Source organism: Amycolatopsis sp. PSD-21 (assembly GCF_055561455.1).
This window is the reverse complement of sequence record NZ_CM145712.1, coordinates 7,132,898-7,247,943: the sequence shown is the minus strand read 5'-3', so window position 1 is coordinate 7,247,943 and position 115,046 is coordinate 7,132,898. Positions and strand designations below refer to the sequence as shown.

100 protein-coding genes, 2 tRNA genes, 3 pseudogenes and 1 CRISPR repeat array (2 of these 106 running past the window's edge) are annotated in these 115,046 nt (G+C 66.9%); of the genes and pseudogenes, 76 read left to right on the top strand and 29 right to left on the bottom strand.

Features of this window, described 5'->3' with window-relative positions; translation table 11 throughout:
- Nucleotides 1–349 carry the 3' portion of a tRNA 2-thiouridine(34) synthase MnmA gene (gene mnmA, locus ACZ1DY_RS33945; protein ID WP_126734513.1) on the top strand. It extends 743 nt beyond the left edge of the window, so the window shows 349 of its 1,092 coding nt (coding positions 744–1,092); its start codon lies beyond the left edge, outside the window; it ends in the stop codon at nt 347–349.
- Between the two features lie 226 nt (nt 350–575).
- On the opposite strand, the gene ACZ1DY_RS33940 is transcribed toward mnmA, so the two are convergent.
- From ACZ1DY_RS33940 to ACZ1DY_RS33930, 3 genes are all read right to left on the bottom strand, one after another.
- Nucleotides 576–1,019, bottom strand: coding sequence for a GNAT family N-acetyltransferase (locus ACZ1DY_RS33940; RefSeq protein WP_465482117.1), 444 nt, complete (start codon nt 1,017–1,019; stop codon nt 576–578).
- Complete coding sequence (locus tag ACZ1DY_RS33935; protein ID WP_465482116.1) at nt 1,016–2,053, bottom strand: MBL fold metallo-hydrolase; 1,038 nt, start codon at nt 2,051–2,053, stop codon at nt 1,016–1,018. Before ACZ1DY_RS33935 ends, ACZ1DY_RS33940 begins: the two co-directional genes overlap by 4 nt.
- 118 nt (nt 2,054–2,171) lie before the next feature.
- On the bottom strand, nt 2,172–2,981 hold the full coding sequence (locus tag ACZ1DY_RS33930; protein ID WP_192743014.1) for an LURP-one-related family protein: 810 nt from the start codon (nt 2,979–2,981) through the stop codon (nt 2,172–2,174).
- A 120-nt stretch (nt 2,982–3,101) separates the two neighbouring features.
- On the opposite strand from ACZ1DY_RS33930, the gene ACZ1DY_RS33925 reads away from it, so the two are divergent.
- Genes ACZ1DY_RS33925 through ACZ1DY_RS33905 form a run of 5 tightly spaced genes read left to right on the top strand, consistent with a single transcriptional unit; the run spans nt 3,102 to nt 7,609 of the window.
- The gene (locus tag ACZ1DY_RS33925) at nt 3,102–4,139 is read left to right on the top strand and encodes a methionine synthase (protein ID WP_257484797.1); all 1,038 of its coding nucleotides are present in this window, start codon (nt 3,102–3,104) and stop codon (nt 4,137–4,139) included.
- A 22-nt stretch (nt 4,140–4,161) separates the two neighbouring features.
- On the top strand, nt 4,162–4,854 hold the full coding sequence (locus ACZ1DY_RS33920; protein ID WP_465482115.1) for a hypothetical protein: 693 nt from the start codon (nt 4,162–4,164) through the stop codon (nt 4,852–4,854).
- 10 nt (nt 4,855–4,864) lie between these two features.
- Nucleotides 4,865–6,997 carry an NAD-dependent DNA ligase LigA gene (ligA, locus tag ACZ1DY_RS33915; protein WP_465482114.1) on the top strand — a complete coding sequence of 711 codons (2,133 nt, stop codon included), beginning with the start codon at nt 4,865–4,867 and terminating at the stop codon, nt 6,995–6,997.
- Nucleotides 6,990–7,484, top strand: a complete 495-nt coding sequence (locus ACZ1DY_RS33910; protein ID WP_465482113.1) for a GNAT family N-acetyltransferase — start codon at nt 6,990–6,992, stop codon at nt 7,482–7,484. The genes ligA and ACZ1DY_RS33910 overlap by 8 nt, the downstream gene beginning before the upstream one ends.
- A complete protein-coding gene (locus tag ACZ1DY_RS33905; protein ID WP_257484801.1) occupies nt 7,484–7,609 on the top strand; it encodes a hypothetical protein in 126 nt (41 codons plus the stop codon). The genes ACZ1DY_RS33910 and ACZ1DY_RS33905 overlap by 1 nt, the downstream gene beginning before the upstream one ends.
- Nucleotides 7,610–7,758: 149 nt before the next feature.
- Here the strand turns inward: ACZ1DY_RS33905 and ACZ1DY_RS33900 are convergent, their stop codons facing one another.
- A complete protein-coding gene (locus tag ACZ1DY_RS33900) occupies nt 7,759–8,412 on the bottom strand; it encodes an ACT domain-containing protein (protein WP_126734505.1) in 654 nt (217 codons plus the stop codon).
- Nucleotides 8,413–8,656: 244 nt separating this feature from the next.
- On the opposite strand from ACZ1DY_RS33900, the gene gatC reads away from it, so the two are divergent.
- The 6 genes from gatC (at nt 8,657) to ACZ1DY_RS33870 (ending at nt 14,836) form a co-directional block, all read left to right on the top strand.
- Entirely contained in the window at nt 8,657–8,956 is a 300-nt protein-coding gene (gene gatC, locus ACZ1DY_RS33895; protein ID WP_005162012.1) for an Asp-tRNA(Asn)/Glu-tRNA(Gln) amidotransferase subunit GatC, read from the top strand.
- Nucleotides 8,957–8,967: 11 nt separating this feature from the next.
- The gene (gene gatA, locus ACZ1DY_RS33890) at nt 8,968–10,542 is read left to right on the top strand and encodes an Asp-tRNA(Asn)/Glu-tRNA(Gln) amidotransferase subunit GatA (protein ID WP_465482112.1); all 1,575 of its coding nucleotides are present in this window, start codon (nt 8,968–8,970) and stop codon (nt 10,540–10,542) included.
- Nucleotides 10,539–12,044, top strand: a complete 1,506-nt coding sequence (gene gatB, locus ACZ1DY_RS33885) for an Asp-tRNA(Asn)/Glu-tRNA(Gln) amidotransferase subunit GatB (protein WP_126734503.1) — start codon at nt 10,539–10,541, stop codon at nt 12,042–12,044. Before gatA ends, gatB begins: the two co-directional genes overlap by 4 nt.
- Nucleotides 12,037–12,546, top strand: coding sequence for a hypothetical protein (locus ACZ1DY_RS33880; RefSeq protein ID WP_465482111.1), 510 nt, complete (start codon nt 12,037–12,039; stop codon nt 12,544–12,546). The genes gatB and ACZ1DY_RS33880 overlap by 8 nt, the downstream gene beginning before the upstream one ends.
- 170 nt (nt 12,547–12,716) lie before the next feature.
- Nucleotides 12,717–13,403, top strand: a complete 687-nt coding sequence (locus ACZ1DY_RS33875; RefSeq protein ID WP_465482110.1) for a cupin — start codon at nt 12,717–12,719, stop codon at nt 13,401–13,403.
- 32 nt (nt 13,404–13,435) lie between these two features.
- Nucleotides 13,436–14,836 (top strand): DUF6351 family protein, encoded by a 1,401-nt coding sequence (locus tag ACZ1DY_RS33870; protein ID WP_465482109.1) that lies wholly within the window; start codon nt 13,436–13,438, stop codon nt 14,834–14,836.
- A gap of 26 nt (nt 14,837–14,862) precedes the next feature.
- On the opposite strand, the gene ACZ1DY_RS33865 is transcribed toward ACZ1DY_RS33870, so the two are convergent.
- Entirely contained in the window at nt 14,863–16,086 is a 1,224-nt protein-coding gene (locus tag ACZ1DY_RS33865; protein ID WP_465482108.1) for a PQQ-dependent sugar dehydrogenase, read from the bottom strand.
- Nucleotides 16,087–16,148: 62 nt separating this feature from the next.
- Between ACZ1DY_RS33865 and ACZ1DY_RS33860 the strand changes: the two genes are divergently transcribed.
- The 3 genes from ACZ1DY_RS33860 to ACZ1DY_RS33850 all read left to right on the top strand — a co-directional run bounded on the left by ACZ1DY_RS33860 (nt 16,149) and on the right by ACZ1DY_RS33850 (nt 18,525).
- Complete coding sequence (locus tag ACZ1DY_RS33860) at nt 16,149–17,054, top strand: 2-hydroxyacid dehydrogenase (RefSeq protein ID WP_126734499.1); 906 nt, start codon at nt 16,149–16,151, stop codon at nt 17,052–17,054.
- A gap of 32 nt (nt 17,055–17,086) precedes the next feature.
- Entirely contained in the window at nt 17,087–17,905 is an 819-nt protein-coding gene (locus tag ACZ1DY_RS33855; protein WP_465485742.1) for a DUF72 domain-containing protein, read from the top strand.
- A gap of 77 nt (nt 17,906–17,982) precedes the next feature.
- The gene (locus ACZ1DY_RS33850; RefSeq protein ID WP_257489909.1) at nt 17,983–18,525 is read left to right on the top strand and encodes a DoxX family protein; all 543 of its coding nucleotides are present in this window, start codon (nt 17,983–17,985) and stop codon (nt 18,523–18,525) included.
- 58 nt (nt 18,526–18,583) lie between these two features.
- On the opposite strand, the gene ilvD is transcribed toward ACZ1DY_RS33850, so the two are convergent.
- Together ilvD and ACZ1DY_RS33840 are read right to left on the bottom strand one after the other, a co-directional pair.
- The gene (gene ilvD / locus ACZ1DY_RS33845) at nt 18,584–20,428 is read right to left on the bottom strand and encodes a dihydroxy-acid dehydratase (protein ID WP_257484808.1); all 1,845 of its coding nucleotides are present in this window, start codon (nt 20,426–20,428) and stop codon (nt 18,584–18,586) included.
- Nucleotides 20,429–20,491: 63 nt separating this feature from the next.
- The gene (locus ACZ1DY_RS33840; RefSeq protein WP_257484809.1) at nt 20,492–20,950 is read right to left on the bottom strand and encodes a PH domain-containing protein; all 459 of its coding nucleotides are present in this window, start codon (nt 20,948–20,950) and stop codon (nt 20,492–20,494) included.
- A 321-nt stretch (nt 20,951–21,271) separates the two neighbouring features.
- Here ACZ1DY_RS33840 and ACZ1DY_RS33835 point away from each other — a divergent pair, with 321 nt between their 5' ends.
- From ACZ1DY_RS33835 to ACZ1DY_RS33820, 4 genes are all read left to right on the top strand, one after another.
- On the top strand, nt 21,272–23,146 hold the full coding sequence (locus tag ACZ1DY_RS33835; RefSeq protein ID WP_257484810.1) for an acetolactate synthase large subunit: 1,875 nt from the start codon (nt 21,272–21,274) through the stop codon (nt 23,144–23,146).
- The gene (gene ilvN, locus ACZ1DY_RS33830; RefSeq protein WP_034315713.1) at nt 23,143–23,649 is read left to right on the top strand and encodes an acetolactate synthase small subunit; all 507 of its coding nucleotides are present in this window, start codon (nt 23,143–23,145) and stop codon (nt 23,647–23,649) included. Before ACZ1DY_RS33835 ends, ilvN begins: the two co-directional genes overlap by 4 nt.
- A 37-nt stretch (nt 23,650–23,686) precedes the next feature.
- Nucleotides 23,687–24,700, top strand: coding sequence for a ketol-acid reductoisomerase (gene ilvC, locus ACZ1DY_RS33825; protein WP_016336537.1), 1,014 nt, complete (start codon nt 23,687–23,689; stop codon nt 24,698–24,700).
- Between the two features lie 75 nt (nt 24,701–24,775).
- A complete protein-coding gene (locus ACZ1DY_RS33820; protein WP_257484811.1) occupies nt 24,776–25,051 on the top strand; it encodes a DUF397 domain-containing protein in 276 nt (91 codons plus the stop codon).
- Here the strand turns inward: ACZ1DY_RS33820 and ACZ1DY_RS33815 are convergent.
- Both ACZ1DY_RS33815 and ACZ1DY_RS33810 read right to left on the bottom strand, forming a co-directional pair.
- Nucleotides 25,045–26,058, bottom strand: coding sequence for a hypothetical protein (locus tag ACZ1DY_RS33815; RefSeq protein WP_465482107.1), 1,014 nt, complete (start codon nt 26,056–26,058; stop codon nt 25,045–25,047). The two genes, ACZ1DY_RS33820 and ACZ1DY_RS33815, sit on opposite strands and share 7 nt — an antisense overlap.
- 43 nt (nt 26,059–26,101) lie before the next feature.
- Entirely contained in the window at nt 26,102–26,545 is a 444-nt protein-coding gene (locus tag ACZ1DY_RS33810; RefSeq protein ID WP_465482106.1) for a hypothetical protein, read from the bottom strand.
- Nucleotides 26,546–26,693: 148 nt separating this feature from the next.
- On the opposite strand from ACZ1DY_RS33810, the gene ACZ1DY_RS33805 reads away from it, so the two are divergent.
- Nucleotides 26,694–27,674 (top strand): ArsR/SmtB family transcription factor, encoded by a 981-nt coding sequence (locus tag ACZ1DY_RS33805; protein WP_257484813.1) that lies wholly within the window; start codon nt 26,694–26,696, stop codon nt 27,672–27,674.
- A gap of 77 nt (nt 27,675–27,751) precedes the next feature.
- On the opposite strand, the gene ACZ1DY_RS33800 is transcribed toward ACZ1DY_RS33805, so the two are convergent.
- The 5 genes from ACZ1DY_RS33800 to ACZ1DY_RS33780 all read right to left on the bottom strand — a co-directional run bounded on the left by ACZ1DY_RS33800 (nt 27,752) and on the right by ACZ1DY_RS33780 (nt 32,355).
- On the bottom strand, nt 27,752–28,366 hold the full coding sequence (locus ACZ1DY_RS33800; RefSeq protein WP_465482105.1) for a hypothetical protein: 615 nt from the start codon (nt 28,364–28,366) through the stop codon (nt 27,752–27,754).
- A gap of 84 nt (nt 28,367–28,450) precedes the next feature.
- Nucleotides 28,451–29,392: an NADP-dependent oxidoreductase gene (locus ACZ1DY_RS33795; protein WP_257484815.1), complete on the bottom strand. Its 942-nt coding sequence runs from the start codon at nt 29,390–29,392 to the stop codon at nt 28,451–28,453.
- Nucleotides 29,393–29,673: 281 nt separating this feature from the next.
- Nucleotides 29,674–30,630 carry an ankyrin repeat domain-containing protein gene (locus ACZ1DY_RS33790; RefSeq protein ID WP_257484816.1) on the bottom strand — a complete coding sequence of 319 codons (957 nt, stop codon included), beginning with the start codon at nt 30,628–30,630 and terminating at the stop codon, nt 29,674–29,676.
- Nucleotides 30,614–31,450 carry a TIGR03620 family F420-dependent LLM class oxidoreductase gene (locus tag ACZ1DY_RS33785; protein WP_465482104.1) on the bottom strand — a complete coding sequence of 279 codons (837 nt, stop codon included), beginning with the start codon at nt 31,448–31,450 and terminating at the stop codon, nt 30,614–30,616. The genes ACZ1DY_RS33790 and ACZ1DY_RS33785 overlap by 17 nt, the downstream gene beginning before the upstream one ends.
- Complete coding sequence (locus tag ACZ1DY_RS33780; protein WP_257484818.1) at nt 31,447–32,355, bottom strand: TIGR03620 family F420-dependent LLM class oxidoreductase; 909 nt, start codon at nt 32,353–32,355, stop codon at nt 31,447–31,449. The genes ACZ1DY_RS33785 and ACZ1DY_RS33780 overlap by 4 nt, the downstream gene beginning before the upstream one ends.
- A gap of 97 nt (nt 32,356–32,452) precedes the next feature.
- Here ACZ1DY_RS33780 and ACZ1DY_RS33775 point away from each other — a divergent pair, with 97 nt between their 5' ends.
- From ACZ1DY_RS33775 to ACZ1DY_RS33750, 6 genes are all read left to right on the top strand, one after another.
- Nucleotides 32,453–33,019, top strand: a complete 567-nt coding sequence (locus tag ACZ1DY_RS33775; protein ID WP_465482103.1) for a TetR/AcrR family transcriptional regulator — start codon at nt 32,453–32,455, stop codon at nt 33,017–33,019.
- Between the two features lie 102 nt (nt 33,020–33,121).
- Entirely contained in the window at nt 33,122–34,720 is a 1,599-nt protein-coding gene (serA, locus tag ACZ1DY_RS33770) for a phosphoglycerate dehydrogenase (RefSeq protein ID WP_219149318.1), read from the top strand.
- Nucleotides 34,721–35,026: 306 nt separating this feature from the next.
- Nucleotides 35,027–38,431 (top strand): S8 family peptidase, encoded by a 3,405-nt coding sequence (locus ACZ1DY_RS33765; protein WP_465482102.1) that lies wholly within the window; start codon nt 35,027–35,029, stop codon nt 38,429–38,431.
- A gap of 236 nt (nt 38,432–38,667) precedes the next feature.
- Entirely contained in the window at nt 38,668–39,711 is a 1,044-nt protein-coding gene (locus ACZ1DY_RS33760) for a 3-isopropylmalate dehydrogenase (RefSeq protein WP_007031599.1), read from the top strand.
- 448 nt (nt 39,712–40,159) lie between these two features.
- On the top strand, nt 40,160–41,785 hold the full coding sequence (gene cimA / locus ACZ1DY_RS33755; RefSeq protein ID WP_257484821.1) for a citramalate synthase: 1,626 nt from the start codon (nt 40,160–40,162) through the stop codon (nt 41,783–41,785).
- Between the two features lie 19 nt (nt 41,786–41,804).
- A complete protein-coding gene (locus ACZ1DY_RS33750; RefSeq protein WP_465482101.1) occupies nt 41,805–42,575 on the top strand; it encodes a fumarylacetoacetate hydrolase family protein in 771 nt (256 codons plus the stop codon).
- A gap of 60 nt (nt 42,576–42,635) precedes the next feature.
- Here the strand turns inward: ACZ1DY_RS33750 and ACZ1DY_RS33745 are convergent, their stop codons facing one another.
- Nucleotides 42,636–43,874: an FAD-dependent oxidoreductase gene (locus ACZ1DY_RS33745; RefSeq protein WP_257484822.1), complete on the bottom strand. Its 1,239-nt coding sequence runs from the start codon at nt 43,872–43,874 to the stop codon at nt 42,636–42,638.
- A gap of 543 nt (nt 43,875–44,417) precedes the next feature.
- Between ACZ1DY_RS33745 and ACZ1DY_RS33740 the strand changes: the two genes are divergently transcribed.
- The 3 genes from ACZ1DY_RS33740 (at nt 44,418) to ACZ1DY_RS33730 (ending at nt 45,479) form a co-directional block, all read left to right on the top strand.
- The gene (locus tag ACZ1DY_RS33740; protein WP_257489910.1) at nt 44,418–45,152 is read left to right on the top strand and encodes an HAD family hydrolase; all 735 of its coding nucleotides are present in this window, start codon (nt 44,418–44,420) and stop codon (nt 45,150–45,152) included.
- A 51-nt stretch (nt 45,153–45,203) separates the two neighbouring features.
- A tRNA-Gln gene (locus ACZ1DY_RS33735) sits at nt 45,204–45,275 on the top strand.
- Between the two features lie 131 nt (nt 45,276–45,406).
- A tRNA-Glu gene (locus tag ACZ1DY_RS33730) sits at nt 45,407–45,479 on the top strand.
- A gap of 645 nt (nt 45,480–46,124) precedes the next feature.
- Here the strand turns inward: ACZ1DY_RS33730 and ACZ1DY_RS33725 are convergent.
- Nucleotides 46,125–47,192, bottom strand: a pseudogene (locus ACZ1DY_RS33725) (recombinase family protein); the annotation flags it as partial.
- Nucleotides 47,193–48,037: 845 nt separating this feature from the next.
- On the bottom strand, nt 48,038–48,433 hold the full coding sequence (locus ACZ1DY_RS33720) for a hypothetical protein (protein ID WP_465482100.1): 396 nt from the start codon (nt 48,431–48,433) through the stop codon (nt 48,038–48,040).
- Between the two features lie 358 nt (nt 48,434–48,791).
- Here ACZ1DY_RS33720 and cas3 point away from each other — a divergent pair, with 358 nt between their 5' ends.
- The 15 genes from cas3 to ACZ1DY_RS33645 all read left to right on the top strand — a co-directional run bounded on the left by cas3 (nt 48,792) and on the right by ACZ1DY_RS33645 (nt 65,889).
- Complete coding sequence (gene cas3 / locus ACZ1DY_RS33715; RefSeq protein WP_465482099.1) at nt 48,792–51,197, top strand: CRISPR-associated helicase Cas3'; 2,406 nt, start codon at nt 48,792–48,794, stop codon at nt 51,195–51,197.
- On the top strand, nt 51,194–51,514 hold the full coding sequence (locus ACZ1DY_RS33710; protein WP_465482098.1) for a hypothetical protein: 321 nt from the start codon (nt 51,194–51,196) through the stop codon (nt 51,512–51,514). Before cas3 ends, ACZ1DY_RS33710 begins: the two co-directional genes overlap by 4 nt.
- Complete coding sequence (gene casA, locus ACZ1DY_RS33705) at nt 51,511–53,097, top strand: type I-E CRISPR-associated protein Cse1/CasA (RefSeq protein ID WP_465482097.1); 1,587 nt, start codon at nt 51,511–51,513, stop codon at nt 53,095–53,097. Before ACZ1DY_RS33710 ends, casA begins: the two co-directional genes overlap by 4 nt.
- Nucleotides 53,094–53,684, top strand: a complete 591-nt coding sequence (gene casB, locus ACZ1DY_RS33700) for a type I-E CRISPR-associated protein Cse2/CasB (RefSeq protein ID WP_465482096.1) — start codon at nt 53,094–53,096, stop codon at nt 53,682–53,684. The genes casA and casB overlap by 4 nt, the downstream gene beginning before the upstream one ends.
- Nucleotides 53,685–53,701: 17 nt before the next feature.
- A complete protein-coding gene (gene cas7e / locus ACZ1DY_RS33695) occupies nt 53,702–54,832 on the top strand; it encodes a type I-E CRISPR-associated protein Cas7/Cse4/CasC (RefSeq protein WP_465482095.1) in 1,131 nt (376 codons plus the stop codon).
- Nucleotides 54,829–55,527, top strand: a complete 699-nt coding sequence (gene cas5e, locus ACZ1DY_RS33690) for a type I-E CRISPR-associated protein Cas5/CasD (RefSeq protein ID WP_465482094.1) — start codon at nt 54,829–54,831, stop codon at nt 55,525–55,527. The genes cas7e and cas5e overlap by 4 nt, the downstream gene beginning before the upstream one ends.
- Complete coding sequence (gene cas6e, locus ACZ1DY_RS33685; protein ID WP_465482093.1) at nt 55,518–56,168, top strand: type I-E CRISPR-associated protein Cas6/Cse3/CasE; 651 nt, start codon at nt 55,518–55,520, stop codon at nt 56,166–56,168. The genes cas5e and cas6e overlap by 10 nt, the downstream gene beginning before the upstream one ends.
- Nucleotides 56,169–57,274: 1,106 nt before the next feature.
- Nucleotides 57,275–58,120 carry a hypothetical protein gene (locus ACZ1DY_RS33680; RefSeq protein WP_465482092.1) on the top strand — a complete coding sequence of 282 codons (846 nt, stop codon included), beginning with the start codon at nt 57,275–57,277 and terminating at the stop codon, nt 58,118–58,120.
- Nucleotides 58,121–58,185: 65 nt separating this feature from the next.
- A complete protein-coding gene (locus ACZ1DY_RS33675; RefSeq protein WP_465482091.1) occupies nt 58,186–58,431 on the top strand; it encodes a hypothetical protein in 246 nt (81 codons plus the stop codon).
- On the top strand, nt 58,428–59,375 hold the full coding sequence (locus ACZ1DY_RS33670) for a conjugal transfer protein (protein WP_465482090.1): 948 nt from the start codon (nt 58,428–58,430) through the stop codon (nt 59,373–59,375). Before ACZ1DY_RS33675 ends, ACZ1DY_RS33670 begins: the two co-directional genes overlap by 4 nt.
- 9 nt (nt 59,376–59,384) lie before the next feature.
- Nucleotides 59,385–59,630, top strand: a complete 246-nt coding sequence (locus tag ACZ1DY_RS33665; RefSeq protein WP_465482089.1) for a hypothetical protein — start codon at nt 59,385–59,387, stop codon at nt 59,628–59,630.
- A 137-nt stretch (nt 59,631–59,767) separates the two neighbouring features.
- A complete protein-coding gene (locus ACZ1DY_RS33660; RefSeq protein ID WP_465482088.1) occupies nt 59,768–60,094 on the top strand; it encodes a hypothetical protein in 327 nt (108 codons plus the stop codon).
- Nucleotides 60,094–62,658: an ATP-binding protein gene (locus ACZ1DY_RS33655; protein WP_465482087.1), complete on the top strand. Its 2,565-nt coding sequence runs from the start codon at nt 60,094–60,096 to the stop codon at nt 62,656–62,658. The genes ACZ1DY_RS33660 and ACZ1DY_RS33655 overlap by 1 nt, the downstream gene beginning before the upstream one ends.
- 61 nt (nt 62,659–62,719) lie before the next feature.
- Nucleotides 62,720–64,744, top strand: a complete 2,025-nt coding sequence (locus tag ACZ1DY_RS33650; RefSeq protein ID WP_465482086.1) for a hypothetical protein — start codon at nt 62,720–62,722, stop codon at nt 64,742–64,744.
- Nucleotides 64,741–65,889 carry a C40 family peptidase gene (locus tag ACZ1DY_RS33645; protein WP_465482085.1) on the top strand — a complete coding sequence of 383 codons (1,149 nt, stop codon included), beginning with the start codon at nt 64,741–64,743 and terminating at the stop codon, nt 65,887–65,889. The genes ACZ1DY_RS33650 and ACZ1DY_RS33645 overlap by 4 nt, the downstream gene beginning before the upstream one ends.
- A 26-nt stretch (nt 65,890–65,915) precedes the next feature.
- On the opposite strand, the gene eccCb is transcribed toward ACZ1DY_RS33645, so the two are convergent.
- From eccCb to ACZ1DY_RS33630, 3 genes and pseudogenes are all read right to left on the bottom strand, one after another.
- The gene (gene eccCb, locus ACZ1DY_RS33640) at nt 65,916–67,547 is read right to left on the bottom strand and encodes a type VII secretion protein EccCb (RefSeq protein WP_465485741.1); all 1,632 of its coding nucleotides are present in this window, start codon (nt 67,545–67,547) and stop codon (nt 65,916–65,918) included.
- Between the two features lie 72 nt (nt 67,548–67,619).
- Nucleotides 67,620–68,312, bottom strand: a pseudogene (locus ACZ1DY_RS33635) (caspase family protein); the annotation flags it as partial.
- Nucleotides 68,313–68,316: 4 nt separating this feature from the next.
- Entirely contained in the window at nt 68,317–68,694 is a 378-nt protein-coding gene (locus ACZ1DY_RS33630; RefSeq protein WP_465482084.1) for an effector-associated constant component EACC1, read from the bottom strand.
- A 250-nt stretch (nt 68,695–68,944) separates the two neighbouring features.
- Here ACZ1DY_RS33630 and ACZ1DY_RS33625 point away from each other — a divergent pair, with 250 nt between their 5' ends.
- From ACZ1DY_RS33625 to ACZ1DY_RS33575, 11 genes are all read left to right on the top strand, one after another.
- A complete protein-coding gene (locus ACZ1DY_RS33625; RefSeq protein ID WP_465482083.1) occupies nt 68,945–69,442 on the top strand; it encodes a hypothetical protein in 498 nt (165 codons plus the stop codon).
- Between the two features lie 71 nt (nt 69,443–69,513).
- Complete coding sequence (locus tag ACZ1DY_RS33620; protein WP_465482082.1) at nt 69,514–71,640, top strand: type IV secretory system conjugative DNA transfer family protein; 2,127 nt, start codon at nt 69,514–69,516, stop codon at nt 71,638–71,640.
- 3 nt (nt 71,641–71,643) lie between these two features.
- On the top strand, nt 71,644–72,528 hold the full coding sequence (locus ACZ1DY_RS33615; protein WP_465482081.1) for a replication-relaxation family protein: 885 nt from the start codon (nt 71,644–71,646) through the stop codon (nt 72,526–72,528).
- Entirely contained in the window at nt 72,528–73,622 is a 1,095-nt protein-coding gene (locus ACZ1DY_RS33610; RefSeq protein WP_465482080.1) for a ParB/RepB/Spo0J family partition protein, read from the top strand. The genes ACZ1DY_RS33615 and ACZ1DY_RS33610 overlap by 1 nt, the downstream gene beginning before the upstream one ends.
- 244 nt (nt 73,623–73,866) lie before the next feature.
- On the top strand, nt 73,867–74,733 hold the full coding sequence (locus ACZ1DY_RS33605) for a DUF4417 domain-containing protein (protein ID WP_465482079.1): 867 nt from the start codon (nt 73,867–73,869) through the stop codon (nt 74,731–74,733).
- Nucleotides 74,733–75,056: a hypothetical protein gene (locus ACZ1DY_RS33600; RefSeq protein WP_465482078.1), complete on the top strand. Its 324-nt coding sequence runs from the start codon at nt 74,733–74,735 to the stop codon at nt 75,054–75,056. The genes ACZ1DY_RS33605 and ACZ1DY_RS33600 overlap by 1 nt, the downstream gene beginning before the upstream one ends.
- A 10-nt stretch (nt 75,057–75,066) precedes the next feature.
- Entirely contained in the window at nt 75,067–77,484 is a 2,418-nt protein-coding gene (locus ACZ1DY_RS33595) for a hypothetical protein (RefSeq protein WP_465482077.1), read from the top strand.
- Nucleotides 77,484–79,436 (top strand): hypothetical protein, encoded by a 1,953-nt coding sequence (locus ACZ1DY_RS33590; protein ID WP_465482076.1) that lies wholly within the window; start codon nt 77,484–77,486, stop codon nt 79,434–79,436. Before ACZ1DY_RS33595 ends, ACZ1DY_RS33590 begins: the two co-directional genes overlap by 1 nt.
- A 14-nt stretch (nt 79,437–79,450) precedes the next feature.
- Nucleotides 79,451–79,894, top strand: coding sequence for a hypothetical protein (locus tag ACZ1DY_RS33585; protein WP_465482075.1), 444 nt, complete (start codon nt 79,451–79,453; stop codon nt 79,892–79,894).
- 456 nt (nt 79,895–80,350) lie between these two features.
- Nucleotides 80,351–80,977: a prepilin peptidase gene (locus ACZ1DY_RS33580; RefSeq protein ID WP_465482074.1), complete on the top strand. Its 627-nt coding sequence runs from the start codon at nt 80,351–80,353 to the stop codon at nt 80,975–80,977.
- Between the two features lie 62 nt (nt 80,978–81,039).
- Nucleotides 81,040–81,282, top strand: a complete 243-nt coding sequence (locus tag ACZ1DY_RS33575; protein ID WP_400563116.1) for a hypothetical protein — start codon at nt 81,040–81,042, stop codon at nt 81,280–81,282.
- 10 nt (nt 81,283–81,292) lie between these two features.
- Here the strand turns inward: ACZ1DY_RS33575 and ACZ1DY_RS33570 are convergent, their stop codons facing one another.
- The 7 genes from ACZ1DY_RS33570 to ACZ1DY_RS33540 form a co-directional block, all read right to left on the bottom strand.
- A complete protein-coding gene (locus ACZ1DY_RS33570; protein WP_465482073.1) occupies nt 81,293–81,700 on the bottom strand; it encodes a hypothetical protein in 408 nt (135 codons plus the stop codon).
- Nucleotides 81,697–82,752 carry a hypothetical protein gene (locus tag ACZ1DY_RS33565; RefSeq protein WP_465482072.1) on the bottom strand — a complete coding sequence of 352 codons (1,056 nt, stop codon included), beginning with the start codon at nt 82,750–82,752 and terminating at the stop codon, nt 81,697–81,699. Before ACZ1DY_RS33565 ends, ACZ1DY_RS33570 begins: the two co-directional genes overlap by 4 nt.
- A gap of 1,053 nt (nt 82,753–83,805) precedes the next feature.
- Nucleotides 83,806–84,972 (bottom strand): hypothetical protein, encoded by a 1,167-nt coding sequence (locus ACZ1DY_RS33560; RefSeq protein WP_465482071.1) that lies wholly within the window; start codon nt 84,970–84,972, stop codon nt 83,806–83,808.
- Nucleotides 84,969–86,726: a translation initiation factor IF-2 N-terminal domain-containing protein gene (locus ACZ1DY_RS33555; protein WP_465482070.1), complete on the bottom strand. Its 1,758-nt coding sequence runs from the start codon at nt 86,724–86,726 to the stop codon at nt 84,969–84,971. The genes ACZ1DY_RS33560 and ACZ1DY_RS33555 overlap by 4 nt, the downstream gene beginning before the upstream one ends.
- Nucleotides 86,727–87,177: 451 nt before the next feature.
- Entirely contained in the window at nt 87,178–88,050 is an 873-nt protein-coding gene (locus ACZ1DY_RS33550) for a helix-turn-helix domain-containing protein (RefSeq protein WP_465482069.1), read from the bottom strand.
- 29 nt (nt 88,051–88,079) lie between these two features.
- The gene (locus ACZ1DY_RS33545; protein WP_465482068.1) at nt 88,080–88,319 is read right to left on the bottom strand and encodes a hypothetical protein; all 240 of its coding nucleotides are present in this window, start codon (nt 88,317–88,319) and stop codon (nt 88,080–88,082) included.
- A 61-nt stretch (nt 88,320–88,380) separates the two neighbouring features.
- A complete protein-coding gene (locus ACZ1DY_RS33540) occupies nt 88,381–88,713 on the bottom strand; it encodes a hypothetical protein (RefSeq protein WP_465482067.1) in 333 nt (110 codons plus the stop codon).
- 412 nt (nt 88,714–89,125) lie between these two features.
- Here ACZ1DY_RS33540 and ACZ1DY_RS33535 point away from each other — a divergent pair, with 412 nt between their 5' ends.
- From ACZ1DY_RS33535 to ACZ1DY_RS33525, 3 genes are all read left to right on the top strand, one after another.
- Complete coding sequence (locus ACZ1DY_RS33535) at nt 89,126–90,475, top strand: helix-turn-helix domain-containing protein (RefSeq protein ID WP_465482066.1); 1,350 nt, start codon at nt 89,126–89,128, stop codon at nt 90,473–90,475.
- Nucleotides 90,476–90,492: 17 nt separating this feature from the next.
- On the top strand, nt 90,493–91,290 hold the full coding sequence (locus tag ACZ1DY_RS33530; protein WP_465482065.1) for a class I SAM-dependent methyltransferase: 798 nt from the start codon (nt 90,493–90,495) through the stop codon (nt 91,288–91,290).
- Between the two features lie 208 nt (nt 91,291–91,498).
- Nucleotides 91,499–94,171: an MFS transporter gene (locus ACZ1DY_RS33525; RefSeq protein ID WP_465482064.1), complete on the top strand. Its 2,673-nt coding sequence runs from the start codon at nt 91,499–91,501 to the stop codon at nt 94,169–94,171.
- Here ACZ1DY_RS33525 and ACZ1DY_RS33520 read toward each other — a convergent pair.
- A complete protein-coding gene (locus ACZ1DY_RS33520; protein ID WP_465482063.1) occupies nt 94,168–94,551 on the bottom strand; it encodes a winged helix-turn-helix transcriptional regulator in 384 nt (127 codons plus the stop codon). The two genes, ACZ1DY_RS33525 and ACZ1DY_RS33520, sit on opposite strands and share 4 nt — an antisense overlap.
- Nucleotides 94,552–94,841: 290 nt before the next feature.
- Between ACZ1DY_RS33520 and ACZ1DY_RS33515 the strand changes: the two genes are divergently transcribed.
- The 15 genes from ACZ1DY_RS33515 to ACZ1DY_RS33445 all read left to right on the top strand — a co-directional run bounded on the left by ACZ1DY_RS33515 (nt 94,842) and on the right by ACZ1DY_RS33445 (nt 106,169).
- The gene (locus ACZ1DY_RS33515; protein WP_465482062.1) at nt 94,842–95,009 is read left to right on the top strand and encodes a hypothetical protein; all 168 of its coding nucleotides are present in this window, start codon (nt 94,842–94,844) and stop codon (nt 95,007–95,009) included.
- Nucleotides 95,006–95,665 (top strand): hypothetical protein, encoded by a 660-nt coding sequence (locus ACZ1DY_RS33510; RefSeq protein ID WP_465482061.1) that lies wholly within the window; start codon nt 95,006–95,008, stop codon nt 95,663–95,665. The genes ACZ1DY_RS33515 and ACZ1DY_RS33510 overlap by 4 nt, the downstream gene beginning before the upstream one ends.
- Nucleotide 95,666: 1 nt before the next feature.
- The gene (locus ACZ1DY_RS33505; RefSeq protein WP_465482060.1) at nt 95,667–96,239 is read left to right on the top strand and encodes a hypothetical protein; all 573 of its coding nucleotides are present in this window, start codon (nt 95,667–95,669) and stop codon (nt 96,237–96,239) included.
- Nucleotides 96,240–96,463: 224 nt separating this feature from the next.
- Nucleotides 96,464–97,129, top strand: a complete 666-nt coding sequence (locus ACZ1DY_RS33500; protein WP_465482059.1) for a hypothetical protein — start codon at nt 96,464–96,466, stop codon at nt 97,127–97,129.
- Nucleotides 97,122–97,763, top strand: coding sequence for an SAF domain-containing protein (locus tag ACZ1DY_RS33495; RefSeq protein WP_465482058.1), 642 nt, complete (start codon nt 97,122–97,124; stop codon nt 97,761–97,763). Before ACZ1DY_RS33500 ends, ACZ1DY_RS33495 begins: the two co-directional genes overlap by 8 nt.
- Before the next feature lie 7 nt (nt 97,764–97,770).
- Entirely contained in the window at nt 97,771–98,667 is an 897-nt protein-coding gene (locus tag ACZ1DY_RS33490) for a hypothetical protein (protein ID WP_465482057.1), read from the top strand.
- A complete protein-coding gene (locus ACZ1DY_RS33485) occupies nt 98,657–99,997 on the top strand; it encodes a CpaF family protein (protein WP_465482056.1) in 1,341 nt (446 codons plus the stop codon). The genes ACZ1DY_RS33490 and ACZ1DY_RS33485 overlap by 11 nt, the downstream gene beginning before the upstream one ends.
- Entirely contained in the window at nt 99,990–100,853 is an 864-nt protein-coding gene (locus tag ACZ1DY_RS33480) for a type II secretion system F family protein (protein ID WP_465482055.1), read from the top strand. Before ACZ1DY_RS33485 ends, ACZ1DY_RS33480 begins: the two co-directional genes overlap by 8 nt.
- On the top strand, nt 100,850–101,716 hold the full coding sequence (locus tag ACZ1DY_RS33475) for a type II secretion system protein (RefSeq protein WP_465482054.1): 867 nt from the start codon (nt 100,850–100,852) through the stop codon (nt 101,714–101,716). The genes ACZ1DY_RS33480 and ACZ1DY_RS33475 overlap by 4 nt, the downstream gene beginning before the upstream one ends.
- A 16-nt stretch (nt 101,717–101,732) precedes the next feature.
- Complete coding sequence (locus tag ACZ1DY_RS33470; RefSeq protein WP_465482053.1) at nt 101,733–101,951, top strand: hypothetical protein; 219 nt, start codon at nt 101,733–101,735, stop codon at nt 101,949–101,951.
- Nucleotides 101,948–102,322: a hypothetical protein gene (locus ACZ1DY_RS33465; protein ID WP_465482052.1), complete on the top strand. Its 375-nt coding sequence runs from the start codon at nt 101,948–101,950 to the stop codon at nt 102,320–102,322. Before ACZ1DY_RS33470 ends, ACZ1DY_RS33465 begins: the two co-directional genes overlap by 4 nt.
- Complete coding sequence (locus ACZ1DY_RS33460; protein ID WP_465482051.1) at nt 102,319–102,732, top strand: hypothetical protein; 414 nt, start codon at nt 102,319–102,321, stop codon at nt 102,730–102,732. The genes ACZ1DY_RS33465 and ACZ1DY_RS33460 overlap by 4 nt, the downstream gene beginning before the upstream one ends.
- A complete protein-coding gene (locus ACZ1DY_RS33455; RefSeq protein WP_465482050.1) occupies nt 102,729–103,133 on the top strand; it encodes a pilus assembly protein TadG-related protein in 405 nt (134 codons plus the stop codon). Before ACZ1DY_RS33460 ends, ACZ1DY_RS33455 begins: the two co-directional genes overlap by 4 nt.
- Before the next feature lie 10 nt (nt 103,134–103,143).
- On the top strand, nt 103,144–105,843 hold the full coding sequence (locus ACZ1DY_RS33450; RefSeq protein WP_465482049.1) for a LysM peptidoglycan-binding domain-containing protein: 2,700 nt from the start codon (nt 103,144–103,146) through the stop codon (nt 105,841–105,843).
- 47 nt (nt 105,844–105,890) lie between these two features.
- Nucleotides 105,891–106,169 (top strand): hypothetical protein, encoded by a 279-nt coding sequence (locus ACZ1DY_RS33445; protein ID WP_465482048.1) that lies wholly within the window; start codon nt 105,891–105,893, stop codon nt 106,167–106,169.
- Nucleotides 106,170–106,521: 352 nt separating this feature from the next.
- Here ACZ1DY_RS33445 and ACZ1DY_RS33440 read toward each other — a convergent pair whose 3' ends face one another.
- Nucleotides 106,522–108,333: a hypothetical protein gene (locus tag ACZ1DY_RS33440; RefSeq protein WP_465482047.1), complete on the bottom strand. Its 1,812-nt coding sequence runs from the start codon at nt 108,331–108,333 to the stop codon at nt 106,522–106,524.
- Between the two features lie 924 nt (nt 108,334–109,257).
- On the opposite strand from ACZ1DY_RS33440, the gene ACZ1DY_RS33435 reads away from it, so the two are divergent.
- From ACZ1DY_RS33435 to ACZ1DY_RS33425, 3 genes and pseudogenes are all read left to right on the top strand, one after another.
- Nucleotides 109,258–109,842, top strand: coding sequence for an ATP-binding protein (locus tag ACZ1DY_RS33435; RefSeq protein WP_465482046.1), 585 nt, complete (start codon nt 109,258–109,260; stop codon nt 109,840–109,842).
- Complete coding sequence (locus tag ACZ1DY_RS33430; RefSeq protein ID WP_465482045.1) at nt 109,839–110,495, top strand: response regulator; 657 nt, start codon at nt 109,839–109,841, stop codon at nt 110,493–110,495. Before ACZ1DY_RS33435 ends, ACZ1DY_RS33430 begins: the two co-directional genes overlap by 4 nt.
- 793 nt (nt 110,496–111,288) lie before the next feature.
- Nucleotides 111,289–111,717 (top strand): annotated as a pseudogene (locus tag ACZ1DY_RS33425) (apurinic/apyrimidinic endonuclease family protein); the annotation flags it as partial.
- A gap of 1,992 nt (nt 111,718–113,709) precedes the next feature.
- Nucleotides 113,710–115,046: a CRISPR direct-repeat array (repeat unit 28 nt; unit sequence GGACCAACCCCGCTTGCGCGGGGACGAC) (it continues 275 nt past the right edge of the window).

Sequence of the window (115,046 nt, the reverse complement as noted above, 5' to 3'; positions counted from 1 at the left end):
GGCACCGGCGCCCGACGGTCGGCCGCGCTACGTGCTCTCGCTGGAGCCGGTTTCGGGCACGGTGAAGGTCGGTTCCGCGCGGGATCTCGGCGTGAACGTGATCGAGGCGGACCGCCCGATCTGGCCGAGCGAGCGGCCGCTGGACGGCCCGACCGAATGCGTCGTCCAGGTGCGCGCGCACGGCGGGATCGTCGAGGCCGTCGCGGAGGCTTCCGGTGACTCGGTGACCATCCAGCTGCGCGAGCCGCTGCGCGGCGTCGCTCCGGGACAGGTCGTCGTGCTGTACCGCACCGATGCCGCCGAAGGCGACCTCGTGCTCGGCAGCGCGAAGATCTCCGGGACTCGCTAGCCCCGTCCCGCATTTCGTCCTCTGGATGCGTTCCTTGCGCGTGCAACTACCGCATCCAGAGGACGAAATGCTGTGGGCGCGTGCTCACGGCCCCTCGATATCCCGCTCGAAGGCGTGTCGCGAAAGCCACTTTCGCGACGTCTGATGTCCCGAAAGTGGCTTTCGCGACACGGTGGGGTGCCATACCGCCGGCCGCCGCATCGAGAGGACCAAATGCGGCGGGGGACTAGAACTTCAGCTTGAAGCCGGTGTGCGTGGCCTCGAAACCGAGGCGTTCGTAGAACCGGTGCGCGTCTTCGCGTTTCACATCCGACGTCAGCTGGACGAGGGCGCAGCCCTGCCGCCGTGATTCGTCGATCGCCCACCGCATCAGCTCGCCCCCGAGGCCGGAGCCGCGGTGGCTCGCCCGCACCCGCACGGCCTCGATCTGCCCGCGCAGCGCGCCTTTCCTCGCCAGGCCGGGGATGATCGACAACTGGAGCGTGCCGACGGCCTCCCCGTCGTCGTCGGCGACGATCAGCAGGTGTGCCGGATCGGCGTCGATCTGCTCGAAGGCCGCCAGGTACGGCGCCAGGTCTTCGGCGGAGTCCCGGGTGCTGCCGATCTGGTCGTCGGCGAGCATCCCGACGATCGCCGCGACGTCTTCCCGTCGCGCTTCACGGATGATCATGAGGCGTAGTGTCGCACCCCGTCGGTCTCGGCCGCGGTGAGTTTCCCTTGGGCCACCAGCAGATCCAGATGCGAGCCGGTCTCGAGCACGGCGAGCATCTGGTTGAACGGGTCCATGTCGGGAAGCTTGCGCTGCCTTCGCGTCCAGCCCAGCCGCAGCGCGACCTCGTACGCGGTCGTGACGTCCGCGGTGATCTCGGCGCCCATGACTTCGAGCCGGTCCCGGTGGTGCTCCAGCAGTTCGTCGACGCGGGCGTGGACGCTGCCGGTGACCGGCCCGTGCGCGGGGAGCATGCGCCGGTCCGGCATCTCGCGAACCAGGCGCAGGGAGTCGAGGTAGTCGCTCAGCGGCAGCTCCGTGGGCACCGGCTGGAAGCCGATGGACGGCGTGATGTGCGGCAGCACGTGGTCGCCGGAGAACACCAGCCCGGCCTCTTCGTCGACGAAGACGACATGCCCGTCCGTGTGGCCGGGCGTGTGCACGATGTCGAATTCGCGGCCGGGCACGATCGGGCGTTTGCCGGGGACGAGCCACTCGTCGGGCTGTTCCCACAGATGCGCCTCGGTGTGCCGGACACCGCCGAAGGCATTGGCGAGTTCCTCCACGACCGGCCCCGCGCCGCAGCGTTCGAGCAGGCTGACCTGCGCCTCCATCGGGAAGCGGTCCGGATCGCCGGAGCGGACCAGCGACGGCTCCTCCCGTTTCCCGAGCCCGAGCGTGCCGCCGAATTCGCGGCGCAGTTCGACGGCGAGGGTGTAGTGATCGCGGTGCACGTGGGTGATCAGGAATTCGTCGATGTCGCCGAGATCGGCGCCGAGCGCCTTCAACCCGCGCGCGAGCCGCTCGCGGGCCGGCTCCAGCGCCCACCCCGAATCCACGAGGACCAGGCGGGTCCCGTCGGTGACGACGTAGACGTTGACCGCGCGCAACGCGTCGTGCGGCAGGGGAAGCGGGATCCGGTGGACCCCGGGCGTGACCGTGTAGACGCCTGGCTCGGCCCAGTCCCGTTCGCCGTCTTCGGGCAACGGCTCCATGGTGACCCTCCGTCCCGGACGCACTCCAGCGTGCCGCCTCAGTCACTCCACTTTGTGCCGCCGGAAGGCGGGTGTCCACTTCAGGAGTGTGAGACCCCGGTCACTCGCGGGAGACAGCTCAGCCCTTGTCGTCCTGCTTCAGCGCGGTGTCGATGGTCAGCGCCGAGGCCACCACCATCGAAGCCAGCGGATCCCGCAGCGGCCGGTGGATCTCGACGACGTAGTTGTCGGCGGTGGTGAACGCGGCCTTCACGAAACCGCCCCAGGTCTTCGTGATCCGCGCGATCTCGACGTCCGCCTCGTCCTTGATCGCGAAGTTCCACGCCCGCCAGTTCTCCGCGAAGATCCCGCCGACCTTCCGCCCGTCGACCACGAACCCCAGCCGGATCTTGCCGAAGACGTTCTCCTGCACGATCTCGCCGATCGGGGAGTCGTCGGCCTTCGTCACCAGGAACCGGGATTTGAACACCTTCGCCGGCCGCGTCACCTTCAGCACGGTGCTGTGGTTCGCGTCGCGGATCTCGAAGCGGTGGGTCAGGAACTGGTCGTAGTTCGTGAGCAGCCGGATGGCCTTCTTCAGCGTGCTCTGCCCGACCTGGACGACGCCGCCGAGGCGGTTGCCGTTCTGGTCGAACACCCCGAACTCGTTGGCCATCTCGATGAGTTTCGCGCGCTGGTTGACCACCAGCACGGGTTCGGAGAACAGCGTCCCGCCGCCGACGGCACCGCCGCCGCGGCCTTGGGTGCCCCTCGCCGCCTGCGCCCGGATCTTGGCGGGATCGTGCGCGCCTTCGACGTCCAGCTCGATCATCTCGGCGTCGTGCGACGGCCGCGTGTTCGCGGTCCAGGCCTGCCCGTCCCACCACCGGTACACCCGGGGGTTCTGCTGGTCGGGATACCAGCCGGCGGGCTGTGGAGAGCTCGTCATGGCAGGTCAGCGTAATGCGCTCAGTGCCGTCTCGGGCTCGTCGACGGCAATTGCGTCGAATGTCCGTGTCCTCCCGTGCCCCGCCTCCCCGCACACTCGGACCAAGGGGAGAATCCGGGTGTGAACGAACGACCTTGGCCCCCTGGCGCGGCCACCGCGATCGGTTCCCTTCCCGGCACCGATCCGGTCGAGGCCGCTTCGATCGTGTTCGGCGAACTGCCCGAATTCCCCTGTATGCCCGAACTTCCCGCCCGTGGCGTCGGTGCCGACATGATCGGCCGGACGGCGGCGCTGCTGGTCGACCTCGCCGTCGAGGTGGTGCCGAGCGGTTACCGGGTCGCCGCCCGACCGGGGCACGACCACCGCCGCGCCGTCGACCTGATGAACTGGGACCTCGACGCCGTCCAGGAGGCGCGGGAGAAGGCGGGCGCCGCGCCGCCCGCCTTCAAGATCCAGGTCGCCGGGCCGTGGACGCTCGCCGCGAACGTCGAGCTCCCGCGCGGGCACCGGATCCTCACCGACAAGGGCGCGCTGCGCGATTTCGCCGCCTCGCTGCTCGACGGACTGGCGGAGCACGTCGCGGAACTGAAGTCGCGGATCGGCGCGCCGGTGGTGATCCAGTTCGACGAACCGTCGCTGCCCGCGGTCCTCGCCGGCGATCTCCCGACGGCGTCCGGCTACGGCACCGTTCCCGCCGTGCCCGCACCGGAGGCGCGCGAGCTGCTGTCGACGGTGATCTCCGGGGCGGAACGCGTCACCGGCCAGCCGGTCGCGGTCCACTGTTGCGCCGAAAAGCCGCCGATCCCGTTGCTGCGCGCGGCGGGGGCGCAGGCGATCGCCTTCGATTTCACCCTGCTGAAGGGCGCTTCGCCCGCGCAGCTGGACGAGATCGGCGAGGCGCTGGATTCCGGCACGACGCTGATGCTCGGCCTCGTCCCCACGACCGACCCCGGTGTCCCGGTGGAGCTGCGCGACGTGGTCACGCCCGTGTTCAAACTCGTCGACCGGCTGGGCTTCCGCCGCGAGATCCTCGCCGAACGGGTCGTGCCGACCCCGGCGTGCGGTCTGGCGGGCGCCACCCCCGACTGGATGCGCCGCGCGCTCACCCTCAGCCGGGAGGCCGGCAAGGCTTTCACCGAACCGCCTGAAGGCTGGTGAGCGGCGCGGTAGCGTGCCCGTCATGCGTTTGTTCCGCCGCTCCCGCAAGACCGAGGACGTTCCCGACCCCCGCACCGCCTGGCCGGAGCAGCCGGTCCCCGAGGACGCGGCCGCCGCGGCGGAGAAGTTCTGGGAGGCCTGGTTCGCGCTCCTGCCCGAGGTCAGTGCCGCGCTCGGCGATCGTGAACCGCATCGGGTGGAACACGACCTCTGCACCATCGTCGAGGCGCTGCACCCCCGGCTGCACTTTTCCCTCGATCGTGGGCACCGGGCGATCTACTCGCTGGTGCTGACCGGCCAGGAGGATCCGGAACTGCGCCCGTACACCGACGCGTGGAAGGCCGCGGCGCCGCCGGAGGACGCCATCTGGGAGTACCACGACTCGGTGCCGCCGGTCCCCGATCCGAGTGAGGTCACCGTCAACCTCGGCGAGACCCGGATCGCGCTCGCCGACGTGCGGGTGACCGCGAAGGTGGACGAATCGGCCGGTCGGGTGGACGTGACCGTGTTCCATCCGCTGATCGACGAGCTCGCGCCGGAGACCCGGACGACCATGACCTTCCTGCCGCTGGACGCCACGCTGGGTGAGCGGGTCGCGGCCGAACGCCTCGGGAAGGTCGAGCTGGTGACCGAGGCCCAGCACGGGCAGCTGACCCTGCTGGAACTACGCGAAATCGTCGGCGGGCTGTCCGGAAATGTCGGTACCCCCGACTAGGGTTACCCCCGTGAGCAGCGAACTTCCCGAAAACCCCGAGCCCGCACAGGACGTCACGGACGTGCCCGCCGACGTCCGTGAAAGGCATGCCGAACTGGCGGAGGAGATCCGCGGTCACCAGTTCCGGTACTACGTGCTGGATTCACCGATCGTGTCCGACGGCCAGTTCGACGAGCTGCTCAACGAGCTCCAGGCCATCGAGGACGAGCACCCGGGGCTGGTGACGCCGGAGTCGCCGACGCAGAACGTCGGCGGCACGTTCTCCACCGAGTTCGTCGCGCACGACCATCTCGAGCGCATGCTCAGCCTGGACAACGTCTTCGACACCGGCGAGTTCGAGGCCTGGGTCGAGCGCGTCCAGAAGGAGATCGGCGCGACGAAGTACCTCGCCGAGCTGAAGATCGACGGGCTCGCGATCAACCTGCTGTACGAGAACGGCCGCCTCACCCGCGCGCTGACCAGGGGCGACGGCCGCACCGGCGAGGACGTCACGCTCAACGTCCGCACGCTGGAGCAGGTGCCCGAGCGGCTGACCGGGACGGACGAGTTCCCGGTGCCCGCGCTGGTCGAGGTCCGCGGTGAGGTGTTCTTCCGCGTCGAGGATTTCCTGGCGCTGAACGCGAAGATGGTCGAGGCGGGCAAGGATCCGTACGCGAACCCGCGCAACACCGCGGCCGGGTCGTTGCGGCAGAAGGACCCCAAGATCACGAAGTCGCGCAACCTGCGGCTGATCTGCCACGGCCTCGGCAAACGCGAGGGCTTCGAACCGAAGCGGCAGTCCGAGGCGTACGACGCGCTCGCCGCGTGGGGCCTGCCGGTCTCGCCGCACAGCAAGGTGCTCGGTTCGGGCAAGGAACTGCTGGACCACATCGAATACTGGGGCGAGCACCGCCACGACGCCGAGCACGAGATCGACGGCGTCGTCATCAAGGTCGACGAGGTCGCGCTGCAACGCCGTCTCGGCACGACATCGCGGGCTCCGCGCTGGGCGATCGCGTACAAATACCCGCCGGAAGAGGCGATCACGACCCTGCTGGACATCCAGGTCAACGTCGGCCGCACCGGGCGGGTCACCCCGTTCGCGGTGATGGAGCCGGTGAAGGTGGCCGGGTCCACGGTGGCGATGGCGACGCTGCACAACCAGGAAGAGGTCAAACGCAAGGGCGTGCTGATCGGGGACAAGGTCGTCATCCGCAAGGCGGGCGACGTCATCCCCGAGGTGCTCGGCCCGGTCGCCGACGCGCGCACCGGTGAGGAGCGCGAGTTCGTGATGCCGTTGCGCTGCCCCAACTGCGACACCGAGCTGGCGTACCAGAAGGAGGGCGACATCGACATCCGTTGCCCGAATTCGCGGTCCTGCCCGGCGCAGCTGCGTGAGCGGCTGTTCCATCTCGGCGGCCGGGGCGCGTTCGACATCGAGGTGCTCGGTTACGAGGCCGCGGTCGCCATCCTGGACGCCGGTGTCGTGCACGACGAGGGAGACATCTTCGATCTGGACGAGGAAAAACTGCTCCAGGTCGAGCTGTTCCGCACCAAGGCTGGGGAGCTGTCGGCCAACGGGCGCAAGCTGCTGGACAACCTGGAGACGGTGAAGGACCGTCCACTGTGGAAGGTCATCGTCGGGCTGTCGATCCGGCATGTCGGCCCGACGGCGGCGCAGGCGCTCGCACGGGAATTCGGTTCGCTGGAACGGATCGAGAACGCCTCGGAGGAGGAGCTCTCCAGCGTCGACGGCGTCGGCCCGACCATCGCCCGCGCGGCGAAGGAGTGGTTCGAGGTCGACTGGCATCGCGAGATCGTCGAGAAGTGGCGCGCGGCGGGCGTCCGGATGGAGGAGGAGCGCGACGAGTCCATCCCGCGCAACCTCGAAGGCCTGTCCATCGTCGTCACCGGTTCGCTGAACGACTACTCCCGCGACGAGGCCAAGGAATACATCATGGCCCGCGGCGGGAAGGCGGCCGGTTCGGTGTCGAAGAAGACGGCGTTCGTCGTCGTCGGGGACGCTCCGGGCACGAAGTACGACAAGGCCGTCCAGCTGAAGGTGCCGGTGCTCGACGAGAACGGCTTCCGCGTGCTGCTCGAAAGCGGCCCCGAGGCCGCGGCCGAGCTCGCGCTGCCGACCGAGGAGGGCGCCGGTGAGTGACCTGGAGATCCGGCCCGCCCGCCCCGAGGAGCTCACGGCGGTCGGGGAGCTCACGCTGGCCGCGTACTCCGCGGAGCGAAGCCTGGTCGACGGCGTCGGCTACGCCGCGGAGCTCGTCGACGCCGCCAAGCGGGCGGAGCTGGCCGAACTCCTGGTCGCGGTGGACTCGGACGGCACGCTCGTCGGCACGGTCACCATCGCCCTGCCGGGCACCGAGTTCGCCGAGCTGTCCCACGAGGGCGAACTGGAGTTCCGGATGCTGGGCGTGCTGCCCTCGGCGACCGGACGCGGCATCGGCGAGGCGCTGACCAGGGCGGTCATCGCGCGGGCGCGGGAACTCGGCGTGGCGAGGGTGGTGCTGTGCAGCCTGGTCACGATGGAGCGGGCGCACCGGCTCTACGAGCGGCTCGGCTTCGTGCGGCTGCCCGAGCGGGACTGGGAGCCGCATCCCGGGATCACCCTGATCGCCTACGGTCTGAAGCTTTGATGAATTCGGCGACGGCGATCACCACCGCCGACATCCTCGCGCTGGAAGGGGCGGGCTGGGAAGCGGACCTGGGCGAGATGCGCGATGATCCCCCGGACCGCAAGTGGCTCGAGTCCCGCGAGTAACGCTGACTGAGCGAAGCTGTCCCGCGCTTGCGCCGAGGCGATCTTCGACTCGTGAGCTGACCCCTTCGCGGATGTCATGAAAGGGCCGTTGAGGACGAAAAATGTCCTGAACGGCCCTTTCATGACATCCAGTGAGCGAAACTCGAAGGTCAGCTGTCCAGCACGACGGCGACGATCCCCGCGAAGTGCGCCAAACGCGCCACCTCCGCGGCCCGGAAGTTCGGCCCGCCCGGACGGGCGACCAGCAGCGCCTTCCCGGGCTTCCCCAGCGGCGTCGCCGCGAGTTCGGTCCCCAGTTCCTTCCACGTCTCCGGCACCCAGGCCTCCTCGGCGTCGAGGATGGTGGCGCGTTCCAGCGGCAGCCACGGCAGGTCGGTGATCGGCGTCTCGGGCGCGGCGTTGGACGACGCGAGCCGGACAGCGCCGGCCTCGGCGTGTTCGACGACGACGGCCCAGCCCGCCCGGATGATCCGTGGCACGCCTTCGGCGAGGATCTCCAGCCCCGTAGCGGGCGTCGCGGCGATCTCCTCGACCAGTTCGAGCTCGCGATGGGTGTCCAGCACCCCGGCGTACGGGCGGACGGCGTCGACCTCGACCCCGTCGACGCTTTCGGCGGCGGTGATGAGCGCGTCCGGCAGCCTGCCGGACGGGATTTCGACGACGAGGTCGTCGACGGCGACACCGCCGCCGCGTTCGACCACGTCCACGCTCAGGATGTCGGCGCCGACGGTGCCGAGCGCGGTGGCGACCGCGCCGAGGGTCCCCGGGGTGTCCGGTAATTGGACCCGGATCAGGAACGACACACGCGCCCCTCTCGCCTCAGGCGTCCCAGCCTCGCCGTGGAACGCGCTACGCCGGGCGCCGATTGTGACAGACCGGACGAGGTAATGGGGACCGACGTCCGGGGCGCGGGATAACGAACCAGGCACTCCTTACCCGACATGGGAGCGCAGGCCGCGGCATAACCCAGTCGAGTCCGCCGACGCCGCCACCATAGACTTGCAGCTTCCGACAGAACCCGCACAGCACACCCCGGGAGTCACCCGCGTGCCCAACATTTCCCGCGACGAGGTCGCGCACCTCGCCAAGCTGGCCAGGCTTGCCGTCACCGAAGAGGAGCTGGACGTCTTCGCAGGCCAGCTCGACCAGATCCTGGACTCGGTGGCCAAGGTGAGCGAGGTCGCAGGCGAGGACGTCCCGCCCACGTCGCACGCCGTGCCGCTGACCAACGTGTTCCGTGAGGACACGGTCCGACCGGGGCTGACCCAGCAGCAGGCGCTGGCCGGTGCGCCGGCCAGCGAAGAGGGTCGTTTCCGGGTGCCGCGGATTCTGGGAGAAGAACAGTGACGGAGGCGAACATGCGCGACAATCGCGAAGCGGCGGATGATCGCCGACCGGGTGCGGGTGTCCCGCATGCCACGGCACTCATCAAGCTGACCGCCGCCGAGCTGGCGGAGAAGATCCAGTCCCGTGAGGTCTCGGCCGTCGAGGTCACGCAGGCCCACCTGGACCGGATCGCCGAGGTCGACGACCACATCCACGCGTTCCTGCACGTCGACACCGAAGGCGCGCTCGACGCGGCCCGCGCGGTGGACGCCGACGTCGCCGCGGGCAACGCGCCGAAGTCCGCGCTCGCCGGTGTCCCGCTGGCGCTCAAGGACGTGCTGACCACCAAGGGCATCCCGACCACGGTCGGTTCGAAGACCCTCGAGAACTGGCTCCCGCCGTACGACGCCACCGTGACGCGCAAGCTGCGCGAGGCCGGTGTCGTGGTGCTCGGCAAGACCAACATGGACGAGTTCGCGATGGGCTCCTCCACGGAGAACTCCGCGTTCGGCCCGACGCACAACCCGTGGGACCACGCCCGTATCCCCGGCGGTTCCGGCGGTGGCTCCTCGGCGTCCATCGCGGCGTTCGAGGCCGCGATCGCGATCGGCACCGACACCGGTGGCTCGATCCGCCAGCCCGGCGCGGTCACCGGCACCGTCGGCGTGAAGCCGACGTACGGCGGTGTCTCCCGCTACGGTCTCGTCGCCTTCTCGTCGTCGCTCGACCAGGCCGGTCCCTGCGCGCGGACGGTGCTCGACGCCGCGCTGCTGCACGAGGTCATCGCCGGGTACGACCCGATGGACTCGACCTCGATCGACGCGCCGGTCCCGCCGGTGGTCGCCGCGGCCCGCCAGGGCCTGACCGGCGACCTCAAGGGCGTCCGCGTCGGCGTGGTCAAGGAATTCGCCGGCGACGGCTACCAGCCGGGCGTGCTGCGGTCCTTCGAGGCCGCCGTCGAGCAGCTGCGCGCGCTCGGCGCCGAGGTCGTCGAGGTCTCGTGCCCGAACTTCACCTACGCGCTGCCCGCGTACTACTTGATCGCGCCGAGCGAGTGCTCGTCGAACCTCGCCCGGTTCGACGCCATGCGCTACGGCCTGCGCGTGTCCGACGACGGCGAGCACAGCGCCGAAGAGGTCATGTCGCTGACCCGCGAGAAGGGTTTCGGCCCCGAGGTCAAGCGCCGCATCATGCTCGGCACGTACGCGCTTTCCTCGGGTTACTACGACGCCTACTACGGCTCGGCGCAGAAGGTGCGCACGCTCATCACGCGCGACTTCGAAGCCGCATACGAAAAGGTGGACGTGCTGGTCTCGCCGACCACGCCGACCACCGCGTTCAAGATCGGCGAGCGCGTCGACGACCCGATGGCGATGTACCTGGCGGACCTCTGCACCATCCCGTCGAACCTCGCGGGCAACGCCGCGATGAGTGTCCCGAGTGGACTGTCGCACGAGGACGGCCTGCCGGTCGGCCTCCAGATCATGGCCCCCGCGATGGCCGACGACCGGCTGTACCGCGTCGGCGCCGCCTACGAGGTCGCACGCGACGCCGCCAACGGTGGCTCGCTGGTGCACGAAGTTCCGGAGCTGGGAGGCAAGAAGTGACCGCCGTGGTTGAGTTGATGGACTACGCCGACGTCATCGAGCGGTTCGACCCGGTGCTGGGCCTCGAGGTGCACGTCGAGCTGAACACGAACACCAAGATGTTCTGCGGCTGCGCCAACGAGTTCGGCGGCGAGCCGAACACCAAGGTGTGCCCGACCTGCCTCGGCCTGCCCGGTTCGCTGCCGGTCGTGAACGGCAAGGCGGTCGAGGGCGCGATCCGCATCGGTCTCGCGCTCAACTGCGAGATCGCGGAATGGTGCCGGTTCGCCCGGAAGAACTACTTCTACCCGGACATGCCGAAGAACTTCCAGACCTCGCAGTACGACGAGCCGATCGCCTTCAACGGCTACCTCGACGTGACGCTGGACGACGGCGAGGTCGTACGCGTGGAGATCGAGCGCGCGCACATGGAGGAGGACACCGGCAAGTCGCTGCACGTCGGCGGCGCCACCGGTCGCATCCACGGCGCCGAGCACTCGCTGCTCGACTACAACCGCGCCGGCGTGCCGCTGATCGAGATCGTCACCAAGCCGATCGAGCACACCGGCGGCCGCGCCCCCGAGGTCGCCCGCGCGTACGTGAGCGCCCTGCGGGATCTGCTGCGCGCGCTGGACGTCTCCGACGTCCGCATGGACCAGGGTTCCCTGCGCTGCGACGCGAACGTCTCGCTGATGGCCAAGGACGCGACCGAATTCGGCACGCGCACCGAGACCAAGAACGTCAACTCGCTGCGCAGCGTCGAGCGCGCCGTGCGCTACGAGATGACCCGCCAGGCGGCGATCCTCGCCGAGGGCGGTTCGATCAAGCAGGAGACGCGGCACTTCCAGGAGGCCGACGGCACCACGTCGCCGGGCCGCACCAAGGAGACCGCCGAGGACTACCGGTACTTCCCGGAGCCCGACCTGGTCCCGATCGCGCCGTCGCGCGAATGGGTCGAGGAGCTGCGCAAGACGCTGCCGGAGATGCCGTCGGAGCGCCGCAAGCGCATCCAGCGCGAGTGGAACCTGACCGACGAGGCGCTGCGCGACCTGCTCAACGTCGGCGCGGTCGATCTGGTCGCCGCCACCGTCGAGGCGGGCGCGACGCCGGACGAGGCCCGCAGCTGGTGGGTCAACACGCTGGCGCAGGAGGCCAACTCCCGCGAGATCGAGCTGGCCGAGCTGGCGATCACCCCGGCGCAGCTGGCGGAGGTCATCGCGCTGGTCAATGCCGGCGAGCTGACCAACAAGCTGGCCAAGGAGGTCGTGCAGGGCGTGCTCGCCGGCGAGGGTTCGCCGTCCGAGGTCGTCGAGAAGCGCGGCCTGAAGGTCGTCTCCGACGACTCCGCGCTCATCGCGGCGGTCGACGAGGCGCTGGCCGCGCAGCCCGACGTCGCCGAGAAGATCCGCGGCGGCAAGGTGGCCGCGGCCGGGGCGATCGTCGGCGCGGTCATGAAGGCCACGAAGGGCCAGGCCGACGCCAAACGCGTGCGCGAACTGATCGTCGAGCGAGTCGGTGCCTGATCTCGCTCTGAAGAAGGTCACCTGGCGTGAGTGGCTCGGCCTGGCGGCCGGGCTGCTCGCGCTGGTGGCCTTGTTCCTTCCGTGGACGACGCTGACCGCCTCGCGCCCGGAGATCGAAGACGCGCTGACGACGTTGCCCGCCGACGACGTCACGCGCGACGCGTGGCACTCGGGTTTCCTCGCCTGGGCGCCGCTCTTCCTCCTGTTCCTGCCCGGCTTGGCCGTCGTGCTGTTCGGCCGCGTCGACGCCGTCCGCCGCGCGGGCCTGCCGCATCTGTGGCTGATGGCGGCCGTCGGCGCGCTGCTGCTGATGGTGCTCGGCTGGACCACCCTCGACTGGCAGTTCGACGCAGATCAGCGCGGGATCTTCTCCGCCGCCGGTATCGAGATCCAGACCGGGCTCGGTCGCTACCTCGGCCTGGTGGCGGCGGTCGTCTCCGTCGTCGTCGCGTTCCTCGACGTCCGGTTCCTGCGCGCGGAAACCCGCACCCGGCGTCCCTGAGCCCCCGTCTTCCCGTTTAGTCCTCTCAATGCGCGGGGTTGTGTAAGAAAGCGCTTTCTGTTTATAAGTCGTACTGGGTTCGTCCGGTCGTATGGTGATCGCCGACGGCGCCTGGGATCGCGACCGCGTCGGGCACGACCTGGAAACGCACGACATCCGAGGAGCTCACCGTGTTCCCCTTGCCCGGCGGTATCGGCCTGTCTCATCTGTGCGCCTACGAATGGGAGGCTGCCGACGGCGTGTGCGGCGGCAGTCCACATCTGCATCTCGCCTGCACCGAGGCCTACGTCGTCACGGGCGGACGCGGCGCGGTGCAGACGCTCGACGTCGGCGGCTACCGGGAGACCGAACTCGAAGCCGGGGTCGTCGCGTGGTTCGCGCCCGGCACGGTCCACCGGATGGTGCAGCGCGACGGGTTGCGGATCACCGTGCTCATGCAGAACAGCGGGCTCCCCGAAGCGGGTGACGCCGTCTTCACCTTCCCGCCGCCGCTCCTCGCCGACCCGGACGCGTACGCGGAGGCCGCCGCGATGCCCGAGGACGCCGACGCGGCCCGCCGCCGCGATCTCGCGGTCGAGGGCTATCTGCCGATCCGGGACGCGCTCGTCGCGGGAGATCCCGGTCCGCTGAGGGATTTCCATCGCGCGGCCGTCGCACTGGTCGCGCCGAAGGTCGGCGCGTGGACGTCGCGCTGGCGGACGGGCGCGCTGGCCGCCGCCGAGCTGACCGGTGAGCAGTTGAAGGCGCTCGCGAACGGGGACGCGAGTCATCTCGAACGGTCGGGCGTCCGCGTCATGAGCCCGTCCAAAGAGGACGGTTATGGGATGTGCGGGCGGAGGGCCGAGTACCACCCTTGACATGTGACCATTTGGTCACCTATTTTTGCCGTATGACTTCACCACGCAGGACCCTCGTCACCGTGCTCGTCGCATTCCTCCTCGGCGCGCTGTTCACCGCCACGCCGGCGTCCGCCGAAGAGGGCTGGCGCACCCACGAAGGCACGATCAATGGTGCCGACTACCTGGTCAAAGTCCCGAAACGCTGGAACGGCACGCTGGTCCTCTACAGCCACGGGCTCTATGTGGAGAAGTGGGGGAAGCCGGAGCGGATCTGGCTGGCCACCAGACCCGAGACCGAGACCTGGCTGCTCGAGCACGGTTACGCGCTGGCCGCGTCGAACTACAAGGGTGTCTTCGGGCACGCGATCGAAGAAGCCTTGACCGATCAGATCGCGCTGCTGGACTGGTTCCAGGCGACCGTGGGCAGACCACGGCGGACGCTCACCAGCGGGATGTCCATGGGCGCGGTGATCTCGGTGAAGCTGGCCGAGAACAATCCGGGCCGGTTCGACGGTGTCCTGGCGCAGTGCGGCGAGTACGACACGAAGGGCACTTGGAACAGCGCGCTCGACATGCTCTTCGCGCTCAAGACCTTGTTGGCGCCTGGCGCGGACATCGACCTGGTCCGGCCTCGTGATCCGGAGGCCGCGCAGGCGGCGCTGGAAGCAGTGGTGGCCGAAGCTCAGAAGACCGCAGCGGGCCGGGCGCGGATCGCGTTGGCCGGCGCGCTGGGCACCATCCCCGGCTGGGCGCTCGCGCACGAACCCGAGCCGGCGGCGCCCGCCGACCGCCTCGCCCAGCAGGCGCTGTGGGTCACCGGGGCCTACCTGTACGGCTACGGGCCGGACGCGCGTCCCGAAATCGAGGGCCGGGCGGGCGGGAACCCGTCGTCGAACACCGGGATCGACTATCGGCGTCAGCTCGCCCGGTCCACCGGGCTCGACCTGGTCCGGCACGCGTACCGGGCGGGCGGCGTGGATCTGGGGGCCGACCTGGACCGGCTCGCCGCGGCCCCGCGGATTTCGGCGGATCCGCAGGCGGAGGCCTACCTGGACCGCTACGCCGTGGCGCGCGGCACCACGCCCTCACCCGTGCTGACCGCGCACACCACCGGCGACGGCGGCGCGGTCGCGGGACAGGCCCGGTGGTACGGCGACCAGGTCCGGCGCAACGGCGATCCCGGCCTGCTGCGGCAGACCTACGTCAGCCGGGGCGGCCACTGTTCGTTCAACGCGGCCGAGGAGATCGTCCTGCTGCGCACCCTGTCGTCCCGGGCCGACACCGGCCACTGGCCGTCGACCGAGCCGCGACGGCTCACCGCCGCCGCGACCGATCTCGGACCCGCCTATCGGCTCGTGCCGGAACTGTTCGACCCGCTGGCCAAGGAAAAGGCGATGCCGCCGTTGTTCACCCGGTTCACCCCGCCTGCCCAGCCGAGGCCGTCCAGGTAAGGATCGCGCCGCGCCCCGGGAGGCACTCAGTCCTTGCCGCCCCCGCCGGAGGCGGCCGACGGGGTGATGATGACGACGCGGTCGTCGCTCGAAACCGGGGTGCCACCGTCCTTGTTGACCGTCCCGGCGAGCGCGATCTGCGGATTGACCATGCTCATCGCGGACAGCCTGCCGAAGGTCTTCGGCGGCTTGCCGACCTTGCCGTCCATGAAGACGTTCGGCTTGCCGGTCACCGCGCCGTCCGGGGTGACCGGCAGGTTCTGCAGGTTGCCCGCGATCGACGTCGTGACCGTCAGATAGCCGGTGGCGCCGACGAAATCCGCGCAGCCCGCCACACCGGGCCGGTCGGTCCAGCTCCAGGCCGGGGTGGTCAGCGGCTGGCCGCCGCGAAGCCGGTACAGGACGTCCTTGTCGGCCAGCCGGTCGGTCAGCCATACGCGGGAGCCGGTCTGGTCGCGGCAGATCCCGCCGGGGGAGTGCACACCGGTCGAGAAGACCGCCGAACCCGGCGTGGGGTTGCCCGCCGCGGGTTTGCCCGAGGTGTCGATGCGCAGCACCTTCCCGGCCAGCGACGCCGGATCGGCCGCGAGCCCGGGGTTGCCCGCGTCGCCGGTGGCGACCAGGAGCGCGCCCTTGGCGTCGGTGCCGATCGCGCCGCGGTTGCCGGTGGCGCCCTTGGGGATGCCGGTCAGCACCGGTTTCGGCGCCTGGCCCTTCGCCAGCCGGACGACCCGGTTGTCGGTCGGGGTGGTGATGTAGGCGAAGACGAGCTGGTCTTCGGCGAAGCCCGGGGAGAGGGCGAGCGAGGTGAGGCCGCCGTCGCCCGAGCCGTCCACGGGGACGGTCGCCCAGGCGGCCGGGTCCTTCTCAGCGATGGCGAGCACGATCCGGCCGCTCTTGCGTTCGCCCGCGAGCGCGCTGGGCGCGGTGCCGTCGCCGGGGATCGCGGCCACGGCGGCGACGGTGTCCAGGCAGGTCGCGATGACGGCCTTGTCGAAGTCCTTGCACCCCTGCGGCGGCGGGACCGGCGACGGCGTCTGGTTCGGCCCGTTGCCACGGCCGGGGCCGGGGTCGCCTGCCGCACCGCCGGGCCCGACCTGCGGCGGGACCTCGGGGGACGGCGGGTTGACCGGGGTGAACTTCTGCCCGGCGGCGGTGTTGTCGAATTCGGCGCAACCGGAGAGCATCAGCGCGCCGCAGGCCAGCATGGCCAGCGGCGCGGTCCATTTCCGCCGGTACCGGGTACGCACGGGGCAAGCCTAGGTGGGCGTACGTGAGCCGCGGGTAAGAGCCTCTGGATACCGTGGTGATCATGACAGTGACCGTTCTCGTGCCCGACGAAGTGGGAGTGGCCGCGCTTTCGGAGATCGACGGCGTGCGTCCGGTGGTGTACCGCCACGGTGAGCCGGTGCCGCCCGAAGCCGCCGAGGCCGAGGTCCTCGTGACCGGTGACGGGCCCAGCGACGGGCTCTGGCGCGAACTGCCGAACGTCAAACTCGTGCAGCTGCTGGCGGCGGGTGCCGAGGACTGGATCGGCAAGGTGCCCGACGGTGTCCTGCTTTCGACCTGCCGCGGCGCGCACGGCGGAAGCTCGGCCGAATGGGTCGTCGCGGTACTCCTGGCGATCTACCGCGGTCTCGACGGCTTCGCCGAGGGCCTGCGCCGGAAGCACTGGGAACGCCGGACCACCGACACCCTGCAAGGCAAGCGGGTCCTCATCATCGGCGCGGGCGACCTCGGCAGGCATCTGCGCCGGCGGCTGGAGACCTTCGACGTGCGCTGCACGATGGTGGGCGCGAGCGCTCGCGAAGGTGTCCACGGTACCGACGAACTCCCTGCCCTGCTGCCCGATCACGACGTCACCGTGCTCATGGTGCCGCTCACGCAGCACACGCGGGGCATGGTCGACGCGGAGTTCCTGGCCGCGATGCCGGACGACGCGATCCTCGTGAACGTCGCGCGGGGCCCCGTCGTGGTCACCGACGCGCTCGTCGCGGAACTCACGTCGGGTCGGCTGCGCGCCGCGCTCGACGTGACCGACCCGGAGCCGCTGCCCGACGGACACCCGCTGTGGGACTGCCCGGGACTGCTGCTGACACCGCACGTCGCGGGCTCGGTGAGCGGGCGGCGGCAGCGCGCGTACGCGGTGGTGGCCCGGGAATTGAGCCGCTATCTGGGTGGGGAGCTGCCGAAGAACCTGGTCCACGGCGAATACTGAGCATCGTGGCGAATCTTCATGTCGGCTGCGCGATGTGGACGCACAAGGCGTGGGCCGGGCGCTTCGTCCCGCGGTCGCTGCCGTCGGGGGAGCGCCTGCGGGCGTACGCCGGCTGGTGCAACGCGGTCGAGGGCAACACCACCTTCTACGCGACGCCCGCCAGGGACACCGTCGAGGCGTGGGCGCGGCAGACCGGTCCCGGCTTCCGGTTCGTGGTCAAGCTGCCCAAGGTCGTCACGCACGAGAAGCGCCTCGCCGGTGTCGAGACCGAGATGCGGGCGTTCCTGGACGCGATCGAACCCCTCGGCGACCGGGCGGTCCTGTGGACTCAGCTCCCCGGCTCGTTCGGCCCGCCGGACGCGGACGCGCTCGGCCGCTTCCTGCGCCGTCTTCCCGCCGGCCTCCGGCGTGCCGTGGAGGTGCGGCACCCGGCGTTCTACACCGAAGCGACCTCGCTGCTGGAGGGGACACTCGCCGGCGCGGACGCCGAGTGGGTGCCGTTCGACACCACGGTGTTCTTTTCCAGCCCGCCGGTCAGCGAGGCCGAACAGGACGCCTGGGCCAAGAAACCCCGGCTGCCGCGGCGCACGCGGGCGCTGACCGACCGGCCGATCGTGCGGTACCTCGGCCGGGATTCGGCCGAGGAGACCGCGCGGGGATGGGAACCGTGGACGGAGGTGGTCGCCGGATGGCTGCGGGAGGGCCGGTCGCCGACGATCTTCGTGCACACGCCCGACAACGACGACGCCCCCGCGCTCGCCCGCCGGTTCCACGACGACGTGCGTGCCCTGGTGCCCGGTCTCGACCCGCTGCCCGAGCCCGAACCGATCGAACCCGCGACCCTGTTCTGAGCCGCTCCGGCGGTTCGGTCGCCTGACGGGCCGGTTTCCCTTACCCTTCGCGCGTGAGCGATGACTACCAGACCAGCATGATCTCGGACGTGGCCGAACCCGACAACGGCCCGGCCCCGGTGGAGACCAGGGGCGGTATCGATCTCGGTCTGCTCGTCCTGCGAGTGGTGCTCGGCGTGACGATGGGCGCGCACGGGCTCCAGCATCTCTTCGGTGCCTTCGGCGGACCCGGGGTCGGCGGTTTCGCCAAGGTGCTCGGCGGCTTCGGCTACACCAGCCAGACCACGCTGCTTTCGTGGATCACCGGGATCAGCGAGGTGGTCGGCGGCGCGCTCGTGCTGGTGGGCCTGTTCACCCCGATCGGTGCCGCCGCGCTGCTCGGGGTCTGCGCGAACATCGTCTACGTCAAGTTCGGCGGCGGGTTCTTCCAGAAACAGGGCCAGGGCTTCGAGTTCGAACTCCTGCTTGCCGCGGCCTCGCTGACCGTGCTGCTCGCGGGCTCCGGGCGGATCGCGCTGGACGTCAACACCCCGTGGCGGAAGCGGCCGCTCTCGTTCGGGCTGATCGGGCTGCTGCTCGCCGCGGCGGCTTCGGTCGTGGTGATCGTCCTCTGCCGCTGACGTCTCGCATCGAGAGGACTAAATGCGCCCGGTGCGCATTTAGTCCTCTCAATGCGTGCTACTTGTTGGGGTCGCGGACGGCGCCGGTGTCGGCCGAGGTCGCCATCCGCGCGTAGGCGCGCAGCGCGGCGGTGACCTTCCGGTCCCGCGAGACCGGCTGCCACGGACGCTCGCTCGCCTCCATCTTCGCGCGCCGCTCGGCGAGGACGTCCTCGTCGACGAGCAGTTCGAGCCGCCGCTCGTGGACGTCGAGCAGGATCCGGTCGCCGTTCTGGACCAGGCCGATCGTGCCGCCCGCGGCGGCCTCGGGCGAGATGTGCCCGACCGAGATGCCCGACGAACCGCCGGAGAACCGGCCGTCGGTGATCAGCGCGCACTTCTTGCCCAGCCCCGAGCCCTTGAGGAACGCCGTCGGGTGCAGCATCTCCTGCATACCGGGGCCGCCCGCCGGGCCTTCGTAGCGGATCACCAGCACCTCACCGGGCTGGATCTCCTTCTTGAGGATGGCGGAAACCGCCTCCTCCTGGCTTTCCAGCACCCGGGCCGGGCCCTCGAAGTGCCACAGTTCCTCGTCGATACCCGCCGACTTGATGACGGCGCCGTTCTCGGCGAGATTCCCGCGCAGGATCGCGAGCCCACCGTCCTTCGTGTACGCGTGCTCGACGTCGTGGATGCAGCCGTCCGCGGCGTCGGTGTCCAAAGAGGACCACCGGTTCTCGGTCGAGAACGCCTCCGTGGTGCGGACCCCGCCCGGAGCCGCGTGGAACAGCTCGATCGCGCGCGCCGACGGCTCCTTCGAGCGGATGTCCCAAGTGGACAGCCACGATTCGAGATCCGGCGAGTGCACGGAGTGGACGTCGGTGTTCAGCAGGCCGCCGCGGTACAGCTCGCCGAGGATGGCCGGGATTCCGCCCGCGCGGTGGACGTCTTCCATGTGGTAGTCCGAGTTCGGCGCGACCTTCGACAGGCACGGCACGCGGCGGCCGATGGCGTCGATGTCGTCGATGGTGAAGTCGACCTCGCCCTCCTGCGCGGCGGCGAGGATGTGCAGCACCGTGTTGGTCGAACCGCCCATCGCCATGTCGAGGGCCATCGCGTTCTCGAACGCCTTCTTCGTCGCGATCGACCGCGGGAGCGCGGACTCGTCGTCCTGCTCATACCAGCGCTTGCACAGCTCGACGACCGTGCGCCCGGCATCCTCGAAGAGCGCCTTGCGGGCGGCGTGCGTGGCGAGGGTGGAACCGTTGCCCGGCAGGGAGAGCCCGAGCGCCTCGGTGAGGCAGTTCATCGAGTTCGCGGTGAACATGCCCGAGCACGAGCCGCAGGTCGGGCAGGCCGAGCGTTCCACAATGGACAGCCCGTCCTCGTCGACCTCGCTGCTGGCCGACGCGGCGATCGCGGTGATCAGGTCGGTCGGTGCCTGCGCGACCCCGCCGACGACCACGGCCTTCCCGGCCTCCATCGGCCCACCCGAGACGAACACCACCGGGATGTTCAGCCGCATGGCGGCGTTCAGCATGCCCGGGGTGATCTTGTCGCAGTTGGAGATGCAGACCAGCGCGTCGGCCTGGTGGGCGTTCACCATGTACTCGACGGAGTCGGCGATGATCTCGCGCGAGGGCAGCGAGTACAGCATTCCGCTGTGCCCCATGGCGATCCCGTCGTCGACGGCGATCGTGTGGAACTCGCGGGCGACCCCGCCCGCCTCCTTCACCGCGCCGGCCACGATCTCGCCGAGGTCCTTGAGGTGCACGTGCCCCGGCACGAACTGGGTGTAGGAGTTCGCGATGGCGACGATCGGCTTGCCGAAGTCGCTGTCGGTCATTCCCGTGGCGCGCCAGAGCGAGCGGGCGCCCGCCGCGTTGCGGCCGTGGGTGGTGGTCCGGGAACGGAGTTGAGGCACGGCTGACTCCAAGGTTCGGGATGGGGACCAGGGCGAACGAGCGCCAAACTGGTCCTACCAATCCTACTCCCCGGAATCGTCGGTCTTCTCCGGCGCCTTGCCGATGTCGTCGGTCAGCCCGGAGGGATCGGCCATGCGGCCCGCGCTGACCAGCGAAATCACCGGAAGATGACGGGTGCGCACGGCGGGAAGGGGGACCTTGGACTCGTCCTTAAGTACCGCCTGCACCTTCGCCTTGTCGGTGATGGCGAGGCCCTTGAGCGAGGTCCACGGCAGATCCTTCCGCCCGAACATCGTGCGGACCTCCAGCCCCTTGGCCGTCGCCGTCGTGCGCGTCCGGATGACGAACACCGCGAGCGCGATCGGGAAGATGTAGAGCCACTGGAGATACGGCACTTCGCCGAACGCGACAGGCGTCACACAGACGACGAGGAAAGCGATCGCCAGCAACGCCGTGTTCGGAATCTTGAAGACGGCTTTGGGAGCCTCGTTCGCCTGTTCCTGCTGCTTTTCTTCTGCCACGTCAAAGATGGTGCACCGCCGCCTCGAACGCCCCGAACGCGGGTCGCGCGACGCGGCGGAGGTGTCCAGCATGCGGAATCGCCGTCCCGCAGAGTTGACACTCTTGACGGCGACCGGCTAGCTTCACTCTCGTGACAACGCAGACCGGCCTCGTACTTCCCAAGCGCGTCGACGCTTAGGGAAGTCTCCGCTGCGTCGACGCGCGACCCTCGTGCGACCACTCCGGTCGGCGGGGGTTTTTTGTTGCCTGGAACAATTTCACTTGCCCGACCAGCCAATGAATACCCGAACGAGTGACTAGACAAGACGAGGCAAACAGCGATGACTAGTGCCACCTCGCGAGCTGATGCGAACGCCGGTACCACCGGTGCCCGACCCAAGCCGGCGCCGCCCGCCGGGACCCCGGTGCGGGTCACGGGCGCGCAGTCGCTCGTCCGCTCGCTCGAAGCGGTGGGCGCGGAGGTCGTGTTCGGTATTCCGGGCGGCACCATTCTCCCGGCGTACGACCCGCTGCTCGACTCGACGAAGGTCCGCCACGTCCTGGTCCGCCACGAACAGGGCGCCGGCCACGCCGCCACCGGGTACGCGCAGGCCACCGGCAAGGTCGGGGTGTGCATGGCCACCTCGGGTCCCGGCGCGACCAACCTGGTCACCCCGCTGGCCGACGCGAACATGGACTCGGTCCCGGTCGTCGCCATCACCGGGCAGCAGTCCCGCGCGCTGATCGGCACGGACGCCTTCCAGGAAGCCGACATCTGCGGCATCACGATGCCGATCACCAAGCACAACTTCCTGGTGACCGACCCGGCCGACATCCCGCGCACCATCGCGGAGGCCTTCCACCTCGCCTCGACCGGCCGCCCCGGCCCGGTCCTGGTGGACATCCCCAAGGACGTCCTGCAGGAGATGACCTCCTTCTCCTGGCCGACGGAGATGCGGCTGCCGGGCTACCGGCCGACGCTGCGCCCGCACGGCAAGCAGGTCCGCGAGGCCGCGCGGCTGATCAGCAAGTCGCGGCGCCCGGTCCTCTACGTCGGCGGCGGCGTGGTCAAGGCCGACGCCTCGCGTCAGCTGATGGAATTGGCCGAGCTGACCGGGATCCCCGTCGTCACCACGCTGATGGCGCGCGGCGCGTTCCCCGACTCGCACCCGCAGCACCTCGGTATGCCGGGCATGCACGGTTCGGTCGCCGCCGTCGCCGCGATGCAGCGGGCGGATCTGCTGATCGCCCTCGGCGCCCGCTTCGACGACCGCGTCACCGGGCAGCTGTCCTCGTTCGCGCCGGACGCCGCCGTCGTCCACGCCGACATCGACCCCGCCGAGATCTCCAAGAACCGCAAGGCGGACGTGCCGATCGTCGGCGACTGCGCGGAGATCATCACCGAGCTGATCGAGGCCGTCCGCGCCGAGACCGACAAGTCCGCGAAGCCGGACCTGAAGGACTGGTGGACGCAGGCGAGTGCCTGGCGCGACGACTACCCGGCCGGTTACGAGTGGCCCGAGGACGGGACGCTTTCGCCGCAGTACGTCATCGAGCGCATCGGTTCGCTCGTCGGCCCGGACGCGGTCTACACCGCGGGCGTCGGCCAGCACCAGATGTGGGCCGCGCAGTTCGTGAAGTACGAGAACCCGCGCACCTGGATCAACTCCGGCGGTCTCGGCACGATGGGCTTCGCCGTCCCCGCCGCGATGGGCGCCAAGTTCGGCGTGCCGGACAAGCAGGTCTGGGCCATCGACGGCGACGGCTGTTTCCAGATGACGAACCAGGAACTGGCCACCTGCGCCATCGAAGGCGCGCCGATCAAGGTCGCCGTCATCAACAACGGCAACCTCGGCATGGTCCGCCAGTGGCAGAACCTCTTCTACTCCGAGCGGTACTCCAACACCGATCTCGGTACCCACAAGCACCGCATCCCCGACTTCACCCTCCTCGCGGAGGCGCTCGGCTGCGCCGGGCTCCGCTGCGAGACCAAGGAGGACGTCGACGCCACCATCCGGCGCGCCATGGAGATCAACGACCGCCCCGTCGTGATCGATTTCGTGGTGGGGAAGGATGCCCAGGTGTGGCCCATGGTGGCCGCGGGCACCGGTAACGACGAAATCATGGCCGTGCGCGGGATCCGCCCGCTCTTCGACGACGACGAGGTCGCCGCCGAGGCGGAGCTGAACGCCGCGACAGAAGGAGACGCCCGATGAGCGTGCACACCCTGAGCGTTCTGGTCGAGAACAAGCCCGGTGTCCTCGCGCGGGTTTCCGGACTGTTCTCCCGGCGTGGTTTCAACATCGAATCCCTCGCCGTCGGGCCCACGGAGAATCCCGAGGTGTCCCGGATGACGATCGTGGTCGCCGTTGAGGAGCTACCGCTCGAACAGGTGACCAAACAGCTCAACAAGCTGGTCAACGTCATCAAGATCGTGGAACTGGAAAAGTCCACAGCCGTGCAGCGTGAACTGCTGCTCGTCAAGGTCCGGGCCGACAACACCGTGCGCAGCCAGGTCCTCGAAACGGTGCAGCTCTTCCGCGCGAAGGTGGTGGACGTGTCGCCCGAGGCGCTCACCGTCGAAGCCACCGGGACGTCGGACAAGATCGGTGCCCTGCTGCGGATGCTGGAGCCCTATGGCATCCGCGAACTGGTCCAGTCCGGAATGGTCGCGGTCGGCCGGGGCGCCCGGTCCATCACCGCCACCTCCGCCCGCTAGAAATCTTTGTAAGTCAGGAAAGGAAGTAGTACCCCTCATGGCAGTGGAAATCTTTTACGACGACGACGCGGACCTTTCGATCATCCAGGGTCGCAAGGTCGCCGTGATCGGCTACGGCAGCCAGGGCCACGCGCACTCGCTGAGCCTGCGCGACTCCGGCGTCGACGTCCGCATCGGCCTGCCCGAGGGCTCGAAGTCGCGGGCCAAGGCCGAGGAGCAGGGTCTCCGCGTGCTCACCCCGGCCGAGGCCAGCGCCGAAGCCGACCTGATCATGATCCTCGCGCCGGACACGAAGCAGCGCTTCATCTACGAGCAGGACATCGCGCCGAACCTCAAGGACGGCGACGCGCTGTTCTTCGGCCACGGCTTCAACATCCGCTACGACCTGATCAAGCCGCCGTCGAACGTCGACGTCGCCATGGTCGCGCCGAAGGGCCCGGGCCACCTGGTCCGCCGCCAGTTCGTCGACGGCAAGGGCGTCCCGGCGCTCATCGCGGTCGAGCAGGACGCCTCCGGCAACGCGCAGGCGCTCGCGCTCTCCTACGCGGCCGCCATCGGTGGCGCCCGCGCCGGTGTCATCAAGACGACCTTCACCGAGGAGACCGAGACCGACCTCTTCGGCGAGCAGGCCGTCCTCTGTGGTGGCGCCTCCGCGCTGGTGCAGACCGGTTTCGAGGTGCTCACCGAGGCCGGCTACGCCCCGGAGATCGCCTACTTCGAGGTGCTGCACGAGCTGAAGCTGATCGTCGACCTCATGTACGAGGGCGGCATCGCGCGTCAGCGCTACTCGATCTCCGACACCGCCGAGTACGGCGACCTGACCCGCGGCCCGCGCGTCATCTCGCCGGCGGTCAAGGAGGAGATGAAGAAGATCCTCGGCGAGATCCAGGACGGCACGTTCGCCCGCGAATGGGTCGCCGAGGACGAGGCCGGACGGCCGAACTTCACCAAGCTCGAGGAGCAGGGCAACCAGCACCCGATCGAGGAGACCGGCAAGAAGCTGCGCGACCTGATGTCGTGGGTGGACCGGCCGATCACCGAGACCGCCTAGTCGTCACCACGAAGGGGCCCTTCATCGCGAAGGGCCCCTTCGTTTTGCGTATCGGAAAGCGATAGCGTGGACACCATGAGTGAGCAGCCGGTGGACGACAAGGCTCATGTCAGGCCCGATCTGGACCTGAGCGACGCGGTGTGGATCCGGGCGGAACCCGAAGGTGCCAACCTCGAAGACCGCGCCGAGTACGCGCTGGTGCCGCATACCGACGGCGTCACCTACACCGCGATGCGCCAAGCCTCGGATCCGGACGGCCACATCCTCGTCTTCACGCCGACCGAATGGGACGCCTTCGTGAAAGGCGTCCGGGACGGCGAATTCGACCTGCCCGCCCAGTCCGATCAATAAGGCAGGACGTACGCGTGGCTCATGTCGGAGTCGTGCGTGGTGGCCGAGCCTTCCGAGTCGGTGAGTCCGGTGGCCGTTCCCTGGATGCCGGCGGCCTCGCCGCCCAGCCACTCGGCCTTGACGTAGGCGTTGAACCGGGGGACGCAGCCCGGTGCCTTGCTCACGGTGAAGTCCGCTTTGTTGAGCGGCACGTATTTGTGGTGCACCCAGTACGGCACCTCATGCGTGACCTGGATGCTGTCGTCGGTCTTGCAGAGTGTGCCGTCCGCCTTCCACTGATTGACGAACAGCGTGAACTTCACCTCTGTGGACTTGTATTTGTCGCAGGTGATGCCCCGTAGGCAGACCTGCAGCTCGACGTCGCCCACCACGTTGAGGCCCTGCACGGTCGAGGGGAGGGTGAAGTAGCCGGTCGTGGGCTCCCGCACCTCGCGGGAATCGGCGTGGAGACCACGGACTCCCGTGCTCACGCTGGACTGCACCGGTTGCCCGTCGGTGGCATTGGTGACCGAGGTGTCGGCGAACGTGAGGTACCCGCTGACCAAGCGGTAGGTGGCGTCACTGGTCGGGCTGAGCGAGTTGCCCCGCACGTTCGCGGTGCAGGTGACCGTTCCCGCGACGCCGGGGTGGACGAGGAAGCGGGTGTAGAGCGTCACGTCCTGGTTCGGGGAGCCCGAGTTCCTGTCGTAGACGTTCTGCCCGATCACCATGTTCTTGCTCCAGCCGCCCGGGCCCCGGCAGACGATCTCGTTGTCGAAGAGGCTGCGGATGGTGGCGTCGTTGACCCGCATCTTCGAGACCACGTAGGCGGTCTGCGTGGCGGTCATGTCCAGCGAAACGGTGCCCACGGGAGTGACGCTGTGCACGACACCCGTTTCCGGGAGCTTGGGTACCGAGATCGTTTGCGGGGTGAAGGTGACCGATGTCGCCGCTTGCGCGGGGGTGGCGGCCGGCAGGCAGGCGATCAGTGCGAAAACCGCTGCCGTGGCCAGGGAACGGATGTTCAAGTGGACCCTCCTTGTCGGTGCTTCTCGGTGTGGACCCGGTCGGTCAGTTGTCCGGCGGCGTTCCCACGAAAGGACCGGAGCAAGCGCTCAAACTGCGGAAGCAGGTGAAGTATTCGAGGCCTTCGTGGTAGTTCTCGGTGGTCATCCAGACGTAGACCTTGTTGGCCCCGCCGTCGATGTCCGCGCTGACGGTGAGGGGCGCCGGTCCGGATTCGTCGCACCAGGTGCTGGAGCTCTGCCAGCCCAGCCACGTCGATCCGGCCCTGGCCTCCGCGTAGACCCGGCGGCAACCGGAGGCCTTGAACGCCCCGTTGACGCCGACCGACCGGTTGTACCAGGTGACCGTGCCTTTGTAGTAGCTCGCGCCCACCTCGATCCGGAACGTGCTGGTGGGGTAAGTGGCGACGGAGGCAGTGGCGGGTGGCGCCGCGAAGACCATCCCGCCCGCCGACGCGACCGCGGCGACGGCGGCACCGACCTTCCTCATACGGCTCTTCGCTTTCGTCGATCTCACCATGGACGATCACTCCCAGGTTCGTTTTGTTCGGTGACACCACTCAACCCCGGATGGACCTCGCATCGGAAAGGATTCGAGCCCGTTCAAATCCGTCGCGAAGACTGCTACCGTCGACGTGGTGCTCACGTTGCGTGTCGACGCCGACACGGTGTCCAGGACACGGTTTTCACCGTCCCCCGCAGCGGAATCCCTGGCGTGGCTGAAACTCACCGCCGCGTCAGGACGGCACCCGGTGTTCGGCGACCCCGGGCCACTCGCCCGCGCTTCACTCGCCCATCCGGACGTCGCCCTGCTCGCGGATCTGTTGCCGCGCGACGGCGACACCTACACACCCGATCTGCTCACCCCGCAGCCGGGCACGGACACGCAGCGCCGTGACCTGCTCGACGAACAGATCGCGCGGATCGAGGCGGTCGCGCAGGACGACCTCGAAAGCCAGGTCTTCCACTACACCCGGACCCACTGGAGCAGGCCGCTGGAGGCCGAGACCCGCCGGATCGCCGAATCGGGACGGATGCAGCGACGCCTCGCCAACGGTCTCGCCCGGTTCTGGCGGGACACCCTCTCCGAGGGCTGGCCCGACCTGCGCTCGATCATCGATCAGGACATCGCCCATCGCGCGACGGGCATCGCCACCCACGGCGTCGGCCGGATGCTCGGAACGCTCCACCCCGACATCGCCTGGTCCGGCGACGCGGTCACCATCGAGAAGACGTGGGACGGCGAGATCGACGGCGCCGGCCGGGACCTGGTCCTCGCACCCGGAGTGCTCAACTGGCCCGACGTCATCATCCAAGTCGACACCCCCGGCCAGCTTGTCCTCTATTACCCCGCCCAGCGAGTCGGAACCGGCCGGGACCGCAGGCCGGGAAACCTCGCGCAAGTGGTCGGCAACGCCCGCGCGGCCATACTGGCGGACCTCGAAACCGCCCGGTCCACGGCGGAACTCGCCGGCCGGCTCGGATACACCCCCGGCACCGTGTCCTACCATCTCGGCGCGCTGCACCGCGCACGCCTCGTCACCAAGGTCAGAGACGGGCGCTATGTGCTGTATCAGCGGACCGCGCGGGCGGCGGGCCTGCTGGAAGCCCGCGATTAGCCTGCCGGCCCGAGATGTCCACAGCCGACGACCGTCGACTGTGGACATTCGGCCTGTCCTGAGGCCTTCGCCCGTGATCAGTCCGGGTAATCCACGCTCATCCGTCGGAGACCCGTGGTGTCCTGCGGACAGTTCACTGTGGACACCTCGTTCCTGTTCGCCCACGCGCCGAAGTACCACCGGTACGTGGGCTGGGTGTAGGTACGGCACTCCGCCGCGGCTCGGTGCGCGCGCTGGGTGCACTTCGACGAAACCGCCCAGGAGCCCGTGCTCCGCCACACGCTGCAGTCGGGTGGGATGGCCTGGGTCGACGCGGATGCGGCCGGTGCCATCGAGACCAGCGCCCCCGCGGCGATCGCCATCACCGCCGCCGAGACTGCTCCACGCGCTTTCGACCGGATGCTCGTCATCGGTTCCTCCCTCATGGCGGGATCCGGCGGATCCGGACTCGCCACCGGGTTCACGCGCTCGCCGACGAGGCCGTTGCCACCCGGCCGGCTGATCACTCGGATGGAGTCCGCCGCGCTGGCCGCCCAGAGCCGCGCGAACAGATCGTCGCGCACGCGGAGGATTTGGATATCGGCGATGTCGAAGGATTTCGCGGTGCCCAGCGCTTCGCCGACGTTGCGATACTCGGCGACGATCACCTCCGGGTCAGTCGTCCCGTGAATCAGGACATCCGCCCTGTTCATGCGCACGTTCATCCCGCCGCCGAAGGCCTCGCGGGTGTGGTCCGCCTGGAGCGATACGGACTACAGACTCCACTTGCCCACCGGTCACTCGGCGACGGACAGCACGACCTTCCCCGTGGTCTTCCCCGCGGCGACGAGTTCTTGGGCCTTCGCTGCCTCTTCCAGTGGGAACACCGTGTCGACGGTCGGCTTGAGGCGTCCGCTGTCGACGAGTTCGGCCAGCGCGAGCAGTCCGGCGCGGTCCGGCTCGGCGAGGGTGAACCCGGCGGTGACTCCGGCGGCCTCGGCCAGTTCCGGCATCCGCTCGTCGTTCGTGCGGGTGAGCTGGACGAGCCTGCCGCCGCGGCGAAGCGTCTTGAGCGACCGCGGCCCGTACTCCAGGCCGATCGTGTCGAGGACGACGTCGACGTCGCGGACCTCGTCGGCGAAGTCCGTCGTGCGGTAGTCGATGAGCTCGTCCGCGCCGAGACCGCGGAGGAACTCGTGCTTGGCCGCGCTGGCCGTCCCGATCACGTACGCGCCGCGCGCCTTGGCGATCTGGACCGCGAGATGCCCGACCCCGCCCGCCGCCGCGTGGATCAGAACCCGTTGCCCCGGCTGGATGTCCGCCGTGTCGACGAGGCTCTGCCAGACGGTCAGCCCCGCGAGCGGGACCGCGGCCGCGTGCAGGTGGTCCAAAGTGGACGGTTTACGCGCGAAGTGACGGCTCGGCGCGGCGACGTACTCGGCATACGCGCCGGCCTGGAACGGGAACGACGGCATGCCGAAGACCTCGTCGCCGGGGGAGAACAGGGACGCGCCCGCGCCGGCCTCCTCGACGACGCCGGACACGTCCCAGCCGAGGATGAACGGCGGATCGCCCATCGGGCCGATACCGCCGGTCTCGCGGGTCTTCCAGTCGACCGGGTTGACGCCGGCGGCGTGCACCCGGACCAGGATCTGGGTCGGGCCGGGGACGGGCCTTTCGACGTCGACGAGTTCGAGGACTTCGGGGCCGCCGAGGCGGTTCTGGCTGATCGCTCGCATGGGGTCCATTGTTCGGCGAGCGTCGTACTTGCGGCGAGGTTCCGGTGGGCCAAGCGTCGTCAGGATCGGGACAGCCGTTCGTGCCGCCTGCCGCGGAGGTTGCGAAAGCCACTTTCGCAACCTTCAACGTTGCGAAAGTGGCTTTCGCAACGCGGCGGCGGCAGGTGGCGGCGGCGGATCCTCCCCCGGATGTCGCGAAAGCCACTTTCGAGACGTCTGGCGTCGCGAAAGTGGCTTTCGCGACACTCGCGCGGGCGGGTGCCCACGTGCTGGGCGCGCGATCAGGAGCCCCGCAGCACCGCCGCGATCTCCGTCTGCTCGAAATGCTCGGCCCACCCCAAGGCCGACGACGAGTACAGCGAATCCTTGAGCGAAGGATCCGCCCCCACCTCCAGCAAGGCCCGCACCGCGTCGACATGCCCGCCCTGCACGGAGAGGTGCAGCGCCGTGACACCTTCTCCGTGCGAGAGCCCGCCGAAGGTGCCCTGGCGGTTCACCGAAGCACCGAGCTCCGCCAAGGTCCTGATCGCCGACGCCTTTCCCTGAGCGGCCGCCCAGGTCAGCGCCGTGCCGCGGTACACGTCGGCGTCCACCCGGGCGCCCCTCGCCACCAGGGTCCGCATCGCGTCGGACCGGTCGTTCCGTGCAGCCCACGACAGCGCTTCGTCGACGACCTCGGCCGGGTCGTCGCTCGGCCGCCATTCCGGGAAACCGCTGTGCGGGCGGTGGAATTCGCGATGCGCGCCGGCCGCGGGGGAGAGCGTGCCGTCCGGCGCGAGCAGCTCGTCGAGCAGGTCCGCCCGGCCGAGCCCGGCGGCGACGCGCAGGTTGCCGGGGGAGACGCTGCGCGAGGCCAGCAGTTCCGCCGCCTCGCGATGGCCCCAGAACAGCGCGACCACCAGCGGCGTGCCGCCGTCGCCCCGGGCCGGGACGTCGACCGGCGCGCCCGCGTCGAGCAGCATCGAGACCAGCAGCGGCAGCCCGGCGTACCCGGCCTGGTGCAACGCCGTCCAGCCGTGCACGTTGGCCGAAGCCGGATCGGCGCCGTGGTCGAGCAGGATCCGGCACAGCCGCTCGTCGCAGGTCGCGGCGGCCATGCCGAGCAGGTCGTTCCCGTTCTGCCCGTGGGCGTGGACGAGCGTGGGCAGGTCGCCGATCAGGCGCGCGAGCCCGGCGAGGTCTCGCGCGTCGATCAGTTCCCGTGCCTTTTCGAAGGCGAGTTCAGCCGGTGACGTCACGCTCCCGCACGCTACCCCCGATCCCCGACAGAACCCGCCATTCGGCCAGCGGGATCCGGTCGTCCCCGGTCAGGACCTGCAGGCAGACGTGGTCCGCGCCCGCGTCCAGATGCGCCTGGACGCGCGCGGAGATCGCGTCCTCCCCGACGGCGACCAGCGCGTCCACGAGCTTGTCGGAGCCGTAGTCCTCCTCTGTGAACCCGAACCGCCGCAGATTCGCCCGATGGTGGGCGGCCAGGCCCAGGTACGTCGACACGTGCCGCCGCGCGATCTCCCGGTCCGATCCCAGGACGACGGCCTGCTCGACGGCGAGGTAGGCCGAAGGCCCGATGGTCTGCCGCGCCAGCGCGGTGTGCTCGACTGGGACGAAGTACGAATGCGCCCCATCGGTGCGTTCCGCGGCCAAGGCGAGCATCTTCGGGCCCAGGGCGGCCAGCACGCGCCGGCGTGGGGAGTCCGGTGTGGACAGTTCGACCGCGTCCATTTCGTCGAGATAGCCGCGCATCGCCTCCAGTGGTTTCGCGCCCGGCAGGTGACCGCCCAGCCCGAGGACGAACCGGCCCGGATAGGCCTCGGCGAGGGTCCGTTCGGCGGCCGCCGCCGCGACGGGTGCCCGATGGGAGAAGCGCGCGATACCGGTGGCGACGGTCAGCCGCGACGTCGCCGCCAGCAGCAGCCCCGCCTGCGTGAACGCCTCCCGGCCCAGGTACTCCCCGAACCACAGCGTGTCGAAGCCGAGTTCCTCGACCTCCGCGGCCGCCTCGCGGACCTCGCCGATTTCCTTGCCGTCGAACGAGAACGTCCAGATGCCGACGCTCATCGGGTCACCGCCGTCAGTGCCGGGGCCAGCCGTTCCAGCTGATCCACTATGGACTGAAGATCGTCACCGGCGGGATGGAGGAGCACGGTGTCCGCGCCGGCGTCCACGAGTTCCTTGATCCGCCCGGCGATCCGTTCCTCGTCGCCCCACGCGATCAGCCCGTCCACGAGCCGGTCGCTGACGCCGTCGATGTCGGCGTCGGTGTAGCCGAGCCGTTTCCAGCCCTTGAAGTAGTGCTGGATGTCGTACTGCTTCATCAGCCCGATGTCCCTCGTCACGCTCGCCCGCGCCTGTTCGCGGTCGCCGAGCAGCACCGAATGGGTGGGGATGAGCAGCTTGTCCCGGCCGAGGATCTCGCGGGCGTACGGCGTGTGTTCGAAAGGCTGGGCGAACGGATGAGCGCCGTCCGCCAGATCCCGCGCGAGTTCGAGCATCTTCGGCCCGACCGCGGCTAGGACACGCGGGAACGGTACCGGTGAAGGGAATTCTTCCGCAGCCGCGGACATGGCCGTGAGGTAGTCGCGGGTCTGTTCGAGCGGCCGGTAATCCGAGCCCGCCTTCTCCGCCTGATAGGAGTGCCCGATCCCCACGCCGAGCACGAACCGGCCCGGGAAGGCCTGCGCGAGCGTCCGTCCGCCGCTGTGGGCGGTGTACGCGGGCCGTGACCAGATGTTCGCGATCCCGGTGCCGACCACCACCCGTTCGGTGGCGGCGAGCGTGATGGCGCTGTACGCGAACAACTCCCGGTTCCCCGGCCCCTCGCCGCCCCACACGGAGCGGTAACCCAGCTCCTCCAGGCGTTGCACCGCCCGCCGTTCCTCGTCCGGTGTCGGCGTGAACATGCCGACCGGCAGCCAGACACCCACCGGGCCCAGCCGCTCCCGGGTTTCTTCGATCAAGGTCATTCTCTCGTCTCCCCAGCTAACATGAGGCAGCCTCCGCTTACGCCGCCGACTATACGGAGGCTGCCTCCGATTTGTCGAGACTAGGCTCGGGAGCGCGATGGACACCGAGAAGAAGCCGCTGCGGGCGGACGCCCGGCGCAACTACGAGCGCCTCCTCGAAGAGGCGAGGCGTGCCTTCGCCGCGCATGGGGTCGAGGCGTCGCTGGAAGAGATCGCCCGCAGGGCCGGTGTCGGCATCGGGACGCTCTATCGGCATTTCCCGACGCGCGAAGCCCTCGTCGAGACGGTGCTCCGCGAAGGCTTCGACGCGCAGGCCGCCGCGGCCCGCGAACTCCTGGACTCCCCGGAACCGCTGAACGCGCTGAAGGCCTGGCTCGCCGGGATGGGTGAACAGTCGGCGCGCTACCGAGGACTACCCGAACTGATGGTCGACGTCCTCAACGACGAGACCTCGCCGCTCTACGCCTCCTGTCACGCGATGCGGGACCAGGTGTCCCACCTGGTGGAAAGGGCAAAGGCCGCAGGGGAGCTCCGGGCGGACGTCACAGTGGCCGAAATCCTGGTGATGCTGCACGCCCTTTCCTGGGCCAGCGAACACCTTTCGGGTGACAAGGGGCTCGAACGCCTCCTCGATCTCGTTTTCGCGGGATTACGGGCGAGTTAACAATCCCCTGTCACCAGGTCTAAACTGCGGCGCAACCGGGCACAACGGCGTGACCGACCAATAGTGAGTCGCAGGCACAGACCAGATAGTGGGAGCCGTATCGTGACCAAGCCGAACAAGCCCGTCGTCCTCATCGCCGAGAAGCTCGCCCCCTCCGTGTTGAGCGTCTTCTCCGACGAGGTCGAGGTCCAGCATGTGGACGGCACGGACCGCCCCGCGCTGCTCGAGGCCGTGAAGACGGCGGACGCGCTGCTCGTGCGGTCCGCGACGAAGGTCGACGCCGAGGTCCTCGGTGCCACCACCTCGCTCAAGGTCGTCGCCCGCGCCGGCGTCGGGCTGGACAACGTCGAGGTCCCCGCCGCCACCGAACGCGGTGTCCTGGTGGTCAACGCGCCGACGTCGAACATCGTCTCCGCCGCCGAACACGCCGTCGCGCTGCTGCTCGCCGTCGCCCGCCGGGTCCCGGCCGCGGACCAGAGCCTCCAGGGCGGCGCGTGGAAGCGCAGCGCCTACTCCGGCGTCGAGATCCAGGGCAAGACCATCGGCGTGGTCGGCCTCGGCAAGATCGGCCAGCTGTTCGCGCAGCGGCTCGCCGCCTTCGACACCAAGCTCATCGCCTACGACCCCTACGTCTCGGCCGCCCGCGCCGCGCAGCTCGGCATCGAGCTGGTCACGCTGGACGAACTGCTGGAGCGCGCCGACGCGATCTCCATCCACCTGCCGAAGACCCCGGAGACCAAGGGCCTGATCGGCGCCGAGGCGCTCAAGAAGACCAAGCAGGGCGTCATCATCGTCAACGCCGCGCGCGGTGGCCTGATCGACGAGCAGGCGCTGGCGGACGCGGTCAGCTCCGGCCACGTCGGCGGCGCCGGTATCGACGTGTTCGTCACCGAGCCCACCACCGAGAGCCCGCTGTTCGGCCTGCCGAACGTCGTCGTCACCCCGCACCTCGGCGCCTCGACCGCCGAAGCGCAGGACCGCGCGGGCACCGACGTCGCGAAGTCCGTGCTGCTCGCGCTGCGCGGCGACTTCGTGCCCGACGCGGTGAACGTCGCGGGCGGCGGCACGGTCGGCGAGCACGTCCGGCCGTACCTCTCGCTCACCCAGAAGCTCGGCACCGTGCTGACCGCGCTGAACCCGAAGGCCCCGGCCTCGGTCACCGTCGTGGTCAAGGGCGAGCTGGCCGCCGAGGACGTCAGCGTGCTGCCGCTCGCCGCCGAGCGCGGCGTGTTCTCCGGCGTCGTCGAGGACCAGGTCACCTTCGTGAACGCGCCGCGCGTGGCCGAAGAGCTGGGTGTCCAGGTCGATCTGGTCACCGAGACCGAAAGCCCCAAGTTCCGCAGCCTGGTCACCGTCCGCGCGGTCCACGCCGACGGCTCGACCCTTTCGGTGTCCGGTTCGGTCACCGGCAAGGACGAGGTCGAGAAGCTGGTCGAGGTCAACGGCCGCCACTTCGACCTGCGCGCCGAGGGCAACGTGCTGCTGCTCGAGTACCCGGACCGCCCGGGCATCATGGGCCGCGTCGGCACGCTGCTCGGCGAGGCGGGGCTCAACATCGAGGCCGCGCAGATCAGCCAGACCACCGACGGCGCGGACGCGGTCATGCTGCTGCGCGTGGACCGTTCCGTGGACTCGCACCTGCTGGAGCCGATCGGCGCCACCGTGGGCGCGCACACGATCCGCGCGGTCAACTTCGGCTGACCTCCCATTACGCGTGAAGGCCCCCTTCCCTCGGCTCAGCCGAGGGAAGGGGGCCTTCACGCGCATTTCGCAATTAGTCGACCAACCGCGGTCGTTGTATGTGCGGGGTTCGCGGGATCGCAGAGCAAGATTCAATAACGGTGAAAAATGCCTACTGAAGTCGGGCTGGTCCCCGGATAGGTTCTTCCGGCGAGGCCGAACCATCGCGTCGTCAAGGGCACGGCGCGGCGCCGGGGCTCACCGTCGGGGGTGTGTTCGAGCGGCAGGCAGGTTCCGAGTCCAGGCCTCGAGTGAGGGCACGTACTCATGAACAGATCCCGCGTACCCCGATGGGCGATCCGCTCGTCGGCCGCGGTCTTCGCCGCGTTGCTCGTGACGTCCGTGACCGGGGCGTCCGCAGCCGCGCAGGATGTCCCTCTCGCGGACGGCGTCACGCCGGCGAAGATCGACCGTAACGGATTCCAGGGGAAGGTCGAGCCGAAGCTCAAGGCCGCCCAGGGCAAGATCACCGCCTTCGTCGAGCTGGCCAAGCAGCCCGCCGTCGACGCCTTCAACGCCGAGCAGAACAAGGGCGCGGGCAAGGAAAAGGCGAAGAAGGCCGCGAAGGACGCCAAGGCCGACGCCGCCGCGACGGTGAACTCCGTCGTCGGGCAGCTCAAGGCCGCCGACGCCGGCACCCAGCTGGTCACGCAGACCGCCAACGCGGTCGCCGGCGCGGTCGTCACGGCCGACGCGGCGAAGATCCGCGAGCTGGCGAAGCGGCCGGACGTCGTCTCGGTCAAGAAGGTCGTGCCGAAGACCCGTACCAACTCCAGCGCGGTCCAGCTGACCAACACGCTCGCCTCCTGGCAGCAGACCGGCCGCTACGGCGACGGCATCCGCGTCGGCGTGATCGACGACGGCATCGACTACACCCACGCCACCTTCGGCGGGCCGGGCACGGCCGAGGCGTACAAGGCGATCAACCGCGACCAGGCCACCCCCGCCTTCCCGACCGACAAGGTCGTCGGCGGTATCGACCTGGTCGGCGACGCCTACGACTCGGGCAGCGACGACCCGGCCCTCAACACCCCGAAGCCGGACCCCAACCCGATCTCGTGCGGCCACCACGGCACGCACGTCGCGGGCACGGTCGCCGGATTCGGTGTGGACGAAGCGGGCAAGACCTTCACCGGTGACTACAAGAAGCTGAACAAGAAGAAGATCGAAGCGATGCAGATCGGCCCGGGCACCGCGCCCAAGGCCCTGCTGTACGCCATCAAGGTCTTCGGCTGCGACGGTTCGACCAACGTCACCTCGCAGGCGCTCGACTGGTCGCTCGACCCGGACGGCGACGGCGACTTCACCGACCACCTCGACGTGGTCAACCTGTCGCTGGGCGGCGACTTCGCCACCCCGGACGACCCGGACTCGCTGTTCGTGCGCAAGATCGCCGCGAACAACGTCGTCCCGGTGTTCTCCGCGGGCAACGGTGGCGACCTCAACGACGTCGGCGGCGCGCCGGGCAACACGCCCGAGGCGCTGACCGTCGCCAGCAGCCGTGACGCGTCCGTCCTTCGCGACGCCGTCGAAGCCGTCGCTCCCGACGGTGTGAAGGGCGCGAAGACCGGCCAGTTCAGCCAGAACTACGCGACCTACGACACGCTCGACGTCACCGCGCCGGTGGTCACGCTGTCGGCCGACAACGCCGCGGGCTGCAAGCCGTACTCCGAAGCCGACAAGGCCAAGGCCGCGGGCAAGATCGTGTTCCTCGAATGGGACGACAACGACGCGACCCGCGCCTGCGGTTCCGGTGCCCGTTCGAACAACGCGCAGGCCGCCGGTGCCAAGGGCGCGCTGTTCTCGTCGACGCTGGAGCACTTCACGGCCGGTATCGCGGGCAACGCGGCCCTGCCGACGTTCCAGCTGACCGGCAGCGCGACCGCCTCGGTCCGTCCCGCGGTGGCCGCGGGCACGCTGCAGGTCCGCATGACCGGCAAGGGCCGCGTGTCCGTGCCGACCACCGATCAGTCCATTGTGGACACCCCGAGCTCGTTCACCTCGCGTGGCGGGCGCGGCCCGGCCGTCAAACCGGACGTCGCGGCGCCCGGTGACTCGATCGCGTCCGCGCTGAGCGGCAGCGGGGCCGGTCGCCTGGTCATCTCCGGGACCTCGATGGCGGCTCCGCACACCTCGGGTATCACCGCCCTGATCCGTCAGGCGCACCCGGACTGGTCGGTCGAAGAGGTCAAGGCCTCGGTCGTCAACACCGCCGGTCACGACATCCGTGACGCTTCGGGCCGCGTTTACGGGCCGCAGCGCGTCGGCAGCGGCCGGATCGACGCGAAGGCCGCGCTGGACAACCAGGTCCTGGCCTACGTCGTCGACAACCCCGGCTTCGTCTCGGTCAACTTCGGCGTCGTCGAAGCGGGCGGCCCGGTCACCCTGACCAAGACGGTCAAGGTGGTCAACAAGGGCATCAAGCCGGTCGAGTACTCGGTGGGCTACGAAGCCGTGAACTCGCTCCCCGGTGTCGAGTACACAGTGGACAAGCCGACGGTGAAGCTGAGCCCGCGCGGTATCGCGCTGGTGAAGGTGACCCTGAAGATCGCCGACCCCAAGGCGCTCCGCAAGGTCATGGACCCGACCATGGCGGCGACGCAGGTCGGCCTCGCCCGGCAGTTCGTGGCGGACGCCTCCGGCCGGATCGCGTTCACCCCGAAGAGCGGCACGACCGTTCCGCTGCGGCTCGCGGTGTACTCCGCGCCGAAGCCCGTCTCGTCCATCAACACCCCGGGCAACGTCAACTTCGGCGCCGGCCAGACCCAGGCCGTGCTGAACCTGACCGGCAAGGGCGTGGACCAGGGCACCGGCCCGCAGCGGTACCGCTCGCTGATCAGCGTGCTCGAACTGCAGGCGGAATCCCCGCAGCTGCCCGAGTGCGACGGCGACGTCACCACCGACTGCACCCTGAACCAGACGGCCAAGGGCGCCGACCTGCGCTACATCGGCGCGGCGTCGACGGCCCCGCTTGCCAAGGCGCAGGGCGAGCCGGAGAACGCGTTGCTGGCCTTCGGTCTCACCACCTGGAGCGACCTGGCCAACCTGGGCAGCAACACCTCGCCGTTCGTGGACATCGACACCACGGGCGACGGGCAGCCGGACTTCGAGACCTATGTGACCAAGGTGACGTCCACCGACGTCCTCGTGGCGGTCACCGTGGCGCTGAAGCCGGGCTTCCCGCAGGTGGACATCCAGCCGATCAACGGCCAGCTCGGCGACGTCGACACGAACGTGTACGACACCAACGTCGTCGTGCTGCCGGTGAGCATCGCGGCACTGGGCATCGACCCGAACGCCGCGTCGCACAAGATCAGCTACACCGTCGGGACCTCCGGGTTCTACGCGGCGCCGGGTGCGGACTCGTCGACGATCGACTACGTCGGCACGCCGCTTTCGTTCGACGCCTTGGCTCCCGCGTACACCGTCCAGGGCGGCGGCGACTCCGCGCTGGGCTACGTCGCGAAGCCGGGCACGGCGCTGGTGGTCAACCGCAACGCGGCCGCGCAGGACACCGTGCTGGGCCTGCTGGCGATCGAGCACCACAACGCCTCGGGCAACCGGGCGAACGTGGTGAAGATCCAGACGAACGCCGGTGGTGGAAACTCCGGTGTCGACCGGCCGGGCAACGGCGGGCGGCACACCGGACGTCAGCCGATCGGTGTGGGCTGACGCGGTAGTGCGGTAATCCGCGTTCGATGAGGTGAGGGACGCCCTGGCGGCATGCTTTCCGCCAGGGCGTCCCTTCTCGTTTTCACCCTTTCGGCTGTCTCGCTCTGTGGGAGATTCCGGCATAAGGGTGGTGCGGCTACGGCTACCGGGCTACGGCCGGTAACCTTCCGCTGCTGGCGTTTTCTTGCGGATGGGCCATCCGGACTGCCGGTGGCCTGGTCTACGGAGGTGTGTGGATGCGGCTCGCGGTGATCCCAGGAGACGGGATCGGGCCCGAAGTGGTCTCCGAGGCGCTCAAGGTGCTCGGTGAGGTCGTACCGACTGCGGAGATCACGAACTACGACCTCGGCGCCGCCCGGTGGCACTCCACCGGCGAGCTGCTCCCGGAGTCGGTACTCGGTGAACTCCGTCAGCACGACGCGATCCTGCTGGGCGCGGTGGGCGACCCGACGGTGCCGAGCGGCATCCTGGAGCGCGGGCTGTTGCTGCGCCTCCGGTTCGAGCTCGACCACCACGTGAACCTGCGTCCCGCCCGGTTGTACCCGGGGGTGCGCGGACCGCTCGCCGAGGCGGGCGAGATCGACATGGTCGTCGTGCGTGAAGGCACCGAAGGCCCGTACGCGGGCAACGGTGGCCTGCTGCGCAAGGACACCGAGAACGAGATCGCGACGGAGGTCAGCGTCAACACGGCGTTCGGCGTCCGGCGCGTGGTGACCGACGCGTTCAACCGGGCCGAGGCGCGGCCGCGTAAGCACCTGACGCTCCTGCACAAGACGAACGTGCTGGAGTACGCGGGTTCGCTGTGGTCGCGGATCGTCGAAGAGGTCTCGCTGGAGCACCCGGAGGTGACCGTCGCCTACTCCCATGTGGACGCCGCGACCATCCACCTGGTGACCGACCCGTCCCGTTTCGACGTCGTGGTGACCGACAACCTGTTCGGCGACATCATCACCGACCTGGCCGCGGCCGTGACCGGTGGCATCGGGCTGGCGGCGAGCGGGAACCTCGACATCACCCGGCGGAACCCGAGCATGTTCGAGCCGGTGCACGGCAGCGCGCCGGACATCGCGGGCCAGGGTCTCGCCGACCCGACCGCCGCGGTGCTGTCGGTGTCGCTGCTGCTGGACCACTTGGGACAGAAGGAGGCGGCGCGGCGGATCGAGGCCTCGGTGGCCTTCGACCTCGCGACCCGCGACCAGGCATCGCCTGGTGCGACGCACGCGATCGGTGACCGGCTGGCGGCCCTGGTGTCGTCGAACGTGCGCCCGGTCACTCAGTAGTTCTTGGAAGTACGTGAAGGCCCCCTTCATTGCGCTGGACGCAGTGAAGGGGGCCTTCACGTACTTCGGGGCCTGGCGACCTGGAGGGTGTGTCGCGAAAGCCACTTTCGCGACGCCTGGTGTCCCGAAAGTGGCTTTCGCGACACAGCCGATGGGACATCGCTCCGCGTGTTGCGAAAGCCACTTTCGCAACCTTCAACGTTGCGAAAGTGGCTTTCGCAACGCCGGCGGCCCGGAAGCGCGTCCCGGAGTGTGGAATCTTTCGCCCGGCTTGTGGACGCCCGCCGGGGCGTGTGCCATGATGCGTCCGTGACCTCCTGCACCATCATTATCGCCGAGCGCGCCGGATAACAGCTCCACAAGAGCCCCCGGCGCGCAACCTCTCGCACCCATGCGGGAGGTTTTTTTGTTGCCTGAACACGTTTTGCCCCACCACGAGGAGATTCCCGTGACCCGCAAGGAGCCCGCCGATACGCCGCTCGGCGACGCCTTCCACCTGTACGACACGACGTTGCGCGACGGCGCGCAGCGCGAGGGGATCTCCTATTCCGTCACGGACAAGCTGGCGGTGGCGAGGCTGCTCGACGATCTCGGGGTCGGGTTCATCGAAGGCGGATGGCCGGGCGCGCTGCCCAAGGACACGGAATTCTTCGCCCGCGCGGCTTCGGGCGAACTGAAACTGCGCCACGCCGCGCTCGTCGCCTTCGGCGCGACGCGGAAGGCGGGTGCCAAGGCCGAGCAGGACCAGCAGGTGCGGGCCCTGCTCGATTCCCAGGCGCCGGTGGTCACCCTGGTGGCCAAATCGGACCTGCGGCACATCGAACGCGCGCTGCGGGTCGACGTCGACGAGGCGTGCGAGATGGTGCGCGACACCGTCGCGTTCCTCGTCGGCGAAGGACGTCGCGTCTTCCTTGACGCGGAACACTTTTTCGACGGCTACGCGTTCTCCCCGGACACCGCCTTGAAGGTGCTCGACGCGGGAGTGAACGCGGGCGCCGACGTCGCCGTGCTGTGCGACACCAACGGCGGCCAGCTGCCGCTCGGCCTCGCGGAAACCGTCCGCGAGGTCAAGGAAAGGACCGGATTCCGGCTCGGAATCCATTGCCAGGACGACACTTCCTGCGCGGTGGCGAATTCCGTCGCCGCCGTGCAGGCCGGCGTGACGCACGTCCAGTGCACCGCCAATGGTTACGGCGAACGGGCGGGTAACGCCGATCTGTTCGCCGTGACGGGAAATCTGGTGACCAAGCTCGGGATGGAGGTGCTCCCGACCGGAGGCGCCGCCGAGCTCACCCGGGTCTCCCATGCCCTTGCCGAAATCGCGAACATCGCCCCCTACACCCACCAGGCTTACGTAGGGGCGTCGGCCTTCGCCCACAAGGCGGGACTGCACGCGAGCGCGATCAAGGTGGATCCGTTGCTGTACAACCACATCGATCCAGCTTATGTCGGCAATGACATGCGGGTACTGGTCACCGAGATGGCCGGCAGGGCCAGCCTGGAGCTCAAGGGACGTGAGCTCGGGGTCGACCTTGCCGGCCAGCCCGAGGCGCTGACGAGCGCCGTGAAGAAGGTGAAGCGGCTCGAATCCGAAGGCTGGTCCTTCGAGGCCGCGGACGCTTCACTGGAACTGCTGCTGCGGCGGGAGGTCGACGGCCCGCAGAGCGACGTCCTCGACGAACCGCCGTTCGAACTCGAGTCGTACCGGGTCGTGCTCGACCACCGGTCCGACGGCGAGGTCGTGTCCGAGGCGACGGTGAAGGTGCACGTCGCCGGGCAGCGGGTGATCGCGACCGCCGAGGGCAACGGCCCCGTGCATGCGCTCGACGCCGCCCTGCGCGAGGCGCTCAGCCCGCATCTGTCCTGGTTGGACAGTGTGGAGCTGGCCGACTACAAGGTGCGGATCCTGCCCGGCCACCCCGGCGCCGCCGCCGTCACCCGCGTGCTCGTCGAGACCAGCGACGGAGAGCGCGAGTGGACCACCGTCGGCGTGCACGGCAACATCGTCGAAGCGAGCTGGCTGGCGTTGTGCGACGCGCTCGTGCACAAGTCCCTCAGGGAGGGCCCGGCGTGAGGAGTCGTACAGTGGGGGAGTGCGTCTAGCCCGAATTGCTCATCCCGGTGGTGTCGCGTTCGCTTCGATCGAAGGGGACGGCGACGACGCCCAGGTACTGGAAATCGCCGAGCACCCCTTCGGCAACCCCAACTTCACCGGCAAGCGCTGGCCGCTCGCCGACGTCCGGCTGCTCGCGCCGATCCTGCCGTCGAAGGTGATCGCGGTCGGCCGGAACTACGCCAAGCACGCGGCCGAGTTCGGCAACGAGGTCCCGCAGGACCCGATGCTGTTCATCAAGCCGTCGACCACGGTGATCGGTCCGAACGTGCCCATCCGCCGTCCGCGCGGCGTCGGCCGCGTCGACTTCGAGGGCGAACTGGCGATCGTCATCGGCCAGCCGGTCAAGAACGTGCCCGCCGCCCGCGCGGCGAGCGCGATCCTCGGCTACACCGTGGCGAACGACGTCAGCGCGCGTGACCTGCAGAAGGCCGACGGCCAGTGGGGCCGGGCGAAGGGATTCGACACCTTCTGCCCGCTGGGCCCGTGGATCGAGACCTCGCTCGACGCGGCCGATCTCGCGCTCAAGTCCGAGGTGGACGGTGTCCTCAAACAGGACGGCCGGACGTCGGACCTGGTGCACAAGATCCCCGAGCTGGTCGAGTTCGTGTCCGGCGTGATGACCCTGCTGCCCGGCGACGTCATCCTGACCGGCACGCCCGAGGGCGTCGGCCCGATCGAGGACGGCCAGTCGGTCTCGATCACCATCGAAGGCATCGGCACGCTGACCAACCCGGTCCAGGACGTCTAGCGCGCGATGAACGGGCCGGTCCTTTCGCAAGGACCGGCCCGTTCACGCGTTCGGGATCGGTCAGCTCCCGGCCGGCTCCATCGACCGTCGCGCGAAGGCCGGGGCGTGCTCGGGCCGCAGCCCCAGGCCCAGCAGCCGCGCGGGGACGTAGGACAGCACGGGGAACCGGCCGAACAGCTTCACCATCACCGCGGGCGGACCGTTGCGCCTGCCCTCCATGACCGGCTTCATGACGTTCTTGTGCAGCATCCGCTGAAGTCCCTGCACCAGCATCGTCGGCGCGAGACGGCGCTTGCGGACCTTCGCCAGCTCCGCCACCGACGGCCTTCCCCGGCGCAGCGGCGCGGCGAGCAGGGTGGCGGCCGCGACCGCGTCCTGCACCGCGAGGTTGATGCCGACCCCGCCGACCGGCGACATCGCGTGCGCCGCGTCACCGATGCACAGCAGCCCGTCGACATGCCACTTCCGAAGCAGATTCATCTTGACGTCGAGGAATTTGACGTCGTCGGTCGTCTTCAGCTCGTCCACGCGGTCGGCCAGTTCGGGGAGGATGGCGGCCACGTTCTCCCGGAACGCTTCGATGCCCTTCTCGCGGAGGTCGCCGCCCTTGGGGCTGAGGTAGGCGATCTGGAAGTAGCCCTTGCGCGGGAGCGGCACGGCGAAGCGGCGATCCCGCATCTTCGGGGTCAGCATGCCCTCCTGCTCGCCGTCCCGCCGCGAGATCCGGAACCACCACGCGTCGAACGGGATGGGGTAGTCCTTCGTCATCAGCCCGGCCTCGCGGCGGGCTAGCGACCAGCGCCCGTCGGCGGCGATCACCAGGTCGGCGCGTAGTTCGCCGGTCTCGCCGTCGGCGTCGCGGTAGCGGACCCCGCTCACCCGGCCCTGTTCGAAGATCAGCCCGGTCATCTCCGTGCTCTGCCGCAACGTGAACGTGGGCTCCTTCGCGCCGGCGTCGGCGAGCAGATCCAGGAAATCCCACTGCGGGACCATGGCGATGTACGGGTGCGCCACCTTCAGGCGGGTCAGGTCGGCCAGGCGCATCATCGTGCCGTCCTCGGCCGGGAAACCGGCGTAGGAGATCTCGCTGTGCGGCAGGTTCAGGAACTTCTCCCCGAGACCCAGCTCGTCGAGCAACGTCAACGTCGACGGGTGCACGGTGTCGCCGCGGAAGTCCCTCAGGAAGTCCTTGTGCTTCTCCAGCACCGTGACCTCGACCCCGGCCCTGGCCAGCAGCAATCCGGCGACCATGCCCGCGGGGCCACCGCCGACGACCACGCAGTTCGTGCGTTCGCTCATCCGTCCCACCCCTTCGAAACGCTTATTCATCACTTGTTGAATAAGCTCAGCATGCACCTGCCCGACCGGCGCGTCAAGCGCCATCCGGGCGGATACGCCGTTCGGGCTATGACCGGGGTCTCACCGGTCCGGGTGCCGGGCTGACCGTCCACAAAGGACGTTAAGAGGGTGGCGAAAAGTCCCGGAAGGACGGCGATCGCGGAAACGCCCTTGTGGACGGTCCGCGACTCGAAGCCGGATAAGGATTTCGTTGTCGTCACAGGGTGTGCGCGCCGCGAATCTGGCCGGGTGCGCCGGGTCCGCATTTCACCCGGCCGCCCGCGTTAGCCGTTGGCCGGTAACTAAAACACGACATCTCACCAACTGGGAGTAGAGTGCCCGCGCCGGAACAGACGAGCCTTTATCACCTCATCGGCAGAGTCGCGATCGCGCTGAGTGCCCTAGCCTCACTTGGTGGATTTCGCTCTCGTGCCCCGGACCCCGTCACGAACCACGCCGGACGCTCCGGACGGAGCGCCGTGGGAGCCGCCGGAGTTACGGCTGGTGTGCCTCGACATCGATGACACGTTGATCGACTGCACGGCGGCGATCCGGCTCAGCCTGAGCGCGCTCACCGGCCAGAACGACCTTTGGCCGCTGTGGGATCTCATCACCGAAGAGCATGTCGCGCTGGTGGTGGCGGGCGAAATCGATTACGCGACCATGCATCACAAGCGTACTGAATGTTTCCTGGCCGAGATCGGCATTTTGGCCGACGAAGACCAGGTCAAGGGCTTCGAAAGACGTCGTCGTGAAATTCTCACCCGTTCGTGGCAATTGTTCGAAGATGTCCTGCCTTGCCTGGAATGGTTGAGGGCCGCGGGCGTCCTCGTCGCCGCCGTCACGAACGCCTCCGGCGCGCATCAGCGCAAGAAGATCGCCGACCTCGGGCTCGCCCGGTTCTTCGATCACGTGGCCATCGCCGGTGAACTCGGAGTAGCCAAACCCGACCCGGCGATGTTCCACTCGGTCTGCCTCGGCCTCGGCTGCGACCCGGCCCAGGCGGTCCACGTCGGCGACAAGCTCGACACCGACGCCATCGGCGCACGCGACGCCGGCCTGGGCGCCGTCTGGCTCGACCGGGACGGCATCGCCGAGCGCGCCCCGGCGGGGGTGCACACCATCTCCGGCCTCGACGAGCTGCCTGAGCTGCTGGTTTCCGAGTTCGCGAAGCTCGGCGTCCCCGCTCAGCGCGCTATGGAGACCCCCGCTTTCACGGTGCGGAACAGCGTGCTCTAGTATTCTTTCTCGTGCGGCACCGAGCCGGTCAAGATCGGAACGGTACCTCACTGGGGTATGGTGTAATTGGCAGCACGACTGGTTCTGGTCCAGTTAGTCTAGGTTCGAGTCCTGGTACCCCAGCTGGAGAACTCTCCGGAGTGAAACACAGAGTGACCCCCCTGCGAAGGCGGGAAACCCGGTCTGGTAAGTTTCTCCACAGCAACACAGCAGGTGAACAACTGAAAACCTCCTTCTGAAGGAGGAAGTTCCTAGCCCCCGTCGTCTAGCGGCCTAGGACGCCGGCCTCTCACGCCGGTAGCGTGGGTTCGAATCCCATCGGGGGTACGCGCAGCTACCACGCAAAGAGCGTCGATCACTCTGATCGGCGCTTTTTGCTATTTCGGGAGCTGACATGGCGTCTGTGATCCTTTCTCCAGCTTCCGCTATCGCGGCCACTTGATCTGTTGGCAGTTTAACCCCGATCGTCACGACGTCGCCGAGACCGTTCAGCTGCACGGTGAGCTGTGTCACTTCGAAGAGCGTCTGAAGCAGAGCCTGCGGAGCCCTGGCGAAGTTGACCCGCAAGTAGGGGACAGCGTCCAGCAGGCTTAGGTCCGATGGCGTAGGCGGTGCTGGAGTCTCGTTGTCTTGCGCGTCCAGGTGAGCTATCTCGGCTTGAACGGTGTTCTTGTTCGCTGCCAACTCGTTGTAGCTCTGCCGCAGTGCCTTCGCAAAGGGGTCGTCGGCCTCGCCGTCTTGAGCTTGCCGAAGCAGTGCCCCTTGTTTGCGTTCGATGTCGGCGAGTTGTCGTTGGAGACGTTCGCGGTCCTCAGCGCGCGCTCGCGCGGCGGTGTCGTCCACAGTCGCCAGGTCTGCCTCCAGAATGGACGTACGGTCAGGTCCGAAGAGGCGGTCGGCGAAGAACCGTCCGACCGCGTCGAGGAGTTCGTCTTCGCGGATGCGGACCGCGGTGGGCAGATCGGCGTGCGGGTCGGCGCCGCCGCGGTTGTTCTTCCGAGGCCAGCACAAGTAGTACGTCGGCCGTCCCTTGCGGGAGTCACCGATCATGCGGCGCCCGCAGCTGTGGACGACCCGTCCCCGGAAGAGATAGGTGCGTTTGGCCTGAGGGTGCTGATTAGTGGTGCCGTCCGCCCTCGAGCCGCGTCGTACGGCGCGCCGGGCGGTGAGTTCGTCGAACATCCACTTGGGCGCCAGGGGCTCGTGGACCGGCTTGGGCGACCAGACCCACTTGTACGGGTCGTTGACCTTGCCTCGCCGGGACTTCGTGGCTCGCCGGTTGAAGACCTGATAACCGGTGTACTTGGGGTTGGTGATGATGCCGTTGACCGAGCTCTTCCCCCAGAAGCCGCGAGTGCGTGCCTTGCTGGGCGCGGTCGGTGGCGGGTAGCGCTCGAGATCGGCGTTCAGCAGGTCCGCGATGGTCTCGCAGCCGAGACCGTCATGGTACCGCCAATGAAAGATCTGTGTGACGGTCTCGGCGCACCGGCCGTCCGGTTCGAGACGAGACTTGGTCTTCCCCTTGTCGGCCTTCGTCGGGTTCGGGTGCGGCAGCACCTTCGCCTTGTAGCCGTACGGCGGCTTGCCGATGTTCCAGCCGTCTCGGACGTGTGCGCAGAGCCCTCCCCAGGACTGTTCGAGGGTGTTGAGGACCTCGTACTCGGCGATGGACTGGTTGATACGGCGTTGGAGGACGCGCTGCGCGCGGCTGCCGGACAGGGTGATCGGCTCGTTCGACGCGAAGAGTGGCACATCCGCGCGCTCGAGTTCACGCTCGATGGACAGCCCTTCGAACGCCCGGCGCGCGACACGAGAAATCCCCTCGCAGATGACCACGTCGAACGCCCGCGTGTGTCCGGGTGCTTCCTTGAGTAGGTCGCTCACGCCGCCCGCTCGGGGGATCGGGATGTCGAAGCGCTCGTAGTCCGTCCCGCGGCCGCGGTTGTCCAGGGCCAGCCGGCCGGATTCGACGTCGTAGTAGTGCGCCACGATGACCCAGGAGTCCGGTATCGCGGCCTTGCAGTTGGCCAGCTGGCGCATCATCGATTGGCGAGGATCCTGCAGGTCTTCGGTAGAGGTCCGGCCCAGGAAGGCCACACGGACTTCGTCTCGGAGCAAGGCTGTGGGCATGCCCAGGGGCGAGACCGCGTAGTCGGACAGCCCGGAAGGTCCGGAGACGTAGCTGCCGGGTGCCGGGGGATTGTTCGCTTGTTCGAAGGTCGTCATGTCGCCGATTCGTCCTCGTGGCTTGTCGGGCCGGCTTGGTGGGCGGCCCACTGGAGCAGTTCGCTGATCGCGACGTTGAGCCGCTCGCGGAGGCGACCACCCTCGACTCCGGAAACTGTTGCTACATAAGCAGAATATCGGCGACCGCCGGATTTGAGGCGTTGATCGTAGCACCATGCTGGCCCGTTGATCGCGCTCTCGTCCGGCTCGCGAGGTGCCGCACCGTCCATTCAAGCTCCCGAGACACCGGCTGCACGACGAGACCCGCCACCGCGAGTCGAGATGGGCGGCGAATCAGGAGAGGTCACTCGAGACATGGACAACGGGACGCGGGTTGAATTCATCGGACGGTCAAACGTGGAGCCGGATGGGGCCGCTTTCCCAGCGAGACTTGGTCTCGTTTGGCTGGAAGAGCGGCGAGACCGCCCGGAGACCGGTTTCGCGCGTGGCGAGGGTGAGTGCGGATTGGCAGACAGTGGTTCGGTGGACTCGGATCGGGTGGAGGCCGGCTTGCTTCCGGCGGCGGGGCAAGCATCCGGGCCAGGGAAGGGGCGAGGATCCTTGAGCCTGGGGGCGATTTCGCCGTCGACGGTGCGCGTCGGTTCGAGCACTCAATCAGGGGGTGAGCGTTGCCGGTCAGAAGGTTCACCTATCCGTGTTCACGTGACCAATTCTGCCAGGTGGATGCCATGTTTTCGTGGTGTGATCCGCTGCGACGCCAGCTGGTCGACTTGAGGAGCCGGATGTGCTCCTGGTTGGATTGACGCTTCACCGAGTTGTTGCCCAACTGAGGCGTCGGCGCTTGCCTGAAGCTCTGGAAGGCAGGGGTTTCGGTACTGGACGATGTGATGTGAAGGGATTTCTCTATGCAGTTCTTCTTGCTGCGGCAGCCACGCTGCAACTGCAGGACCAGTGGCCGTGGCGGTGCGGTTCTGACGGTGGTGACGATGGGGTTCACTGTCGTGCTGCTTCGGCAGGGTTTGGAAGCCGCAGCTGCCGGCGCGCTCGCCGTCGGGGTTCTTGCGGCTTCGCTGCGAATCATCGGCGATGACCATCGCTTGAGCGGTGCATAGTCGCCACGGTTGGCGGAATTGGAAATGCTCGGGTGTGCGCCCGAAGAATTGAATACTTGTCAAATTTGATGACGTCCGAGCCCTACGGACACTCCACGCCGCAGCGGGGATGTGGAAACAACCCCGCTCGCGCGGGGACTGCTGGCTACCCCTGCGATGCAGAGCGAGCCAACCCCACTCTCGTGGGGACTGTGTCGAAGTGCTTCTCTGACTATAGTCTAATCGGCCCGACCGAGCTTGGCGGAATGACGGATGTTCAAGATGGAACGGATGACGAGAGATTGATCTTTCGAAGGTGTCGCTCGCTCGCCTCGCTGGATGCCGCTGAGTCTGCGGTGGTGTGGTCACGTTGACTGGTGGTGCAGAAAGGTTGGTTCCGGTTAGTCCGAACCCTTTACTGCCTTGGGGGAAGTCTGCGGGGTTGAGTGGCTGGCATCCGCTGATTTGCCATTTGTTGGACACTGCCGCGGTCGCGCAACGGTTGAGCGCCGTCATGCTGGGCGTGGTCGTGCGGGCGCAACTCGCCAGGATCATGCCAGATCCTGCGTTGTCGCGTTCGTGGGTGCCGCTGTTGTGCGGGATCCACGACATCGGGAAATACGCGCCTGACTTCCAGGTGCTGGACTACGACCTTGCGGTGAAGCTCTTCGGGGAACTCGCTGCCGAGGACCTCGACGTAGTCCGGAAGTCCGCTGGGTTGGGGCGGCGAGTAGATATGCCGCACGGGATCCTGACTGCTATGCAGGTAAGGGACATGCTGGAGTCCTGGGGCGCTGCTAAGGGAGCAGCTCTACGTGTCTCGGAGGTCTTGGGCGGGCATCATGGCTTCTTCCCATCCGGTGAAGCCGTACTTCAGGCGCGTAGTGAGCGGAACGCGCATGGCGGAGAGATGTGGGCGGCGTGGCGTACGGCGCTCGTTCGTGACGTGGTCAGGCTTCGAGGCGCGCCGGAGCCAGGTCTTGTCGGATGGCAGAACCTGCGGCTGTCGCTGCCCGCGGCGATCGGGCTGGCGGCGCTGACGACCGTGAGCGACTGGGTCGCCTCGGACATCAACAACATTTCTGCGATGGAACCCGGCGTCGACTTGGACGCATATGCGGCGGCTTGCGACGCGAAGGCCGATGAAGCGGTCGCGCGGTTGGGGATGTCGCCTTGGTCACCGCCGGAGCAGGCGAACTTCGAGACGTTGTTCGGATGTACTCCCCGGCCTGTTCAAGAGCTTGTCGAACAGGTGACTTTCGGAGTGGTGGAGCCGGTTCTGCTCGTGGTCGAGGCACCGACAGGGGAGGGGAAATCGAAATTGGCGCTGCAGGCCGCGACGTCGATGGTGCGTCGGCTGGGTGTGGCGGGCTTCTATGTTGCGATGCCGACTCAGGCGACCGGCAATCAGATGCTGCTGGATATCCAGTCCATGCTGGACGTCCTGGGCGACGAAACCCCGGTGAACCTGGTGCACGCGGCAGCGAAGGAATTCCTCGCCAAGGCGCAGCTGAAGCCGGTGGACGTGGGACGGGACGAGGGCGGCGACGCCGTTGCGGTGCGATCGTGGTTCACGCGGAAGAAGAGTCTGCTGGCGTCGCTTGGTTGCGGGACAACCGATCAGACGTTGAAGGGAGCGATCCGCTCGGCGCATGTGTTCGTTCGGCTTGCCGCGTTGTCGAACAAGGTGGTCGTGTTCGACGAAGTGCACGCCTACGACATCTATATGTCGACTTTGCTGGAGCGGCTGCTGATGTGGCTGGGCGCGCTCGGCACTCCCGTCATCCTGCTGTCGGCGACGCTTCCGGCCGGACGTCGGCGTGCGCTGATCGCGGCCTGGCAGGCCGGTCGCCGCGAGTGCTCGCCGCAGCAGATTCCCGTGCTTCCCTCGACGGTGCCGTACCCGCGTGTCACGGTTGCCACGGAAGCAGGTGCCACCGAGCATCACGCGGAGGTCTGCGATCTCAACAAGGATCGCCGGATTCACCTTGATCATATCGATGACGATCAGACCATCGAGTGGCTCGTCGAACAGGCGAGCCAGGATCGTTGTGTTGCGGTGATTCACAATCTCGTGCGGCGTGCGGCGAAAACCTACGACGACCTGAAGAAGCGGATCAGCGAACTTCCCGAAGCGGAGCGGCCTCTGCTCCTGGCGATCAACGGCACTCTCCCCGCGGGGAAGCGCCGTGCCGTCGAACGGAAGTTGTCGAAGTGCTTCGGGGAAAAGGGTGTCCGGCCGCGGCGGGCGATCGTGGTCGGTACGCAGGTGCTGGAACAAAGTCTCGACCTCGACTTCGACATCATGCTCAGCGATCTGGCTCCGATCGATGCGCTGATCCAGCGGGCAGGCCGGATCCACCGGCATCGGCGCGACCAGGCTCGCGGGAAGCTTCGTCTGGTCATCACCGGCGTCACTGACCATCAGGAGGGGCCGCGATTCCCGCCTTACCTGCGCAATGTGTACGCGCCCATCGTCTTGATGCGCACGTGGGCTCTGCTACGTGGCCGGGAGTGGATCGACTCTCCCACCGAGGTGTCGTACCTCGTCGATCAGGTCTACGGAGACGAGATCGAGTGCCCGCGTGGGTGGAACACGTTGTGGGGCAAGGAGGAGGCGCATCTCGGGGACCTGCACGGAAACGACAAAGCGGCAGCCGAGACTTTGTACCTCCCTATGCCACACGCGGTCGAGGAACTTGCCGAGCTCACCGAGCGGCCGAAAAGCACCAAGCTGGCACGAAAGCAGGCTGGGAGACGTCGATGACCGGCGAAGAGGCTTATGTCGAGCGATCGGTGCGCGTGGTGTTGTTCCGCCGCGATTCCGCCGGTCCCGTACGTCCGGTGTGGAGCGATGAGTCGGGTGACGTATTGGAATCCTCCACCGTACTGGTCGCTCCGGAAAACGTACCGGCGCAGGTGGTGCGCGCCTTGCTGGATTGTGAAATGCCGCCCGAGTTCGCGGCCGATCCGTGGCTCAACGAGCACCGGGCGCTGGTCTTCGACGACGGCAGGTGCGAGGTCGGCGGGTGCACGTTGGCATACCACGAAGAGTTCGGCGTCTATGCGATCGAGGAGACATGACGACCCCTTTCGACTTGAGCACAGAACCCTGGGTCCCTGTCGTTCGCCTCAACGGTGCGCCTGACGAAGTGAGTTTGCGCGATGTGGTGCTGCAAGCGCACGAAATCCGGAGGATCCTGGGAGAGACTCCGCCGATGACCGCCGCGCTGTACCGGCTGGTCTTGGCACTGTTACACAGGGTTTACGGGCCGGCTCGCCGCGACGACTGGGGTAAGTTGTGGTCGACCGAAGTGTTCGAGGAGACCCCGCTTAATCGTCATCTCGAGGCGTATGAGTTCGATCTGTTCCATCCTGAGGTGCCGTTCCTGCAGTGCCCGGCACTTCCGGTGGAGAAGAGCGGTACTGTCGCGAAACTGATTCCGCACAAGTCCGTAGGGAACAATGCGACGCTGTTCGACCACACCGTCGCATCGGATCGGGTGGAGTTGTCGCCGGCCGTTGCCGCGCGGTGGCTGGTGACCGCTCAGGCCTTCGACCCTGGTGGTATGAAAACACCGTATGAGAAGGACAAGTCCTCGGAACGTGCACCGTGCAGCAGCCTGGGCGTAGTCCTCGTCGAGGGGAGCAATCTGAAGGAGACCCTCTTGTTGAACGCGGTCACCTACACCCCCGAAGCCGGGAAACCGACGAGGACCACCCTGGACGACGGTCCGGCCTGGGAGCACGGAGCGCCTATCCCCACGCCGGACAGTCGTAATCCGCGGGGGTGGACCGATCTGCTGACGTGGCCGTCCCGGCGGATCAGGTTGCTTCCTGAAACCGCGGGTGGCAAGCAGGTCGTCACCCGCGCGGTTCTCACCCCCGGTGTCCGCCTGAAGGGCAGCCTGCCCGACCAGGAAGTCATGAGTGCGTTCCGTAAACCACGTGTGGCGAACGGCAAGACCAAGGCGGATGCGCCGATGCTGCCGGTCCGGCTCCATCCGGTGCGCGGAGTCTGGCGGCACAGCGTCGAACTGCTGCTGCATGATCCGTGGGAAGAGGAGCGGACACGACAGCGGCCCCGCGCCCTGAAACAGATCGCCGCGCTCACCGAAGCCGGATTGCTTCCGGGTGACGTCGTCTACACGTTGCGCGTGTTCGGGCAGCAGCTCGACTCGAAAGCGTCCGTTGTGGAGGGGTACCTGGAGGAGGAGGTTCCGGCGCCGGTCGCGTTGATCCGCGCGACCGACGATGCGCTGGCCGGGCTGATCGGTACCGCGATCGAACTTGCCGAGGAAGCCGGAGCCGCGCTGCGCGGAATGCAACGTGAGTACCACAAGGACATGCGGGCTCAGCCGGACGTCACCCTCGATCTCGCGTACTGGCCGGCCCTGGCCCGGCCGTTCGAGATGTTTTTGCGTGCGGTCAACGTCGCCAGGCTGCGGGCCACGTCGGAACGGAACGCGGTCACGGCCTGGCGGCGAGCGGTTCTGCGGATCGCCGGAGACGCCGCGGAGACGTGGACGGCCGGTGTTGCGGCGTCCGATCGCAACCTGAGCATGCTCGGCAAGCAATACGCGGTGTTCCGGAACCGGCTCGCCACACTCGCCCGTGTCTTCGACGCCCGGGCCGCGAAGTACCTCACGAGAGATGAGACCGAGTGACCACCTCCGTCGCTGAACGACGAGACACGTTCGTCAAGGCCCTCTATTCGCTGCATGCCGGAGCCAGTTCCGGTATCCCGAAACGGCAGTCCGAGTGCCGTCAGGCGCTCGCCCGGCTGCGCCGCAGCTTGACAGGCCCGCGGCAGCAGACCGCCGCCTACGAGATCGTGTTCCGGCACGAGCCACCCGAGTCCGAGCAGGAAGTCTGGCTCCTAGTCGCGGGCCTGTTCGCTACCCATCCGCAGCCTGCGAGGCGCGGTCACCGCTCGCTGGGCTCCTCGATGCGGGCACTGCGGGAGAAGCGCGGTGACGCCGCAGCCCGCCGCTTCGAGCAACTACTCGGCAGGGAACGCGACGTCTTACCGCATCATTTGCGTCAGATCGTCCGGCTGTTGGCCAGTGACGACATCCCCGTCAACTACTCCTCGCTCCTCGACGACCTCGTCGTCCTGATGGGAGACGGCTACCGCGACAACCCGGCCCACCGGATCCGGCTGCGCTGGGCCCGCGACTTCCACAGCCCTGACTACACAGCCGCCACGGTTTCGACCGACGACACAACAACCTCTTCGCCTGCATCGGCCTGACTCTTTCGGAGACCTTCGTGATCATCGAGCTTCATCTGTTGCAGTCCTTCCCGGTGAGTAACCTCAACCGCGATGACGTGGGCCAGCCCAAGACGGCGACTTTCGGCGGGAGCACCCGTGGCCGTATTTCCAGCCAGTGTCTGAAGCGGTCCGCGCGTCAGCTGTTCACTAAGCACGGTCTCGACGAAGCAGAGACCGGTGTCCGCACCAAACGTCTCCGCAACGATGCGGCCGATCTCCTTGTCGACCGCGGCCGGGACACGAAGACGGCTCCCGGTGTCGTGACCGTTGGGCTCGAGCAACTCGGGTTCGGTGTGGACCAGGCCAAGGGGCTGACCGAGTACCTGCTGTTCGTCGGCCGGACCGCGATCACCCACCTTGCTGACTACTGCGACGCGAACTGGGACACGCTCCTGGCAGCATCCGCGGGGAAGAACGGGAAGAAGCCGGCGAAGGCCAAGCCCAGCAAGGAGGCCGCCGTTGAGGCCAAGCGCATGCTCGACGCCACCCGGGTCGCCGATGTGGCGTTGTTCGGACGGATGATCGCCGACAACAAGGACTTCAACGTCGACGCTGCCTCCCAGGTCGCACACGCCCTGTCCACTCACTCGGTGGCCACGGAGTTCGACTTCTACACCGCGGTCGACGACCTCAAGCCGGAAGCGGAATCCGGCGCCGACATGATCGGCACCGTCGACTTCAACTCCGCCTGCTACTACCGCTACGCCAATCTCGACCTCGACCGGCTCCGATCCAACCTCGCCGGCGACGACCAGCTGGTCAACCGTGCTGCGGCCGCGTGGCTGGGCGCGTTCATCCATGCTGTCCCCAGCGGCAAACAGAACTCGATGGCCGCACGGACCATGCCCAGCACCCTCCTCGGCGTCGTCCGGGACACCGGCGCCTGGAACCTCGCCAACGCCTTCCTCAAGCCCGTCACCGACACCGACCTCATGGCCGGGTCCACCACTCGACTCACCACGCACTTCCAGCAGTTGCGTAGTTTCTACGGCGATAGCGGCATCCGCGCCGCGATCGCCGCCTCCGTGACCGGCGACATCCCCCACACCGACGACATCGACACCGCCACCAGCATCGACCAGTTCACCAGGGGCGTCCTGACCGCGGCCGGTGCGGCGACCGCATGACCGCCACCCTCGCGTTGTGCTTCGACGCCCCCATGCAGTCCTGGGGCACCCGCTCCCGAGGCATCATTCGCGACACCGCCCGCGAACCCACGAAATCCGGTGTGGTCGGGCTCTTGGCCGCCGCCAGGGGGGTGGAGCGCGACGACGAGGACACGATCGCGGAACTGGCTGCCGTGCGCCTCGGTGTCCGCGTCGACCGCGAAGGACTCCTCGAACGGGACTACCAGACCGCGCAGAACGTCCCCACCACCCACGGATCCGGGCATCGCACCGTCGTCAGCGAGCGCTACTACCTCGCCGACGCACTCTTCCTCGTGCTTCTAGAGGGGCCCGCGACTCGGCTCGCGCAGCTTCGGGACGCCATCAACACGCCGCAGTGGCCGTTGTGCTTCGGCCGGCGTGCCTTCGTCCCGGCTCGACCACTCGTCTGCTGCCTCCGCAACGAGCCCCTCGACCACGTCATCCGGACTCACCCCTGGCTCGAGCACCCCGAACGCGTCCACGAACCGGACTTCGAAGTAGGCCTGCGGACCATCCTCGACGGCCCGGCAGACACCGTCGGCGCCGAGCTTCGGCACGACGTCCCGATCTCCTTCGCTCACGACGACCGCCGCTTCACCACACGCACCGTCGTCACCGGCGACACACCGCTCACCCCCGACATGATCACCACAGGAGTGCCCTCGTGTTCCTGAGCAAACTGACCGTCGACATCCGCTCACGCACCTTCCGCCGCGACTACGCCAACGTCCACGACATGCACCGCACCCTCATGTCCGTCTACCCCGACATCCCCTCCACCAACGACAAACGCCAAGGCCACGGCGTCCTCTGGCGACTCGACAGCAACCATGGCGGGTTCACCCAATACGTCCAAAGCCACACCGAACCCGACTGGGCCAAACTCCCCGCCGGACACCTCACCGCCCAACCCGAGGTCCGTCCGCTCAAACCCGTCCTCGATGCCCTCACACCAGGCCGCACACTCGCCTTCCGGCTCGTCGCCAACCCCACCAAATGCGACGGCAAAACCCGTAAACGCTTCCCACTGCGCCAACCCGCCGACCAGCTCAACTGGCTCATCCGAAAAGGCGCACAACACGGCTTCGTCATCCCCGCCGCGGCCGACGGCCACCCCGACCTCGCGACAACACCGATCGCCACCATCACCGGACGGAAGGCAGAGACCGGGAAGATCACCGTCGAACCCGTCCGGTACGACGGCCACCTCGTCATCGCCGACCCAGCCGCGTTCAGCGACGCACTTGTCACCGGAATCGGGCGCGCCAAGGCCTACGGATGCGGACTCCTCAGCCTCGCACCCGCGCGGAGGTAGCAGACAGAAGCGCTCTCGCGTAGATGGTGACATCCTGTTCGGCGACCCAACCCCGCTGACGCGAGGACGACTACAAGTGAGCGACCAACGACACGGGTTGGGCAGGGCCCCCGCGCTCGGTGAACTGAGCTGCGACAAGCGGCTTTATCCACGTTGGTCCGAACTCATTCGTGCGGGGAAGGTCGTAGGACACCTCTGGTCACCAGGCATAAGCGGATCAGTTCCCCTTTGAAGGAACCACACTTTCGTCGTGCTGGCCTGATGGCCGCTGTGGGCCCACCCATCGGTGCGGCCGCAGTGCACGGCGGTCATGATCGTTTACGCGTCTGGGGCCACCACTCTCTCGTGGGACTACCGCGACATCGGTCATCTCGGCGCGGCCGACCCAGGAACAGCCCCGCCTGCGTAGGGATGACTCCGACGAGGTCGCCGACGAGGATTGGGCGAACGGACCAACCCCGCATACGCGGGGACGACGCTTCGTCGGTGAGTGCCTTCATGTAGATGACCGGACCAACCCCGCAAGCTCAGGGACGACGTTGCGGACCTCAAACCGTTGGCATGTAGAAGGGGGCAGCAGAGTAGCGGCGATCGCCAGACTTGAGACGTTGATCGTAGCACCAAGCGGGCCCGTCCTCTGGCCCTTCGGACGGCCCAGGAACGACCGTGCTGACCCAGACGTGTTCATCCAGCCCATCCCGAACCTGCCGAGACCTACTCCGGCCAACGGCGAGACTGCGCCACCACGAAGAGACGGGCTGACGAATCGAAAGAGATCGACCGAGACATGCACTTTCAGTTGTCGCTCGGATTCACCGACCGACTGACGCTCATGTCCATGTCGCACGGGCGCCTAACGAGACTGTCCGAGACTTCGTCTCGTTCGGCTGGAAGAGCAGCGAGACTCAGCCGTGGTTCTCGTCTCGCGAGGTTGGCCGGAGTCTCCCTCTCCCGCTGGCAGCCTTCGGGCGGAGACGTCTTGGCGGACTCCGAACGGGTGAAGGTTGGCTTGCCCCAGAGCCGGAGCAAGGATCTGGGCCAGGGAAGGGGCGAGGGGCGGTTTCGAGCCTCGTGGCGATCTTGTCGCCACTCGAAGGGCCGTCACGATGTCCACCTCATCCAGCCCGCTCACCGCGCTCCAACGGCAGTTCGCTCACCCGAAGTCGCGCTCGCGATTCGACACTGCTCTGCGTTCTTGGTCGGCGCAGGACCCCGCGCTGGCAGACGCCGGTACTCACGAGCGGCTTTCGGAATTCCTCGCGACCCGTGACTACGCGCGTCACGACGAAGTTCTGCACGCGCTGTTGCGGCGGGCCGCGCTCGCCGGAGCCGAAGGGGTCGTCGCGGCGGAAGTCGTGCTGAACGCCATGTTGCCCGCAGTGCCCCGGATCGCCGGACGAGTCATCCGGGCGAGCCGGGCAGCGATTGGCACCTTCGGAGCCCGTCGTGGTGTCACCGGAGGCGGGGTCTCGGCGAACGAGGCCAACGCTGATGTCCAGTCTGCGGTCATCGGTCACTTGTGGGAGCAGATTCGCTGCTACCCACTTCGGCGACGGCACCACGTCGCGGCCAACATGGTCTTCGACACTCAAAGGGCCGCGCTTCGCGCACTCGGTGTCGACATCACTCAAGTCTCTGCCGAGGTCGTGACCATGGACGACGGTGCGGTGTCTCAGCCGCTGGCTGAGACACCGACGGAGAGGGATGCGTCGGAGGAGTTGCTGGAGCTGCTGGCCTGGGCGGTTGAGCAGCGATGGCTCGACGAACAGGACGCGGCGATCCTGACCGCTCGCTACTTCGGAGAGCAGATGGGCCGGGATGGGGTCGCGACCGATCGACAGCTCGGGGCGCTGCTCGGCGTGAGCCAGCCGACGGCGACGCGGAGGCGGAATCGAGCGCTCGGCGCGTTGGTCGAGGCTGGTCGTGAATGGCAGCGCTCCGGCCTGGGATGAATCAAAGGTCGGCGGGGCTGGGCGTGTCTTGAGCACCGCAACCCGCCAGACCTCAGGGAGCTTCCGTGACCGGACCCCGTGTCGACCTCGCCCCCGGCGAACTGCTCATTGCCCACGCCCGTGTTCGGGCGAGGGATCTGGGGCGGCGACTTGAGTCGACAATGGTCGATCGGCAGTTGTACGTCGAGCTCCGACGTTTTCTCGATGAGATCGGTTTCCCGGCCTGTGACGCCTTCGACGCGCTCGCCGGTTCTGACGATCGAGAGCTACGCAAACGCCTGCACCAGGTGTTGGGAATCGAGGCGCGGTGAAGAAGCGTCGCGAGAGCCGAATCGCACAGGCGATTCCCGATGCTCAGCTGGAGTCCGTTGTCCACACTGCGGCCCGGCGGATCGGCCGGGTGGTGGGGTGGTGTGTGGTCGTCGCGAGCCCGCTGGCCGTGGTCGTGGGCCTGGTGGTGCTGCGTCCGAGTGCACCGGCTGAAGCGCCACGGTTTGAGCAGCAGCTCGAGGCCGGCGAGCCGCAGGGCTGGGCGGAGATGTATGTCCGGTCGTGGCTGTCGGCCAACCGTGACGACTCCGCTGGGTTGGAGGCCTTCTACCCGGCGGGGATGAAGTCGACTCGCGCGGTCGGGACGCAGATTCCGGTCGAGACCAGCACGTTGTCGGTCGTGTCGCTGCGGCCGGGCGCATGGTCGGTGATGGTCGCGGCCAACATCTTGGCCCAGCAGCCCGATGGCAAGCACCGTGCGAGGCTGGCCTGTGCCGCGGTCAGCCTCGTCGGAGGCGTCGAAGGCTATGTCGCAGCGTCGCTTCCGGCGCCAGTGGCGTGTCCGCGACCGCTCGTCGCGGTCGACCTCGATTACCGGGAGACCGCGGAGCTGAACGGGCCGATCGGGCAATCCGTGCACGGCTTTCTGGTCGCCTATCTGGTCGGTCGAGGGGATCTGAACCGCTACATCGCGCCAGGGGTGAGCATTGGCGCGATCAGTCCGCCGCTGTATGCCGAGGTCCAGCTGCTGGAGCTGCGTACACACGAGCAATTCGAGCCCGGCCAGGCGGCCCGGCCGCTGGATGGAACCGAGGTTCACGCGACCGCTCGAGCCTGGGGATACGACGTACTCGGGCAGGTCACCACGATCGATTACGCCCTCACCCTCGTAGCGCGGGCAGGTCGCTGGGAAGTCAGCCGAATCGACCCTGCTCCGCTTGTTGCTGGAGCACCCGCAACACCTCCGACTCCGGCCGGAGAATAGGAGAAAAAGATGTCCTCCATCGTGTTCGCAGCCGACGTCAAGACCTGGATCGACACCAACCTCGCCTGGGGAGACCAGGCCGTCCGCCGCCTGATCCTGCTCGTGGCCGTCGTGGGTGGAATCGGTCTGCTGATTGGGACACGAGGCAACTTCACTCGCGCTATCAAGTACGGCGTGATCGCTGCGGTCTTCCTCGGCATTTTACTCAACCTCGATGGTGTGTCGGGAATGTTCGGCGCCTGGTTCACCAAATGACCGCGCAACGGTCACGCGGGGGTGTCCTTATTGGACGGTCGTACACGAGGTCGCGCCGTTTTCCGCGGATGTTCGGGCGTATGCCGGGCCGGGATGGTGGATACTTGCCTGGCGGCCCGTACACGCTCACACAGGGCGTGGTTTTCCTCGTTCTTCTGCTGGCAGTGTGGAAGCTGCCGCTCCTGGATTGGCTTGGCCCAGCGCGCTGGGGCGTGCCGCTGTCCGCGATCGCAGTTCGTCGCGCGCGGATCGAGTCGCGGACGCCCGCTAGCTGGCTGATCGGCCTCGTTACGCATCTGCTCGCGCCATCTTCGGGAATGCTGGCGGGTCGGTCCTATCGGTCGGAGCGGCCGGTGTCGTGCACGACGCGGTTCCACCTGCACGCTGTGGACAAGGCTCAACAGCCTGTGGATAGCGCCGCGCCGAAGTCGTGCCTGCAGCGGCTGCTCGCCGGAGCCCGGTGATGGAGAGCCAGATCCAGGACATCAGCGGCAACCTGATGTTCTGCGCGGATGGGTCGGTTTGGGCGGTGTGGCGTGCACATCCGCGCGAAAGCGCTCGCTCGACCGGAAAGCAGCTGCACGAGCTCTACAGCCGCACCGTCACGTTCATGAAATCGCTGCGCGGCGAGGTGATGCTGGCGTCGCTGTGTGAACAGGTCCAGCCTCACGCGATCATCCGGCGCTGCGTTGGTGGTATCGACCTCGACGAGAATCCGCATTGGGCGGAAACGGTGCACAATGCCTGGGACCAGCTCGACGACCTCGACGTGCTCGGCCGCAGCTATTGGATCGCCAAACCGCTCGCCGGCAGCGGCTGGCGTGACGGAGGCCGCGCCCTGCTGCGAGCTGCGGGAGCGGCATTGAGCGCAGGCCTCGGCGTTCCGCCGCGCCCCGCGTCGGCTCAAGCTGTCGCTGAGGCACAGGAACTGGCGCGCGTCATCGAGCACGAGCTCGGTGGCGCGATTCCGCTTCGCCCGGCGACCGAAGCCGAACTGCTGTGGTGGTTGAGCCGCGCTCCGGTCAGGGGCGTTCGCGAGCCTCAGCTCGAACGCGCGTCGACCGTGCACAACACCGGCGCGACTGTGTCGCGTGGCCGGAGTCGTGCTCGGCTGGTGACGTTGCGCGGGACCGTGTTCGACGAAGGTGGTCGCAGCGACGAAGGCAAGCGCCTGGGAAATCCGCTGCAGGTCTTGAACAAGCGGTTCCTCAAGTGCGTCACGCCGGACGACGACGGGCTCATCGAGAGCTATCAGGCCTTTCTCGTACTCGCGGAGATGCCCCGCGCTTTCAGCTTCCCCGGGCACGAGATCTTGTCGCGGCTGGCGAACATCGGTTTCGGAGTCGACTACGTCTTGCGTATCGCGGCCAAGACGAACGATGAGGCTCGCGCGGCCAACCGGCGACGCACCCGCGACCTGATGAGCCAAGACGACGAACACGGCGGAGACACCGCAGGCGTTCCAGCCGACGTTCACTCCGCTCAGGAGGAAATCCAGCACAAGAACGCTCGTCTCGGCGCGAGCACCACCGAAATCGAACTCGAGGTCGGCGTCGTCGCGTGCGTGTGGGGTGACACCGCCGACGAGTGCGACGCCCGGGCCAAAACATTGCGGCAGATGTTCTTGGGCGGCGAGTACAAGTGGGAGAGGCCGCTCGGTGGACAGAAGCAGCTCTATCAGGCGCTGCTTCCCGGCTATCGGACGCCGCTCGTCGTGCGCGAATGCAGCCAGAACCTCCTCGCCAGCGACTGCGCGATGCTGCTTCCGATGTCGTCCGCCGAGTTCGGCGACCCCAGCGGCGCGTTGTTCGGCATGGTCCTGGACGGTGGGGCGATCACGCCGTTCCTGCTGGACCCGACGTACGGGCCCACCCACGACTCGTCCGGAGGCCTTGCGGTGATCGGCGAACTCGGGTCTGGGAAATCGGTCGTGCTGAAGAACCTTGCCGCGGTCGTGCGGCTGATGCTCGACGGTTGTGTGATCGCCATCGACCGCACACGGAGCCGCGAGTGGGAACCTGTAGCGAAAGCGCTCCCGGGAAACTGCCAGGTGGTCGACATCATCGACCCCACGCTCGACAGCGAGCGAGAGGCGAACACCGAGCTCCGGCACTCCTGCGACCCACTGCGAGTCTTCCGCGGCAAGACGAAGTCCAGCACCGGCATCGCAGAGACCTTCTTCGCCTCCTGGCTGGACCTGGAATCCAACTCGGCCGAACGCGACGCACTCGGCCGCGCCCTCGACCAGGTCAGCGGCACGCCGACCGCGTCCAGCAACGCCCTCATCGACGTCCTCACCGACCACGGCGCTGCGGACCCAGCGTCTCGAGGCCTCGCCGACCGACTACGACGCCTTCGCCGCGATCCGATCACCCGGCCGATCTTCGATCCAGACCTTGAGCCCGTCGACATGCTCGCCGCCGACATGGTGGTCTTCTGCACCAACGAAGTCCCGCTCCCGAACACCCTCGAGATGAGTAACGAGCGCATGGCCGCCCGCATCCCGCCGAGGAAGCTCTTCGGCCGTGCCTTCCATCTCCTGATCGCCGCGATCGCCAAGGAGATCTGCTTCGGAACCCAGCGGTGGGGCCAATTCATCTGCGATGAGGCCTACAACGTCACCGGCACCCCCGAAGGACAGCAGATCGCCTTGGAGTTCGTCCGAGATGGGCGCAAGCACGCCGCCGACGCTGCCTTCGGCTCGCACTCCGAACGCGACCTCGGTGACGAAGTCCTTCGCGGCCTGATCGCCGTCCGGATGCTCGGCCGCCACCGCGACAGCGGTCTCGCCTGGCACGGGCTCGCGTGGCTCGGCGTCGACCCGGCCGACACCCGATACCAGGAGATCGTTACCAAAGACCTCTCACCGCTCAACCCCGCGGGCGGCGAAGAAGAACGCCGAGCGCGCGCCGGCGAGTTCCTGGTCCGCGACCACGCCGGACGGGTCGGCAAGGTCAAGATCTTGACACAGCCCTACCGGACGCTGCCTCAAGCCGTTCTCACCACGCCCACCGTCCGGCGCCCCTGAATCAAACCCGCTGGTACACGCCATGTCTCGAACACCACCGGCGCGACCTCGGGAGACGTTCATGACGCTCAGCGCGCGTGCCGCGAAACCTCTCGCGTTCGCCACCATCGTGCTCGTACTCCTGCTCGGCAACCCCGCGCCCGCCATCGCTCAAGTCGTGCCGCTGCCACCGAACGAACCGCGGCCGTGCCAACCGTACCCGCTGTGCCTCGTCGTTCCTGATCCGCGCGCGCCGCAGCCGACTCCACCGACCTTGGACCATCCCGATCCGGATGCGCCGACCCTGCCCTTGCAGGACGATCCCGGGCACGCAGCCCACCTCAAGGGCATGTTCACCATCGACGACGGCTACGGCCGCGACCTGCGCAACTACGACCTCTACGCCAATCTGCCGTGGCTGGTCAGCAACCCGATGCCGACGATCTGGCTCTGGCTGGCGAACATGGGCTTCGCCGTCGGCAAGTACGCGCTCGGCTTCTCGGTCTGGTTCACCGAATGGTCCATGACCGCCGGCGTCGTCGACTGGATCAAGGCACCCGCACAGGACCTCGAGAAGATCTGGCAGACCACCGTCATCGGGGGCTTGAAGCTTCGAGAGCTGGCCTTGCTCGTCGCGACCTGTTACCTCGGGCTGCTGTTCATGCGCGGTCTCACCACCCGAGCGTGGCGCGAGACCGTGTCCACGATCGCGATCAACGTCCTGGCCATCGCGATCATCACTCATCCCGTTGACTTCCTCGTCGGTGACGGGGGAGTGCTCAGCCTCAGCCGGGATCTCGGCGCTGACGTCAGCGCGGTGATCATGGGCAAGCAACCCGGCGGCACCGGCAACCCCGCGGCGCCGATCGGGCAAGCCCTGATCGACAACCTGCTCATCGCGCCGTGGGAGACTCTCAACTACGGGACGCCGGTTTCCGGCAGACAGGGCACGGGTGCCTGCCAGTACTCGATCAAGCAGATCCTCGACCAGGGGCCCTGGTCCGGCAAGGACAGCACGCCGGCCCGCGAGCTGGCCGGGTGCCCCGGCGAGTACGGCAAGTACAACGAGGTCGCCGATGGCGACCGCATGCTCGGTGCCTGGCTGTATGCCGTCGCGATGATCCTTTTCGCGATCCTCACCATCTGCCTCAACTCGATCCAGATCCTTGCCCCGTACCTCCTGCTCCTCGAAGGCCTCCTGCTCAGCCTGGCCCTGATCGCAGCCCTGATCCCGACGCTGCAGCACCAGCTGGCCTACCGCATCAGCTCGATAGCCGGAACCATCGCCAAGCTCCTGATGGGCATGTTCTTCATCGCCGTCATGACCGTTCTCCTGCGCTCGCTCATGCTCGCCGACCTCGGCCCGCAACTGGTCAAGTTCGCCGTCATCGACATCGTCGTCTTCTCCGGCTTCCTGTTCCGCAAAAGGCTCATGGCGAACCTGCAGCGGATCCGGTCCAGCGTCAACTCCGGTGTCCAGCGACTCGGCAGGCCACGTAGCGGGCCGAAATCCATGCCCTTGCCCATCGTCGAGTCTGGACCGCACCGGATCAGCCGCACGATCAAGACCGGCGCCGGCGCCTTCACCGAAGCCATCGCCCCGGCGAGCGACCTGAAGAACCGGCTGGTGACTGCGAGCAAAGTGGGCGGGAAGGCCGGCAGCAAGGCCGTCTCCTTCACCCTGGGCGCCCCGGTGTCCTGGCCTGCCGCCGCCAACCGCGCGCACACCGCCCTCACCGCACGGGGAACCGCCGCAAAAGCTGCGCTTGGGCGCAAGGCAGGCGCTGTGAAGGCCTACGCCTCTACCTACGCCGGCAACATCGGCGCTGCCGCAAGCCCGCTGATGAATGTCGCGACCACCGCGGCGTCGGTTCTCGGTAGCCGCCGTTCATCTGGCGAGTCGCCGGTTGCGCCTCAGCCCGCCAGGACTTCGGCCACTCCCGAGTTCACCGGGACCGACCTCGCGGCTCCCACTCCCGACAGCACAGGACCGAGAAAGCCACGCAACCAGAGCCCGGACCCGGCACCGCTACCGCCCGGGATGCTGCCGATCACGCCGACGTGGTCGCAACGCTTGCGTTCCCGGCTGAATGAGCACCGGTCATGAACCCGCTGCTCACTCTGCAAGTTGCCGAGCACGTCCGCAACGAGGTCCGTGAACATCCGAAACGATGGGGCTGCCTCGCTCTCATTCTCCTGTTCGGACCAGCCATCGCCTGCGTGCTCGTCGCCGTCTTGATCATCGTCGTCATCGCCGCGGGAGCAGACGGATCAAACTCGACGCCAGGACACGTGCCCGGCATCCCAGACGTCATGCTCACCGCCTACCAGCAGGCGGCTCAGCGCATCGGCGGCCTCAGGCCCGCCTGCGTCGGGATGCGCTGGTCGATCCTCGCAGGCATCGCGGAAGCCGAATCCCGCCACGCGTCCGGCCGGACGATCGCGCCCAACGGGGACATCAGCCCACCGATCCTCGGCCCGGCTCTCGACGGCAGCGGCGTTGGAGGCAACCGCACTCCCATCCGAAATCCCGACGGAACCTTCGCCCGCGCCGTCGGCCCATTCCAGTTCCTCACGACCACCTGGGCCGGCGTCGAACAAGACGGCAACAACGACGGCGCCCGCAACCCACACAACGCCTTCGACGCCGCTCTCGGCGCGGCGGTCTACCTGTGCGGAACCGGGCCTCGGAACTTAAAGGACCACACCCAGCTGCGCGCCGCGCTCTTGAGGTACAACGCCAGTCAGACCTACGTCGCTCAGGTCCTCGCCAACATCGAACGCTACGACACGGTTGACCTCCAACCGCCCGTCAACGCCTCTGGAGCAGCGAAGATCGTCATCGACGCCGCCATGTCGCAGCTCGGCGTGCCGTACGCCTGGGGCGGAGGCACAGCCGCAGGACCGAGCCGCGGGATCCGGGACGGCGGCGTCGCGGACCGGCATGGCGACTACAACAAGATCGGCTTTGACTGCAGCGGTCTCGTCCTCTTCGCTTACGCCAAGGTCGATGTCGCCTTGCCTCACAACAGCAGAGCGCAGTTTGCCAGCGGGACGAGACTGCCTAAGGAGGCGAGTTTGGCAGTCCTTCGACCAGGCGACCTCATTTTCTACAGCCCAGGCTTAATCCACCACGTTGGTATTTACGTCGGCGACCGCAAGATGATCAACGCCCCTTACTCTGGCGCCGAGGTTCGGCTCGACCCGATCGAACTCGCTGAGTACGCGGGTGGCGTTCGTCTCTTGCGCTAGGTCTGTGCCGAGCTACCCCCCCACCTTCACTCGGTACCCTGAACTTGTTTCCGTGACTCCTCGACGAGCTTGGTGCTCGGATCAGTCCATGCAATCTGGACGGCTCGTGTGCCGTGTCTGAGGTTGAACAAGGCTCCGCGGCCAGGTGGTAGATCGGCTGGTTCGAGGTCATCAATCAGCGCGCCTTCGCTCGGAGATCCGTTCATCACCATGCCGGGTATTCGGAGTTCTCCCAGCTTGCTGATGACTGCGTCGTTGAGTGATTTGGCACCGCCGCCGGCACGTCGTGCGATAACCAGATGAAGCCCGACGTCTTTGGACTGTGCGAGGAGTTCAGTGAGTGGTTCGAGCGGGTTGTTTCTCAGCGTGGCGACTAGATCGTAGTCGTCGACGATAACGAACAGCTCCGGGCCGTTCCACCACGACCGGGCCTTGAGCTGTTCCTGCGTGACGTCCGGACCGGGGAGCCGTCGGGTCATCGACCCGTGCACGTCCTTGACCATGCTCTCCAGCTGCGCGGCGGACACCGCGTAGCCGAGCAGCTGGTCCCCGCCGATGAAGCCGAGCATCGTGCGCCGGTAGTCGACGAGGATGATGACCGCTTCCTCCGTCGTGTACCGCTCGGTGATGCCCCTGGTGATCTGGCGCAGCAGGTTCGTCTTGCCCGACGCGCCGTCCGCGAACGCGTAGAAGTGCGAATCGGCGGTGAAGTCGAGATACACCGGCTGTCGATCTTGCTCGTCGATGCCGATCGGCACCAGCTTCGTGTCGCGCTTGGTGTCCGACTTGAGAACCTCCTCGTAGGTGACCACCTTGGCTGCGTCGCCGGTTAAGACGGTTTCGAGTTTGTCTATCACGCTTTGGAGATCGTCATCCGACTCGACCGCTCGAGGTAACGCGGTGAGAAACCGTACTCCGTCGTACAGTCCCCAGCCGGCGCGATCCGGAAGAGTGGCGGAGAGGTCCGGGTCGATCTTCGATTCCGCCGGATCGGGGAGGACCAGTTCCACGCGGGCCTGGAGTAGTCGGTCGACTTCCGCTGGTATCTCTGACCAGTGCCTCGCGGTGATGACGACGTGTACGCCCCTGTCCAGCCCCGCGCTGGCGATCCTTCTAACGGCGTGAGGGAGGCTCGGGACCTCTTGGCTGAACTGGTCCCAGCCGTCGATGATCAGGAAGATGTCGCCGTTATTGCCGGAGGGAAGCTTTCCCATCTCCCGGAGCCGACGGAACTGAGCGACATTCCGAACCTGCGCGGCCCGGAAGAGGCGGTCCCGTTGTGCGATGATCGAATCGATCTCTGATAGGCACCGGGTAACCTTGTTTGCTTCGTAAGGACTAACGATCTCTCGGACACGATTATGGCCGATCAGATTGACGAACTGGCCGCTGGCGTCAAGGCAGTAGAAGATCACGTCTTCGGCTTGATACCGAGCCGTGAGTCCCTCGATGAGTGTTCGCACGAGAACGGATTTCCCAGAGTAGATCTTGCCGACCACACCGACATGCCGGGCCTGGGTGGCGAAGTCCAGGCTCACGATGTCGTCTGTGTTGCGATCCACCTGGTACGCCTGACCGATCGGCGTCGAAAGACAGGAGCGATCAGCTTTTTCGGCCAGGAAATCCTGCAGTTGCGGCGACTGGGCGAACTCGTCCACGACCAGTCGACGCGACTTCACGTTCGCGATTTTGAATGAGCCCTCGGCGCTGTTGAACCTGGTCGGCAACTGGATTCGGTTCGAGTCATCGCGTCGCTTGAGCTCGTCGAAAACGTAGCTGTAGAGGTCCTCGGCGGTGATGATGTCACCGCCCGTGCGGGCCGCGACGCCGCCACTGAGTCCCTTGAGTACGGCATCGGTGAAGATGGAGTATGGCTGAGGATTGTTCAGCACAAGCTTCTCGTCTTCGTAAGCCCGATGCAAAGCACTCGTGGCCGCCATGATGTAGGTGCCTTTGCCGAGACTGTCGTTCAGCACCACCCGGTTGTCGGACTTGGCCATCGGCATGCGGGTGAACATCCCGCTGTAACAGCAGTCCAACAGGACTGCCTTGTTCCGGGCCTGGCATTCGTGCAGCAGATGCTGGACGACGATCGCCGGAATGGCGGTCGAGTACGGCCTGTCGCACTCCGTGTCATGGGTGGCGAAGAAAAGCTGATTGTCCGAACTCTTCAGGCCGTGGCCGGAGATGTACAGCAGGACCAGGTCATCGGGCGAACAGTCGGCGAACAGCTTCTCCATCTCGTACTCGATGAAGGACTTTCGACTGTCGAGCAGCACGGGTATCTGCTCGAACCCACCGATCGATGGGTCTTCAAGGAGGTGTTGCAATCTCTGTGTCTCCTGCACTGGAGCGCGCAGGTTCGGCAGCTTGCTGTCGGAGTACCGAGCGGTCGCGACAAGCAAGGCACGGCGTCGGCCCATCGGTCTAACGCTCCAGTTCGTCGTCTGCCTTCGTCAAGAGCTGTTCGACGATGCGGGCCTGGTCCTTCGCTGAGAGCGCGGTCAACTCGAGTTTCTTGTCGCCGTCGACCCAGGTGACGGAACGGGCCTTTGTGCGTTCAAGCCAGGCGATAGTCACTTTGTACAGCGCCGTAACCGTGCCACCTGAAAGAACGCCTGTGAGCGCTAGTTCGGCGATACTGCCGCCGACCCCGGACTTTGCGCCGGCCACTGCGTTTTCCGGTGCGCGCTGGACGTTGACCACGCCAAGTGTGCGCAGGTCGTCGTACAGGGAGTTCGTGACGCGGTCCAGGTGATCGTCGTCAGGATGTCCGGTATCGATCCGCAGTACGACGGCGCTCATTCAACTCCCCCTTGCCAGCTGATAGTTCTCCCGGACAGCCTACGACACGCCTCACTTCGTACGCAGGCAGCTTGTCTCGCCGGTCGCCTGATCTGCATCGAACAGGGCTGAGTCAGTGCGTGTCTTTGACATGAAGCGGCGAGATTTTTCTGCGGTTGACCGCGCGTTCGGTCCGGCGTCGGCGTGTTCTGGGACCTCAGGTATTTCCGCTGGTCAACCATCGAGAGTCAGGCATTCTGCTAATGCCGACTTGTTCCCCCATGGCCGTCAGGCCATCCAGGGAACCAGCGCGCCGAAGGCGCTCGATCTCCACCACGTGCTCGCCGAGCCCGCGCTGTGGTGGGTGACCACGGCGGTGGTCGCGATCCTGATCGCGGTCTTCGTCCTCCACCGACACTTCCGTTCCCACCACCTCCGCTCCAGAGTCAGTTACGACCTCCTCCCGACCGCCACGTTCGACCCGTCACTCCAGGGCGTCCTGGCGTTCGCGCACCAGCTCGGCCGGGTGCGCCCGGTACACGGCTGGGTGCCGAAGTCCGCGGTCGGTGTCCGGGTGCGGTTCAGCACCGACGAGGCGTTCGGGAAGCTGACGATGAGCGTGGAGGGCCGGGAGTCGATCACTGGTGTGATCAACAAGCTGACCTATCCGGAAGTCGAAATCCGCCGCAACGCGGTCGACCGAGGAGATGCCTCCCGGCACAGCGGACGAAGGCGAGATGACCTCCGTACGGGCGGGGGAGCACGATGAACTTCTTGCGAGACCTCCGGGCACGCCGAAGCGAGGAGACTTCTCCTTCGGCTGAGGGAGCGCAGGTACATGTGGCACGCGCCGAGCTGGTTCTCGCGCGACCGGCCCACCTCGCGCTCAAGGCGCTGCCCCTTCGGCCGGACGACCCGCTCCAAGCTCTGGCGAACGCGCTCGGCGACGTCCGGCCCGACCTCGGCGAGACGGTCGACATCTGCATCGACCTGATTCCGCTGACTCCCGCGAGGATCCGCCACCTCGCGCGTCAGACCGTAAAGCAGGAAGGGACGGTAACGGGAGCGCTCGTTGAGGCCGCCGGCGAGATCATCGGCGAGTTCGTGCCGACGGCGCGTGGAGCCCGTCGGCCTGTGGCGGGAGTGGTCGCGCCGGTACCGAACAAGTTCGCCACGGACGAGCCGGTCTTCGCGGTCCAGCTGCTGATCCGATGCCGTTCGGAGATCCCCGGCCGCGCCGAGGCGCATCTGCGCAGCGTGATCGGCGCCTTCGACGTCTACCGCGGCGACAACTACTGGCGAGCTCGAGGGCCGCGCGTGCTGGGCTGGCATTTCGGCGCGGACACGGTCCTGATCCGCAGGTTTTTCGACCGGCGCTTCGACACCGGCCTGGCCAAGCCACACAGCCGGTCCTACGTGACGGCCAGCGAGATCGCGGCGCTGCTGAAGCCGCCATCCGGGCGTTGCCTGTCGCCGGTGATCGCCCGCAGCCGGGGCTGGGTCATGCCCACTCCCAGGGAGATCCCGCGGTACAAGCCCGGTGCGGGGCTGGTTCGGCTCGGCTATGTCACCGACCTCAACGGCGAGGACCGGCTCGTCGGGGTGCCGATCCGCGAGCTGCTCTTCTCGGCGCGGTTCGGGAAGGCCGGCTTCGGCAAGACCGAGGAAGCGCTCGCGCAGGCGATCGAGATCGCCCGGCTCGGCGGCGGGGTCTGGTTCCTGGATCCGCATGCCGACGGCTGGAAGCGCGCGAAACCGTACCTTTCGGATACTGAACTGCGGAATCGGCTGTGGGAGGTCAACCTCGACGTCCGAGGAAGGGACAAGCGGCTGCCCGGCTGGAACCCGCTCAGCATGCAGGGCTTCTCCGAGGAGGACATCGAAGACCGCGTCGACGCGGTCGTCACCTCGTTCGCCACAGCGCTGGGATGGGGAGACTCTGCGCCGAGGGCGAAGTCGATCCTGACCAAGGCGTGCGAGGCGCTCTGCTATCTCGCGATGCGACTGCCCGCCGAGTGCGCGCCCACGATCTTCCAGATCCCGACGCTCCTCGACGACGAAACCTGGCGCGACGAGATCTTGCGTGTCCTCAAGCCGAGCATTCGTCGCTACTGGACGGACTCGTTCACGAAGCTCGCACCGGACGCGACCACGGTCGTCACGAACATCATCAACCGCCTGCGCACCAGCCCGACGCTGTCCGCCTTCTTCGGCTCGTCGGTCACAACGTACAACGTCCGGCGGGCCATGGACACCGGGAAGATCGTCTTCGTCTGCACCACCGGCACCGGCGAGACGAACAAGCTGATCACCTCCTTCATGATCTACGACCTGTTTCGTGCCGGCCGCTCGCGCGCAGACACCCCGGTCGATCAGCGCCGCAGGTGCGACGCCTTCGTCGACGAGCTCGCCGCGGTCGACGGAGCGTCGCGCGGATACCTCGCCGCGATCCTGGAACAGCTGCGGAAGTACCGCGTCGCGCTGCACGCGATGAACCAGATGCCCGACCGGCTCGCGCCGGAGACCCGCAGGGCGCTGCTGCAGAACCAGTCGCTTCTGATGACCAGCGCCGCGGCGATCGACGGCGCCCGGACCGTGGCCCGCGAGTACGGAGGACTCGTCCAGCCCGCGACGATCACCGAGCTCGAGCAGTTCCACCATGTCGTCACAGTGACGCTCGGAGGCCAGCGCACGACGCCGTTCAAGATCCGCGGTCTCCACGTGGATGACGAATTCGCCGACCACTTCCACCCCGAGTGGAACGACGATGTCGACCGATGCCTCGACCGGAATCTGACCCGCAGGCCGATCGGCGAGGTCCTCGACGAACTCGAGGATCTCGATGACCGAATCCTCGACGCCTTGCGCGGCAACCAGCCGGCCCCCTGTGCGCGCCGCGGGCGGCCTCCATCCCGCGGGAGCGGCGCAGGCGTCGAGCTGCCGGCATCCGAGTCGACGGTGGAGTGACCGATGCCGCGACTCGACCCCTTCAAGCGCGAGGCCCTCGTAGTCCTCTACTGGCACCGCATGGTGTCTACGGAGCAAGTGCGGCGATTGATCGCGCCGACGAGGCCGATTCGCACCGTGCAGCACAAGCTTCTTGCCCTACAAGCAGATGGGCTTGCCGATGGCTTGCATCGGCAACACGCTCCCCGGACTTGGTACGTCACGGAGAGCGGCGCGGAACTGGTCGAGGAGTCCGGGCGAGTGGATTCCCGCCCGTACCGGATCCCGCGGGCGGCTGCGGTTGAGCTGCTGCAGGATCATGCGCTCGACGTCGTCGAAACCGGGCTCACCTTCACGACGACGGCCCGCCGGCGTGGGGACGAGTGCGGACCGCTGTCGTGGACTCCGGAGGTCGCCCACCGGTTCCGAGACGGCCGTGGACGACGCCAGGGCGTTGTCATCGCGGACGCGGTCCTCGACTACGTCCTCGAAGACGCCGGACGGCGGTCACAGCGAACGTTCTTCATCGAGCTGGACCGCGCGACCATGCCCGTCGCCCGGCTGGCTCAGAAACTCCGCTCCTACGCCCAGTACCACGACTATATCCCCGGAAAGCCGAACTCAGGTGGGCGTCCCGCCTGGCGAAGCCGGTACGCGCGCTTCCCGCGGCTTCTCATCGTCCTGTCCGGCGCTGCCGAGCACGTCCTCGAGCGTCGGCTCGCGGACCTGCGGGCCTACGCACAAGCGATGCACGGCCTGGCGCTCGCCGGCGATCGCGTGTGCGCGCTCGGCACGACCTTACAGAGGCTCCGAGACCCCGGACCGACTGCGGACATCGCACTTCCGCTGCTCGCCGAGAACGGCGCACCGGTATCCGCGTTCGCCTGGCCCAAGGCCGGTGGATCGTGATGGACGAGCCCGTTGACCTCGTCGAGCAGCTCGGGTTTTCGTCCCGGTTGCGCCAGCGTCGGTTCACCTTGCTTCCGTTGCGAGGTGAAGGAACTCCGTTCACAGACTCGCAGGGACGAGCGCCCGGTGACAGCACCGCGCCGGAAGAACTCGCTGACCTGATCTCCTCCATCGCGACCGTCGGCGTCCTTCAACCGGTTCTCGTTGAGGAGATAGACGTCGCCGGCAAGGCGCCCGCTATGAGGCTGACGGCGGGGGAGCGGCGCCTGAGGGCCTGCCGGTGGGGTGCGGTCCACAAGCCGGAAAACCCGCATTTCGCCGCGCTGCCGGCGGTCATCTGCCCTGGACCGTTGTCCGATGAGGAACGCCGAATCTGGCAGCTGGTCGAGAACCTCGCTCGCGAGAACCTGCGCCCCGGCGAGCTGGCAGCCGCGCTCGTCCTCGATCGCTGCGCGGTGCTGCTGGGCAAGTTGATCGCACATGGCCACAAGGTTCCCGCCGACGTCCACGCCATCGATGATCCGATCGCCCGGTTCTCCGCCATGGAGCGGATCCGCGGCGCCGACAAGAAATGCGCGGCGCCGTGGTCCCAGGTCCTGTCCCGCCTCGGCCTGCAGCTGACCCCGCGGAAGGCGCGCGAGCTGGTGCGCGCGTTCGCCGAGATGCCCCGCGAGATCGCCGAAGAAATGGACGAGGCCAAGATCAGCCTCAACACCCGCATCCGGTTCATCCAGCTCAACCGCGGGCGAGAGCAGGCAGCACAGGACATCTGGGCAGCGGTTAAGAAGACCAACCGGACTCGGCTGTTGAGCTCGGCTTTGACCGCTGCGGCCGATCCGACGGTCACGCCCGAGGAAGCTCTTGCCGAAGCAGAGCAACTGCATGAACAAGCAGACAGCGCTCGGGCCGACAAACTACGTGCCGACTCGCCGGTGACCGCTGACCCGGTTCCGTTGGTGGAACAACGACTTGTCGACAGCGCCCTTGCCAGCCTTCGTCACCTGGCCAGCGCGCTAGCTCGCGGTACTCGGCTCTCCGCGCACGATCTGGCGTCGCTCCGCCTTCTGGTCGATCAGCTCAACGGAACGGAGTAGTCCCTTGTCCGTCTTCCTCGGCCTGCCCACCGCCGCCGCGCCGGCCGCGCGGTGCGACTGCAGGCGCTGCCCCTGGTACGCGGGAGCTGACGCCGAGCCGGGTGCGGTTGTCGCGCCGGTGTGCTCGGGATGCAACTCTGACTGCAGTTACTGCGGCTGCGCCCGCGCGGAGGCCGCGCAGAGGGCAACCGCGTGCTCGAGCTGTCCGATCCGATGCGGTTCCCGAATCGACATCAGGGCGTGGATGGCCGATGTCGGGGAGACCCTTGAATTCGACGACGTCGTCCTCCGCGGCCGCTTGCCCGAAGGCTTGCCCTCCTTCATCCCGCAGGTCGATGGATCCGGCGCTGGCGACCTGGATGCCGCGTTGGGCTGGCCCGCCTACGCCGTCGGTCTTCGTCGCGTGTTCTCCCCGCAGTCGCACGCCATCTACCCGCGGTGGGATCAAGCAGCGACGGCCGCGGAAGCGTTGGGTCTCCCGCCCACGACGCTGACAGTCCTTTCGGGGTATGGAGAGGACCCGCTGGTCGAAGCGTTCTGGACGACACGGCACCGCGATCGGCTGCTCGAGCGGCTGGCGACGCTCAAATTCGATCTCGTCCTGGCCCCCAACTACTCGATCTACGGCAACTGGCCGCGCGCCGAACACCTGATCAACATGCGCAGGTCGCTGCTGCTCGCGGAGGAATTCGCCCACGCCGGTATGCCGGCCGTCCCGAACCTCTACTGGTTCCGGCTCGAGGACCTCCAGCGGTACGCCGCGTGGATCGCCGACACGGCACCGCCCGCCATCGCGATCAACCTCCAGACCGTGCGCGAGAACAAGAACTGGGAAACCTGGGCGTTGCCCGGTCTCGCCTGGCTTGCGGAGAACACCTCGGACGACCTCCCGGTCATCATCACCGGCCTGTCCCGTCAAGACCGCATCGCCACCGCCGTCGAGCTGTTCGGCACCAGGCTGATTCTCGTCAGCCAGAACCCGGCGCAGTACGCGCTCCACGGCGCCGTGATGACTCCGGAAGGGCGTAAGGACCTGAAAGCCCGTATCCCGGACGCCTTCGCCAGCTCCGTGCGCTATTTGGCGTCGCTCTTGCCCGAAGGAGGCAACTGATGCAGCGGACACTCTGGATTCTGCTCGGCTGGTCGCCCGAGTATGGGGCTGCAATGACCGTCGTCGCGGTGCTCGGTATCGATCAGGGAGACGACGGTCGGATCGAGCGGCACGTCGAATGGGTCCCGCGGGAGTATCAACGCTGCCTCACCTGGCGCGAACGCATCGCCTCGTCCGCGGAGGGCGACCTCCTCGCTCACATGGAGATCTGGGAGAACTCGCTCACCGCACCCGCCGCACGTATCGACCTCGTCCCCTCGGCACCTGATCTCGCTGCCGCTGTTCAGTATCAGCTCGACGACCTGCTCGGTAGCGCCGGCTGACCGGGTCTCCATGGGAACGAATTCCAAAACCAAGCACGCGGCCTACGCTGTCGGCCCTTCGGCTTCGGAGGGGACGCCGCTCGAGGACGGTCCGAAGTGGACTGATGTTGAGATTGCCTTGTCGGTCGTCGAAGGGTTCGCGCTCAACGGAGTTGATCCCGAGAACCCTTTCGAGCCAACGACGCTCGACCTGCCCGATGACATCGAAGAACGCTACGCGATGTTCGTGGAGGCGGTCCACGAGGCGCAAGCGGAAATCGCCAAGCTCAGCGGCGATCCGACCGAGTTCGAGGACGCCTTGCACGCCCAGTGCGAGCTGTTCCTGAACGGCATGACCCAGGACGAGCTCAAGGAACTCGCTGTAGCGCACGGGTTCAAGCACCCAGCGCTGGTGGGACTGTCCGAAACCAACGGAAACCCGTTGGTGCACTGGCTCGATCCGTCCTATCCGGACGACGCGATCACGAAGCAGACGATCCAGAGCGTCGCGATCAACAGGTTCGTGGCTTTGTGCTCCGGCGAAACAGTCGGCGGCAAGACACTGGAGCAGTGGCAACAACTCGACGCGAGCCTGATCGCAACGCCAAGCCATAGCGTGCCTCCGGGATTTACATCCTGGACGCCGACCGCTGCCGAGGTCCAGGCGGCGCAGGAAGCGATCAACTCGGTTGCGGATGCCGTCGAGACAGCCAAGGTCAACAGCTCGTGGGCTGATCCCGACCTCGTCGCGACTCTCATCGCCGCAGAAAACAAGCTGGCGACCGCCCACAACCCCGTGCTGGACGACTTGGAGACGATACGTTCCGCAGCGAAGCATCAAGTCGACCAAGCATTCACGGACATCGGTCCACATGAACTCTCCGCCGCGATACAAGCTGCGAAGGACCATGACCAGATCGCGCCTTTCCAGGCCAAGGTACTCAATGCCCACCAGGTTCTGAAGCTGCTGCGTGCGTCGACCGAGACGCAGGAACGGCTCGACCTCGAGCACCTCGCCGTCGAGCGCGCAGCAACGAAGGTGACGTTCGAAGCCAACATCGCCGAGCTGCAGAAAGCACTTGCATCCGGCGGTCTGCCCGGCCTCGCCGAACCAGGCGGTATCGCGGCGATGACCCAGTTTCTTGACCATGCGCACCAGGCGGGCGCCACCTACATAGATATGGGCGGCTGGAAACCAGTCGAACCGACACTCGCGCACAACGTGACCCTTCAGGTCGCACACACCGAGATCGCGCCGTGGGTAGACAAACAAGAACTGAAGGACCTGCGAGCCCTCGTTGTCTCCGCCAGCCTCCTCACAACTGAGCAAGCCGCGGCTGCGACGAAGTCTTTCTGCAAGTCGATGCTCGTCCACCAAGCGCATGGGTCCAGTGCGGCGGTCACGTCGCTGAAACACAGCTTGCAGGAGAAGGTGGCTCTCAAGAACAGCACGAAGTCATTGCCACCCAAGGCTGCGAAGGCGCCGATCTTGGCGACACCGAGGAGTGCGTTCGGCCGTCAGCACGCCGAGATGCTCTCAGCGCTGAAGCAGACCAAAGCCGCTCTCGCGGCCTTGCCGAAAGCGGTCGATCCATCTGCCGTCGCGGCTTGGGACTTCGGTGCCGGCAAACCCGCACATCTCGGCGGCACGCATCCGAAGACACTGCACACCGGGCCAGACGGGGCAACCTGGCTCGCGAAAGGCGAAGCGACTCCACGAGGCGGCGCGGTCGTCGCAGCTGAGGCCGCTACCTCGCGAGCACTTCAACGTGCGGGTTTGCCTGTGGTCCCCGTATTCGCCACCAAGATCAACGGAAAGCCGGCCTCCGTGCAGCCGATGCTCGTCGGCGCGACTGAGATGTCCGACAACCCCTCGACCTGGTCGCAGACCGACGTCGACGACATCGTCCGCCTGCACGTCGCAAGTTGGGCTCTGGGGAACCACGATCCGCACACCGGCAACGTCCTCCGGACCGGAGACGGCGGTCTCGTCCCGATCGACCACGGGCAGTCGTTCAAGTTCTACGGTCAGGACAAGCTGTCGATGTCGTTCCGGCCGAACAATATGACGGCCGTCTACCACCAGGCGTACGACGCCTTCAAGGCGGGCAAGCTCGCTAAAGGAGTCCGGGTCAACCCTGCTGCTGCCCACTCGGTGATCAAGCACCTCGAATCGGTTCCAGACGCGGAGTGGCGCGGATTGCTGCGGTCGGCCGCCTACGCCGGCGCCGCGCAGAAGCAGATGAAGTGGGCTCCGGCGATGCGTGCGAGGGCGGCCAAACAGCATGGCATCGCCGAGGCTGCGGTGACCACGAAACAGGTCGCTGAGGCCTTTCTGGACTATGCGGTCGACCGTAAGAAGAGCCTGCGCAAGGACTTTACCGAGTTCTTCCTCGGCGAGCTGAAGCTGGAGAACGCCGCGGCCCTTCAGCACGCAGGGAAGACCTGATGGGCACCAACTCAAAGACGGCTCACGCGAGCTACTCGATCACGCCTTCGACCCCGGCTGCCGAACCGGAGCTTCCTGACGAGGAGGTCTCCGTTGAAGAGCAGGCGCCGGCCGAGGCCGACAGTTCCAAGGAACCAGGTGCTCAGCCGCTGACGCCTCTCCCGGACACGCCGGACGTCGGTAAGCCGTTCGGCGAGCCGATTCTGGTGGGCGGGACCGACCTGCACGCATCGAGTGCCACCCTCGTGAGTTACGCCAGCGCCGAAGGGCCGCGCACCGTCCTGCACACACTGGTCAGCGAGGAGGCGGAAGAGAAGTTGCTCGACGCCATCCACGTCACCAAGGAGACAGCGCCCGTCCAGGTCGAGCAGGTCGTCCATGGCCGGCTTCCAGCAGACGAGGAGCACGAACTCGCCGACAAGATCATCGCGGCCGCGAAGAGCGTGAACCACCACCTCAAAGCGGGAGATCTCTCCGTCGGAAACCTTCCGTCGACAACGGAGCAGAAGATCAGTGACGCGAAGAAGGCGATGGAGGCCGCAGCGAAGGATATCGGCGACAGCCCGGGACCGGCGGACGCCGCGATGCTCGCGCACTACGCGGCGAAGCTGGCCGACGTCGAGGCGGCGGCCGCCGCAGCGAAGAACTGCGGGCACGTCAACCCGTACCTGCACGAAGGCGTCGCGACCGTCACCGTGACGATGCCCGTGCTCGCGAGCGACACTGGTGACCACCGAGTCGCCGGCCTCCTGCGTGACGCGACCCGGATCAAGCCGACCCTGGACTCCGAGACCGGCCAGGCCAGCTGGAACGGCATGGCGCGGTGGGAGAAGGTCGCCGGCAAGGAGTACGTGATCAATCTCGGCGACGGATTCCAGGCCGTCTACCGGCCTTACAGCGTCAACTCCCCGAAGACGACGGAGTTCTCTTTGCGTGGCCGGCTCGAGATCATCGCGCCCGCGGGTGAGGGGCACGGCCCGGACGTGGTCAACCGGCTCGGGCAGCTCAACCTGGCCAACCGCCCCATGACCCATGCCGAAGGCGAATACGGCTACCTCGCCGCGAACGTCAAGGCACAGAACCTGGCAGCCAAAGCCGAGGTGCAGGCTGCTATCGCAACCGGCGATCAGCTCGAGGAGATGACGCGCCAAGAGCTCTTCCACGAGCGTGCTCACCTCGCTGTCGGCCTGGACGACGCTCAGCTCGCGCGGTTCGCCAAAGACATCCAGCTGGACGCGCACACCCAGGCACTACCGACGAAGGTGAAAGTCCTGCGGGAAGCCGTGGCGAAAGCGACCGGGCACCAGACCGGCGAGGCACTCGCCGCCACCGCGGGCTACGACCCGGCTCCTCGGCGGTCCGGCGGCTGGCTGACGTGGAACCGCTTCGATGTCGGCAACTCGATGCCGAAGCTGACCGCTGCGTTCAAGGGCAAGGCTCTGGTCCACGCCACGTCGGCATCGGGATTGAAGGCGATGCTGGCGAACGGTGTGCTCGCGTCCACCGAGCGCCGGACGTTGATGGGAGTAAGCCGCGGCGTCGGCATGAGTGAAGACCAGGACAAGTTCACCGGCGGGGCGAGCTCCGTCTTCCTGCGCGTGCTCGGCAAGCCACCGTCACACGATGGCCCGAAGCTGGTGTGGGACCAACCTGAGCGGCTGATGCACCGTGCTGATTACTACGGCGCGAATGCGGACACCTACGGGGCCGTCAACCCCTCGAAGAGTGGCAAGTACGCGTCGTCCACGCGAGATGCCTTCAAGATCGCCGGCTTCTCTAGCCCCGCCAACGAGGTCATGTTCGGTGATGGAATCGATCTGCTGGGTGCTGAAGGACCGTCGAGAATTCTCTGCGAGAGCAAGGAGCAGCGGGACGAGATCCGGGCCATGTTCACGGCCAAAGGCATCACGCATATCGCTGGCAAACCGATCGACGACGTTCTGAAGGCATGAAGGAGAGATGACCCATGAATCGTGAGATCGACCTCGACGAGGCCGAGCGCATCCTCGAGAACCTGGTCGCCGGCCGCGCGCAGAAGCGGGCCGACGACCTGCTGCCTGGCGCCGAACTCGTCGTCGACGGCGGCCAACGGGTCGCGCTGGCCAGGCACGTACGTCGGGACACGGACGAGCCCAGCCTCTTCTGGATCCGGCCGCTGAGCGCGGCCTTCCAAGACCCGGAAACGCTGCTACCCGTCTTCGACCCGGCGATCGTTCGCCGTCGGGCGCTCCACACGACCGCGGCACGGCTCGATGGCCCGCGGCTCCGGCTTGACCTTGTCGGTGGCGCGACGGTGACCGTGCAGCCGGCGCGGTCCGGCCAGCTCATGGTCCTGCAGGGCTTCGACACCTGGATGACCACGATCCCCGCTAGCGAGCGCGAGGGCCTCGAAGGGCTCGACCACGACTGAGCTTCATCGCATCAAGCGGCTCACACCGGGGCTTGTCTCGGGTATGAGTGCTAGCTCAGAACCTCAGCTGTGCGACGTCGAATGGGTCGCAGAACACCACGAGGCGCACGGCCAGCTGCTTGTTCGCGGCTCCTGCCTTGGCGAGATCATCACGAAGGCGGTCGGGGCGCTCGCCGGCCACTTCCCGCCCGTGGGTCAGGCGGCTTTGCGTGTGCGACCCGGGTGGTGGTGCGTGACCACCTGCGAGTGCCACCGTGGGCTCGCGGTCTCAAATCATCCGGGGTGGCACTACCGTCGCGCACGTTCGAACGAAGCCGGCTCTTGGTACGGCGCGGAGATCCGGTTCGACCTACGGGCGAGGCGTTCACACGGTCGAGCGACGTGAAGGCCGATTCGGTGGGCCAGCCGCCGAGCTCGTGTGACGATCACCGGATGGACGAGGGCGGCGACCGCTAGATGAACGTCGACCTGCGTATCGTCGTCGGGTTCGTGCTCGGCGGCGGCTTGGCCGCGGTATCGGCACTGCTGTTCCGCGCCACTCTCAAGACGGCGCCGAAGCGCACCCACTACATCGCGATCGTGGCCGCAGCCGCAGTGGTCGGAGCGGCTGCCGCGACCTGGCCGCCCAGCCTGGTTGCCGCAGGCGTCCTCCTTGCGATGATCGGCGTGCCGGCCGCCGCAGTCGACGTCGTCGAGCATCGGGTACCGGACCGACTCACCGCATCCCTCGCCGCGGGAACGGCCATCACACTGGTCACCGCGGCGCTGATCACCGATTCGGCGCCGTCGTTGGCCATGGCGTTCGTTGGCGCCGCGGTGTGGGCCGGCGTGCTGCTGGTGTCGTTCCTCCTCACGGGCGATCCAGGACCTGGCGACGTCAAGCTGGCGCCGAGCTTGGGGATGCTGCTTGGCTGGCTGGGGTGGAAGTGGCTCCTGACCGGGATCGTCGGTTCCTACCTGCTGGCCGCTGTGCTTGCCGGGCTCGGCCTGCTCGCGAAGCGATGGAGTCTTCGCGACGGCCGTATGCCGCTCGCGCCGCCGACGCTGGCCGCCACCGTTCTGAGCGCGACGTTGGCCGCGTGAATCGAACGCACAGGGAGAACGCCATGTTCTGAGGGCTCAGACACCAGCAAAGGAGCCCGCCGATGTACGAACCTCCGTGGTACGACCAGGACCTCGAACAAGCCGCATCGAACGCGGCACAGCGGTTCGACCTCGATGACGACCAGGCCCGTGGGTTGGTCGAGATGGTCGTCGACGCATTGGAAGAAGGTGGCGACGCCGTCGGCGACGCGGCCTGGGACGTGGAGAACGAACATCCCGGCGTCCCAGGTGAGGACTTCGTCGAGGACGTCGCTGCGGACCTCGGTTACGAAGACCTGCTGTGAGTTGACCGGTTCAATATTCGGCGTCAGCCGCGCCCGGCTTCGGTAGCCACCGTTCCCGGCCGTCGCGCGGCTGTCCGCCGATGAACCCGTCCCAGCAGACCACCTCGTGGGCCACGTCCGTACCGAGAAGCCGTGGGTCCAAAGTGGACGAAGCGTGGTTGTACGTCAGCACGAGGTTGCTGCCCTGCGTGATGACCTCCGCCATCTGGAGGTGAAAATGTGTCCACTCCAGATAGGTCCTGTACGTCCGCTCCAGCTGCTTGGCAAGGCGACGATGGAAGCCGTTCCGTTTCGACGGGATGGCTGCGATCTTGTCGTAAAGCTCTTTGGCACGAGCGAAGAAATTCTCGGCCGCGAGACAGTGATGAGCCGCCGACATGACGTCGTCGGTCGGATTCGGTCGTTTGACTGCGATCATGGTTTCCTGCCTTGTTGCTCAGGTGGGGGAGCGTCGATGAGGTTGACCTTCTTGCCGATCCGGACCGGCGCGTCAGCCGGGCCGCGCCAGTGGCCGGACACGACCTTCCAGCGTCGGAGCGAATGGTTGGGTCCGTACGCCTGCCTTCGAAGGAACGGTGCGACGGGGAACCGGACACTCACGGTGCGTCCGGTCGGCTCGAAGGCCCGTGCCGGTCGAGGAGGGGACTTCCGGCTGACCGAGAGCACTCGTACCGGGTCCGTGGAGTGACCGGCTCGTGCGGACCGCTTCCGCAACGTCTTCGGGAGGTGCTCGTCGGTGACCTCCGTGAAGCCGTTCGGCTGGCAGAAGATCCATCCGGCGTGGACTACGCGTAGCCAGTCGATCGCCGTATTGGCGGCGGCGACCTTGGTGGGGTCGAGGGGTTGCCCGCCGGGCTGGTCGGGGACGACGGCCTGGCTAGCTCCCCAAGGCATGTAGATCTCGTTGTCCCAGGTCAGCTCCGCATTCTGTGCGTGCGCGAGGCGGGTCGCTTCGGCCGTTGGGAAGCCCACCGCGCGGAACTTGGCGATGACCGCCGCGAAGTCGGTGGCGCTCCAGAAGGTCAGCCAGAGTCCACCGTCGGTATGGCTGATGAGGGTGGTATCTCCCCAGGAGACGGCGACGATGGCGACTTCCTTGCCGTCTGCCCTTGCGTAGGTCGCCAGCGGTTCGGCGAAGAGCATGAAGCCGGTCAGCGCGGGCAAGTCCTGAGGTTCGATGTCCCAGCGGTCCCGAAGATTGCGGGCGGCATGGTGAACGAGGGGGGTGATGTCGCTGGTGACGTAGAACAGCCGCGCTTCATGAAGCCGCCGGTGCTCGTCCGCCAGCATCAGTTCGGCGCCGACGTCCGGATCCCCGATCGGGCGGAGGGTTCCACGGCCTTCACGCACCATCGCCGAGGTGAACAGGTGAGCAACGGAGGTCGTGAGGTACTCGGCCAGATGCTCGCGCAAGGCGGGAAGCTCGCGCGGCTCGGGCGGGCACCAGGCTGTTTCAGCGTGCTCGGCCATGGCGACGCTCCTCGAACCGCTTCCCAACAGCCAACGGCCTCGTGCTGATGTGTCGCATTGCGCCTCCCAAGAAACCTTGATTACTACGTGAACAAGGTTCAGGGTAAGCAAACTTAGTCCACTTGGTCAACAAGGTTTGTTCGAGGCGAGACATGCCGCGTTGCCGCTGGTTCACGCCGGGCGTGCAGGTCCCTGTTAACTTCAGCCTGGTGAGCGGCGAAAACCATCGGGTGGAAGATGGCCGTCCAGCCGGCGAAGGGCTGACCCTTCGATACCTCGGGATGGTCGAAATCGGAGAGTGGTTCGAGGTCTCGCACCGGACAGTCGCCCTGTGGCGGCGCCGCTACGCCGCTGACCACCCATTTCCGGAGCCGGACGTCGTCATCGGTCGGACACCGGGCTGGTCGCCGTCGCGCGAGGCAGAGATCCGGACGTGGGAGCGGGCGCGGCCTGGTCAGGGGGCAGGTGGCGGTCGGCCAAAAAGGGCGACCTAGCCGGCTCGTTCAACTGTGGCTCGTCCACGCCTTCGTTGGGGACTCGATGCCGGTTAGCAGCTGGCCTTTACCGGGTTCGAGCGCACACCGGAGATCGTCACGAGATCAGGCAAACCGCAGACAAGGGCGTCGCGCCAAAACGAAGCGCGGGTATGAAGACCACCCAAGTAGTCGAGCGATCCCCCATCCGGTTCTGGCCAGCACCCCCATCGGACACGCGAGACGTGGTCGAGGCCCCAGGTGGTATCTGTCCGGAGCACTCCGAACAAGAACATGCTCGCACGGGCTATCCGCACCATCGGTACCGGCGACTTCGCCGAAGCTGTCGAACACACCGAGCGAGTAAATCGCGGACCGGACCAACATTGAAAGTGAGGGGACTGGTCGAGTCGTTCAGGCCACCTGATGCGGACATGCTACCCGCGGCGCGTATCTAGCACGTCGGAGCTGAGTACCTGCACGCAGAACACGAGGCCGACGTCGTCGGCAGGAGACGGAAACCTGGTTTCAGAGCGCTCATGTGATGTCAGCAGACCGCGATGACTGCTGTGGAAGATACTCACTTCACGGCTTCTTTGAGTAGATTGGCCCACTTGCGGACTGTCGCCTTGTCGCCCTTCTTGAGCAGGCGCATATGAGAAAGGCGATTTCGGATAGGGACGATCTGTTGAGAGAAGCGATCCCATGAGACCTTATCCCAGAAAAGCCCGCCGAACCTGTCCGAGCGTACGACTTCGAGTAGTTCCGGGAGCGACAACCACTCGATGGGATCACGTAGTTCAGCCACGGTCAGCGCGCCAACGTAGGCATCGGAGCGCGCACGTCCCAGCGCCGTGGCGGCAGTGTTTTTGTGAAGGAGGCTCTTGCGCCAATTCTTCACGTTGGGCTCGTTGATTGCGGCGTCTCGCAGAGCCTTGCGGATGCAACGCTCGATGTACCAGAGCCCATCGGTGACCTCGGCCAGGTCGGTTTGTGGCGACACATGGCTCGCCATGACGTCGCCGATGGCGTCCCTGAACTTCCACAAGAGCCGAGGTGCGGTGAAGGCGAATCCGCCGTCGACTACGTGGGCGAGACCTGCGCTGCGCAAGGCGTCCTGGGTGGTTAAGTCGACCTCATTGATGAATCCGGCGTCATGGCGTCCTTCGAAGAGAGCGAAGTCAAGTTCCGTGAGGACGCTGACGCCCAGTTCCGCTAGAACGTTGCGCAGGATGGTGGCGACGTCGGCCTTGCTGTCAAATCCGATCGCGGGGAGCAGAGAGCCAGGAACGCCGCGTGCCACCTCTGGACATTCGTCGTTGCGCAGCGCAGGCAGGCAATGCAGCTTGGCATCCATGAGGAGGTTGCTGCCGACGACAGGCGCGAAGGCAACTCGGGGGACCCGCGAGATGAGGCAAACTTCGATGCCGAGTGCAAGCAGTTTGAGTACCTCGATGCGGAGTGCGCCAAGGGTAGTGTTCGCGGCTTTGCCGTCGCGCGCGAAAACCTCCATTCCGGTCAGAGCGATTCGTTTCGCATCGCTCTTGACAAGGGTCGGTGTTGTGGCGAAGTCTGTGGCGTCCAGCACCGTCATTTCCAGCTGGTCCAGCAGTGGTTCCCGGAGGGGCTCAAATGCTGCTCCGCACTGGGTAAACACCAGTTTAAAGCGCGCGAGTCGCTCACGAATTTCTGTCGCGCGCTTTTGTGCCGCGCTGAGAGTCAGGTCAGTCATCGCCATCTCGGTCATAGCAGGTGCAGTACAGGAGTGAGTTCGTACGTGTTATCGACCTTTTGTACAAGGCCGAGGCTGATCAGGTGGCCGAGCGCGAGAGGTGCGTCCTCGGCGAACGCGGCGAACGACTCTGGTTCGTCGGTGAGGATTTCGAGAAGGTAGGACTCATCGGGGTAGTACCGCTTGACGTGGTCGAGCATCTCACGCATGTTCCCGGCCACCTGGCGCCGCCATTCGGTGATAGTCCGCAAGACCAAAGGTTTCTTGATCTCGCGGTGAAAGGTGTCTACAGGAAGCTCGTGGACCACGTTCGAGGCCAGATGCCGGTACAGGAACGCATGACCGCCGGTTGCCTCGAATAGGGCGTCGAGCGCGCCGGCGTCGATGCTGATGCCCATCTTCTGCCCAACGGATCGCGCAAGGTCGTCGGCCTCGTGCTTCTCGAAGGGAGCGAGAAACGTTGCCTTTGCCCAGGAAAAGAGCGGATTCGGTCGCCCATAGAGTCGTCCGCTCTCAATGATCGAGCTGGTCAGCCCAGACAGGAGAAAGGTGAAGTTCGTGTTCTCCTGGACAAGACTGCGCAACACGCCGAGAAGCTGGGCGACTGAGGTCATGTCGCCTTCGCGGATGTCAATCCTATCGGACGGGGTGAGGTACTCGATTTCGTCGAGCATCAGGACGATAGTGGTGCCATCTTCGGCTAAAGTACGCAAAACAGTCTGGAATGCTCGCTTGAACTCGGAGATTCCGGGGTTCGCTGGCAAGTCGGCGAGGGCCTGGGCGGTGAGTTCGCGGCGGCGGAGTTCGGTTACCAAGTCATCGACGAGGTCCTTGAGAAGATCCGGCACCGGATCCTCCGGTGGTGATGGCAGGCTCTCCAGGTCTCGCAGGATGAAGATCTTCTCTGGGCTGGAGAATGTTTGTGCCAACTCGGTGAGGACACTGGTCTTCCCGGCCTTACGTAGTCCGAAGAGTCCCGCGACGCGCTGGTTGCGGATGTCGTCCCGGAGGGTCTGTAGCAACTGGCGGCGCCCGAAGAACCGGTCGCCTCGTACCGGTGTGGTCTCGTAGAACAAGTCGCGAGTGAAGACGTAGCTGCTGAGAAGCTTGATGAAGGCGATCGGATCACCGTCATCGGGGAGATCGAGCGGGATGGCGAGAAAGTTCTTGGACGAGTTAGACCAATCGTCGAGCCGTTCGCGCAGGCGCGGGTCGGGCGACCAGACGACCATCATGTCCGGTGTCACCTCGCGGCGGTGCTGGAGTCTGGTCAGTATTCGTTTCGCCGCCTGAAATGTCCTCATCTGTAGATCGCGGTGGGGGCTGTAGAAGAACAACACTTCCCTGGTCAAGCCGAATGCTGACTCGATGGCTCCACTGAACCGCACCAAAGCGAACCCGCAGCCATCGGCGCCGGAAACCTCTCCCGCCACGGAGTAGAAGAACTGCGACCCGAGCTTGGCCAGGATGGTTTGGTGGTCTTCGACGACGGGAAACGCCTGCTTGAGCAGGTTCAGATGACGGAGTGTCTCGGGGTGAGTCGGTGGCCTGACGGCCCCAGCGCTCCACGTTGCTGGACGCGGCGTCGTAGATCCGGCTTGCGCCGCAGCGTCGTACTGGCCGAAGGACTCTTTCAGGCGGGTCGCAGAGGTCTCATCGACCAGGCTCGACGCGCTCCGAACATTCACCCCCTGTTCGGCTAGCCGGGCCATGACCTTGAGAGAGCTGATGCCCAACTCTTTGGCCAACTCGTGCACGCGTTGCTGCACGTGGTCTCCCCCCTGATGCGCCATTGGCTGACCGGATCATACTGGCGCACACTGACAACTTAGCCACGGAGTTGCGACTGATCAAACGGAAGAGCAGCAGTTGAGGTCGGCGTCGGCGTGGCGTCCTGCGGGCACGCCACCCCGCCCACGCGGGGACGACGCCTACTGATCTGGTCCTTTGATGATCCCCCTCATCGTCAGCGGGTTGCCGTCGACCTCGGTTCCCGCCTCCCTCTGGGTGAACTACTTTTTGGGGCAGCTAGCGGTAGGCGTCGTATCGCGTGAACAGTCGAGAAGTGCTCGCTCTACGTCGGGGATGGGGGAGTGCATGTGACCATCTGGTGGCCACATCCAGATTCACAGTGGTTTGCCGAGTTTGCTGGCGAAGAGGTCGTTGCTCCGGTTTAAATGTCTATAGCAGAAGGGCTGTCAATAGACGTGGTCCAATTTCTCACAGGCGCACTGCTGAGTTGATCTTTTCTGTGGATTCCTTATCGTTCAGGGCAACCTCGCGGAGTTCGTTCAGCTTTCGCAAGTACGGCGCCATGTCTTCGGCATCTTCCAGGACCAGCATCGCAGTGGCGGTGTGAACAGCGAGGACGGGGTTGTCATCGTAGTCTTCGAAGAAGCCGAATGCTGCTTGAAGGTCTTCGTCGAAACTGTCGGACGGAATGACGTGCACGTGGCAGTGCGGGACCGTGGAGGTGATCACCAACTGTAGGAGCTGTTCGTCCAGGACGCTGCACACTGTCGGGTCGTGGAGAGCGATCTCGTCGATGTAGAAGGTGGCGTCGAAGCCATACCTCGCACCCTTGAGTACCTCCTGCCGTGAAAGCCTTGCCTGCAAGGCTTCCTTGACGAGTGGGTCCTTGGGGTTCCGGTTGTGTCGAAGCATCACTTCCGCGTACTGCTCGCTCTGCAGCAATGAAGGAATCCGCCGCGGTTCATAGAACGTCATGGTCTTGGCGCTCGTGTGCAGGAAGTCGAAGGTCGGGAGCAGATCGGGCATGTTCTCCGGGTGGCGTTGGAGGTCGTAGCCATTGGCCGGCGACTCGGCCAACTTCTTCAGGCGATCGAACTCGGCCGGTTCCGTCCCGGCTTTTGCCAGGTAGGTGACGATGTCCAGAGGAGACCCTTCGCGCTGTCCGCTCTCCAACCGAGAGACCTTCGGAGCTCCCCAGCCGAATGGGCGGCAGATATCGACTTGGGCCAGATTGGAAGCCTCTCGTGCGTGCCGCATCGCGGCGCCGAGCTCTCGGCTCTTGGCTGTTGACTCCTCGGCACGCTTGGATCGTGCGGGTGGTTCAGGTGCCGATTTGAACACGATGGATCACTTTCTCAGGTCGGGTTTGGTCACGGCCACTGAGGACTTTGTGGCCAGAGTCGGTGGTGGAGTTCGGAAGGGATGAGGGCCGCCAGAGAGAGCCGGGCGGCGAGCACCTCCCTTGCGGCGACGTCAAACCGTTCGCATGGCCACTGCTTGCCAGAACAGATAGAGCAGAGGAACGTGACGTCGGGATCGGGCAGGTGTGCGGTCAGGTCGCATACCGAGGAGGCGACCTTGCCCAACGGGCTGTCGCTGTCGACGATCACGCAGTTCCACGACCGGATCGATGGTGGTTCTTCCATGACCGGGTCACCCGCCTCGGCTTCGTCACGGGAATGGGTAAGTCTCGTTCGAGCTACTCGCCAAGCCGCCTACGGCCTCCTGTGACAGCGGAAGTAGGGCTTCCAGGTACGGCCGTGGTTGCGGCGGGAGAACGATGACTTCGGTCGGCTCGTCGTCCAGCACCTCCGGCTCGGCCGAAGGCCATCCAATTTGCTCATGCTTTCGCTGCCGTCTGACCCTGGCGACGATCGCCAAAGCCGCCCAGTACGGCTGCCCTCGGAACAGGTGGATTCGGCGGCGCCTTCTGATCCGGCTGACGATGAGCCAGATCATGCAGACGGTGACTGCGGCAGCGCTGACAGACCAGAACATCGACATGGCGGCCTCCCGGACGGCATTCGCTCAGAAGCCTTCGCGAAGCCGGTAGGCCAGCCTGACGGAAACACACGGCCAGTACTGTCCGCAGCACGAGCATCGGCCGTGAAGCGGGTCAGTATCGGGGAAAGGCGCGTGTACGGCGAGATACAGCGTCAGCAAGCTATACAACTGGACGGGTTCGGGATCCTGTGATGGGTTGGCTCGCGATTGGGTCAACCAGAACGGCAAGCGGCGCTTCGAGTGACGGCGCATCGAGTTCTTGCAGACGGTTTTCGTCATGGCTGACCTCCGGACGCGAGTGGCTTTCCTGAACTTCCACCACTTTGGCGCGACCGCTATAGTTACGTAACGGGGTAACCTCGCTACGGTTGGTATTTACCCTCTTTTACCCCCTGGCAGAGCCGGAGACCACATGGCCGACGAGAGTGTCACCGCCGAGACGGCGCAAGCTCGTCTCGCTCGGGAGATCAAGCGGCTCCGGGGTGTGGCCGACCTGAGTCAGTCCGGCTTGGGTGGGCGGGTGGGATACACCCGGAACTACGTTTCCATGGCCGAGCGGGCCGGTGGGAATCTTCCGTCGCAGAACCTCGTCGAGGCACTCGATCAGGCCCTTGGTGCCGCAGGCCAGCTGTGCGCGCTTTGGCGCGAAGCCAAGGAGGAGCAACAGGTTCGTCGTCGCTTGGGGCGAGTTACGGTCCTGACCAGTCCACCAGAAGGGGTTGAAGATGCGGAGCTCAGCCGGCAGGCAGTCGCCGACGACGCGCGCGATGCCGCACGGACTGCGCGCATGATCGCGTCTTCGGGAACGACGAACGAGGCCGTCGAACAGTTCGACTCCGAGATCCGCAGGATCGCCGCGGCTTACATCTCCCGGCCGCTGGTCGACGTTTTCGGTGAAATTCGGGAGCTACGGCACGAGGTCTTCCGGCTGCTCGACAGCAACCGGATCCCGAACCAGCTGCGGGACCTCTATCTGCACGCGAGCAGGCTCGGCGGCTTGCAGGCACATGTGTCGCTGGACCTCGGCGACTACCGTGTCGCCGACATCCATGCGCAGACCGCGTGGCTGTACGCCAAACTCGCCGGACATCAGGACATGCTCGGCTGGATCAAGGCACTCCAAAGCCTGATCGCCTACTGGGATGACCGGCTCGAGGACGCTGTCGAACGGGCACGGGAAGGTGCTTTGTTCCGGCCTCGTGGAACGACTGGAGCTCGCTTGGCGAGTCTCGAAGCGCGGGCCTGTGCGGCACGCGGTGACGAACAGGGAACGCTGACCGCGCTCGATGTCGCGGAGACCGCGCGCGCCGACGCGGCCATGGACGAGTACTCCGGCGTCTTCACCTTTCCTGCGGCGAAGCAGTCGGTGTACGCCGGAACCACGCTGTTGACCTTGAAGAGCAACCCGGCACTAGCGAAACAGGCCATCGGAAAGTCGCAGTTCGGGCTCGACGTCTACCAGGCGGCGGCCCCCGCCGATCGTTCCGCGGGAGACATCTTCGCTGCCCGCCTCGACTTAGCTGGCGCACATATGGTCCTGGGCGATCTGGACGCCACGCAGTCGTTCCTGGTTCCCGTTCTCGCCGCGCCTCAAGTGCGTCGAACGGCCAGCATCGTCAAGAGGGCTCGCGACATCGGAGATCGATTGGGCTCCGCGAAGTACCTGACAACGGCCAGCGCCAAGGTGCTGCGCAACGAGATCCGGGAGTTCTGTGCGCCGCCACCCGCACTGCCGCCGGGATCGACGGCGGTCGCGAAGTGACGTCGCGACCTGAGGGCGTGGACACGACGAGCCGTGCCAAGCTCGCTGGAAGTGCGTACAAGGACGAAGCCGACCTCGCCGCACGGCAGGCGCTGTACAGCTGGCAGCAGCCGCGCTACGACCTGCCTGGCATCGTGCTCGAACATCTGCCGGCTTCGGCGTCGAGCGTGCTCGACCTGGGCTGCGGAAATGGGAAGTTCCTCGATCGCGTCCGGCGTGAGCGTCCGCAGGCGCTTGTCATCGGAGCTGACATCTCGCCGGGGATCCTGGCGCCCTTGTCACCGCCGACCGTGGCGGCGGACGCGACGGCGCTGCCGTTCTCGTCCGGACGGTTCGACGTCGTCCTGGCGCTGCACATGCTGTATCACGTCGCCGACCTGCCTGCGGCGCTCGAAGAGATCCGTCGTGCACTCGTTCCCGGCGGCCTCGTGTTCGTCTCGACGAACGCGCACAGCGACAAGGTCGAGCTGGACGACCTCTGGTCAGCGGCCGCCGGCGACGTCCTCGGCATCGACAACGGGCCGAGGCGGGTGGCGCTCAGCGAACGGTTCGCGCTCGAAGACGCGCCTCGCCTCCTCGAGCCGTATTTCGAACAGGCCACCACGGTCGATCTTCCCGGCGTGATCACTGTCCGCGAGCCAGATCCTGTGCTTGCGCACCTCCGTTCGTATCGGGCTTGGGCTGACGACGGCGGCGTTCCGTTCGAGGCGACGATCGACCGTGCACATGAGCTCCTCGTCCGGCACATCGACCGGCACGGCGAGTTCACGATCTCCTGCCGCGGCGGCGTCATCGTTGCGCGAAAGCGCCTCTGACCAGGCAACTCACAAGTTGATCACCTTGGGTAGTCGCGTACTACAAACGGGCGAAAAGTCGCTGATCGTGGTCACGTGACGACACTCCGGGCATACCGTGAGTTTCGGGAGAGGGACGAACGACCCGGCATGGTCAGTCCGGCGGGAGCGTGACCGCGCGACCGCATGCTGAGTTGTCGCCTGGGAGTTGCGTGTAGGGGGAACGGATATGGCGGAGCGCCGCCGTGCCGGCTTTGCCGTGCCATTGCGGAACCCGGAATTCCGGGCGCTTTGGGTCGCCGAGCTGCTGTCGATCGGCGGCGACCAGATCGCCCGTGTCGCGCTGTCGTTGCTGGTGTTCAAGGAGACATCGTCCGCGGCGTTGACCGCGTTGACCTATGCCTTGACCTTCATCCCATCCGTGCTCGGCGGCTTCCTGCTGTCCGGTCTCGCCGACCGCTATCCTCGGCGAGCCGTCCTGGTTGTCACCGACGTCGTTCGCGCGGTCCTCGCTGCGGCGATGGCACTGCCGGGGCTACCGCTGCCTGTGCTGTGGGCGTGTGTCGCGGTGCTCAGCGCGGCGGCGGGCCCGTTCAAAGCGGCGCAGTCAGCGTTGCTGCCGCAGGTCCTCGGACGCGAGGACTTCCCGGCCGGGCTCGCACTGCGGCAGTTCACCGGTCAGGTCGCTCAGGTGGTCGCTTTCGGATCCGGCGGGCTCGTGCTGACGTTGATCGAGCCGCATTTTGGAATGCTGGTGAACGCGGGCACCTTCGTGCTGAGCGCCGTGATCATCCTCAAGGGCGTGTTGTCGAGGTCGGTCAGCCGAACCGACACCGAGAAAGAGGAACCAGCGCAAGCGCCTGCCCGAACCTGGTTCCTGCTTTACGCACTGGTCCTGCTGGTGGGCGTCTACGTCGTGCCCGAGGGCTTGGCGGTGCCGTATGGACATGCGCTGGGGATCTCCGCCTTCGGTATCGGTTTGCTGCTCGCTGCCGACCCGCTGGGAAGTGCCATCGGCGCCTGGCTCACGACGCGGTTTCGCTTGCCCGCTACGCCGCTCACCGCGCTGCTGTTCGCGGTGGTGGCTGGCCTGCCCCTCGCTGCCTGTGTCTTCGAACCGGGGGTAGTTGTTTCGATCGTCCTTTGGGCCGCGTCCGGCGCTGTCTCGACCGCCTTTCTCATCCAGGTGCAGACCGTTGTCGTCGATCTGGTGCCGGACGCCCGTCGCGGGGGAGTGATGGGTCGGATGTCGACGTGTCTGCAGTGTTCACAGGGCATCGCGATCCTGGGCGGCGGGCTGGCCGCCCAGCAATTCGGGCCGTTCAGAGCCGTTGCTGCGGCGGGGGCCGTCGCGATAGGCGTGGCGGCGGGGATCAGCGTGCTGTGGGTCCTGACCCGCTCCCGGCGGCGAGCCGGGAGCGAGCGTGGTTCAGCGAATGAGGACGCGCGAGATCACCAGTCCTTGTTGGTCATCGATGAACCCTCCTCCCAGCGAACGGACTGCCTGGACGGCCCGCCCGCTGAGAACACCCCGACGACGGCGTCCGCCGGAGGACCGCCTGGGGACGCAAGCGACTCAAGTATGCAGGTCAGAGCCTCCAATGTGACCAGCGAGGCCTCCGGTGATACAGAACGTATTTGGAATGTCACACAGTGGAAGCTCTGGTCGCTGCAGGGACGGGTGATCGCCTTCGTTCTTGCGGTCGAGATCGCCGCGGTCGTCTTCACGCTTCTGCTGGACGGGTTCACGCCGGTGAGCCGATCCGATCTCTTCCGGTTCGGTGTCCTGGTGGTGCTCGGTCTCCTCGCGGCGGAAGTGACCCGGGCTGTCGAGCAGATGCGGCGCCGGTTCTCCGATACACCACACGTCAACATGAGCTCGGTCTGGACACTCGCGGCGGCTTTGCTGGTCACGCCGGCTTTGGCGGCGGCGACCGCGGTCATCCTCTACGGGCACATGTGGTGGCGCAGCTGGCGTCGAGTGTCCGGCATGTGCCTTTACCGGGTGGTGTTCAGCGCGAGCTCGGTGGTTGTCTCCTGTTGTTCGGCCATCGTGGTGGCCCGCTGGCTCCCCTCAGTCCAGGCGCTCGAAAACATCGACGACGCTGCACTGCTGGGTCTGGTCGCTGTGGTGGTCTGCTACTGGCTGGTGAACTCGGCTTTGGTCGCCGGGGTGATCGCGTTGTCGCCCGGCAAGCGTTCGGTAGGGGCGCTGGTCGGCAGCTGGAGCGAGAACAGCCTCGAATTCGCGACGTTGTGCGTCGGTGTCCTGGTCACGTTGTTGATGGTCTGGCATCCGCTCGCGCTGGTCTTCGTCATGCTGCCGCTGTATGTGCTGACGCGCAGCGTTCTCGTTCGGCAGCTCGAAGCCGCGGCGACGACGGACAGGAAGACCGGCCTGCTCAACGCCGAGACGTGGAAGACTCTCGCGGAGAACGAGGTGGCCAAGGCTCGGCGTCACCATGCGCCGATCGGCGTCCTGATGATCGATGTTGACAAGTTCAAGTCGGTAAACGACACCTTCGGACACATTGCCGGGGACAGGGTCCTGCGCGAGATCGCACAGGCGATCGTCGAAAACGTTCGGTCGTACGACATTGCCGCGCGATTCGGAGGAGAAGAGTTCGTCGTTCTGCTGCCGGGCGCTGATACGACGGCCTCGGTCGACATCGCGGACCGTGTCTGCGAGGCCGTTCGCGGTATGAAGTTCGATGACGAATTGGGTGATTTACGCCTAAGTGTCTCAATCGGCGTAGCTTCCTATCCGGAAGCGGGCGAAGCTCTCAACGATGTGCTCGTGACGGCGGACAACGTCCTGTTCGCGGCGAAGGACGCGGGCCGGGACAGGGTTCGTTCGTTGATTCCGGATCCTCGCCGGACGGCATCCGCCAAGGTGTATTAAGCGCCTCGGCGGTCGGCCACGTCAGCTTGGCGGTCCGCTTGATAAACCTGAGCCCATTCGGCCAGCGGCCGGACGGCGCGGAGCAAGGAGCGGCCGGTCGGGGTCAGCATGTAAGTGACTGTCGCGAAATTGCCCGATTCGGCGTGCCGCTCGATGAGGCCGTCTTCGCGAGCTCGCTGCAGAGTGTCGCTAAGTACTCGATTCGACAGCATGCGATCTCGGTCGGTGCGCTTCTCGACGTCGTTGATCGCGGCCAGCAATTCCGTGAACGGCGTCTCGCCGCGAGCAAGCCCTGCCAAGACTGCGACGGTCCACCTGCCTCTCAAAAGATCCAAGGCGGTCTGGACGCTGTGCCGGTACGGAATCTCCCACCCCTCCATACCGACCAGCTAACACGATTCGCTACGGCTTGCGCGCGAGCAATTCTACTCATTCCTACACCCGGACGAGTGACAAAAGCCCTGATGAGCCAAGGCTCACCCGGTGTTGACCTTGCCCTCACCGGGCCGGAAAGCGGTATTCCTGACTTGCCAGGAACGGACTGCCTGGCGACGCAGGAGAAAGAAACGAAGGCCGGCTGGACAACCTCCCCCCGCTCGAGGAACTCGCAAGCACCTCGGGCAGCTCCAGCCGGCCTTCGCCTTCAAACAGGTTCACGGAGGGAGGCCGGATGCCAGCCGACTATGTTCTCGACTGCGGTGATCGAGCGAAGTTCCCCGCGGGCGAAGACGACGAAGAACTGTTGAGCCGGTACGTCTGGTGTGACGAGTGCCGGATCTGGCGGCGCGTCATCGAGCAGGTGGATCCAGCCGATCTGGATGCCGAGGTCGGAGGATGACGGTCACCGACTTCACCGAGCGCTTGAGGAAGGCTCGACGACGCGTGTCCGATCCGGAGCCGCCGTCGAAGAACTCGTCGCGTTGGCTCAACCTTGCCACGGTGGTCGTCGCCCTGGTGTTCGCTCTGGTCACCGTCCATCTCGTCGCGGTCCTCAGGGACAGGACGGTGCCCGCGCTTGTACTGGCCAGGGATGTCGGCGCGACGCAGCCGTTCACCGAATCAGACTTGGCCGCTGTCGATCTGGTCCCTGACCACGATGTCCGCTTCATCCGAGCGGCCGACCGAGCCGCAGTCATCGGCCGCGCGCCCGCCGTCGGCCTTCAGAAAGGGACGCTCCTCACCGCGGCCAGCCTCATACCGGAGGGCGTGCCGGGAGCCGGGTTTCAGGTGGTCGGCCTGCGGGTCGAAGCCGGCCGCCGGCCGAGCCAGCCTCTTTGGCCGCACGCGCGAGTCTGTGTGTCGCCTCTGCCGCAAGCAATGCCCTGTGACTCGGTCCCGTCGGCGGGAAACGCGTTCGTCGCCCGAGTCGCCGAAGTTGGAACACCTGACTCTGAGGGGACGGTCGTGGTCGACGTGATCGTCGATTCCGGACACATCGGTCCCGCTCTGGCTGCGGCAAGCGGGTCCGTGATCATCAGCCTCAGGGGAGCATAAAATGAAGTCCAAGCTCGTGATCGCCTTGCTCGTCGCGGCCACCACGGCTGCGTGCAGTGAGGGCGGAAACACGCCCTCGGCCACGCCTGCCGCACCTCCGGTACCTCCGACATCAAGCCACGTCCCTACAGCTGAAGACGTGGCGAAGCAGAAAGCGGTCGAGGCTTACGAAGGCTACTGGCGCGTCAGCACCGCTGCGGAGAAGGCGCCGCAGGCGAAGGACTGGCGCTCAGCATTGGGCGAGTACCTCGTCGACCCAGAGCTGACGCGGCACATCGCGGAAATCCAGAATCTGGCCTCCGTGCCTTCGCATATGGAAGGTGACTACCGGCGTTCCCCTGCGGTGACCGCGGTGTCGCTCGACGAGCGCGACCCGCGGATCAAGATCACCGACTGCCTGGATCGGACTGGGCTCCACCTGGTCAGTGACAAGCCGGGCGAGCAGGGGCGGACGCTCGATAACCCGGACCAGCCGCGACGGTACGAGTTCCGTGCCGAGGTCGTCCGATACGCCAGCCTGAACGACCGGTGGCTGGTCCAAGTCGTCGAAGCCGCCTTGGACAAGCCATGCTGACGAAGACGATCGGCTCGGCTCTGCTGGTGACCGCGATGGTCAGCCCAGCGCCGGCGTGGGCCGGCCCGGCGCCAGGCCCAGGTGGCTGCCAATCCTCAGGGGTGCGCGGGACCTGCTGGGTCGGTGCGACGGATCCCGGTCGGCCGGGCCGCGAAGGAGGCCAGCCGGGGACAGGACCAGCCAGCCAGGGAAAGCGCGCCGGACCTGCTCCGCAGTGCCTTCCGATGGAGATTCCCCAGCCAGCGGGCGGTGACCCGATGTGGGCAGGAAAAGACGCGTCGAAGGGGCGGCTGGTCGTGATGATCTGCGGCGTCGGCGGCCCCGGAGGTGGTTATCCCGGCGACGCTCGTGTGACCTACGTGCCCAATGGCGCCGCGGCCGCCGTCGTGCCGCAGGTTTCGCCTGCTGAACTCGCTCGGCAGGCGATCGACCAGATGGGACTCTCCGCGCCCGACATCAGGCTGGCGCCGCCCGCCGATTCGCCGTATGGAGCCACGATCGGCTTTCCGGTGTGGATGTGGAGCGCGCGAAGCGAGGCCGCCACCGGCCCAGTCACCCGAACTGCAACCGCTGGCACCGTCAGCGTGACGGCTATCGCCAAACTCGCCCGCATCACCTGGTCTATGGGCGATGGGGCGACGAAAGCCTGCGCTGGACCGGGCACGCCGTTCACCGAAGACAAAGCTGGCCTCGCGTCACCTGACTGCGGGCACGTCTACCTGACAAAGGCTTCGTCCGGTGCCTTCTCCATCGCCGCGACCGGCCACTGGGAGATCAGCTGGTCCGGCGGCGGGATGTCCGATTCCGGGGCGATGGACCTGACGTCGAGTGCCAGGTTGCCCGTCCGTGAAATCCGCACGCTGAACTCCGGGGAGGACGGCCATGAATGACCCAGCTCCACTCGAGAAGCCACCGCTCGTGCCGGAGGTCCGGCCATTTCGACGGCGCCCCTCGAAGCTTCTGATCCTCGTGGGGCTCGTACTGGCTGCGCTGTGCGCGACCGGGACCGTGTTCATCTACCGGAACGTCGACACGACGATCGCCGCGGTAGGTGTCGCCGCTCCTGTCCGATTTGGGCAGGTCGTGCTCGACAGCTCCGTGCGCGAGGTCCAGGTCCGACCTGATCCTGGCCTGACACCAGTGCTGTGGAAGGACCGGTCGCAGTTCATCGGGCGGAAGGCCACGACGAATCTCTGGCCAGGGACCGTGCTGACCGCGCAGGCGGTCGGAGGGGAGCTCCCGCCAAGGCCGGGAGAGCAACTGCTGGGTATCGCCGTCAAGCCGGCTCAGCTCCCGGCGACTCCGCTGGAGCCGTTGAAGCCTGTTCTCCTCGTTCCTTCCGGCCAGGGCGGCACAGTGACCGAAACCTGGGAACCCGTGCAAGGGAGGGTCGTCCGCGTGGGGGAACGGGACCAGACCGGACTTCGAGTTGTCGATGTCGTCGTGGCCGAGCACCAGGGCCCCAAGCTCGCGACCAAGGGATCCGTGGGCACGGTCGCGATCGTTCTGCTGCCGGGGAGTTGAACGAACCATGCTGATCACATTCACTTCCCTACGCGGAAGTCCGGGTACGTCGGCCGTGACGCTGGCCTTGACGTGGGTATGGCCGCGGCACGCAGTCGCCGCGGAGTGCGATCCGTCCGGCGGCCAGGCGCTGGCGGTGTTCGACCCGGGCGGTTCGCTCGGCCACCGAGGGATGTTCGAGGCGATGCTGGCCGCGCGGACGATGCCGTTGCCGCAGGCGCTGTGGCAGCAGGCGATCACATTGCCGGACGGCACCGGACGACACTTTCTCCTGCCTGGGCCGCAAACGACTCGGATTGCGGAAAGCCTGCAATGGCAGCGACTGGCGCTGGCGTTCCGGACCTGGGAGTCGGTCGACGTCCTGGCGGATTGTGGTCGGCTCCGATCCCGCGGTATGCCGCATGCTGTCCTGGGGAACGCCGACCTGACGGTGCTGGTCGTACGCAACGACCGGCATTCGCTCCGGGCTTTGTCGTCCTCTGTGGACTTGGTCCGCGAAGAGATCGGCCTACTCGGTACAGCGGATGACGGCTTGGTGGTCGTTGTTGCGGCTACTCCCGCTGGGTTTCCTCTCAAGGAGGTCGAGAGGCAGTTCGCGAAACTCGGTCTGCCGGTTGTCGGCGAGATGCCGTGGGACCCATCCGCCGCCACGCAGTTCACGGACACGTTTAGGCCAGGCAAACGCTTTGAGACCTCGTCGTTGCTTGAAAAGTCCCGGAAGCTCGGGGTCGAAATCGGCAAGCGAGCCTTCACTCGGTCACGAAGGCTTAGAGGGCGGGCGATCCCTGAGCAGGCCCCCGCGAGGCAAGAGAGGCCACGACGCGAACTCGTGCGGAGGCCGCTACCGCCCTCGATTCCGAGGCCTGCCGCGTCTGCTGGTGAGGGGGACCGTCATGTTGGTTGAGCAGGACTTCGCAGGAGCGGACGAGCTCGTCGACCGGGTCCAACAGGCCCTCGCGAAGCAGGTTGAAGAAGAGATGGCACGCCAGAGCGAGCCGGAAGCAGGAGACTTCGAGCGTGCGCTCGCAGGAAAGCTGATCGACGATGTCCTCTCGGCTGTGATCAAGGAGTGGGCTGGCCGAGGCAGGCCGTTTCTGGATCCTGGCAAGGAGTGGTTCGTCAAGCAGGCCGTGATGGCGGAGATGTTCGGCGTGGGTCGGTTGGAGCCGTTGCTGGCGGACGAAGGCGTCGAGAATATCGACATCATCGGCAATGAGCCCGTCTGGCTGTCCTACGCGGACGGCACAGTCATGCGCGCACCCCGGATCGCACCGACCGATGAAGCTTTGCTTCGCTGGTTACAACGCTTGGCCGCCCGGCACGGCCGGACCGAACGCTCCATCAACAGCACTTCACCGCTGCTGAACATGGAACTACCAGGCGGGGAGCGGCTGGCCGCCACGATCGAAGTCAGTGACCGCCCGCATGTCTCCATCCGACGCCATCGGCTGTCCAAGACCGGGCTGGCAGACCTCCGGAAGCGGAGGATGATCTCGACTGCGCAACTCGCACTCCTGCGCGCGGCGGTGCGAGCGGAGAAGAACATCGTCGTCTGTGGCCGGCAACGGGCGGGGAAGACGACGCTCCTGCGGGCTCTCTGCTGGGAGATTCCTCCGGACGAACGGTTCGCGACACTGGAGACCGAGTTCGAACTTGGCCTGCACCGGCATCGCGATCGCTTTCCCGCCGTGGTCGCCTTCGAGGAACGGGTCGGCAATTCGGAGCGGTCCGGCAGCACCGTCGCCGACTTGTCGCACTTGGTCTGGCAGTCGCTTCGCATGCACACCACGCGCACGATCGTGGGCGAGGTCCGTGGCCGCGAGATCATCCCGATGCTCGACGCGCTTTCGACGGGCGGATCGGGCTCGCTCTCCACGCTGCACGCCCGCAACGCGGGGGATGCCATCAACCGGATGGCCCGCCTGTGCCTTGAAGGGAACTCTGCGTGGACCCCCGAGTTGGCGCACGAAACCGTGGCACACGCGATCGATCTCATCGTGCATGTGGAGCTCGTCGCTGACGGAAGCAGCCTCGATCGCTACGTTGCCGAGATCATCTCCGTCGAGGCTGGTGAGTATGGGCGACCCGCGCGGACTTATCTCTTCCAACGTGCTGGAGGTCGCCGATCGGTTCCTACCGGGAATCTGCCGACCGACATCGAGGACTACGAGCGCGCCGGGTTCGACCGGAACTGGCTGACCTGCGGCAGCGATGGGGAGTGGGCCCATGCCTGAACTCGTCCTCGTTCTGCTCGGTGTCGGTCTCGTTGGCGGCCTGGCCCTCGTCATCACCGGCGCGTTCGGTGTCGGCCACCGGCGAAGGCTTGTCTTCCAGTCGAAGGCCCTTCGGAGGCGTCGTCAGCACCGCAGTCTGCGTTGGCGAGGACCGCTCGCGCTGTCCACCGGCGCTCTGGCCTGGCTCGTCTCCGGCTGGCCGATCGCTGGGGTGGCCGCCACAGCCTTCGTCGTCTTCCTGCCGTGGCTTTTCTCAGCGGGAGCAATCGCCAAGCAGCGAATCGAGAGACTGGAAGCCCTGGAAACTTGGCTGCGACGTCTCAGCGACGTCATGGCGGCGGCCAACACGGGGCTCGTCAGCGCCATACAGAACTCCACCCGCGAAGCGCCGGCGTGCTTCGCCCGCGAGCTGATCACGCTGGCGCATCGCCTGCGGACCTGGGACGTGCAGGAGGCCCTACTCGAGTTCGCCGACGACATCGACGACCAGATCGGGGATGCCGCAGTGGCCGGCCTCTGCGTCGCACACCGCCAAGGCTCAGGCGTCGCCGACCTGCTGCGTGCGCTCGCTCGCCAGGTTGCAGAGGATATCGTCGCTCGCCGGACCGCTGAGTCCGAACGGGCCCGGAGGCGGTCCACCGCGCGTGTGCTGCTCGGCATCTGGGCGGCGATGTTTTTGGGGATTGTGCTCTTCGGTAGCTCGATGTACACCGCTGCCTATGCCACTCCTGTCGGGCAGGTTGTCCTGGCTGTTGTGCTCGGTTTGGTCGGGGCCTCCGCGGTATGGCTGCGTCAGCTGGGCCTCGAGCCGCCTGCCACCCGGTTCCTCTCCGCGCGGGCTCGGCGGCGGCCATGAGCACGCTCGGCCAACTCATCCTGCTGGCGCTGGGAATCGCCGGCGGAACGACACTGATCGTCGCGGCATACCTACCCGGACGTCTCCTGCTCAGCGATGTCCTGAACGGTCCGCCTGTCGTTTCGGACAGCTCGGCGCTGAATCCAGCCTTAAGAGCGGCGATCCGGTTCGCCGACCGCTGCGGAGCGAGGGCGCCGACCACAGAGCTCGACCTTGTCGGCCAGACACGCGAATCCTTCATGCTGAACCGCCTCGGCTACGCGTCCGTCGGAGCCCTCGCGGTTCCGCTGACGAGCGTGGTACTCGTCATCCTCGACGCTGGGACACCGGTCTTCCTGACGGGAGCGATGTCGCTGTGCGCGGCAGCATTCGGCTGGGCGCTTCCGCGGCTCCTGCTGCGCGCCAAGGCGCAGAAGGCACGGGCGGCATTCCGAGGGGCTCTGGTCGCCTACGCGCACCTCGTCGCTCTCGGACGCCTCGGCGACCGCGGCCTGGTCGAAGCGATGCGCTACCCGGCCTCGTTAGGTGACGGCTGGGCGTTTCAACGGATCCGGTCGGCGATGAACGAAGCGTCTCTGCGAGGCAGGATGCCGTGGGAAGGCCTTGAGCGCCTCGCCGATGAGCTGGGTGTTCGCGAGCTCAGGGATCTCGGCCACATCATCACCAGCGCAAGCGAGGGCGGAGCGAGTATCGCGGACACCCTGCGCTCGAAAGCGGCGTCGATTGCCCAACAAGGCCTGGCGGATCAGAAGACCGGTTCGTCGGTCCGTTCGGATCGGATGGACATGCCGATCGCCGTGATGGGGCTGGCGTTCATCGTCTTTCTCGCCTTCCCGGGCATCTTCACGATGCTCGGCACCTGAAACAGAGGAGAAGTACATGCTCGAGACAATGGTTGCCCGCCTGCAGTTTGCTGCACTCATGATCGGGTGCGCCTTGCAGAAGCGCGGAGCGCAGTTCGTGCGCGAGGGCGAGCGCGGCGACGAGAACATCACCAAAGCCATCTACGCCGTGCTCGGTCTCGTGCTGGCCACCGCGATCGCTGGTGCGGTCACGGCCTTCGTGAACGGCAAGCTGCCACTGATCGGAGGGCAATGAAGGTCCGGCACGAGCGCGGCGACGAGAACGTGTCGGCCATCCTTGGCCTGGGAGCACTTCTCCTGGTCACGTGGTTCGTCCTGCAAGTCATAGTGCTCTTCCTGGGGCGGAACGTGGCCTTGGAAGCGGCGCGTGATGGGGTCAACGCCGCTCGGCTGCCGCCTGTCGACATGGCGGCCGCCGAGCAGCACGCGCAGAACTACGTCAACCGTGTGACCGGCAGTTGGCTGTCCAATGTGAACGCCGAAGCCACCAGTGACGGCCGGAACGTCACCGTCATCGTCACCGCCGAGGCCGCCTCACTCGTACCGTTCGCACGGTTCTCGGTCAGCCAACGCGCGTCCGGGCCGATCGAGCAGCTGACACCATGAAGTACGGGGACCGCGGCGATGTGAACGTCGAAGTCGCGATCGGCGTGTCGGCACTGGTCGTCCTCTTCGGACTCGCGTTGGTCGGAATGCGGGTCATCACTGCGGAAGCCGCAGTGGACGAGGCTGCCCGCTCTGCCGCACGTGCGGCTTCCATCGCCCGTGACGGCCATGCCGCGGCGTCGGTAGCCGAGGTGCGGGCACGAGCTGTTATCGCTCAGCAGGGCTTGAACTGCGCCCAGCTCAATATCGCTGTCGATGCTCGAGACTTCGCGAAACCGCTGGGCGAGACCGGTTATGTGGTCGCCACCGTCAGCTGTGAGATCGCGTTCGGCGATCTCATGATCCCGGGTTCGCGAGTCGCTGTTTCCGAGTTCCGATCACCGATCGATCGCTATGGAGCCCGCCGATGATCCGCTTGCGTGGTGAACGCGGCTCCGTCTCCGTGTGGCTGGTGGGACTGAGCATCGCGCTGGTCATCGCCATCGGATGGGCAGTCGACGGCAGTCGAAAGGCCCAAGCCCATTCGAAGGCGACGTCGGTCGCCGAAGAAGCCGCGCGCGTAGGGGGGCAAGCTATCCGCGTTCATGCTCTTGCCGCCGGCCAGGTCGCAGACGTCGACCCGCAGCAAGCCATCGCTGAAGCAGAGCGCTACCTCGCGGCGACGGGCATTACCGGAACCGTTGCCGTACAGGGCAACCGGATCGTCGTCGACACCACGATCATCAGAACCACCATCTTCCTCAGCGTCATCGGAGTATCGGAGTTCTCCGTGCGTGGCCACGGCGCCGCCGATCTGGTCTCCGACGGATAGGAGCACCGCCATGAGAAGGCTCGCGCGAATCCTCCTCGGTGTCATGGGTCTCGCTCTGCTCATCTTCGGGCCGCCGCTTCTCCTGTGGACGTTCAGGTCGGTGTTCCTGCCGGACCACGTTCCGGCCTTCCTCGAAATCGTTGGCTGGATCACCGAACGAGACACCGGTCAGGTGTTCCTTCTCGTGGTGGCGGTCGGCGGGGTGATCGCCTGGTTGCAACTCGTCATCGCCGTCGTGCTCGAATGCGTCGCACTCGCGCGTGGAGTGGCAGCGCCGCGGCTGCCTGGATTACGCTGGGCTCAACGACTCGTAGCCGGTGTCCTCTTCGGTCTGGTGGTCGGTACGACGGCTGCGGAGGCATCGCCGTCTGCCGCCCCGGCTTCCATCGTCGCCCCACAGGTCTCCGGACAGGGTAGTTCTCAGGCCGTGGATGAGGCCGATCATCCGTTGGCCGACGGGTATTCGGTCGTTCCTGGCGACTCGCTGATGAGCATCGCGGCCGAGCAGCTCGGCGACGAGAGTCGCTACCAGGAGATCTTCGATCTGAACCGGGGCCGGCGTCAGGCTGACGGAGCGGCCCTTCGAAGCGTCGACCTGATCAAGCCCGGTTGGCGTCTCGCTCTTCCTGCCGAACCGCAGTGCGTCGAGGTCGTCGTCGGCGCAGGCGACACGCTGACTCAGATCGCTCGGAAGCATCTTGGCTCGGCTTCCCGGTACGTCGAGATCTTCGAACTCAACCGAGGTCGTTCGCTGCCTGGCGGCCGGGTCCTGGACGACCCGGATCTGATTCATCCCGGCGATGTCCTTCAACTTCCCGGAGTGGCAACGCCTGGGCACGGTGGGGGAGCAGCGTCTGGAGGCTCGGCTTCTGCGCAGGTCACTCCACCTGGCTGTGGGCCCGAGCCATCTCCAGCTACCCAGCCCCTGGAACCGACTTCACCTTTGCCGGAGCGAGTACCAGCACCAACCCCCGCTCCGGCGCCCGCCGAGGTCGCTCCCGCCGGCGACGCCAGCGTCGTACCCCTCGTCGCCGTCGGGCTCGGAGGGCTTCTCGCCGCTGGCATTCTGGCGACCTTCGCCCGGCGCAGGATGCTAGCTCAACGACGTCGCCGTCCTGGACAACGAATCCGCCGACCACCGTCCACGGATCTGGAGACCGCGCTCAGGAAAGCCGAAGAACCGGCCACGGCCGAGGCTCTTGACGTCGCGCTACGCAGTCTCGTCTTTCATGTCCGAGAGAAGGGCGCCTCGCTTCCGGCTGTCCGGTCCGCAGTGGTTGGTAGTCACGGTGTGGTGCTGCATCCACTGGGACACAGTGAATCCTTCGCTGATTCACTCGATGTCGATGAGCTGGATGGAGTTCCAGCGCCCTATCCTGCACTTGTCACAGTCGGCCATGACCCTCGTCGTGACCTTGTCATGGCCAACCTCGCGGAGATCGGCACGATCACGCTCGATGGGTCTGCCGAAGAAGCCGAGCCGGTCCTGTTGGCGATGGCCTGGGAACTGGCGACGTCCGCTTGGTCCGCGTCCATGCCGGTGACATTGGTCGGCTTCGGTCGCTCGACCGCTGCGCACAACCCTGGGCGCTTCCGTCACTTCACATCGGTGGACGAGCTCTCCGAGGCAGACCCGACACCAACCGGTGTCGTCCTGTCCGCTGAACCTTTCGACATCGAGCAGCATGCGTGCCTTGCCGCCGTGGTCGCCGCAGGCACGGCAGTCCCGGATGGCTGGACGCTCGATGTTTCCACGAAGTCCACGTTGATCCACGACCTCGGCATCGAAGTCGAGCTCCAGCGCCTGACTGTCGACCAGGCGGAAGAGCTCATCTCGACGCTTACTGCAGAAACCACAGCCGAACAGGTGCCCGCCAACGACTATCCAGACGCTCCGGTCGAACCGCCGCCGGTAACGGGACCTGAACTGAGACTTCTCGGTCCGGTCGGGCTGCACAACGTCGACCCGATGAAGGTCGAGGGAAAGAAGATCAACCGGCTCACCGAGCTCGCCGCGTTCCTGCTCCTTCACCCCGGCGCGACCGCCGACGAAATCTCACGACAACTCGGAACGGACACCCGCCCCTGGTCCCCAGCGACCCGACAGGGCTACATCTCCCGTCTGCGGACCTGGCTCGGCCACGACGAGAACGGCGACCTCTACCTTCCGAACATCGAGGCCAACGGAGGCGGCTATCGCCTGTCGAACTCGATGAGCAGTGATTGGCATCGGTTCCGGCAACTGGTCGGCGCCGATCCGAGCCGTGACGCATCAGATCGGCGGGCTCGGCTCGAAGCGGCACTTGAGCTCGTCGCCGGCATGCCCTTCAGCAACATCGGCCCTGGCCGATACGCCTGGAACTCGTGGCACCAGCGAGAAATGATCGACGCCATCGTCGACGCCGCCCACATGCTGGCCGAAATCTGCCGTCAGGCCGGAGATCTACCAGCGGCGCGCCGAGCGATCCTCCGAGGGCTCCTCGCCGAACCTGTCAGCGAACTCCTCTATCGCGACCTTCTCCACGTGGAGCACCGAGCGGGAAACCGCGCTGCGGTGAAAGCCACCGCCGACAAGTTGGCCGATCTCGCGGCCGCACTCGATGTCGACCTCGACGAGGAAACCGCCGCGCTCGTGGACACCCTGCTCGGCCCTGGTGAAGGAAGACTCACCAGAGATTTACGTTGCACTCACTCGAATACGTCGCGATAGGCATGGTCACGCCTCACTCGGAGGCACGAGAACCTTTAGGAGGAACCATGCCTTTCGCGACAAGAAGTATCCTCACCGCCTTCATCTGTGCAGCCGCCGTGGTATTCGGTAGCGGCGAAGCTTCGGCATCGCCGCGTGAGGAGCTCTATCGGTGCATCGCCCACGACAACGTCCCGCTGTGGTACCACGGCGTGATCCTCCGGTTTGCCAATAGAGGTCAAGGCCTGTATGACATACTCGACTTCGGTGGCCAGCAGATCTGGGGAACACTCTGGGGCGGCGGCATGTCCTACCAGATCGACCGGTGGAACGTCGGTTGGTGCTAGAGGCCATGCCAGGGACTTTCCGCGTTAACGTGGGAAAGTCCCCTAAAGGCCATGAGGGGTGTGCTTTTGGCAACGCCGGACAGGATCGTCTGATGCTCCGTCGTAATGAGGTCCGGTCCGGTACCCGGGGATTTGCGTCGGGGCAGGCGCGCGTTTTGCCCCAGGACCGTGCGTGTGCTAAGCGTTGGCCGCCATTGCCAAGGCGCGCAGGTCGGACCGTGTCGTCAGGGCTTCGCTACGAATCGCCGTACGCAGACGACACTGTCCTCGCTGCGGCTGTCGCGCCAAGGTCGTCGGCACCGCTTGCGCCGCGGACATCGGTCCGTAGCGGACCTCATGCAAGCTTCCGGCGCTAAACCGGGAGATAGGCGGTCAACTCTTCTCGAAACCTCGAGCGGTCCCGCTTGTCGACGAGATGGACGTGAACTCTGACGCCCAGGTCCCGGACTTTCTCGAGGACGGCAACGTCGTTGTCGCTCCATTGACCGTCCGTGATCAGATGGAGGTCGAGGTTGATCGCATGGAGCGGGGTGTATTCCAGGGCGATCTGCCACGTCGCTACGGCCTCGTCGAGGTTCTGGGCGTTCGGACCCGGCTCGAGTTCGATCCCGGTCTGCGCTATCGCGCCGGCGGTGAATTCCGGAAGCAAGGCGAGCGCAGGTGCAGGCCCGCCAAAAGTCGAGGCGAAGAGCAGGTCTGCTTCGGAGATGCTGTCGGCCCACTTTGGCCGTGGCGTGTTCTTCGTCGACCTGACCATGGCTTTGAGGTGGTTCTTCGCTGCGGTCGGTGGCATGCTTCCACTGGTATCGGCGGCGATGAGAGAGACTTGGGGCTTGGGGAGTTGCCGCCACAGGTCGCGAAGCCACTCAGTGGTCGCCGCAGCCGAGACGGATCCAGGGGTGATCGCTTCTGCGACCGCGACTTCGGTGCCGGTGACCTTCTGGACGTGCAGCTGATCAGCGCCGCTGCCGGAGAAGTAGGACACACCGAGGATTCTTCTGGGTCGCCATTCGAGCAGTGGGAAGATGGCGCCCTTGAGGTCCTGCGGACCGTAGCTCGAGCGTGCCTTGGCTTCGACGGCCAGGAAGACAGGCTCGCTGTCGGAACCCGGCGCCGCGGGGCCCGCGGAGTCGTCCGCCACGGTGATCAGGAGTTCTGGGCGATCACGATGCCCTGGGAACAGTGGTGCGGGCGGAACCGATTCATGTTGGTAGTAGCAGCGAAGTTCTCGTCCAGCGGCCAGCGGTGACGTAGCGATCGCGGCCGGGTTGGTCGACCCGGCCTTCAGGTTCCAGATACCGTCGGTCAGCGCGGGTATCCAATGCGCACTCCCGTAGCTGTCGATGATCAGCCTGAGATTCCACAATTCGAAAACCTGCCATCTGGCCTTCCAGTAGGGTAGGTCGAAGAAGCTCCTCAGCTGTTGGCTCGTGATCTCACGGAAACAGGCCGCCAGGTCCGGCAGACCCTCGCGGAGGTACTTGGCGAAGATGGTTCTCTCGTGCGGGCAACTCCCATGGTCGCGCGTTCTGGCCATGACGTCTGGAAGCCAGTGCTCAAGGTTCGCGAAGAAGTACCCTCGAGTGTCATGAGGCGTATTCCGTGGCAGATCGCCGGTTGGCATTTGCGCGACGGCGCTTTGCAATAGGTCTTCCAACTGCTGGAACTCAACGGGCGTCTCAGGGCGGCAATTACTGCAGCGTGGAGATGTGACGAGAGTCGTGCCTATGCAGGCGGGCTTCCAATGCGCATCGTAAAGATGCAATAGCCTGCTGTCCGGCGGTAACAGGGATGGATCGAACCTGGCCGTGGTCACGTCTTCGACGATCGTCCGCTCGTAGGCCGCGTAGCGTGCTGGGTCCAGACGCATCGTTCGCATCTGGTCGTCGGTGACCTGGACGGTGAAATTGCCGGTGGAGCGGACGGCCTCCCACTGCCCCAGCCAGATGTAGAGCTCACGGACCATCGCGGCCACAGGGGCGATCGCGGAGGTGAGCACGGCAAGGACTTCGCCCGGAGCCACAGGTTGCAACGCGGTCGTCAGGTCGGCTCCGGGCGCGATGCCGAATCGGCTCCGAAGTTGCTCGGCCAGGTCGGTGTCGCCTGACGAGGTGCCTAGTTCCAGCACTGCAATGAGGTCTTCGATGGAGGCCGTCGGTGCCATGACTCGACTCTGCCAGAGTAACGGGGCTGACTGTAGGATAGGTCCGTGACCGCTGGATGATCGATCACCCCGGTCTGCGCTCTTACTTCCCGGGCGGTGGGCTTTGACGAACCGTTACTGCCTTGGCCGCCGGTCGAGCAGCCGTTCCAGTACGAGTACGTGACTTCACGCTGGTCGAACTTCTGCGTCACAACCTTCCCGACGAGGGCGGCATCGCGCACGGACCGGGTTGTGAAGTTCGTATCAGCCGCTTGTCGATCTCGCCCTGGGGAGCGAGCGCCCACGAGGTGTCGAGGACGGTCAGGGGACGCCGGCGTCGGTCGCACGCCGCTGTAGCCGTCCTTGACCGCCTGGAGCCTGCCGGTCCACCGGTCCGGGGCAGCGCGACGGCAACCTTGACATGGTCGCCCGCCGTGCCCTGGGGCAGCGTGACGGCGATTTCGCAGTACGCGGGCGCCTCGGTGATCGTGGCGGAAGCCGAGAGCGGCGTGGGCGGCGACGCCCTCCCCGGAGGCGTCGCGTGCACCGCTTCGATTCGAGCGCCCGCCGGCGCCGCGACGGGCACGGCCTCGCACGCCGACTTGGCCGCCTCGGCGGGCGCCGTCTGTGTGAACGAGGTCAGCACCAGCGGCAGCAGGGCGGCCAGAGTGCCGCCGCCAGGAAGATCTTCTTGCGTCTCATCGCTTTCTCGAAACTAGGCTGGTCGTGACGACACTCCGTCTACATCCTGTGGACGTCGCCGGACCGTTTTTTGGCCCGGGAGGTGTCGCGAAAGCCACTCTTTCGCGACGTCTGCGGTCCCGAAAGAGTGGCTTTCGCGACACCTCCGGCTAGGCAAGCCACAATCGTCCTGCCCGTGCTGACTGGATCGCCTGGGTATCGTCGGACCGGCGGCCATCCATGGCCAAGGGAGGAGGCTGCACCATGCCGCTTCTCGGACGGGAAGCCGAGCTCAAGGACCTGGCCGAGCTCGTCGACGGTCCCGCCACCGGCTGTGGGGGCGCGCTCGTCCAGGGCGAACCGGGCGTCGGGAAGTCCGCGCTCGTCGCGGAGGCCGTGGCCGCGGCGACGCTTGGGGGTCTCCGGGTGCTGCGGGCGACCGGTGTCGAGGCCGAACGCAACTTCGCGTACGCCGCGCTGCATCAGCTGCTCCATCCGGTCCGCGCGGGCGCCGACCTGCTGCCCGCGCCGCAGCGTTCCGCGCTCTGGGCGGCGCTCGGGCTGGCCGAAGGGACGGAGCCGAACGCGTACCTGGTCGGGCTCGCCGCGCTGACGCTGCTTTCGGAGGAGGCGTCGGCCAAACCGTTGCTGATCGTCGCCGAAGACATCCACTGGATGGACCGCGAGAGTGCCGACGTGCTCGCGTTCGTGGCCAGGCGGATCGAGACGGAACCGATCGTCCTGATCGCGACCCTGCGGGACGGGGAGCCGTCGCCGCTGCGCGACGCGGGACTGTCCTCAATGGACCTGGAAAGCCTCCGCGTCGGTTTTCCCTTGGAGGCACAGTGATCCGGGTTCTGCTCGCCGACGACCACGCGATGTTCCGGTCCGGGATGCGCGCGGTACTGGACACCCAGGCGGACTTCGAATGCGTCGGCGAGGCGGCGGACGGACGGGATGCCGTCGCACAGGCGGCTTCCCTGCGCCCGGACGTCGCCGTGCTCGACGTCCGGATGCCCAAATTGGACGGTCTGGCCGCGACCGAGGCGATCATGTCCGCGCCCGGGAACGACATCCGCGTCCTCGTGCTGACGACCTACGACTCGGACGAGTACGTCTACCGCGCGCTTCGGGCGGGCGCGAGCGGGTTCCTGCTGAAGAGCCTCGCCCCCGAAGAGCTCGTCTCCGCCATGCGGGTGGCCGCGCGCGGCGACGCGCTGATCGACCCGACGGTGACCCGGCGGCTGGTGTCGACCTTCGCCACCAGCATCGAACCCGCGGCCGCCGAACCGGCGGAACTCGAACGGCTCACCTCACGCGAACGCGAAGTCCTCCTGCTCGTCGCCGACGCCTCCAGCAACGCGGAGATCGCCGCGCATCTGCACGTCGGCGAAGAGACGGTGAAGACCCACGTGTCCCGGATCCTGGCGAAGCTCGGGCTGCGGGACAGGGTGCACGCCGTCGTCTACGCCTACCGGAACGGTCTCGTCGGCGGACGGTGATCGGTTCGCCGGACGGGGCGCCCGGTGCCAGAATCGCCGCAGGGCCCTCGGCCAGCAAAGCCACCATGCGCTCAGAAACTTTCGCACATGTGTCTGGCTATCCGCGTATGAACAACCTCGTAGCCTCGTCGGCAGGAGGCCCTGATCGCGTTGGACTTGAGGTCGCCGGTGTCGATCCGTAGTGCTAATCGAGTCACCCACTCAACGGGTTCCGGACCAGCCCGCTCGCGCGAGGAGAACGTCCGGTTCGCCGAGGCGCTCGGTTAGGACCGCAGACAAACTCCACCCGTGCGGGGAGAACGCGATAACCGACGAGGACTACGAGGCTCGCTTCGTACCAACCCTGCTCGCGCGGGGAAACATGAGATGAGGCGCACCAGACCGATCCACGTGGGGACCAGCCCCGCTCACGCGGGAAGAACCGCTTGGCCATGCGGGAAATGGCGTCCTCGACCGGACCAGCCTAGCTCGCGTGGGGTCGACGTTCGCCGTGGCGACCACGCGCCGGATGAACTGGGACCAGCCCCGCCTGCGCGGGGGGAACAAGCTGGGGAAGCGGCCAGGATGGGCGTCTACGACCCAACCCGCTCGCGCGGGGAGAACCCAGAGTCAAGAGGGGACGTGTTTCCGCCCCCGGGACCAGCCCAGCTTGCGCGGGGACGACCGGTCCTGCTCGGTTGTTACGACCATGATGTCACAGGGGAACCCCGCCAACGTGCGGACGACAACAGGTCGAGACCGAGGGTGCGGATCTCGGGCCAGCCTGATCGCACGGGGCACGAACGCCGAGAATATCGGGCAGGCCCTGTGGCAGGGCAAGCTGTTCCACATCGATCTCAACGGCCAGCGCGGCCCGCGGTTCGACCAGGATCTCGTGTTCGGGCACGGCGACGTGCTGTCGTCGTTCTTCCTTGTCGATCTGCTGGAGCACGGCGGCTACGACGGGCCGCGGCATTTCGACTACAAGCCGCTGCGCACGGAGAACATGGACGGCGTCTGGGCCAGTGCCGAGGCCAACATGGCGAGCTACCTTCTGTTCGCCGAACGCGCCCGCGCGTTCCGCGCCGATCCCGAGGTGCGTGCCGCGCTGGAAACCGCGCTCGTCCCGGAACTGGCGACGCCGACCCTCGGCGAGGACGAGACGGCGGCGGATCTGCTGGCCGACCGATCGGCGTTCGAGGACTTCGATCCGGACAAGGCCGCGGAGCGCGGTTACATCTAGACATAGCCGATCGCGCGGACCAGCCCTGCTCGCGCGGGGAGAACCCGTTTGTCCGGATCCAGTGCGACGGCTGCGGCGGACCAGCCCCGCTCGCGCGGGGAGAACGCCGGCGTCGACGAGTCCGCGATGGATCCGGAGGGGCCAGCCCCGCTCGCGCGGGGAGAACGAGCCGTCCCACATGTTCGACATGGTCGGCCGCGGGCCAGCCCCGCTCGCGCGGGGAGAACACCGAAACTACAAACTACACGGGCGGCACAGCGGGGCCAGCCCCGCTCGCGCGGGGAGAACCTTGTTCACATCGGCGGAATCGACGGCGGTGCAGGGCCAGCCCCGCTCGCGCGGGGAGAACGCGGTGTGCACGAGCAGGACGGCGTGCGTCGGGGGGCCAGCCCCGCTCGCGCGGGGAGAACAAGCGGACGAACGCCCAGTTCGACGCGCTCAAGGGGCCAGCCCCGCTCGCGCGGGGAGAACCGTTTCGACGTCGTCAGGATGGAGCGTGGTGGGGGGCCAGCCCCGCTCGCGCGGGGAGAACGTCCCGAGTTTCGACCCGGACATCGACCGGCTGGGGCCAGCCCCGCTTGCGCGGGGACGATGCCACGACGTTCGCCATCGGGTCCCAAACATCGGGACCAACCCCGCCTGCGCGGGGACGACCAAGTCCGCGGTGCACGGGCCAGCTGGGACCAGGGACCAACCCCGCCTGCGCGGGGACGACTGACTCGCGCGCAGCAACACCGACATTAGGCCAGGACCAACCCCGCCTGCGCGGGGACGACCATGACGGGAACCCCGAAGGTCTGCGCCTCGCCGGGACCAACCCCGCCTGCGCGGGGACGACGCACCGTGGTGGTCGACGGGGACGCGGCGATCGGGACGAACCCCGCCTGCGCGGGGACGACTGCGTCGACTTCGGCTACACGAACCCGTTCGTGGGACCAACCCCGCCTGCGCGGGGACGACCACCCGCCACCGCTGCCCGGCAGGATCGTCGTCGGACCAACCCGGCCTGCGCGGGGACGACGTCGCCTGTCGGTCGAGCTCGACGGGCGCGGCGGACCAACCCCGCCTGCGCGGGGACGACGAGCTCACGTTTGTGTGCGTGCCCGGAACACCGGGACCAACCCCGCCTGCGCGGGGACGACCGGGAGGCGACCAGCAAGCAGTACCAGGCCAAGGGACCAACCCCGCCTGCGCGGGGACGACAGCGGCAGGCCGGACAGGAGATGCAAGGCGTCGGGACCAACCCCGCCTGCGCGGGGACGACTCGTAGTACCGGGTGAGCTCCTTCGGCGTGGTGGGACCAACCCCGCCTGCGCGGGGACGACCGGCCGGACGAGGTGTGGACGACCGCGCTGGAGGGACCAACCCCGTCTGCTCGGGGACGACGTTGACGATGGCGTCGATGTCCTGTGGCGTCACGGACCAACCCCGTCTGCTCGGGGACGACACACTAATTGACCTGGGTGTTTGAAGATCATACCGGCGAATTTTGGTCAGTCTGGGCAGCTTCGTACCTGATCGAAATCCTCGATCTGGTGGTCCAGCTTGCGTGGGCTGGTGCTTCGTCAGGAACTAGGGGCGATTTAAGGGCGAAATTACACGTCGAGCGAGGTCAACCGAGATCGACTCAGAGCATGCGATCGCAAACACCCCAGCTAGATCGACTGAGGCCGACTCGAAAGGACTCGTACCAGTTAACCGGAGGGTTCTTGGTTCGAGTCCGAGTGGGTCGCAAAGCCCGCGCCTCCCGGCCATGGCTTTTCGTGTTTAGGGATCGGTCTGCCCTTCGCGGGGCGGCTTGCAGCTTCCAAAGACCAACCCCGCCTGCGCGGGGACGATGGCGGCGGCATGACTGCGTTCGGTTGTCGTGCGGGACCAGCCCCGCCTCCACGGGGACGACACGGGGCGTTCGGCGCTCGGCATCGTCCACTGCGGACCAACCCCGTTCGCGCGGGACGACACGGTCAATATCGAGGCGGCGATGATCTGAGCGGGACCAACCCCGCTTGTTCGGGGACGACCACTCCTCCCTGATGCCGGGATGCCGTCCGCAGGGACCAACCCCGCTTGCGCGGGGACGACCCGTAGTTCAACTGGTTCAGGGTCGGGTTCGCGGGACCAACCCCGCTTGCGCGGGGACGACAGCGCGGAAGGCTCGGACGCGGTGTTCATCGGAGGACCAATCCCGCTTGCGCGGGGACGACTGGCCAGGCGACCCGCTCGTGCTCCCGCACCAGGGACCAACCCCGCTTGCGCGGGGACGACCCGAAGTGGAACTGGGGCTAGACCCCGGGCGACGGACCAACCCCGCTTGCGCGGGGACGACATGCGCCGCGCCGCACCCGGCGAGGACGGCGCGGGACCAACTCCGCTTGCGCGGGGACTATCGTCTGCTTCGCCGTGTGGCTGAGCTCGCGGACGGACCAACCCCGCTTGCGCGGGGACGACGTGCTCACCGGGCGGGAGCGCGGTGAACTCGGCGGACCAACCCCGCTTGCGCGGGGACGACATGAGGTTCAGCCGGGCGGCGATCACCCGCGCCGGACCAACCCCGCTTGCGCGGGGACGACGCGGCGAACACCTTGCACAAGGCCCAGGTTCCGGGACCAACCCCGCTTGCGCGGGGACGACGCCGACGATCTTGTTTGGTTGTGGCGGACAGCCGGACCAACCCCGCTTGCGCGGGGACGACACTGTTTTCGGGCTGGGCCGGGAGATGATCTGCGGACCAACCCCGCTTGCGCGGGGACGACACCGGCTACATCATGTCGGTCGGCGTCGGCGCGGGACCAACCCCGCTTGCGCGGGGACGACGGACCTCACCACCTACGAGTGCGACCCGAACGGGGACCAACCTCGCTTGCGCGGGGACGACACGTGCTTGCGCGTCGCGGAGCATCGCCAGGAGGGACCAACCCCGCTTGCGCGGGGACGACGACCGCGGCTATCCGGCCGAAACGCTCGGCGAGGGACCAACCCCGCTTGCGCGGGGACGACCGCAAGCAGCTCGACAAGATCGATCCGGAACCGGGACCAACCCCGCTTGCGCGGGGACGACCCCGCATCGCGTACGGCGTGGCGTGAGCACGCGGGACCAACCCCGCTTGCGCGGGGACAACCGGCCCAAATCGGCCAGTTCCCGGGCAAGACCGGGACCAACCCCGCTTGCGCGGGGACGACCTGAACAACCCGCTGTGCCGTCCAGTGAGGACGGGACCAACCCCGCTTGCGCGGGGACGACCACGCCGTGCGGACGGCGCGCATCGCCGTCGACGGACCAACCCCGCTTGCGCGGGGACGACGCCGACGGCACGCACATCCTGCCGTTC

What these genes read in the sequence shown, in the direction of transcription:
- ACZ1DY_RS33455 (WP_465482050.1), top strand. Translation starts at nt 102,729, where the DNA reads ATGATCCGCTTGCGTGGTGAACGCGGCTCCGTCTCCGTGTGGCTGGTG.
- ACZ1DY_RS33655 (WP_465482087.1), top strand. Translation starts at nt 60,094, where the DNA reads ATGGAGAGCCAGATCCAGGACATCAGCGGCAACCTGATGTTCTGCGCG.
- ACZ1DY_RS33590 (WP_465482076.1), top strand. Translation starts at nt 77,484, where the DNA reads ATGGGCACCAACTCAAAGACGGCTCACGCGAGCTACTCGATCACGCCT.
- ACZ1DY_RS33780 (WP_257484818.1), bottom strand. Translation starts at nt 32,355, where the DNA reads ATGACCTTGATCGAAGAAACCCGGGAGCGGCTGGGCCCGGTGGGTGTC.
- ACZ1DY_RS33765 (WP_465482102.1), top strand. Translation starts at nt 35,027, where the DNA reads ATGAACAGATCCCGCGTACCCCGATGGGCGATCCGCTCGTCGGCCGCG.
- ACZ1DY_RS33785 (WP_465482104.1), bottom strand. Translation starts at nt 31,450, where the DNA reads ATGAGCGTCGGCATCTGGACGTTCTCGTTCGACGGCAAGGAAATCGGC.
- ACZ1DY_RS33595 (WP_465482077.1), top strand. Translation starts at nt 75,067, where the DNA reads ATGGGAACGAATTCCAAAACCAAGCACGCGGCCTACGCTGTCGGCCCT.
- ACZ1DY_RS33860 (WP_126734499.1), top strand. Translation starts at nt 16,149, where the DNA reads ATGACAGTGACCGTTCTCGTGCCCGACGAAGTGGGAGTGGCCGCGCTT.
- ACZ1DY_RS33855 (WP_465485742.1), top strand. Translation starts at nt 17,087, where the DNA reads ATGTGGACGCACAAGGCGTGGGCCGGGCGCTTCGTCCCGCGGTCGCTG.
- ACZ1DY_RS33535 (WP_465482066.1), top strand. Translation starts at nt 89,126, where the DNA reads ATGGCCGACGAGAGTGTCACCGCCGAGACGGCGCAAGCTCGTCTCGCT.
- ACZ1DY_RS33520 (WP_465482063.1), bottom strand. Translation starts at nt 94,551, where the DNA reads ATGGAGGGGTGGGAGATTCCGTACCGGCACAGCGTCCAGACCGCCTTG.
- ACZ1DY_RS33465 (WP_465482052.1), top strand. Translation starts at nt 101,948, where the DNA reads ATGAAGGTCCGGCACGAGCGCGGCGACGAGAACGTGTCGGCCATCCTT.
- ACZ1DY_RS33500 (WP_465482059.1), top strand. Translation starts at nt 96,464, where the DNA reads ATGGAGATTCCCCAGCCAGCGGGCGGTGACCCGATGTGGGCAGGAAAA.
- gatA (WP_465482112.1), top strand. Translation starts at nt 8,968, where the DNA reads ATGCGCGACAATCGCGAAGCGGCGGATGATCGCCGACCGGGTGCGGGT.
- ACZ1DY_RS33600 (WP_465482078.1), top strand. Translation starts at nt 74,733, where the DNA reads ATGCAGCGGACACTCTGGATTCTGCTCGGCTGGTCGCCCGAGTATGGG.
- ACZ1DY_RS33745 (WP_257484822.1), bottom strand. Translation starts at nt 43,874, where the DNA reads ATGAGCGAACGCACGAACTGCGTGGTCGTCGGCGGTGGCCCCGCGGGC.
- ACZ1DY_RS33540 (WP_465482067.1), bottom strand. Translation starts at nt 88,713, where the DNA reads ATGTCGATGTTCTGGTCTGTCAGCGCTGCCGCAGTCACCGTCTGCATG.
- ACZ1DY_RS33850 (WP_257489909.1), top strand. Translation starts at nt 17,983, where the DNA reads ATGATCTCGGACGTGGCCGAACCCGACAACGGCCCGGCCCCGGTGGAG.
- ACZ1DY_RS33440 (WP_465482047.1), bottom strand. Translation starts at nt 108,333, where the DNA reads ATGGCACCGACGGCCTCCATCGAAGACCTCATTGCAGTGCTGGAACTA.
- casA (WP_465482097.1), top strand. Translation starts at nt 51,511, where the DNA reads ATGACGACCCCTTTCGACTTGAGCACAGAACCCTGGGTCCCTGTCGTT.
- ACZ1DY_RS33800 (WP_465482105.1), bottom strand. Translation starts at nt 28,366, where the DNA reads ATGAACAGGGCGGATGTCCTGATTCACGGGACGACTGACCCGGAGGTG.
- ACZ1DY_RS33665 (WP_465482089.1), top strand. Translation starts at nt 59,385, where the DNA reads ATGTCCTCCATCGTGTTCGCAGCCGACGTCAAGACCTGGATCGACACC.
- ACZ1DY_RS33605 (WP_465482079.1), top strand. Translation starts at nt 73,867, where the DNA reads ATGGCCGATGTCGGGGAGACCCTTGAATTCGACGACGTCGTCCTCCGC.
- ACZ1DY_RS33810 (WP_465482106.1), bottom strand. Translation starts at nt 26,545, where the DNA reads ATGAGGAAGGTCGGTGCCGCCGTCGCCGCGGTCGCGTCGGCGGGCGGG.
- ACZ1DY_RS33570 (WP_465482073.1), bottom strand. Translation starts at nt 81,700, where the DNA reads ATGATCGCAGTCAAACGACCGAATCCGACCGACGACGTCATGTCGGCG.
- ACZ1DY_RS33775 (WP_465482103.1), top strand. Translation starts at nt 32,453, where the DNA reads ATGGACACCGAGAAGAAGCCGCTGCGGGCGGACGCCCGGCGCAACTAC.
- ACZ1DY_RS33630 (WP_465482084.1), bottom strand. Translation starts at nt 68,694, where the DNA reads ATGAGCGCCGTCGTACTGCGGATCGATACCGGACATCCTGACGACGAT.
- ACZ1DY_RS33460 (WP_465482051.1), top strand. Translation starts at nt 102,319, where the DNA reads ATGAAGTACGGGGACCGCGGCGATGTGAACGTCGAAGTCGCGATCGGC.
- ACZ1DY_RS33650 (WP_465482086.1), top strand. Translation starts at nt 62,720, where the DNA reads ATGACGCTCAGCGCGCGTGCCGCGAAACCTCTCGCGTTCGCCACCATC.
- ACZ1DY_RS33505 (WP_465482060.1), top strand. Translation starts at nt 95,667, where the DNA reads ATGAAGTCCAAGCTCGTGATCGCCTTGCTCGTCGCGGCCACCACGGCT.
- ACZ1DY_RS33480 (WP_465482055.1), top strand. Translation starts at nt 99,990, where the DNA reads ATGCCTGAACTCGTCCTCGTTCTGCTCGGTGTCGGTCTCGTTGGCGGC.
- ACZ1DY_RS33760 (WP_007031599.1), top strand. Translation starts at nt 38,668, where the DNA reads ATGCGGCTCGCGGTGATCCCAGGAGACGGGATCGGGCCCGAAGTGGTC.
- ACZ1DY_RS33470 (WP_465482053.1), top strand. Translation starts at nt 101,733, where the DNA reads ATGCTCGAGACAATGGTTGCCCGCCTGCAGTTTGCTGCACTCATGATC.
- ACZ1DY_RS33645 (WP_465482085.1), top strand. Translation starts at nt 64,741, where the DNA reads ATGAACCCGCTGCTCACTCTGCAAGTTGCCGAGCACGTCCGCAACGAG.
- ACZ1DY_RS33510 (WP_465482061.1), top strand. Translation starts at nt 95,006, where the DNA reads ATGACGGTCACCGACTTCACCGAGCGCTTGAGGAAGGCTCGACGACGC.
- ACZ1DY_RS33435 (WP_465482046.1), top strand. Translation starts at nt 109,258, where the DNA reads ATGCCGCTTCTCGGACGGGAAGCCGAGCTCAAGGACCTGGCCGAGCTC.
- ACZ1DY_RS33445 (WP_465482048.1), top strand. Translation starts at nt 105,891, where the DNA reads ATGCCTTTCGCGACAAGAAGTATCCTCACCGCCTTCATCTGTGCAGCC.
- ACZ1DY_RS33475 (WP_465482054.1), top strand. Translation starts at nt 100,850, where the DNA reads ATGAGCACGCTCGGCCAACTCATCCTGCTGGCGCTGGGAATCGCCGGC.
- ACZ1DY_RS33940 (WP_465482117.1), bottom strand. Translation starts at nt 1,019, where the DNA reads ATGATCATCCGTGAAGCGCGACGGGAAGACGTCGCGGCGATCGTCGGG.
- ACZ1DY_RS33835 (WP_257484810.1), top strand. Translation starts at nt 21,272, where the DNA reads ATGACTAGTGCCACCTCGCGAGCTGATGCGAACGCCGGTACCACCGGT.
- ACZ1DY_RS33905 (WP_257484801.1), top strand. Translation starts at nt 7,484, where the DNA reads ATGAATTCGGCGACGGCGATCACCACCGCCGACATCCTCGCGCTGGAA.
- ACZ1DY_RS33930 (WP_192743014.1), bottom strand. Translation starts at nt 2,981, where the DNA reads ATGACGAGCTCTCCACAGCCCGCCGGCTGGTATCCCGACCAGCAGAAC.
- ACZ1DY_RS33525 (WP_465482064.1), top strand. Translation starts at nt 91,499, where the DNA reads ATGGCGGAGCGCCGCCGTGCCGGCTTTGCCGTGCCATTGCGGAACCCG.
- ACZ1DY_RS33720 (WP_465482100.1), bottom strand. Translation starts at nt 48,433, where the DNA reads ATGGTCATCGCCGATGATTCGCAGCGAAGCCGCAAGAACCCCGACGGC.
- ACZ1DY_RS33580 (WP_465482074.1), top strand. Translation starts at nt 80,351, where the DNA reads ATGAACGTCGACCTGCGTATCGTCGTCGGGTTCGTGCTCGGCGGCGGC.
- ACZ1DY_RS33450 (WP_465482049.1), top strand. Translation starts at nt 103,144, where the DNA reads ATGAGAAGGCTCGCGCGAATCCTCCTCGGTGTCATGGGTCTCGCTCTG.
- ACZ1DY_RS33920 (WP_465482115.1), top strand. Translation starts at nt 4,162, where the DNA reads ATGCGTTTGTTCCGCCGCTCCCGCAAGACCGAGGACGTTCCCGACCCC.
- ilvN (WP_034315713.1), top strand. Translation starts at nt 23,143, where the DNA reads ATGAGCGTGCACACCCTGAGCGTTCTGGTCGAGAACAAGCCCGGTGTC.
- ACZ1DY_RS33585 (WP_465482075.1), top strand. Translation starts at nt 79,451, where the DNA reads ATGAATCGTGAGATCGACCTCGACGAGGCCGAGCGCATCCTCGAGAAC.
- ACZ1DY_RS33560 (WP_465482071.1), bottom strand. Translation starts at nt 84,972, where the DNA reads ATGACCGAGATGGCGATGACTGACCTGACTCTCAGCGCGGCACAAAAG.
- ACZ1DY_RS33710 (WP_465482098.1), top strand. Translation starts at nt 51,194, where the DNA reads ATGACCGGCGAAGAGGCTTATGTCGAGCGATCGGTGCGCGTGGTGTTG.
- ACZ1DY_RS33485 (WP_465482056.1), top strand. Translation starts at nt 98,657, where the DNA reads ATGTTGGTTGAGCAGGACTTCGCAGGAGCGGACGAGCTCGTCGACCGG.
- ACZ1DY_RS33565 (WP_465482072.1), bottom strand. Translation starts at nt 82,752, where the DNA reads ATGGCCGAGCACGCTGAAACAGCCTGGTGCCCGCCCGAGCCGCGCGAG.
- ACZ1DY_RS33680 (WP_465482092.1), top strand. Translation starts at nt 57,275, where the DNA reads ATGTCCACCTCATCCAGCCCGCTCACCGCGCTCCAACGGCAGTTCGCT.
- ACZ1DY_RS33820 (WP_257484811.1), top strand. Translation starts at nt 24,776, where the DNA reads ATGAGTGAGCAGCCGGTGGACGACAAGGCTCATGTCAGGCCCGATCTG.
- ACZ1DY_RS33575 (WP_400563116.1), top strand. Translation starts at nt 81,040, where the DNA reads ATGTACGAACCTCCGTGGTACGACCAGGACCTCGAACAAGCCGCATCG.
- ACZ1DY_RS33610 (WP_465482080.1), top strand. Translation starts at nt 72,528, where the DNA reads ATGGACGAGCCCGTTGACCTCGTCGAGCAGCTCGGGTTTTCGTCCCGG.
- ACZ1DY_RS33615 (WP_465482081.1), top strand. Translation starts at nt 71,644, where the DNA reads ATGCCGCGACTCGACCCCTTCAAGCGCGAGGCCCTCGTAGTCCTCTAC.
- ACZ1DY_RS33490 (WP_465482057.1), top strand. Translation starts at nt 97,771, where the DNA reads ATGCTGATCACATTCACTTCCCTACGCGGAAGTCCGGGTACGTCGGCC.
- ACZ1DY_RS33795 (WP_257484815.1), bottom strand. Translation starts at nt 29,392, where the DNA reads ATGCGAGCGATCAGCCAGAACCGCCTCGGCGGCCCCGAAGTCCTCGAA.
- cas5e (WP_465482094.1), top strand. Translation starts at nt 54,829, where the DNA reads ATGACCGCCACCCTCGCGTTGTGCTTCGACGCCCCCATGCAGTCCTGG.
- ACZ1DY_RS33495 (WP_465482058.1), top strand. Translation starts at nt 97,122, where the DNA reads ATGAATGACCCAGCTCCACTCGAGAAGCCACCGCTCGTGCCGGAGGTC.
- ACZ1DY_RS33515 (WP_465482062.1), top strand. Translation starts at nt 94,842, where the DNA reads ATGCCAGCCGACTATGTTCTCGACTGCGGTGATCGAGCGAAGTTCCCC.
- ACZ1DY_RS33870 (WP_465482109.1), top strand. Translation starts at nt 13,436, where the DNA reads ATGACTTCACCACGCAGGACCCTCGTCACCGTGCTCGTCGCATTCCTC.
- ACZ1DY_RS33935 (WP_465482116.1), bottom strand. Translation starts at nt 2,053, where the DNA reads ATGGAGCCGTTGCCCGAAGACGGCGAACGGGACTGGGCCGAGCCAGGC.
- ilvC (WP_016336537.1), top strand. Translation starts at nt 23,687, where the DNA reads ATGGCAGTGGAAATCTTTTACGACGACGACGCGGACCTTTCGATCATC.